83 protein-coding genes are annotated in these 93,428 nt (G+C 63.6%); 54 read left to right on the top strand and 29 right to left on the bottom strand.

Going from position 1 to position 93,428, the window contains the following annotated elements:
- Positions 1-200 precede the first annotated feature (200 nt).
- Positions 201-482 carry a DUF3509 domain-containing protein gene (locus EGJ22_RS04185; protein WP_009683450.1) on the top strand — a complete coding sequence of 94 codons (282 nt, stop codon included), beginning with the start codon at positions 201-203 and terminating at the stop codon, positions 480-482.
- A gap of 351 nt (positions 483-833) precedes the next feature.
- On the opposite strand, the gene EGJ22_RS04175 is transcribed toward EGJ22_RS04185, so the two are convergent.
- Together EGJ22_RS04175 and EGJ22_RS04170 are read right to left on the bottom strand one after the other, a co-directional pair.
- A complete protein-coding gene (locus tag EGJ22_RS04175) occupies positions 834-1,709 on the bottom strand; it encodes a TIGR02285 family protein (RefSeq protein ID WP_047150235.1) in 876 nt (291 codons plus the stop codon).
- Positions 1,710-1,729: 20 nt separating this feature from the next.
- Positions 1,730-2,929 (bottom strand): CaiB/BaiF CoA-transferase family protein, encoded by a 1,200-nt coding sequence (locus EGJ22_RS04170; RefSeq protein ID WP_009683452.1) that lies wholly within the window; start codon positions 2,927-2,929, stop codon positions 1,730-1,732.
- Positions 2,930-3,060: 131 nt separating this feature from the next.
- On the opposite strand from EGJ22_RS04170, the gene EGJ22_RS04165 reads away from it, so the two are divergent.
- From EGJ22_RS04165 to EGJ22_RS04155, 3 genes are all read left to right on the top strand, one after another.
- Positions 3,061-3,603: a YaeQ family protein gene (locus EGJ22_RS04165; protein ID WP_009683453.1), complete on the top strand. Its 543-nt coding sequence runs from the start codon at positions 3,061-3,063 to the stop codon at positions 3,601-3,603.
- Between the two features lie 8 nt (positions 3,604-3,611).
- Positions 3,612-5,321 carry a single-stranded-DNA-specific exonuclease RecJ gene (recJ, locus tag EGJ22_RS04160; RefSeq protein WP_029886738.1) on the top strand — a complete coding sequence of 570 codons (1,710 nt, stop codon included), beginning with the start codon at positions 3,612-3,614 and terminating at the stop codon, positions 5,319-5,321.
- Positions 5,322-5,640: 319 nt separating this feature from the next.
- Positions 5,641-6,747 carry an NADH:flavin oxidoreductase/NADH oxidase gene (locus EGJ22_RS04155; protein WP_125920140.1) on the top strand — a complete coding sequence of 369 codons (1,107 nt, stop codon included), beginning with the start codon at positions 5,641-5,643 and terminating at the stop codon, positions 6,745-6,747.
- 338 nt (positions 6,748-7,085) lie between these two features.
- On the opposite strand, the gene EGJ22_RS04145 is transcribed toward EGJ22_RS04155, so the two are convergent.
- The 5 genes from EGJ22_RS04145 to ydcS all read right to left on the bottom strand — a co-directional run bounded on the left by EGJ22_RS04145 (position 7,086) and on the right by ydcS (position 12,523).
- Entirely contained in the window at positions 7,086-8,510 is a 1,425-nt protein-coding gene (locus tag EGJ22_RS04145; RefSeq protein ID WP_125920139.1) for a gamma-aminobutyraldehyde dehydrogenase, read from the bottom strand.
- Between the two features lie 17 nt (positions 8,511-8,527).
- Positions 8,528-9,334: an ABC transporter permease gene (locus EGJ22_RS04140; RefSeq protein WP_009683459.1), complete on the bottom strand. Its 807-nt coding sequence runs from the start codon at positions 9,332-9,334 to the stop codon at positions 8,528-8,530.
- Positions 9,324-10,235 (bottom strand): ABC transporter permease, encoded by a 912-nt coding sequence (locus tag EGJ22_RS04135; protein ID WP_009683460.1) that lies wholly within the window; start codon positions 10,233-10,235, stop codon positions 9,324-9,326. The genes EGJ22_RS04140 and EGJ22_RS04135 overlap by 11 nt, the downstream gene beginning before the upstream one ends.
- On the bottom strand, positions 10,232-11,269 hold the full coding sequence (locus EGJ22_RS04130; protein ID WP_009683461.1) for an ABC transporter ATP-binding protein: 1,038 nt from the start codon (positions 11,267-11,269) through the stop codon (positions 10,232-10,234). Before EGJ22_RS04130 ends, EGJ22_RS04135 begins: the two co-directional genes overlap by 4 nt.
- A gap of 102 nt (positions 11,270-11,371) precedes the next feature.
- Positions 11,372-12,523: a putative ABC transporter substrate-binding protein YdcS gene (gene ydcS / locus EGJ22_RS04125; protein ID WP_009683462.1), complete on the bottom strand. Its 1,152-nt coding sequence runs from the start codon at positions 12,521-12,523 to the stop codon at positions 11,372-11,374.
- A gap of 157 nt (positions 12,524-12,680) precedes the next feature.
- Here ydcS and EGJ22_RS04120 point away from each other — a divergent pair, with 157 nt between their 5' ends.
- From EGJ22_RS04120 to EGJ22_RS04050, 15 genes are all read left to right on the top strand, one after another.
- Positions 12,681-13,364 (top strand): tellurite resistance TerB family protein, encoded by a 684-nt coding sequence (locus EGJ22_RS04120; protein WP_054890355.1) that lies wholly within the window; start codon positions 12,681-12,683, stop codon positions 13,362-13,364.
- A gap of 271 nt (positions 13,365-13,635) precedes the next feature.
- Positions 13,636-15,258 (top strand): methyl-accepting chemotaxis protein, encoded by a 1,623-nt coding sequence (locus EGJ22_RS04115; RefSeq protein WP_009683464.1) that lies wholly within the window; start codon positions 13,636-13,638, stop codon positions 15,256-15,258.
- 5 nt (positions 15,259-15,263) lie between these two features.
- Positions 15,264-15,770: a chemotaxis protein CheW gene (locus EGJ22_RS04110; RefSeq protein WP_009683465.1), complete on the top strand. Its 507-nt coding sequence runs from the start codon at positions 15,264-15,266 to the stop codon at positions 15,768-15,770.
- Complete coding sequence (locus tag EGJ22_RS04105) at positions 15,767-17,047, top strand: protein-glutamate O-methyltransferase CheR (protein ID WP_125920138.1); 1,281 nt, start codon at positions 15,767-15,769, stop codon at positions 17,045-17,047. Before EGJ22_RS04110 ends, EGJ22_RS04105 begins: the two co-directional genes overlap by 4 nt.
- Positions 17,044-17,709, top strand: coding sequence for a chemotaxis protein CheW (locus tag EGJ22_RS04100; protein WP_047150028.1), 666 nt, complete (start codon positions 17,044-17,046; stop codon positions 17,707-17,709). Before EGJ22_RS04105 ends, EGJ22_RS04100 begins: the two co-directional genes overlap by 4 nt.
- Positions 17,706-20,030, top strand: a complete 2,325-nt coding sequence (locus EGJ22_RS04095; protein WP_125920137.1) for a hybrid sensor histidine kinase/response regulator — start codon at positions 17,706-17,708, stop codon at positions 20,028-20,030. The genes EGJ22_RS04100 and EGJ22_RS04095 overlap by 4 nt, the downstream gene beginning before the upstream one ends.
- Complete coding sequence (locus tag EGJ22_RS04090) at positions 20,027-21,040, top strand: chemotaxis response regulator protein-glutamate methylesterase (protein WP_125920136.1); 1,014 nt, start codon at positions 20,027-20,029, stop codon at positions 21,038-21,040. Before EGJ22_RS04095 ends, EGJ22_RS04090 begins: the two co-directional genes overlap by 4 nt.
- A gap of 51 nt (positions 21,041-21,091) precedes the next feature.
- Complete coding sequence (gene wspR / locus EGJ22_RS04085) at positions 21,092-22,096, top strand: Wsp signal transduction system regulator diguanylate cyclase WspR (protein ID WP_047150030.1); 1,005 nt, start codon at positions 21,092-21,094, stop codon at positions 22,094-22,096.
- Positions 22,097-22,224: 128 nt separating this feature from the next.
- Positions 22,225-23,320, top strand: a protein-coding gene (prfB, locus tag EGJ22_RS04080) for a peptide chain release factor 2 (RefSeq protein ID WP_110678858.1) whose coding sequence is annotated in 2 segments (ribosomal slippage) — positions 22,225-22,296 and positions 22,298-23,320 — 1,095 coding nt in all. Because the reading frame shifts where the segments join, the coding sequence is not laid out codon by codon here.
- Between the two features lie 92 nt (positions 23,321-23,412).
- Positions 23,413-24,915 carry a lysine--tRNA ligase gene (gene lysS, locus EGJ22_RS04075; RefSeq protein ID WP_009686998.1) on the top strand — a complete coding sequence of 501 codons (1,503 nt, stop codon included), beginning with the start codon at positions 23,413-23,415 and terminating at the stop codon, positions 24,913-24,915.
- 150 nt (positions 24,916-25,065) lie between these two features.
- A complete protein-coding gene (locus tag EGJ22_RS04070) occupies positions 25,066-25,782 on the top strand; it encodes a TetR/AcrR family transcriptional regulator (RefSeq protein ID WP_009686997.1) in 717 nt (238 codons plus the stop codon).
- 28 nt (positions 25,783-25,810) lie between these two features.
- Positions 25,811-26,359 carry a hypothetical protein gene (locus EGJ22_RS04065; RefSeq protein ID WP_029888050.1) on the top strand — a complete coding sequence of 183 codons (549 nt, stop codon included), beginning with the start codon at positions 25,811-25,813 and terminating at the stop codon, positions 26,357-26,359.
- A 93-nt stretch (positions 26,360-26,452) separates the two neighbouring features.
- The gene (locus EGJ22_RS04060; protein ID WP_154211460.1) at positions 26,453-27,772 is read left to right on the top strand and encodes a flavohemoglobin expression-modulating QEGLA motif protein; all 1,320 of its coding nucleotides are present in this window, start codon (positions 26,453-26,455) and stop codon (positions 27,770-27,772) included.
- Complete coding sequence (locus tag EGJ22_RS04055) at positions 27,744-28,667, top strand: alpha/beta hydrolase (RefSeq protein WP_029885106.1); 924 nt, start codon at positions 27,744-27,746, stop codon at positions 28,665-28,667. The genes EGJ22_RS04060 and EGJ22_RS04055 overlap by 29 nt, the downstream gene beginning before the upstream one ends.
- Entirely contained in the window at positions 28,664-28,990 is a 327-nt protein-coding gene (locus EGJ22_RS04050) for a hypothetical protein (protein WP_009686993.1), read from the top strand. The genes EGJ22_RS04055 and EGJ22_RS04050 overlap by 4 nt, the downstream gene beginning before the upstream one ends.
- A gap of 64 nt (positions 28,991-29,054) precedes the next feature.
- On the opposite strand, the gene EGJ22_RS04045 is transcribed toward EGJ22_RS04050, so the two are convergent.
- The 3 genes from EGJ22_RS04045 to EGJ22_RS04035 all read right to left on the bottom strand — a co-directional run bounded on the left by EGJ22_RS04045 (position 29,055) and on the right by EGJ22_RS04035 (position 30,963).
- Positions 29,055-29,846, bottom strand: a complete 792-nt coding sequence (locus tag EGJ22_RS04045; RefSeq protein WP_009686992.1) for an OmpA family protein — start codon at positions 29,844-29,846, stop codon at positions 29,055-29,057.
- Between the two features lie 50 nt (positions 29,847-29,896).
- Positions 29,897-30,310 carry a DUF4398 domain-containing protein gene (locus tag EGJ22_RS04040; protein ID WP_009686991.1) on the bottom strand — a complete coding sequence of 138 codons (414 nt, stop codon included), beginning with the start codon at positions 30,308-30,310 and terminating at the stop codon, positions 29,897-29,899.
- Between the two features lie 305 nt (positions 30,311-30,615).
- The gene (locus EGJ22_RS04035) at positions 30,616-30,963 is read right to left on the bottom strand and encodes a hypothetical protein (protein WP_009686990.1); all 348 of its coding nucleotides are present in this window, start codon (positions 30,961-30,963) and stop codon (positions 30,616-30,618) included.
- 263 nt (positions 30,964-31,226) lie between these two features.
- Here EGJ22_RS04035 and ppc point away from each other — a divergent pair, with 263 nt between their 5' ends.
- From ppc to EGJ22_RS03995, 7 genes are all read left to right on the top strand, one after another.
- Positions 31,227-33,854, top strand: a complete 2,628-nt coding sequence (gene ppc, locus EGJ22_RS04025; RefSeq protein ID WP_009686989.1) for a phosphoenolpyruvate carboxylase — start codon at positions 31,227-31,229, stop codon at positions 33,852-33,854.
- A gap of 257 nt (positions 33,855-34,111) precedes the next feature.
- Positions 34,112-34,762: an adenylate kinase gene (gene adk / locus EGJ22_RS04020; RefSeq protein ID WP_029885102.1), complete on the top strand. Its 651-nt coding sequence runs from the start codon at positions 34,112-34,114 to the stop codon at positions 34,760-34,762.
- Positions 34,763-35,065: 303 nt separating this feature from the next.
- The gene (gene tsaB / locus EGJ22_RS04015; RefSeq protein WP_009686987.1) at positions 35,066-35,740 is read left to right on the top strand and encodes a tRNA (adenosine(37)-N6)-threonylcarbamoyltransferase complex dimerization subunit type 1 TsaB; all 675 of its coding nucleotides are present in this window, start codon (positions 35,066-35,068) and stop codon (positions 35,738-35,740) included.
- Positions 35,741-35,871: 131 nt separating this feature from the next.
- Positions 35,872-36,159 carry a hypothetical protein gene (locus EGJ22_RS04010; protein ID WP_009686986.1) on the top strand — a complete coding sequence of 96 codons (288 nt, stop codon included), beginning with the start codon at positions 35,872-35,874 and terminating at the stop codon, positions 36,157-36,159.
- Between the two features lie 3 nt (positions 36,160-36,162).
- A complete protein-coding gene (locus tag EGJ22_RS04005) occupies positions 36,163-37,032 on the top strand; it encodes a DUF72 domain-containing protein (RefSeq protein ID WP_125920134.1) in 870 nt (289 codons plus the stop codon).
- Positions 37,033-37,060: 28 nt separating this feature from the next.
- Complete coding sequence (locus tag EGJ22_RS04000; protein WP_009686984.1) at positions 37,061-37,891, top strand: oxaloacetate decarboxylase; 831 nt, start codon at positions 37,061-37,063, stop codon at positions 37,889-37,891.
- On the top strand, positions 37,891-38,577 hold the full coding sequence (locus EGJ22_RS03995) for an extensin family protein (RefSeq protein WP_009686983.1): 687 nt from the start codon (positions 37,891-37,893) through the stop codon (positions 38,575-38,577). Before EGJ22_RS04000 ends, EGJ22_RS03995 begins: the two co-directional genes overlap by 1 nt.
- Positions 38,578-38,579: 2 nt before the next feature.
- Here the strand turns inward: EGJ22_RS03995 and EGJ22_RS03990 are convergent, their stop codons facing one another.
- Positions 38,580-39,200 (bottom strand): hypothetical protein, encoded by a 621-nt coding sequence (locus tag EGJ22_RS03990; RefSeq protein WP_009686982.1) that lies wholly within the window; start codon positions 39,198-39,200, stop codon positions 38,580-38,582.
- A gap of 103 nt (positions 39,201-39,303) precedes the next feature.
- Here EGJ22_RS03990 and EGJ22_RS03985 point away from each other — a divergent pair, with 103 nt between their 5' ends.
- The gene (locus tag EGJ22_RS03985; protein ID WP_125920133.1) at positions 39,304-40,080 is read left to right on the top strand and encodes a class I SAM-dependent methyltransferase; all 777 of its coding nucleotides are present in this window, start codon (positions 39,304-39,306) and stop codon (positions 40,078-40,080) included.
- Here the strand turns inward: EGJ22_RS03985 and EGJ22_RS03980 are convergent.
- Together EGJ22_RS03980 and EGJ22_RS03975 are read right to left on the bottom strand one after the other, a co-directional pair.
- Positions 40,077-40,976: an RHS repeat-associated core domain-containing protein gene (locus tag EGJ22_RS03980; RefSeq protein WP_084728225.1), complete on the bottom strand. Its 900-nt coding sequence runs from the start codon at positions 40,974-40,976 to the stop codon at positions 40,077-40,079. The genes EGJ22_RS03985 and EGJ22_RS03980 overlap by 4 nt on opposite strands.
- A 146-nt stretch (positions 40,977-41,122) precedes the next feature.
- Positions 41,123-41,764 carry a TetR/AcrR family transcriptional regulator gene (locus EGJ22_RS03975; protein ID WP_033691401.1) on the bottom strand — a complete coding sequence of 214 codons (642 nt, stop codon included), beginning with the start codon at positions 41,762-41,764 and terminating at the stop codon, positions 41,123-41,125.
- Between the two features lie 163 nt (positions 41,765-41,927).
- On the opposite strand from EGJ22_RS03975, the gene EGJ22_RS03970 reads away from it, so the two are divergent.
- Entirely contained in the window at positions 41,928-43,028 is a 1,101-nt protein-coding gene (locus tag EGJ22_RS03970) for an efflux RND transporter periplasmic adaptor subunit (RefSeq protein WP_125920132.1), read from the top strand.
- A 6-nt stretch (positions 43,029-43,034) separates the two neighbouring features.
- Positions 43,035-46,091: an efflux RND transporter permease subunit gene (locus EGJ22_RS03965; RefSeq protein ID WP_125920131.1), complete on the top strand. Its 3,057-nt coding sequence runs from the start codon at positions 43,035-43,037 to the stop codon at positions 46,089-46,091.
- 57 nt (positions 46,092-46,148) lie between these two features.
- Here the strand turns inward: EGJ22_RS03965 and EGJ22_RS03960 are convergent, their stop codons facing one another.
- The 5 genes from EGJ22_RS03960 to plsB all read right to left on the bottom strand — a co-directional run bounded on the left by EGJ22_RS03960 (position 46,149) and on the right by plsB (position 50,797).
- Positions 46,149-46,550 carry a hypothetical protein gene (locus tag EGJ22_RS03960; protein WP_009686974.1) on the bottom strand — a complete coding sequence of 134 codons (402 nt, stop codon included), beginning with the start codon at positions 46,548-46,550 and terminating at the stop codon, positions 46,149-46,151.
- A gap of 143 nt (positions 46,551-46,693) precedes the next feature.
- The gene (locus EGJ22_RS03955) at positions 46,694-47,380 is read right to left on the bottom strand and encodes a DUF4197 domain-containing protein (RefSeq protein ID WP_009686973.1); all 687 of its coding nucleotides are present in this window, start codon (positions 47,378-47,380) and stop codon (positions 46,694-46,696) included.
- A gap of 33 nt (positions 47,381-47,413) precedes the next feature.
- Positions 47,414-47,812, bottom strand: a complete 399-nt coding sequence (locus EGJ22_RS03950; RefSeq protein ID WP_125920130.1) for a YbaY family lipoprotein — start codon at positions 47,810-47,812, stop codon at positions 47,414-47,416.
- A gap of 66 nt (positions 47,813-47,878) precedes the next feature.
- Entirely contained in the window at positions 47,879-48,238 is a 360-nt protein-coding gene (locus EGJ22_RS03945) for a YbaY family lipoprotein (protein WP_009686971.1), read from the bottom strand.
- 72 nt (positions 48,239-48,310) lie between these two features.
- Positions 48,311-50,797, bottom strand: coding sequence for a glycerol-3-phosphate 1-O-acyltransferase PlsB (gene plsB, locus EGJ22_RS03940; RefSeq protein ID WP_009686970.1), 2,487 nt, complete (start codon positions 50,795-50,797; stop codon positions 48,311-48,313).
- A gap of 233 nt (positions 50,798-51,030) precedes the next feature.
- On the opposite strand from plsB, the gene EGJ22_RS03935 reads away from it, so the two are divergent.
- On the top strand, positions 51,031-51,240 hold the full coding sequence (locus tag EGJ22_RS03935; protein ID WP_003252255.1) for a cold-shock protein: 210 nt from the start codon (positions 51,031-51,033) through the stop codon (positions 51,238-51,240).
- 90 nt (positions 51,241-51,330) lie between these two features.
- On the opposite strand, the gene EGJ22_RS03930 is transcribed toward EGJ22_RS03935, so the two are convergent.
- The 4 genes from EGJ22_RS03930 to EGJ22_RS03915 form a co-directional block, all read right to left on the bottom strand.
- Positions 51,331-51,708 (bottom strand): hypothetical protein, encoded by a 378-nt coding sequence (locus EGJ22_RS03930; protein ID WP_009686969.1) that lies wholly within the window; start codon positions 51,706-51,708, stop codon positions 51,331-51,333.
- A gap of 17 nt (positions 51,709-51,725) precedes the next feature.
- Positions 51,726-52,538: a putative RNA methyltransferase gene (locus EGJ22_RS03925; RefSeq protein WP_047150000.1), complete on the bottom strand. Its 813-nt coding sequence runs from the start codon at positions 52,536-52,538 to the stop codon at positions 51,726-51,728.
- On the bottom strand, positions 52,538-53,689 hold the full coding sequence (dapE, locus tag EGJ22_RS03920; protein WP_009686966.1) for a succinyl-diaminopimelate desuccinylase: 1,152 nt from the start codon (positions 53,687-53,689) through the stop codon (positions 52,538-52,540). Before dapE ends, EGJ22_RS03925 begins: the two co-directional genes overlap by 1 nt.
- Before the next feature lie 94 nt (positions 53,690-53,783).
- Positions 53,784-56,375, bottom strand: coding sequence for a glycosyltransferase (locus EGJ22_RS03915; protein ID WP_029885084.1), 2,592 nt, complete (start codon positions 56,373-56,375; stop codon positions 53,784-53,786).
- A 119-nt stretch (positions 56,376-56,494) separates the two neighbouring features.
- On the opposite strand from EGJ22_RS03915, the gene tcdA reads away from it, so the two are divergent.
- A complete protein-coding gene (gene tcdA, locus EGJ22_RS03910) occupies positions 56,495-57,304 on the top strand; it encodes a tRNA cyclic N6-threonylcarbamoyladenosine(37) synthase TcdA (protein ID WP_009686964.1) in 810 nt (269 codons plus the stop codon).
- A 71-nt stretch (positions 57,305-57,375) separates the two neighbouring features.
- Here the strand turns inward: tcdA and EGJ22_RS03905 are convergent, their stop codons facing one another.
- The 4 genes from EGJ22_RS03905 to EGJ22_RS03890 form a co-directional block, all read right to left on the bottom strand.
- The gene (locus EGJ22_RS03905) at positions 57,376-57,786 is read right to left on the bottom strand and encodes a SufE family protein (protein WP_125920129.1); all 411 of its coding nucleotides are present in this window, start codon (positions 57,784-57,786) and stop codon (positions 57,376-57,378) included.
- On the bottom strand, positions 57,783-58,988 hold the full coding sequence (locus EGJ22_RS03900; RefSeq protein ID WP_125920128.1) for a cysteine desulfurase: 1,206 nt from the start codon (positions 58,986-58,988) through the stop codon (positions 57,783-57,785). The genes EGJ22_RS03905 and EGJ22_RS03900 overlap by 4 nt, the downstream gene beginning before the upstream one ends.
- A gap of 81 nt (positions 58,989-59,069) precedes the next feature.
- The gene (gene dapD, locus EGJ22_RS03895; protein ID WP_009686960.1) at positions 59,070-60,104 is read right to left on the bottom strand and encodes a 2,3,4,5-tetrahydropyridine-2,6-dicarboxylate N-succinyltransferase; all 1,035 of its coding nucleotides are present in this window, start codon (positions 60,102-60,104) and stop codon (positions 59,070-59,072) included.
- A 31-nt stretch (positions 60,105-60,135) separates the two neighbouring features.
- Positions 60,136-60,483 carry an ArsC family reductase gene (locus tag EGJ22_RS03890; RefSeq protein WP_009686959.1) on the bottom strand — a complete coding sequence of 116 codons (348 nt, stop codon included), beginning with the start codon at positions 60,481-60,483 and terminating at the stop codon, positions 60,136-60,138.
- 374 nt (positions 60,484-60,857) lie between these two features.
- Here EGJ22_RS03890 and EGJ22_RS03885 point away from each other — a divergent pair, with 374 nt between their 5' ends.
- Positions 60,858-62,504 carry a Na+/H+ antiporter gene (locus EGJ22_RS03885; protein ID WP_009686958.1) on the top strand — a complete coding sequence of 549 codons (1,647 nt, stop codon included), beginning with the start codon at positions 60,858-60,860 and terminating at the stop codon, positions 62,502-62,504.
- A gap of 208 nt (positions 62,505-62,712) precedes the next feature.
- Here the strand turns inward: EGJ22_RS03885 and dapC are convergent, their stop codons facing one another.
- From dapC to map, 3 genes are read right to left on the bottom strand one after another with little or no spacing between them, the layout of a single operon-like run.
- Positions 62,713-63,909: a succinyldiaminopimelate transaminase gene (gene dapC, locus EGJ22_RS03875; RefSeq protein ID WP_125920127.1), complete on the bottom strand. Its 1,197-nt coding sequence runs from the start codon at positions 63,907-63,909 to the stop codon at positions 62,713-62,715.
- Positions 63,910-63,939: 30 nt separating this feature from the next.
- Positions 63,940-66,642: a [protein-PII] uridylyltransferase gene (locus EGJ22_RS03870; protein ID WP_054890071.1), complete on the bottom strand. Its 2,703-nt coding sequence runs from the start codon at positions 66,640-66,642 to the stop codon at positions 63,940-63,942.
- Positions 66,643-66,674: 32 nt separating this feature from the next.
- Complete coding sequence (map, locus tag EGJ22_RS03865) at positions 66,675-67,457, bottom strand: type I methionyl aminopeptidase (protein WP_125920126.1); 783 nt, start codon at positions 67,455-67,457, stop codon at positions 66,675-66,677.
- Between the two features lie 412 nt (positions 67,458-67,869).
- Here map and rpsB point away from each other — a divergent pair, with 412 nt between their 5' ends.
- The 22 genes from rpsB to ispD all read left to right on the top strand — a co-directional run bounded on the left by rpsB (position 67,870) and on the right by ispD (position 93,211).
- Entirely contained in the window at positions 67,870-68,607 is a 738-nt protein-coding gene (rpsB, locus tag EGJ22_RS03860) for a 30S ribosomal protein S2 (RefSeq protein WP_003252287.1), read from the top strand.
- 185 nt (positions 68,608-68,792) lie between these two features.
- A complete protein-coding gene (gene tsf, locus EGJ22_RS03855) occupies positions 68,793-69,656 on the top strand; it encodes a translation elongation factor Ts (protein WP_009686951.1) in 864 nt (287 codons plus the stop codon).
- A gap of 178 nt (positions 69,657-69,834) precedes the next feature.
- Positions 69,835-70,578 carry a UMP kinase gene (gene pyrH, locus EGJ22_RS03850; RefSeq protein ID WP_009686950.1) on the top strand — a complete coding sequence of 248 codons (744 nt, stop codon included), beginning with the start codon at positions 69,835-69,837 and terminating at the stop codon, positions 70,576-70,578.
- Positions 70,575-71,132, top strand: coding sequence for a ribosome recycling factor (gene frr / locus EGJ22_RS03845; protein WP_029886984.1), 558 nt, complete (start codon positions 70,575-70,577; stop codon positions 71,130-71,132). The genes pyrH and frr overlap by 4 nt, the downstream gene beginning before the upstream one ends.
- Before the next feature lie 15 nt (positions 71,133-71,147).
- Entirely contained in the window at positions 71,148-71,903 is a 756-nt protein-coding gene (uppS, locus tag EGJ22_RS03840) for a polyprenyl diphosphate synthase (RefSeq protein WP_009686947.1), read from the top strand.
- The gene (locus EGJ22_RS03835) at positions 71,903-72,718 is read left to right on the top strand and encodes a phosphatidate cytidylyltransferase (protein ID WP_009686946.1); all 816 of its coding nucleotides are present in this window, start codon (positions 71,903-71,905) and stop codon (positions 72,716-72,718) included. The genes uppS and EGJ22_RS03835 overlap by 1 nt, the downstream gene beginning before the upstream one ends.
- Entirely contained in the window at positions 72,715-73,905 is a 1,191-nt protein-coding gene (ispC, locus tag EGJ22_RS03830; RefSeq protein ID WP_125920125.1) for a 1-deoxy-D-xylulose-5-phosphate reductoisomerase, read from the top strand. Before EGJ22_RS03835 ends, ispC begins: the two co-directional genes overlap by 4 nt.
- Before the next feature lie 71 nt (positions 73,906-73,976).
- Positions 73,977-75,329, top strand: coding sequence for an RIP metalloprotease RseP (gene rseP, locus EGJ22_RS03825; protein ID WP_125920124.1), 1,353 nt, complete (start codon positions 73,977-73,979; stop codon positions 75,327-75,329).
- 73 nt (positions 75,330-75,402) lie between these two features.
- Positions 75,403-77,763 carry an outer membrane protein assembly factor BamA gene (bamA, locus tag EGJ22_RS03820; protein ID WP_125920123.1) on the top strand — a complete coding sequence of 787 codons (2,361 nt, stop codon included), beginning with the start codon at positions 75,403-75,405 and terminating at the stop codon, positions 77,761-77,763.
- A 44-nt stretch (positions 77,764-77,807) separates the two neighbouring features.
- Complete coding sequence (locus EGJ22_RS03815) at positions 77,808-78,311, top strand: OmpH family outer membrane protein (RefSeq protein WP_003252311.1); 504 nt, start codon at positions 77,808-77,810, stop codon at positions 78,309-78,311.
- Position 78,312: 1 nt separating this feature from the next.
- Positions 78,313-79,368, top strand: coding sequence for a UDP-3-O-(3-hydroxymyristoyl)glucosamine N-acyltransferase (gene lpxD / locus EGJ22_RS03810; RefSeq protein ID WP_029886979.1), 1,056 nt, complete (start codon positions 78,313-78,315; stop codon positions 79,366-79,368).
- 114 nt (positions 79,369-79,482) lie between these two features.
- A complete protein-coding gene (gene fabZ / locus EGJ22_RS03805) occupies positions 79,483-79,923 on the top strand; it encodes a 3-hydroxyacyl-ACP dehydratase FabZ (protein ID WP_004375427.1) in 441 nt (146 codons plus the stop codon).
- Positions 79,920-80,696: an acyl-ACP--UDP-N-acetylglucosamine O-acyltransferase gene (gene lpxA / locus EGJ22_RS03800; protein WP_009686941.1), complete on the top strand. Its 777-nt coding sequence runs from the start codon at positions 79,920-79,922 to the stop codon at positions 80,694-80,696. Before fabZ ends, lpxA begins: the two co-directional genes overlap by 4 nt.
- Before the next feature lies 1 nt (position 80,697).
- Positions 80,698-81,825: a lipid-A-disaccharide synthase gene (lpxB, locus tag EGJ22_RS03795; RefSeq protein ID WP_125920122.1), complete on the top strand. Its 1,128-nt coding sequence runs from the start codon at positions 80,698-80,700 to the stop codon at positions 81,823-81,825.
- A gap of 1 nt (position 81,826) precedes the next feature.
- Positions 81,827-82,450, top strand: coding sequence for a ribonuclease HII (gene rnhB / locus EGJ22_RS03790; RefSeq protein ID WP_125920121.1), 624 nt, complete (start codon positions 81,827-81,829; stop codon positions 82,448-82,450).
- 229 nt (positions 82,451-82,679) lie between these two features.
- On the top strand, positions 82,680-86,204 hold the full coding sequence (gene dnaE, locus EGJ22_RS03785) for a DNA polymerase III subunit alpha (protein ID WP_009686938.1): 3,525 nt from the start codon (positions 82,680-82,682) through the stop codon (positions 86,202-86,204).
- 106 nt (positions 86,205-86,310) lie between these two features.
- Complete coding sequence (locus tag EGJ22_RS03780; protein ID WP_009686937.1) at positions 86,311-87,258, top strand: acetyl-CoA carboxylase carboxyltransferase subunit alpha; 948 nt, start codon at positions 86,311-86,313, stop codon at positions 87,256-87,258.
- A 133-nt stretch (positions 87,259-87,391) separates the two neighbouring features.
- Positions 87,392-88,675, top strand: a complete 1,284-nt coding sequence (gene tilS / locus EGJ22_RS03775; RefSeq protein ID WP_125920120.1) for a tRNA lysidine(34) synthetase TilS — start codon at positions 87,392-87,394, stop codon at positions 88,673-88,675.
- A 268-nt stretch (positions 88,676-88,943) separates the two neighbouring features.
- Entirely contained in the window at positions 88,944-90,572 is a 1,629-nt protein-coding gene (locus EGJ22_RS03770; protein WP_009686934.1) for a CTP synthase, read from the top strand.
- A 200-nt stretch (positions 90,573-90,772) separates the two neighbouring features.
- Positions 90,773-92,062, top strand: a complete 1,290-nt coding sequence (eno, locus tag EGJ22_RS03765) for a phosphopyruvate hydratase (RefSeq protein ID WP_125855344.1) — start codon at positions 90,773-90,775, stop codon at positions 92,060-92,062.
- 163 nt (positions 92,063-92,225) lie between these two features.
- Positions 92,226-92,507: a cell division protein FtsB gene (gene ftsB / locus EGJ22_RS03760; protein WP_009686932.1), complete on the top strand. Its 282-nt coding sequence runs from the start codon at positions 92,226-92,228 to the stop codon at positions 92,505-92,507.
- Positions 92,504-93,211, top strand: a complete 708-nt coding sequence (gene ispD / locus EGJ22_RS03755; protein WP_009686931.1) for a 2-C-methyl-D-erythritol 4-phosphate cytidylyltransferase — start codon at positions 92,504-92,506, stop codon at positions 93,209-93,211. Before ftsB ends, ispD begins: the two co-directional genes overlap by 4 nt.
- Positions 93,212-93,428: the final 217 nt, after the last annotated feature.

Genomic DNA, 93,428 nt, shown 5'->3' with positions numbered 1-93,428 from the left:
GGTCCCGCCCCCCCTCTCGGCCCTCCTGTGCTTGTGGCTGCCCCCGGCCGGCGCCGGCGGGGTGCTTTGGGCGGCGGGCGCCGCGCCCCCCCCCTGCAGACGCTGCAGGCGCGGCATCGACAACGGCCATAGCAAGGCGAACTTTCCGCTGTGCCCGCGGGTCAGTTGCTCTATATCCCACCATGCAGCGAGTGAACCGGATGGAAAGAATCTGCAGCCTGCTCAACGATGCACTGAGCCCTTATCAGACCCACCTCGGCGTTGCCGATGCCAACGGTAATCGCCAGCTCACGGTTCAAGGCGGCCTCACGGGGGTGACCTTGCAGCGCACTGTCAGTGAGCGCCAGTTACAGGAACACCGCCTGTTGATCGACCTGGTGGATGGTTTGCACCGTGACCTGCAGATAGCCGAGGGGCGGCTGCAGCCTTGCGTGATCGCTGCGCTGCAACAACGCCAGCAACCGCAGGGAACCTTTGCCTAAAGGATTCATCTGACACAGTAGCGGCAGCCAGCCAGCGCTTTGCTCCGGCGCTGGCAAAACTGCCACGGGAAGTCCTCAAGGGCTTTCGCTTGACCCCGGGCGTCCTTCCCCAGCGCCCGGGGTTTCTTTTTTCTGGGTTCTCTACCGGCCCTGTCGCGCCGCTGACTCAATTCGTAAGTGCGACGCGGCCTGTGTGGGAGCGGGCGTGCCCGCGAACACCGGCGTAGCCGGTGCCAGCCACCGCGCTGGATTTTTCGCGGGCATGCCCGCTCCCACACAGTCCCCGCTAAATCAATAAGTTATGCATTTTTCTCTGGGAGCTGGCTCGCCGGCGATAGCCGGTGTAGGCGTTTAATGGGCTTCGAAGAAACGCTGGCTTTCTTCCAGGTAGTTTCTGCGCGAGACCGGATCCAGCCAGTGGGCATACAGCCCAGGCAGCACGTCCCGTCGCAACGCAGGCAGCAACTGGTCGATATGCGCCACTGCAGCGCGCCCCAGTTCGCTGTCCGAGCACCCCACGTGCAGAAACTGGTAGCGCTCCACCCCCTGCACTGGATAAAACTGATAATCGGCCAGCGCGGCGCCTTGCTGCTGGATCAGGTAACGCACCTCAGGCCAGTAGCCGAGCACCAGGCGCAGGCGCCCCAACTGCTGCATCTGCAGCAGGTTGGCGGTGGCTTCGTTACCGTAATGGCGGCTGAGCACAGTGTCTGGCAGCTGGCGCAAAATGCTGTCGATCTGCAGGCCATAACTGCGTTCGGCAACCACCCCGAGTTTCAGTGCGGTTTTGCTCAGCAGGCCGTGCAGGTCTACCTGCTGGCCCTGCAGATAGGGGGCCACCAGTGCCTGGCTTTCCTTGCGGCCCACCAGGCCGCCACTGAGCACGCCCAGGTAGGGCAGGGAGAACTGCACATATTCCTCACGTTGGGGTGTCCACAGCAGCGTCGGGTCGCAGGTGAAGGTGTTGCGGTCCTGCAGCATCTGGATTCCGCGGGCACGGTTGACGCGCTGGATGGTGTGGTCGTATTCGGGCATCTGCGCAATCAACAGGGGCAGCAGTTGGTCGATTACCCCTCGGCCTTGCTCCGGGCCGTCGAAAATGGTGAATGGCGGCAGGTCACGCACCAGCCAGAACAGGCGTTCCTTGGCACTGGCAGGGTGCAGCAGCAATGCGGCCATCAGCCCGCAAAGCAGGACCAGCGGGCGTAGGCGGCGGGCGGCGCGCATGCGGCCGGGCTGCGCCTGGTTCAGACCGTGCCTGCGGCGCGCAGGCTGGCGATCGCCGCCGCGTCATAGCCAAGGCTGGCCAGCAGTGCCTCGGTGTGCTCGCCAAGGGCCGGGCCCACCCATTCGCTGGAACCTGGGGTTTCCGACAGCTTGGGCACGATGCCAGGCATCTTGAATGGCTTGCCGTCGGGCAGCTTGGCCTGCAGGAACATTTCCCGAGCCAGGTACTGCGGGTCGCTGAACATGTCCTCGGCGGAGTAGATCCGGCTGGCCGGGACCTCGGCGGCGGTCAGCACCTGCATCAGCGTTTCCAGTGGCAGGCTGTTGGCCCAGCGGTCGATCACCCCGTACAGCTCATCCCGGCGAAGGTCGCGGCCATCGTTGCTGGCCAAGCTTGGGTCGTCAGCCAGGTCGGCACGCCCGATGGCCTGCATGAAGCGCTTGAAGATTGCATCGCCGTTGGCGCCGATCTGTACATGCTTGCCGTCGGCGCTGGTGTGGATGGAGGAGGGGGTAATGCCGGGCATGATGTTGCCGGTGCGTTCACGGATAAAACCGAATACATCGAATTCCGGGACCATGCTTTCCATCATGGCGAAGATGGCTTCGTACAGCGCTACGTCCACCACCTGGCCCTGGCCGCCGTTGACCTCCCGGTGGCGCAGCGCCATCAGCGCACCGATAACGCCCCACAAGGCGGCGATCGAGTCGCCGATCGAAATGCCGGTGCGCACCGGTGGCCGGTCGTCGAAGCCGGTGATGTAGCGCAGGCCGCCCATCGACTCGCCTACGGCACCAAAACCTGGTTGGTCCTTCATTGGCCCGGTCTGGCCAAAGCCCGACAGGCGCACCATGACCAGCCCAGGGTTGAGCGCATGCAGCACATCCCAGCCCAGGCCAAGCTTTTCGAGCACGCCCGGGCGGAAGTTCTCGATCAGGATGTCGGCGTCGGCCAGCAGCCTTTGCAATACCTCGCGGCCTTCGGGGTGCTTCAGGTTGAGGGTCAGCGACTGCTTGTTGCGCGCCTGCACGAACCACCACAGGGAGGTGCCTTCGTACAGCTTGCGCCACTTGCGCAGCGGGTCGCCGCCATCGGGCGACTCGACCTTGACCACCTCGGCACCGAATTCGGCGCAGATGCGCGAGGCGAATGGCCCGGCGATCAGTGTGCCGAGTTCGACAACTTTGAGGCCGGCGAGGGGTTTGCTGGGCGTCGACATGGGGCATCCGTGGCAGTTGGGCAGAGCGGTGGTTTTATCACACGGCGGTTGCGCGGGGTACTGCTGCGGCGCATGGCGAGTGCGGATGGGTTAGACTGTGCGACTTTTCTTTTGCACGAAGCCCGTCGACCATGGCCCAGCCGTCCACCACCTACAAGTTCGAACTGAATCTCACCGATCTTGACCGTAACGTCTACCAAAGCGTCAAGCAGACCATCGCGCGCCACCCTTCGGAAACCGAAGAGCGCATGGCGGTGCGGTTGTTGGCCTACGCGCTCTGGTACAACGAGAACCTGTCGTTCGGCCGTGGCCTGTCGGATGTAGATGAGCCGGCACTGTGGGAAAAGAGCCTGGACGACCGCGTGCTGCACTGGATCGAAGTGGGCCAACCCGATGCCGAGCGCCTGACCTGGTGCTCGCGGCGCACCGAACGCACCAGCCTGCTGGCCTATGGCAGCCTGCGCGTGTGGGAAGGCAAGGTGGTCAGCGCGGTCAAGAACCTCAAGAACCTGAACATCGCCGCAGTGCCGCAGGAGGTGCTGGAAACCCTGGCCGCCGACATGCCGCGCGCCATCAAGTGGGATGTGATGATCAGCGAAGGTACGGTCTTCGTTACCGACGACCGTGGCCAGCACGAAGTGCAACTGCAGTGGCTACTGGGTGAGCGTGGCTGAAGCAACCCATGCGTATCGAACCTCGCCCCCTGCCTGCGACCCTGCCTTTTCTGGGTAACCTGCCACCCTTGCTCACCCGTTTGTATGCCGCACGCGGCGTGCAAAGCGAGGCCGAACTGGACAAAAGCCTTGCGCGGCTGCTGCCGTATCAGCAGCTCAAGGGCATCGAGGCCGGCGTCGACCTGCTGGTCGCTGCCATAGACCAGCGCCAGCGCATTCTCATTGTCGGCGACTTCGACGCCGACGGTGCCACCGCAAGTACGGTTGGGGTGCTGGGCTTGCGTTTGTTGGGGGCAGCCCATGTCGATTACCTGGTGCCCAACCGTTTTGAATACGGTTACGGCCTGACGCCTGAAATCGTCGAAGTTGCCCTGCAGCGCCAGCCGCAGTTGCTGATTACCGTGGACAACGGCATTTCCAGCGTCGACGGGGTGGCCGCTGCCAAGGCCGCTGGGCTGAAAGTGCTGGTGACCGACCATCACTTGCCAGGCGAACAACTGCCCGATGCCGACGCCATCATCAACCCCAACCAGCCGGGTTGCAGCTTCCCGAGCAAGGCGCTGGCCGGGGTCGGAGTCATCTTCTATGTGCTGATGGCCCTGCGCGCGCGGTTGCGCAGCCTGGGCCGCTACGCGACACAACCCCAGCCGAACATTGGTGAACTGCTCGACCTGGTCGCCCTGGGCAGCGTGGCCGATGTGGTGCCGCTGGATGCCAACAACCGCATCCTGGTGCACCAGGGCCTGGAGCGCATCCGTGCCGGCCGTGCCCGCCCGGGCTTGAAGGCCATTCTTGAGGTGGCCCGCCGCGATCACCGGCGCATCACCTCCACCGACCTGGGTTTCATTCTTGGCCCACGCCTGAATGCAGCCGGGCGCCTGGACGACATGAGCCTGGGCATCGAATGCCTGCTGTGCGAAGACCCGGCGCTGGCCCAGGACATGGCGCAGCAGCTGGATGACCTGAACCAGGACCGCAAGTCCATCGAGCAAGGCATGCAGCGCGAGGCGCTGGCCCAGCTCAAGGACCTGCCGGTCGAGTCGATGCCTTACGGCTTGTGCCTGTTCGATGCCGACTGGCACCAGGGCGTGATCGGTATTCTGGCGTCGCGGCTGAAGGAGCGTTACCACCGGCCGACCATTGCCTTCGCCGATGCAGGCGCTGGCATGCTGAAGGGCTCGGCGCGTTCTGTGCCAGGGTTCCATATTCGCGATGCGCTGGATGCCGTGGCGGCGCGCCACCCGCAATTGATCAGCAAGTTCGGCGGCCACGCCATGGCCGCTGGCTTGTCGTTGCCAGAGGCAAATTTCCCGGCCTTTGCCGAGGCCTTCGACGAAGAGGTACGGCGGCAGCTGCGTGAAGACGACCTGACCGGGCGCCTGCTGTCCGACGGCAGCCTGGCGGTGGAAGAATTCCACCTCGATCTGGCCAAGGCGCTACGCAATGCCGGGCCATGGGGCCAGCATTTCCCTGAGCCGCTGTTTCATGGCGTGTTCCAGTTGGTGGAGCAGCGCGTGGTGGGCGAACGGCACTTGAAAGTGGTGCTGAAGAGCGAGTGTGGCTCGGTGCGGCTGGATGGCATTGCCTTCGGCATCGACCGCGACGTATGGCCGAACCCGACGGTGCGCTGGGTCGAGTTGGCGTACAAGCTGGATGTGAACGAGTTTCGGGGCAATGAAAGTGTGCAGTTGATGATTGCCCACATGGAGCCGCGTTGACTGCAACCCTGTAGGAGCGGCCTTGTGTCGCGATGGGCTGCAAAGCAGCCCCAGGTTGTCAGCACATATGCACAAGTCCAGGCTTTCAGCACAGCTGCACAAATTGCCGGCGCTGCCTTGCAGCCCATCGCGACACAAGGCCGCTCCTACAAGGCCCAAGCGGCCGGCCACAGGCGTCTGTAAACAACTTGCCCAAAATCCCATGGAACCTTCCCCCCAGGCATTCTGGTCTAGTCTGAAGTATGACCGGACCCAGGCCAGGGACGTGCTATTGAGTGTCCGGGCCGGATCACCATTGGAGTTCTTGGGAGGTGCCCTCATGAGCCTGCTGCTCGAGCCTTACACCCTGCGTCAACTGACGTTGCCCAACCGCATCGCCGTTTCGCCGATGTGCCAGTATTCTGCAGCCGATGGCCTGGCCAACGACTGGCACCTCGTTCACCTGGGCAGCCGCGCAGTGGGTGGCGCGGGCCTGGTGATCACCGAGGCCGTGGCGGTTACCGCCGATGGCCGCATCACCGCCGAAGACCTTGGGTTGTGGGAGGACGCACAGATCGCCCCGCTGCAACGCATCACCCGCTTCATCACCGCCCAGGGCGCCGTGCCCGGCATCCAGCTGGCGCACGCCGGGCGCAAGGCCAGTACCTACCGCCCCTGGCTGGGCAAGCACGGTAGCGTCAAACCCGAGGAGGGTGGCTGGCAGCCGGTGGGGCCCTCGAAGATTGCCTTCGACCCGCAACATACAATGCCACGCGAGCTGACCTTGGGCGATATCCAGGAGGTGGTCGGTGCCTTCGTTGCCTCGGCCGAGCGCGCGTTGCAGGCCGGCTTCAAAGTGCTCGAGGTTCACGCCGCCCATGGCTACCTGCTGCACCAGTTCCTGTCACCGCTGAGCAACCAGCGGCGTGACGAATACGGCAGTTGCTTCGAAAACCGCATCCGCCTGACCCTGCAGGTGGTGGAAGCGGTGCGCAAGGTATGGCCTGCCGAATTGCCCCTGTTCGTGCGGGTATCGGCAACCGATTGGGTAGAAGACGGCTGGAACCCGGATGAAACCGTCGAACTGGCCCGGCGCCTGCGTAACCTGGGCGTCGATTTGATCGACGTGTCCTCTGGCGGCACTTCGGTCAACGCCGAAATACCCACCGGCCCCGGCTACCAGACCCGTTTCGCCGAGCGCGTGCGCAACGAGTCAGAAATTGCCACCGGCACCGTGGGCATGATCACCGAACCTGCGCAGGCCGAGCATATCCTGCGTACCGGCCAGGCCGACCTCATCTTCCTTGCCCGCGAACTGCTGCGCGACCCTTACTGGCCGCTGCATGCCGACGACGACCTGGGCGGTAACAAGGCCACCTGGCCGGCGCAGTACCAGCGCGCTACCAGCCGGGCCAACCCGATTCATGAGTCGGATCTGCGCGACTGATTCTGAAGGCGCGGCCTTGTGTGGCCACAGGGCCTCAGTCTAACCACGAAAAATACCTGGGGCACTGCGCGCCCCATCGCGACACAAGGCCGCTTGTGTCTTGAGAGAGGATTAGAACCTGGAGCACGAGTAGGAGCAGAAGCTGTCATTCACCGTTCCACTTGTGGGAGCGGGCGTGCCCGCGAACACCGGCGCAGCCGGTGCCAGACACCGCGTCGCCTGCTTCGCGAGCAAGCCCGCTCCCACAATGAATCGCGCAGGCTTTTCACATTTTGGGAAAGACAGTTGCACCTACCTTGAACGCGGTTGAGCGGACCCAGCGTGACCGAGCATGATAATCAATGCTTGATCATCACATGCCGCACACAGGTGTAGTCCTCCAGCCCATACATCGACATGTCCTTGCCATACCCCGAGTGTTTCTGCCCGCCATGGGGCATTTCACTGACCAGCATGAAATGGGTGTTCACCCAGGTGCAGCCATATTGCAGGCGTGCGGCCAGGCGGTGGGCGCGGCCGGTGTCGCGGGTCCAGACCGAGGAGGCCAGGCCATAGTTGGAGTCGTTGGCCCATTCCAGCGCCTGCGCTTCGTCGCTGAAACGGGTTACCGACACCACCGGGCCGAACACTTCGTTGCGCACGATCTCATCATCCTGCAGGGCGTCGGCCAGCACCGTCGGCTCGAAAAAGTACCCATCGCCCTCGATTGCCTTGCCACCGGTCACCAGGCGAATGTGCGGCTGGGCGACGGCACGCTGTACCAGGCCGGCGACCTTGTCGCGGTGCTGGGCGCTGATCAGCGGCCCCAGCTCGGTGCCCTCGGCCTCCTGCAGGCCGGGCTTGATGCTGGCTACCGCTTCCCCCAGGCGCTCGACGAAGCGCTCATAGATACCGGCCTGCACATACAGGCGGCAAGCCGCCGTGCAGTCCTGGCCGGCGTTGTAGAAACCGAAGGTGCGAATACCCTCGATCGCGGCATCGATGTCGGCATCATCGAATACCAGGACTGGCGCCTTGCCGCCCAGCTCCATGTGCATGCGCTTCACGCTGTCGGCGGTGGCGCTGATGATATGGGCGCCGGTGGGGATCGAGCCTGTCAGCGACACCATGCGGACCTTGGGGTGCGTAACCAGTGGGTTGCCGACCGTCTGGCCACGGCCAAACAAAATGTTGAGCACCCCGGCCGGCAGCAGGTCCTTGGCCAGTTCCCCCAGGCGCAAGGCGGTCAACGGGGTCAGCTCGGAGGGTTTGATCACCACCGTGTTGCCGGCCGCCAGGGCCGGGGCGATCTTCCAGGCCAGCATCATCAGCGGGTAGTTCCACGGTGCAATCGAGGCCACCACGCCCAAGGGGTCGCGACGGATCATCGACGTGTGACCCGGCAGGTATTCACCTGCCGCCGAGCCGCCCAGGCAGCGCGCCGCACCGGCGAAAAAACGAAACACGTCGGCAATCGCCGGAATTTCGTCGTTGCGCGCGGCACTCAAGGGTTTGCCGCAGTTCTGCGATTCCAGCCGAGCCAGTTCATCGCCATGCGCCTCAATGGCGTCTGCCAGGTTCAACAACGCCTGGGCGCGGTCCTTGGGGCTGGTTTGCGACCAGCTGTCGAACGCATGGTCAGCGGCACGCACGGCGCTGTCCACCTGGGCTTCGCTGGCTTCGTTGAGCTGCGCCAGGGCGGTGCCCAGCGCCGGGTCGAGCACGGTCCAGGTCGGGCCTTGGCCGGCGACCAGTTGGCCATTGATCAGCATCTGCGTTTGCATCGGGTACTCCTCCAGGGTCATTTGCCACTGCCCGCAACGCTGTCGCCGCCACGGGTCAGGTAATAGGCGCCAAGGATCGGCAGCATGGTCACCAACATCACCAGCATGGCTACCACATTGGTCACCGGCACGTCGCGCGGCCGGCTGAGCTGGTTGAGCAGCCAGATCGGCAGGGTGCGTTCGTGGCCGGCGGTGAAGGTCGTGACAATGATCTCATCGAACGACAGGGCAAAGGCCAGCATACCGCCGGCCAGCAGTGCCGAGCCGAGGTTGGGCAGGATGATGTAGCGAAAGGTCTGCCAGCCATCGGCACCCAGGTCCATGGAGGCCTCGATCAGGCTGTGCGAGGTGCGCCGCAGGCGGGCGATCACATTGTTGTAGACGATCACCACGCAGAATGTGGCATGGCCGACCACGATGGTGAACACCCCGGGCTCCACGCCCAAGGTCTTGAACGCCGAGAGCAGGGCGATGCCGGTGATGATGCCGGGCAGGGCGATGGGCAGGATCAGCATCAGCGATATGGCCTCTTTGCCGAAAAAGCTGCGCCGGTACAGTGCGGCCGATGCCAGTGTGCCGAGCACCAGGGCGATCAGGGTCGCCAGGCAGGCGACCTGCAACGACAGCTTGATCGCGTCCAGCACATCGGTGCGGGCGAAGGCCACGGCAAACCACTTCAGGGTAAACCCCGTGGGCGGGAAACTGAATGCTGCGTCTTCGGTGTTGAAGGCGTACAGGAAGATGATCAGGATCGGGAAATGCAGAAACAACAGCCCGCCCCAGGCCGCCAGGCGCAACCCTACAGAGGCTTGTTCAGAGTGCATCGAAGGCCCCCAGGCGCTTGACGATCGACAGGTACAGCGCAATCAGCACGATCGGCACCAAGGTAAATGCCGCCGCCATCGGCATGTTGCCGATCGCCCCTTGCTGGGCATAGACCATGCTGCCGATGAAGTAGCCGGGTGGGCCCACCAGCTGCGGCACGATGAAGTCGCCGAGGGTAAGCGAGAAGGTGAAGATCGAGCCGGCGGCGATACCGGGAATCGACAGCGGCAGTATCACCTGCATGAAGGTTTGCCCGGGGCGTGCGCCAAGGTCTGCCGAGGCCTGCAACAGCGACGGCGGCAAGCGCTCCAGCGAGGCCTGGATCGGCAGGATCATGAATGGCAGCCAGATGTACACGAACACCATGAAGCGCCCCAGGTGCGAGGTCGACAGCGTGCTGCCGCCCACGCCCGGCACCGTCAGCACGGCTTGCAGCAGGGCGTCCAGGTGCAGCTGGTGGACGAACCACTGGGCCACCCCACCCTTGGCCAGCAGCAGGGTCCAGGCGTAGGTCTTGACGATGTAGCTGGCCCACATGGGCATCATCACGGCGATATAGAAAAATGCCTTGGTCTTGCCGCGTGTGTAGCGCGCCATGTAGTAGGCGATGGGAAACGCCAGTACCGCGCTGGCCAGTGACACCGCCACCGCCATGCCCAGGGTCCGCAGGATGATGTCGAAGTTCGACGGGTTGAACAGCGCGGCGAAGTTGCCCAGGGTCAGGTCCGGGGTGACCGCCATGGTGAAGTCGTCGAAGGTGTAGAAACCCTGCCACAACAGGTTCAGCAACGAGCCCAGGTAGATGGCGCCGAACCAGGTCAGTGGCGGGATCAGCAGTAGGGCCAGGTACAGGTTGGGGCGCCGGTACAACACATCGGCCAGGCCTCGGAGCGCGCTCATGGCAATGGCCCAGCGCTTTCCTGCAGCACGGTCATCGCCTCGCGCGGCCAGTGCGCCTGCACCCGCTGCCCGGGTTGCCAGGCCTGGGGCTGTGCCTGCCAGCGGTCGTTGGCCTGGGTTACCGCCAACAGTTGGCCATTGTCCAGTTGCAACTCGTAACGGGTGGCGCTGCCCTGGTACTGCACATCGCGCAGCAGGCCGCTGACCTGGACCTCGTGGCTGGTGACCACCGGGTCGCCCAGGCGGATGTGCTCAGGGCGGATGGAAAACGGCGCCGGGTGGCCGTTGAGCGCCCTCGCCAATTCGCCACGCACCACGTTGGACGTGCCGACGAATTCAGCGACGAAGGTGGTGGCGGGTTTCATGTAAAGATTGCGCGGGGTGTCGACCTGTTCGATGCGGCCGCGGTTGAACACCGCGACCCGGTCCGACATCGACAGCGCCTCGGTCTGGTCATGGGTGACGAAGATGAAGGTGATGCCTAGCTGGCGTTGCAGCTTCTTCAGCTCGCCCTGCATCTGTTCGCGCAGCTTGAGGTCCAACGCGCCCAGCGGCTCGTCCAGCAGCAGCACACGGGGCCGGTTGACCAGTGCCCGCGCCAGGGCCACACGCTGGCGCTGGCCACCCGAAAGCTGCGCCGGCTTGCGCGCGCCGTAGCCGGCCAGGGCCACCATGGCCAGGGCTTGCTCGGCACGGCTGTGGCGTTCGGCCTTGGCCACGCCTTTCACTTTCAAGCCATAGGCGATGTTGTCGAGCACGTTCATGTGCGGGAACAACGCGTAGTCCTGGAACACGGTATTGACGTCACGCTGGTAGGGCGGCACGCCGGCAGCTTCCAGGCCGTGGATACGGATCGAGCCGCTGCTTGGCTGCTCGAAGCCGGCGATCAGGCGCAGGCAGGTTGTCTTGCCGGAGCCGGACGGGCCGAGCATGGAGAAGAACTCCCCATCGCTGATGTCGATGCTGACCTGGTCTACGGCCTTGACCTCGCCGAAGCTACGGGAAACCTGGGTGAACTGGACGGCTAGGGGCATACGCGGTTCTCTGTTGTACTTGTCTTGCCTGTATCGGCCCTGTCCCCGGCAAGCCGGCCCCACAGGGATCACACCACAGGGCCGGAACAGGCGGAGAAACCCTCAGCGCCCACCCATGATGGCAATGTAGTCTTGAGTCCAGCGGCTGTAGGGCACGAACTTGCCACCCTGGGCCTGCGGGGTTTTCCAGAAGGCGATCTTGTCGAAGTTGTCGAAGCCGTTGGTCTTGCAACCCTCGGCGCCGAGCAACTCGCTGCCACTGCAGGCTGCCGGCACCGCGGGCAACGACCCGAACCAGGCGGCCACGTCACCCTGGACCTTCGGCTGCAGCGACCAGTCCATCCATTGGTAGGCGCAGTTGGGGTGCTTGGCATCGGTGTGCAGCATGGTGGTATCGGCCCAGCCGGTAGCGCCCTCCTTGGGGATGGTCGACGCCACGGGCTGGTGCTCGGCCTTCAGGCCATTGACCATGTAGCCCCACGAACTGGAGGCGACCACGCCTTCGTTTTTCACGTCGCTCATCTGCACTGTGGCGTCGTGCCAGTAGCGATGGATCAGCGGTTGCTGCTGGCGCAGCAGTTCGAGCACCGCCTGGTATTGCGTTTCGGTCAGTTCATACGGGTCCTGGATGCCCAGTTCGGGCTTGGCCGACTTCAGATACAGCGCCGCGTCCGCGATGTAGATCGGCCCGTCATACGCCTGTACGCGGCCTTTGTTCGGCTTGCCATCGGGCAGGTCCTGCGGCACGAACACCACGCCCCAGCTGGTCGGTGCCTGCTTGAACGTGTTGGTGTTGTACAGCAGCACGTTCGGCCCCCATTGGTACGGGGTGCCATAGACCTGTTTGTCGACCACATACCAGCCACCGTTCTGCAGGCGCGGGTCGATGTTTTTCCAGTTGGGGATCAAGGCGGTGTTGATCGGTTGCACCCGTTTGCCGGCGATCAGCCGTAACGAGGCATCGCCCGAGGCGGTAACCAGGTCGTAGCCCCCCTTGGCCATCAGGCTGACCATTTCGTCCGAGGTGGCAGCGGTTTTCACGCTGACCTTGCAGCCGGTTTGCTGTTCGAAGCCGGTCACCCAGTCATACGCCTTGTCGCTTTCACCGCGCTCGATGTAGCCGGGCCAGGCGACGATGTCCAGGCGCCCTTCGCCAGGCCCCAGGGCCTTGGGCGGTTCGGCGGCCAGCAGGCCGGTACTGGCCAGCACGGCACAGGTGGTGGCGCCGAGCAATGCGGTCTTGTGCACGGGCATGGGTGTTCCCTCTTGTTGGAGATTGTGGTCGCGGCAGTGGTCGAGTCTAGTTGGCTTTTTGCCAGTCAATGCAACATCCAGAAGCAAATCCGCGCATGGTCCTTTACCGGGCAGGCCTTAATCTGGCGGACGACTTCCCATGCCTGGAGACTTGCACATGAACACCCGTGGCTTGCTGGACCAACTGCTCAAATCTGGCCAGGAGTTGCTGAACAAATCGTCTGCTTCCGGCAAACCCGGCGCTGGCGCCAGCGGGCTTGGCGGCCTGTTGTCCGGGGCCGGTGGTGGCTTGCTGGGCGGTGGCGCACTGGGCGTGCTGCTGGGCAACAAGAAGGCGCGCAAATATGGGGGCAAGGCCCTGACCTATGGTGGCCTTGCGGCACTCGGGGTGCTGGCCTACAAGGCCTACGGCAACTGGCAGGCGCGCCAGCAGGTGGCTGCCAGCGAGCCGCAGACGGTCGACCGCTTGCCGCCGGCCCAGGTCGAGCAGCACAGCCAGGCGGTGTTGCGGGCGCTGGTGGCTGCGGCCAAGTCCGACGGCCATATCGACGAACGCGAACGGGCGCTGATCGAAGGTGAGTTCACCCGCCTGGACAGCGACCGCGAGTTGCAGCATTGGCTGCACGCCGAACTGAACAAGCCGCTGGACCCGGCTGAAGTCGCCCGCGCCGCACAGACGCCCGAGATGGCTGCCGAGATGTACCTGGCCAGCATGATGATGGTCGACCAGGAAAACTTCATGGAGCGCGCCTACCTCGATGAGCTGGCCCGCCAGTTGCGTCTGGACCCGGGTTTGCGCCAGGAGTTGGAGAGCCAGGTGCGGTTAGCCGCAGGCCAGTAAGCGACGCGGTCCTTGTGGGAGCGGCCTTGTGTCGCGAAAGGGCTGCGCAGCAGCCCCAAAGATTTTAGCTTCGCCGCATGAAATGCCGGGGCCGCTGCGCGGCCCTTTCGCGACACAAGGCCGCTCCCACAAACGAAGCGACTTTTCCATGATGGGCCCCGTCCATTAGCGGGGATGCCAGGTTACCCCACATTTCACCCGCAAAAGCGTAAGGCCTCTAGGCTATACTTCGGCGATTTTCCCGCTCGTTGTGAATTCCTGAGGGCTGAATGTGAAGAACTGGACGTTGCGCCAACGGATCCTGGCAAGTTTCGCCGTGATCATCGCCATCATGCTGCTGATGATCGTGGCCGCCTACTCGCGGTTGGCCGCCATCGAAACCGCCGAAGCCGCCGTAGGTACAGACAGCATTCCCGGGGTCTACTACAGCTCGATGATCCGCAGCGCCTGGGTCGACAGCTACGTCACCAGCCAACAGTTGGTCGGGCTGTCCAACCACCGGGAAATCACCTCGGCCGACATGGAACTGTTCAAGAGTTTCGAAGACCGGCTGAAGCAATTCATGGCCAGTTACCAGAGCACCATCCAGAGCCATGACGACCAGGCCCGCTTCGACAGCTTCGTGCAGCTTGAAGAAAACTACATGAAGATTGTCGGCCAGGTGCTGGATGCCTACCGTCAGCGCAACTACGCCGAAGCCCAGCGCCTGATCAACGACGTACTCACACCCGCCTGGGTCGACGGTCGCAAGCACCTGAACGATGTCATCGAGAACAACCGCGCCTCCGCTGATGCCGCCACCCGCGATATCGTCAGTGCCGTGACCACCGCCAAGGGCAGCATGATCGTCTCGCTGTTGCTGGCCATTGTCGCGGCCGGGGTGTGCGGCCTGTTGCTGATGCGCGCCATCACCGCGCCCATGCAGCGTATCGTCCACGCTCTCGACAAGCTGCGTTCGGGTGACCTGAGCGTGCGCCTGAGCCTGGAACGCAAGGATGAGTTCGGCGCCATCGAGAGCGGCTTCAACGAAATGGCCGAAGCGCTGGCGAACCTGGTGGCCCAGGCCCAGCGCTCGTCGGTGCAGGTCACCACGTCGGTTACCGAGATCGCCGCCACGTCCAAGCAGCAGCAGGCCACTGCCACCGAAACCGCAGCCACCACCACGGAAATCGGCGCCACCTCGCGGGAAATTGCCGCCACTTCGCGTGACCTGGTGCGTACCATGACTGAAGTCACTTCGGCCGCCGACCAGGCCTCCAGCCTGGCCGGCTCCGGCCAGCAGGGCCTGGCCCGCATGGAAGAGACCATGCACCAGGTGATGGGCGCCGCCGACCTGGTCAACGCCAAGCTGGGCATCCTCAACGAAAAAGCCAGCAATATTACCCAGATGGTCGTGACGATCGTCAAGGTGGCCGACCAGACCAACCTGTTGTCGCTCAACGCCGCCATCGAGGCGGAAAAGGCTGGCGAGTATGGCCGTGGCTTTGCCGTGGTCGCCACCGAGGTGCGGCGCCTGGCCGACCAGACCGCGGTGGCCACTTACGATATCGAGCAGATGGTGCGTGAGATCCAGTCGGCGGTGTCGGCCGGGGTCATGGGCATGGACAAGTTTTCCGAAGAAGTGCGCCGGGGCATGTTCGAAGTGCAGCAGGTCGGCGAGCAACTGAGCCAGATCATTCACCAGGTACAGGCCTTGGCACCGCGCGTGCTGATGGTCAACGAAGGCATGCAGGCCCAGGCCACCGGTGCCGAGCAGATCAACCAGGCATTGGCCCAGCTCAGTGATGCCAGCACCCAGACCGTCGAGTCGCTGCGCCAGGCCAGCTTTGCCATCGATGAGCTTAGCCAGGTGGCCGCAGGCTTGCGTGGCGGCGTGTCGCGTTTCAAAGTCTGACCGCGATGACCGACACGCAAGCGCCGGCCGCACAGCCGGGCAACGCCAAGGGGGCGCTGTACCTGCAGTTCCGTATCAGGGAACAACGCTTTGCCCTGAGCGTGCACGAGGTGATCGAAGTGCTGCCACTTCGGCCACTCAAGCCGATTGCCCGGGCGCCAGCCTGGGTGGCGGGTATTCTGGCCCACCGTGGCCTGCTCATACCCGTCATCGACCTGGCCGCGCTCAGCTTCGGCCAGCCGGCGGCGCAGCGCACCAGCACCCGGCTGGTACTGGTGCACTACCGGGCTGGGCTGCAGCTGGGGCTGGTGCTGGAGCAGGCAACCGAGACCCTGCGCTGCCAGCCCGATGAGTTCCAGCCCTACGGTGTAGACACGGGCGAAGCCCCTTACCTGGGGCCGGTGCGTCAGGATGCCCTTGGCATGCTGCAGCGCATCGAAGTCAATGACCTGCTGCCCGACGCCGTGCACGCATTGCTGTACACGCAGGGCCCGACCGGGGGGCCGACATGACCGAACAGTGTTTTTTCCGTTTCTTGCGTGAGCGTATTGGCCTGGATGTGGAGTCTGTCGGCACGCCGATGGTCGAGCGTGCCCTGCGCCAGCGCAGCGTAGCGGTGGGCGCTGCCGATCTGGACGACTACTGGCTGCGCCTGCAGCAGTCCGGTGAAGAGCAGCAGGCACTGATCGAAGCGGTGATCGTGCCAGAGACCTGGTTCTTCCGGTACCCCGAGTCCTTCACCGCGCTGGCGGCCCTGGCGCACAAGCGCCGTGCCGAACTGGACGGCGCGCGGCCGCTGCGGTTGCTCAGCCTGCCGTGCTCGACGGGCGAGGAGCCCTATTCGCTGGCCATGGCCTTGTTTGATGCCGGTATGGCGCCGGGGGCGTTCCTGGTCGATGGCATGGACATCAGCCCCAGCTCGGTGGCCAAGGCCGGGCAGGCCGTGTATGGCCGCAATGCCTTTCGCGGCAGCGAGCTGGGTTTTCGCGAGCGTTACTTCGATGTGGTCGACGAAGGCCACCGCCTGCACGAGCGGGTACGCCAGCAAGTCAGCCTGCAGGTAGGCAATGTGCTCGACCCGCTGCTGGCCAGCCGCGATGGCCTGTATGACTTCGTGTTCTGTCGCAACCTGCTGATCTACTTCGACGTGCCGACCCAGCAACGCGTCTTCGAAGTGCTCAAGCGCCTGCTGCACCCACAGGGGGTGCTGTTCATCGGTCCGGCCGAGGGCAGCCTGTTGGCGCGCCTGGGCATGCGCCCGCTGGGGATCGCCCAGTCGTTTGCCTACGTACGAGACCCAGGCAGCAGCACGCCTGCGCCGGCGGCAGCGGCAGCGGCAGCACCTGCCAGGCGCAGTTGGCCGGGGCCCGGGCCTGCCGGGTATTCGCAGCCGGCCTTGCCGGTGCCGCGGCCGCAGCGTGCGCTGCCGGTGGTGGCCCGGCCAGCGCCGGCCCGCGAGGCTGCGGGTGAGGGCCCCAGCGAACTGCTGGCTGGCATCGCCCGGCTGGCCAATGCCGGCGCCAGCGCACAGGCTCGCCACGAATGCCAGCGCTACCTGGGCCAGTACCCGCCGGCGGCGCAGGTGTATTACTGGCTGGGGCTGCTCAGCGATACCGAGGGCGACGCACAGCAAGCGCTGACCCACTACCGCAAAGCGCTGTATCTGGAGCCACAACACCCCGAGGCGTTGCTGCACCTGGCGGCCCTGCTTGCGGCCCAGGGTGACCTGGCCGGGGCCCGGCGCCTGCAGGAGCGGGCGGCGCGGGCTGGGCGGGAGTCTGAACGGTGAACGGTGAATCCGCGATGCAACTGCTGGCCGATGACGATGCGCTCATCGACGACTGCTGGAACCGCATTGGTGTACATGGCAACAAGCAATGCCCGCTACTGGAGCGGCACGTGCATTGCCGCAACTGCGAAGTCTACGCCGCTGCGGCTACCCGCCTGCTTGACCGCTATGCATTGGCGCAGGAGCACTCGGCGGCCGAGCGTGAGCCGCTGCAAGAGCACACCGGTCGATCCATGTTGCTGTTCCGTCTGGGTGAAGAATGGCTGGCGCTGGCGACCGCCTGCCTGGCCGAAATCGCCCCGTTGCAGGCCGTGCATTCGTTGCCGCACCAGCGCTCGCGGGTGTTGCAGGGGGTCGCCAACGTACGTGGGGCGCTGGTGCCATGCCTGTCATTGGCCGACTTGCTGGGCGTTCAGCTGGGTGCTGCCGAGCAGCGCAGCGGCCGGGCGATGCCACGCATGCTGATCCTGGCCAGCGAGGGCGGCCCGGTGGTGGTGGCGGTCGAGGAAATCGACGGCATCCACCGGCTCGACCCGCTGTTGCTGGGCAGTGGCCAGGACGCCACCCGCTATACCGCGGCGGTGCTGCAATGGCGCGGGCGCAGCGTGCGGGTACTGGACGATCAACACTTACTGGCTGCCGTGCAGCGGAGCTTGTCATGACCCCAGAGCAAATGCGCGACGCCTCGTTGCTCGAGCTGTTCAGCCTGGAGGCCGAAGCGCAGACCCAGGTGCTCAGCGCCGGCCTGATGGCACTCGAGCGCAACCCTACCCAGGCTGACCAGCTCGAGGCGTGCATGCGCGCGGCCCACTCGCTCAAGGGCGCCGCCCGTATCGTTGGCGTGGACGCGGGCGTCAGCGTCGCGCATGTCATGGAGGATTGCCTGGTAGCCGCCCAAGAGGGGCGCCTGAGGTTGAATGCCGAGCATATCGATGCGCTGTTGCAGGGGACCGACTTGCTGATGCGCATTGCCACACCGGGCGACAGCGCAGCGCAGGCGACCCTGCCGGTGTTTCTTGCGCAGATGGCCAGCCTGCTCGACCCAGGCGGCGCCGGCGTGCCGCCGCTGCCCGTGGCGGCAGTGGCCGTATCGCCGTCGTCGCCGTCGGTCAGCCCGCCGCCGGCACCGTTGGTGCTGCCCAGTGAGCTGTCAGATCCCGACGCCGAGCCTGAGCCCGAGCCCGAGCCCGAGCCAGCGCTGCGACGCAAGGTGGGCAAGCGCGTCGGCGATGCAGGCGAACGGGTGTTACGGGTCACTGCCGACCGCCTGAACAGCCTGCTCGACCTGTCCAGCAAGTCGCTGGTGGAGACCCAGCGCCTGAAGCCTTACCTGGCCACCCTGCAGCGCCTCAAACGTATGCACGGCCAAGGGATGCAGGCGCTCGACGGCGTGCGCATGCAGCTGGAAGACAGCGGCCAGAACAGTGAAGTGCTCGAAGCCTTGGCGCAAACCCAGCGCCTGCTGGTCGAGACCCAGCAGATCCTGCAACAGCAGGCCGCCGACCTCGATGAGTTCGGCTGGCAGGCCAGTCAGCGTGCGCAGTTGCTGTACGACACGGCCCTGGCCTGCCGCATGCGGCCATTCGCCGATGTACTGGCCGGGCAGAGTCGCATGGTCCGAGACCTCGGCCGTTCGCTGGGCAAGCCGGTACGGCTGGTGGTGGAGGGCGAAAAAACCCAGGTCGACCGTGATGTGCTGGAAAAGCTTGAAGCGCCATTGACCCACCTGTTGCGCAATGCCGTGGACCACGGCATCGAACTTCCGGAACGGCGCCTGCTGGCGGGCAAGCCAGCGGAAGGGCTGGTGCGCCTGCGTGCCTCGCACCAGGCTGGCATGCTCAGCCTGGAGCTGATCGACGATGGCGCCGGTATCGACCTGGAGCGCCTGCGCGGCAGTATCGTCGAGCGCGCCCTGTCGCCGGCCGACACCGTGGCGCGCATGAGCGAAGCGGAACTGCTGACATTCCTGTTCCTGCCCGGCTTCAGCCTGCGCGACAAGGTGACCGAAGTGTCCGGGCGCGGCGTCGGGCTGGATGCGGTGCAACACATGATTCGCGAACTGCGCGGCTCGATCGAGCTGAGCCAGCAGCCAGGGCAGGGCTGCCGCTTCCATCTGCAGGTGCCGTTGACCCTGTCCGTGGTGCGTAGCCTGGTCGTCGAGGTCGGTGGCGAGGCTTACGCTTTTCCGCTGGCGCATATCGAGCGCACCCTGGACGTCACCGCCGAGCAGATCGTGCAGATCGAAGGCCGCCAGCACTTCTGGCACGAGGGCCGGCACATCGGCCTGGTGGCGGCCAGCCAGTTGCTCAACCGCCCGCTGGGGCAAAGCGACGGCAGCAGCCTGCGGGTCGTGGTGATCCGTGAGCGCGAGCAACTGTACGGTGTGGCCGTGGAGCGCCTGGTAGGCGAACGCGTGCTGGTGGTGATGCCGCTCGACCCACGGCTGGGCAAGGTGCAGGACATTTCTTCGGGTGCCTTGCTCGATGATGGTTCAGTGGTGCTGATCGTCGATGTCGAAGACCTGCTGCGCTCGGTGGATAAACTGCTGAGCACCGGCAGCCTGGAGCGTATCGAACGCGGCAGCGGCGGCACCCGTGGGGTGGCGCACAAACGCATCCTGGTGGTCGACGATTCACTGACCGTGCGCGAGCTGCAGCGCAAGCTGCTCAGCCACCGTGGCTACGACGTGGCGGTAGCGGTAGACGGCATGGACGGCTGGAACGCCTTGCGCAGTGAAGACTTCGATTTGCTGATCACCGATATCGACATGCCACGCATGGACGGTATCGAACTGGTCACCCTGGTGCGGCGCGACCAGCGCCTGCAAGGCTTGCCAGTGATGGTGGTGTCCTACAAAGACCGTGAGGAAGACCGGCGGCGTGGCCTGGATGCTGGGGCCGACTACTATTTGGCAAAGGCCAGTTTCCACGACGACGCGTTGCTGGATGCTGTGGTGGAACTGATCGGAGGGGCTCAGGGATGAAGATCGCCATCGTCAATGACATGCCCATGGCGGTCGAGGCCCTACGCCGTGCAGTCGCCCTTGAGCCCGCGCACGAGCTGGTGTGGGTGGCCAGCAATGGCGCCGAGGCAGTGCAGCGTTGTACCGAGCAGCTTCCGGACCTGATCCTCATGGACCTGATCATGCCGGTGATGGACGGCGTGGAGGCGACCCGGCGGATCATGGCCGAAACCCCATGTGCCATCGTCGTCGTCACGGTCGACCGCAAGCAGAATGTGCACCGGGTGTTCGAAGCCATGGGCCATGGCGCGCTCGATGTGGTGGACACCCCGGCACTGGGCGCGGGTGATCCCCGCGAAGCGGCGGCCCCGCTGCTGCGCAAGATCCTCAATATCGGCTGGCTGATTGGCCAGCAGCGTGCACCGGTTGCGCGCCCGGTTGAGCTGCCGCTGCGCGAAGCTTCACAGCGTCGCGGCCTGGTGGCGATTGGTTCGTCGGCCGGTGGCCCGGCAGCCCTGGAGGTGTTGCTCAAGGGCTTGCCGCCGGCGTTTGCGGCGGCCATCGTGCTGGTCCAGCATGTGGACCAGGTATTTGCCGCAGGCATGGCCGAGTGGCTCGGCACCGCCGCCAACCGGCAGGTGCGGCTGGCCCGTGAAGGCGAGCCGCCGCAGCCGGGCGTGGTGCTGCTGGCCGGCACCAATCACCATATCCGCCTGCTACAGAACGGCCAACTGGCCTACACTGCCGAGCCGGTGAATGAAATCTACCGGCCGTCGATCAATGTGTTTTTCGAGAGCGTGGCCCAACACTGGCACGGCGATGCGGTGGGGGTATTGCTCACCGGCATGGGCCGCGACGGTGCCCAAGGCCTGAAGCTGATGCGTCAGCAGGGTTTCCTGACCATTGCCCAGGACCAGGCCAGCAGCGCGGTGTACGGCATGCCCAAGGCCGCCGCAGCCATTGATGCTGCCGTGGAAATTCGCCCGCTGGACCGCATCGCCGGGCGCTTGACGGAAATTTTTGGAAAATGACGACACGTATTGAATCACGCCGCCACGCCGGTAGTGATCGGGTGACCATGTATGGATGATTTACCGATCGAAGGTTTCGCGACCACCAACGAAAACGCGGCAATGGTACTGCTGGTCGACGATCAGGCCATGATCGGCGAGGCCGTGAGGCGAGGGTTGGCCAACCAGGACAATATCGACTTCCACTTCTGTGCCGACCCCCACCAGGCGGTGGCCCAGGCCATGCGCATCAAGCCCACGGTCATCCTTCAGGACCTGATCATGCCGGGCCTGGACGGTTTGACCCTGGTGCGTGAGTACCGCAACAACCCGGTGACCCAGGACATTCCGATCATCGTGCTCTCCACCAAGGAAGACCCTCTGGTCAAGAGCGCGGCGTTTGCGGCCGGGGCCAATGATTACCTGGTCAAGCTGCCGGACACCATCGAACTGGTGGCGCGTATTCGCTACCACTCGCGCTCCTACCTGACCCTGCTGCAGCGCGACGAGGCCTACCGCGCCCTGCGCGTCAGCCAGCAGCAGTTGCTGGATTCCAACCTGATGCTGCAGCGGCTGATGAACTCCGATGGCCTGACCGGGCTGTCCAATCGCCGGCACTTCGACGAATACCTGGAACTGGAGTGGCGCCGGGCCATGCGCGAGCAGCAACAACTGTCGCTGCTGATGATCGACGTGGACTACTTCAAGGCCTTCAACGACAGCTTTGGCCACCTGGCCGGTGACGAGGCGCTGCGCCAGGTGGCCGAGTCGATCCGCGGCTCCTGCTCGCGGCCCAGTGACCTGCCCGCGCGTTACGGCGGCGAGGAATTCGCCCTGGTGCTGCCCAACACCTCGCCTGGCGGGGCACGGCTGGTGGCCGAAAAGCTGCGCCAGACCGTGCATGGCCTGGGTATCCCGCACACTGCACCGGCGGCTGATGCGTTCCTGACCGTGAGCATCGGCCTGGCCACCCAGACCCCGAGTATCGGCAGCCATTGCCGGCAACTGATCTCGGCGGCCGACAAGGGCCTGTACCTGGCCAAGAATGGCGGGCGCAACCAGGTCGGCATTGCCTGACGCGCCGATAACAGCACCGGCCCTCGTGGTAGCTCATGTACAGGCTACCGCCCGGCGGGTCTGCCGCCCTGCGGCGGACTCGGTTATACTCGCAGGCTTTTCACCGAATTCGTGCGAGTAGCCAGCCCATGGAAATCCAACCGATCCTGAACACCATCAAGGACCTCACCGAGCGTTCCCAGTCAATTCGGGGGTATCTTTGACTACGATCACAAGCATGACCGCCTGATCGAAGTCAACCGCGAGCTGGAAGACCCCAACGTCTGGAACAAGCCCGAGTACGCGCAGGCCCTGGGCCGCGAGCGTGCCATGCTGGCACAGGTGGTCGAGACCCTGGACAAGCTGTCCAACGGCCTGGGCGACTGCCAGGACTTGCTCGACATGGCTGTCGAGGAAAATGACGAAGGCGCCGTCGGCGACGTCGTGACCGAGCTGGAAGGCCTGGAAGAAAACCTGGCTCAGCTTGAGTTCCGTCGCATGTTCAGCGGCGAAATGGACATGAACAACGCCTACCTGGATATCCAGGCCGGCTCTGGCGGTACCGAGGCGCAGGACTGGGCCAACATCCTGCTGCGCATGTACCTGCGCTGGGCCGACAAGCGTGGTTTCGACGCCACCATCATCGAACTGTCCGAAGGTGAAGTAGCCGGTATCAAGGGCGCCACCGTGCACATCAAGGGCGAGTACGCCTTTGGCTGGCTGCGCACCGAAATCGGCGTGCACCGCCTGGTGCGCAAGAGCCCGTTCGACTCCGGCGCCCGTCGCCACACCTCGTTCTCGGCGGTGTTCGTTTCGCCAGAAATTGACGACAAGGTCGAAATCGAGATCAACCCGTCCGACCTGCGCATCGACACCTACCGTTCCTCCGGTGCCGGTGGCCAGCACGTCAACACCACCGACTCGGCCGTACGTATCACCCACGTACCGACCAACACCGTGGTGGCGTGCCAGAACGAACGTTCGCAGCACGCCAACAAGGACACCGCCATGAAAATGCTGCGGGCCAAGTTGTACGAGCTGGAAATGCAAAAGCGCAACGCCGCCTCGCAGGCGTTGGAAGACAGCAAGTCGGACATCGGCTGGGGCCACCAGATCCGCTCCTACGTGCTGGATGACTCGCGTATCAAGGACCTGCGTACCGGCGTGGAACGTAGCGATTGCCAGAAGGTGCTGGATGGCGACCTCGACCAGTACCTGGAAGCAAGCCTGAAGCAGGGCCTGTAAGCCGTACTCCACCGCCGCGCCATCGGCGAACCGCCGCTGGCGCGTGCCCTGCCCGAAAAGGGCAACGAATACCTGATGGAAAAAATGACCAGATGAGCGACCTCAAGACCGAATCGCAAGACCTGCAACAGGAAGAGAATGCCCTGATCGCCCTGCGCAAGGAAAAACTTGCCGCCGAGCGTGCCAAGGGCAATGCCTTCCCCAATGACTTCCGTCGCGACAGCTACTGCAACGACCTGCAGAAGCAGTACGCGGACAAGACCAAGGAAGAGCTGGAAGCAGCCGCGATTCCGGTCAAGGTGGCGGGCCGCATCATGCTCAACCGTGGCTCGTTCATGGTGATCCAGGACATGACCGGCCGCATTCAGGTCTACGTCAACCGCAAGACCCTGCCGGAAGAAACCCTGGCCGCAGTCAAAACCTGGGACTTGGGCGACATCATCAGCGCCGAGGGCACCCTGGCCCGCTCTGGCAAAGGCGACCTGTACGTCGAAATGACCAACGTGCGCCTGCTGACCAAGTCGCTGCGCCCGCTGCCCGACAAGCACCACGGCCTGACCGATACCGAGCAGCGCTACCGCCAGCGCTACGTCGACCTGATGGTCAACGAAGAAACCCGCCACACCTTCCGTGTGCGCTCGCAGGTGATCTCGCACATTCGCAAGTTCCTCATCGAGCGTGACTTCCTCGAAGTCGAAACGCCCATGCTGCAAACCATCCCGGGTGGTGCTGCGGCCAAGCCGTTCGAAACCCACCACAACGCCCTGGACATGGCCATGTTCCTGCGCATTGCACCGGAGCTGTACCTCAAGCGGCTTGTCGTGGGCGGGTTCGAGAAGGTGTTCGAGATCAACCGCAACTTCCGTAACGAAGGTGTTTCGACCCGGCACAACCCGGAATTCACCATGCTCGAGTTCTACCAGGCCTACGCCGACTACCGCGACAACATGGACCTCACCGAGGAACTGTTCCGCGAGCTGGCGCAGCTGGTTCTGGGCAGCACCGACGTGCCGTACGGCGACAAGGTGTTCCACTTCGGCGAGCCGTTCGCCCGCCTGTCGGTGTTCGACTCGATCCTCAAGTACAACCCGGAGCTGACCGCTGCCGACCTGCAGGACGTCGACCGCGCCCGTGACATCGCCAAGAAGGCCGGTGCCAAGGTGCTGGGCCACGAAGGCCTGGGCAAGCTGCAGGTGATGATTTTCGAAGAGCTGGTCGAGCACAAGCTGGAGCAGCCCCACTTCATCACCGAGTACCCGTTCGAGGTGTCGCCGCTGGCCCGTCGCAACGACGACAACCCGGCCGTGACCGACCGTTTCGAGCTGTTCATCGGTGGCCGCGAAATCGCCAACGCCTACTCCGAGCTCAACGATGCCGAAGACCAGGCCGAGCGCTTCCTGGCCCAGGTAGCCGAGAAAGACGCCGGTGACGACGAAGCCATGCACTACGACGCCGACTTCGTTCGCGCGCTGGAGTACGGCATGCCGCCGACCGCGGGTGAAGGCATTGGTATCGACCGCCTGGTGATGCTGCTGACCAACTCGCCGTCGATCCGCGATGTGATCCTGTTCCCGCACATGCGCCCGCAGGCCTGAGTGAGCTGAACGAGCCGCCTTTTCAGGCGGCTTTTCTTTGCGAGCGGCAAGCCATAAGCGGCAAGCTACAAGAAACGGCAGTCCGCGTGCATTCCGCTTTTTCTGGTGGCTTGCCGCTTGTAGCTTGCCGCTTCTTCCGTGAGGTCCCCTATGACACCCGCCACCCCTCACCAGGGCGCCGCCGGCATCGCCACCGCCGTCGCCGAAAGCGTGCAATACCAAGGCCGCAAAGCTGCCCGCCAAGGCAGCGAACAGCGTCGCCAGCAGATTCTCGATGCTGCCATGCGCATTGTCGTGCGCGATGGCGTTCGCGGCGTGCGTCACCGGGCGGTGGCTGCCGAGGCCGGTGTGCCTTTGTCGGCCACCACCTACTATTTCAAGGACATCGAGGACCTGCTCACCGATACCTTCGCCCAGTACGTCGAACGCAGCGCCGCCTACATGGCCAAACTGTGGGCCAACACCGAAGTTGTGCTGCGCCAGCTGCTGGCCCAAGGGGATGGCAGCCCGCAGGCGCGGGCACGGCTGGCTGACGAAGTGGCACGCATGACCGCCGACTACGTGCAGCGCCAACTGCTGAACCGCCGCGACTTCCTGATGGCCGAACAGGCGTTCCGCCAAGAGGCGCTGCTGTGCCCGCGCCTGGCCGAACTGGTCTGTGCGCACGAGCAGATCCTGCTGCACGGCACCCGCCAATTGCTGCAGGTGGTCGGTTCGCGGCAGCCGGAACAGGACGCCCAAATGTTGACGGCGATTATCGAGCAGATGGAATATCAGGGCCTGCTCAAGGATGCCAGCGCGCAAGCCGATGGGCAGATGCTCGCTATGCTTACCCGATACCTGCAACTGGTGCTGGCATCGGCCTGAGCGAGACCGACTTTTCAAGGAGAACCTGATGAAAGCCTGGCGTGTGGTGTTGTTGACTTTGTCATTCCTGCTGCTGGGCGGTTGTCTGGTGACCTTCCATGAGCCATTGCCCAGCAATCAGGCCGCGCCCAAGGCCTTGCTCGGCAAGTGGAGCAGCAAGGACGCCTGGGGTGAGCCGTTGAAGCTCACCATCACCCGCAGCAGTGGCAATGCCTACAAGGCGGTCGCCACGGCCAAAGGCAAGGCACCGGAAGCCTACATGTTCACGGTGTCGCGCCACGGTAACCGCTGGTACCTGTCGGCCGGTGTGCCCAAGCGCCTGGGCGGCAATTTCCTGATTGGCGGCTTCGATATCGTCGATGGCAAGGAACTAGTGCTGTACAACCTGGATGTCGAGCAAGTGCAGCAGGCAGTGGACAAACAGGAACTGACCGGGCGCAGTACCGAGGTGCCGGAAGGCAACGGCGATGGTGTGTTGATCGACAGCCCGTCGGCGCGGGTGCTGGCGTACCTGGACGACCCGGCCAACTCGGACCTGTTCGTTGAAGTGGCCCGGTTCCAGCGGTCCGGCAAATGACCGTGCTGGCTTCATCGCCGGCAAGCCAGCTCCCACGGGTACAGCACAGGGCTCCAAGGCAGTGATAAACCTGTGGGAGCTGGCTTGTCGGCGATGAGGCCGGTACAGGTTTTCTGTACTAGAAAGGAGTCCCCGGTGGACGAATACCAGCAGACCATCCGCGCCCTGTCCGACCGCATCGTCGCGGCGCAAACACCGATTCGGGTGCTGGATGCGGTGAAGTGGGACGACAGCATTCGGCAGGGCTTCCTGCAGGGCAAGGGCAAGGAGCCGCCAGCGGTCGACCGCGCCTATTACCAGTCGCGGCCCCTGTCGTTCGACTCCAGCGCCGTCAAGGCCGAGTTTCAGGGGATCGAGCGCGACATCATTCGCCAGCTAGGCCAGTTCAACCCCGTTGGGCAGATCATGAAGCGCATGTGCCGCGAGTACCGCATGGTAGTGCGCATGCTCGAAGCCCGTGGCACCGAGGAGTTCGGCCTGATCTCCCAGGAGTTGTATGGCGCCGCTTCCGACGCCTTTCATGCCGGTGACCCGACCTTGGCCGACCTCGGCCTGATGCTGTCGGACTACCTGAACAACATCGATGGCCGCGGCGACCTGAAGGACGAACCGAAGAACCTGACCGCCAAAGAGGCTGTCGATACCCTACAGCGGCGCCTGAACACGGTGTTCGGTGAAGCCGAAGGCACCATCCGTGTATTCGAGTCCGACGGCATTGTCGCTGACGCCGCCGCCGGTGCCGACTATATCAAGGTGCGCGCCGATGCCATGTTCAATGCCCGTGACGTGCGGGCGCTGGAAGTGCACGAAGGGCTGGTGCACGTCGGCACCACGCTCAATGGCCTGAACCAGCCGATCTGCACCTTCCTGGCCAAGGGCCCGCCCTCGTCGACGGTGACCCAGGAAGGCCTGGCCATCCTCATGGAGGTGATTGCCTTTGCCTCCTACCCCAGCCGCCTGCGCAAGCTCACCAACCGCACCCGTGCCATCCACATGGTCGAGGAGGGCGCCGACTTCATGCAGGTGTACGGCTTCTTCCGTGAGCAGGGCTTCGAGATGGGGCAAAGCTACAGCAACGCCAGCCGGGTATTCCGCGGCTCGGTGCCCAACGGCCTGCCATTTACCAAGGACTTGTCCTACCTCAAGGGCTTCATCATGGTTTACAACTACATTCAGTTGGCTGTGAAGAAGGGCAAGCTCGAACAGATACCGCTGCTGTTCTGTGGCAAGACCACCCTGGAAGACATGCGCACTTTGCGTCAACTGGTCGAGGAGGGGCTGGTCGAGCCGCCCAAGTACTTGCCCGAACAGTTCCGTGACCTCAACGCGCTGTCGGCCTGGATGTGCTTCTCCAACTTCCTCAACCACCTGAGCCTGGATCGCATTGAAGCCGACTACGCGAATATTCTCTAAGTCCTGCCGCCCGCTGCTGCTGGGGCTGGTGCTGCTGGCCCTGGGCGGCTGTAGCAGCCTGCTGTTCTACCCCGAGCGCGGGCAGGCGTTCACCCCTGAACGGGCCAAGCTGGCGTACCGTGATGTCACCCTGACCACTGCCGATGGCGTTCGCCTGCACGGCTGGTGGCTGCCGGCCAAGCCGGGTGTCGAGGTCAAGGGTACGGTGTTGCACCTGCACGGCAACGGCGGCAACCTGCCTGGGCACCTGGGTGGCAGCTACTGGCTGCCGGAGCAGGGTTACCAGGTGCTGATGGTCGACTACCGCGGCTATGGCCTGTCTGAGGGCAAACCGAGCCTGCCAGAGGTATACCAGGACATCGCCGCGGCCATGGCCTGGCTGGACCAGGCGCCCGAGGCCAAGGGCAAGCCTCTGGTGTTGCTGGGGCAAAGCCTGGGCGGCGCCATGGCGATTCATTACCTGGCAGGCCACCCGGAGCAGCGCCAGCGCTTCGCTGCCCTGGTTTTCGACGGGGTGCCGGCCAGCTACCGGGCGGTGGGGCGCTATGCCCTCAGTACCTCGTGGATGACCTGGCCATTGCAGGTGCCACTGTCGTGGCTGGTGCCCGACGGCGACAGCGCGATCCGCTCGATCGAGCAACTGCGCAGCCCGCCCAAGCTGTTCTTCCAGAGCATCGATGACGACCTGGTGCCGCTGGAAAACGGTATCCGTCTGTATCAGCACGCGCCACCGCCACGGGTGCTGCAACTGACCCGAGGTGGCCATGTGCAGACCTTCGCCGACCCTACATGGCGCCAGGTGATGTTGCGCTTCCTCGATGACCCTAGCCATTTCAACGGCCTGCGGCGGCTCGCCGAAGTGCCTGATTACCCTGACGAGAAGAACAGCCAATGAGTGAAGAACGCAACGCCATCCCGCTGATCCTGACGGGTGTGGGCAGCATCATCGTGACGGTGGGCGCCTTGTGGTACTACGGCTACCTGCATTTCGCCAAACCCGAGGATGCCCTGTTGCTGCAGGATTACACCATGCTCAAGACCGTCCCCGGCGAGGATTACAAGGTTTCGCTGGACCCGGCACCGCAAGTGGCGCAGTGCGTGGACGGGGTATTGGTGCTGTTCGATACCCAGCAGAAAGGCCTGACGGGTGTGCTGGTGGACAACCGCAAGCGTGCAGTGCGCTGCATGGGTGAGGAAACGCCGCAGCAGGTACAGTGAGCGGCAGCGAAGCAAAAAAAAGCCCCGCGTCGATCGCGGGGCTTTCTCTGTCAGCTGGCCAGTATTACTGCTTGGCCTGGCTCATGGAGCGTGGCTGCACCGGCTGGTTGTCGTTGGAGATGGTCACCTCCACACGACGGTTCTGTGCACGCCCGGAGTTGCTGGAGTTGTCCGCAACCGGGTACTCCTTGCCGTAGCCTTGGGCCACGATGCGCGCTGGGTCTACGCCGGCGCGCACCAGGGCCATGCGTACGCTGTTGGCGCGGCGCTCGGACAGGCTCTGGTTGTAGCTGGCCGAGCCGACGCTGTCGGTGTAGCCCTCTACGATCACCTTGCGCTCAGGGTTTTCCTGAAGGAACTGGGCCAGTTTGGTGATGTTCGGGTAGGCGTTGCTTTTCAGCTCGGCCTTGTTGAAGTCGAACAGCACGTCACCGAAGGTCACCAGCGTACCGCGGTCGGTCTGCTTGGCGTTCAGGCTGTTCTGCAGCTTGGCGATCTGGGCATCGCGGGCATCCAGCTTGGCCTGGGCACGCTGGGCGGCTGCGTTCTTCAGCTCACCCTCGGCAGTGCGCAGGGCAATGGTCTGCTTGGCCACTTCGACGCGCTGGTTGGTCAGGTAGGCCAGCTGGTCGACTTTCTTCTCGTCTTCACGGTCCATGTAGGCCTTGTCGGCCTTGTTCAGCCAATCCTGGGCATCCTTGGTTTCCAGCGCGGCGACTTTGCTCGCCTGTGGATCGCTCTGCAGGGCCGAGAAGTTGGTGCGGGCGGCTTCCAGGTTGGCGTTAGGGTCGTGCGAGCACGCAGCAAGACCGACGCTCAGGGCCAGCAGGGCGGGAATCATGACGTAATTGCGCATAGTGTTCATCCTTTGATCGTGTGCGAAGGCTAAGGTTGGCGGGGCAGGGCTCACTGAGCGCTGCGCAGGCCTTCCTCACGTACGTCCTGAACGCCCTGGCGGGCATCCTGCACGGCCTTCTGAGCCTTGGCCGCCTGGGCCTTGCGTTCAGCCAGGCGTGCGTCCCATTCGGCCTGTTCGGCCAGGCGCTTGGCTTCGTCGTACTTCTTGTCGTGCATGGCGATTTCAGCCTGCTTGAACTTGTCTTGCGCGGCTTTCATTTCCACGGCGGCGAACTCGGTGCCGCCAGCGCTGACAGCGGAATTCACGGCGGACTGGGTAACCGCATATTGCTCGGTAGGCGGGTTACCCGCACAGCCGGCCAGGACCAGGCTACTGCCCAGGGCCAGCGCGGCCAGCTTGAACCCGCGCACATGAGTGGATGACGGTTTGCTAGTGCGGGTTTTCATGGTGGTCAGCTCCATTGGATCACTCCTGATAACGATGTCCGTAGCAGTCCATCGCTCATTCCCTGACAAGTCCGCGCGCTTGGGATCAACGGTGCACAACGGCAGGTGTGCAGGGTTTTAGCGTGATGGCTATTAGCTGTGACTCAGAGTTTTTTTGGATAGTTCCGAAAAATTTCTGACCCGGCGGAGGGTTTTTGCAGAGTGCCCGAGGCAATTGAAGCGGGTGGCGGACGGCGCGGCCAATGTTCGTCTCGGCGCATGTGCTGCCCGAGATCAGGCGCCGCGCGGGCGGCGCCTGATCAATCAAGGCAGCGCAATGCCTACGCCCCTGGCTCTTCACTGCCCTCGGTGGTAAGGCTGTGCAGATGCTGCTTCGACAGCGACAAAAACCGCGGTGTCGGCCCCACATCCTCATACATCGGGTCACCTTCTTCATCGGTGGCGATGACCTGGCGACCGGGCACATAGGGAAAACTGGCTTCCACTTCTTCAAGCGCGGCCGCGACCAGTTCGCCGAGCAGTTCCTCGGCGGTACGTTTGGGGTACATGTCGATCAGCGCGGCCAGGCGCGCTTCGGACTCCAGGTCCAGATGCAGGACATGGCCGGTACGGCTCAAGGTGCCGGCGGCATTCTGTTCCCAGTGCTGGGCGAGTTCACGGATTTTCATGATGACCTCTGGTTACGCCTCGAAGGCTGCATGGCATGGGAGTGCTCAACCTTCACTTTAGTTGGCTTTGGCCGATCCCTGCTTGCCATCGCTGCTTGGCTGGGGGCACTCTTGGGTGAATGTCACCGCCCCAATGTGGGAGCGGGCATGCCCGCGAACACCGGTGAAGCCGGTGCCAGCCACCGCGTTGGATTTTTCGCGGGCATGCCCGCCCCCCAGGAAGGGCGTGTAGCCTGGAAGGGATGCAACGGAGAGAGGGGCCAATGACCGATATCGATGTGCGCTTGCGTGAAGATGTGCATGTGTTGGGTGAACTGCTGGGCGAAACCATCCGCCAACAGCATGGCGATGCATTCCTGCAGAAGATCGAAGCCATTCGCCACAGCGCCAAGGCCGACCGTCGCGGCCCCGGGGAGCAACTGAGTTCGACCCTGGCAGACCTTGCCGAAGAAGACCTGCTACCCGTGGCCAGGGCCTTCAACCAGTTCCTTAACCTGGCCAACATGGCCGAGCAGTACCAGTTGATCCGCCGCCGCGATGCCGACCAGCCCGAGCCGTTCGAAGCGCGGGTGCTGCCCGAGTTGCTGGCGCGGCTGAAGCAGGCCGGGCACAGCAATGATGCCCTGGCCCGGCAGTTGGCGAAGCTGGATATCCAGCTGGTGCTCACGGCACACCCCACCGAAGTGGCGCGGCGCACGCTGATTCAAAAGTACGATGCCATTGCCGGCCAGCTGGCTGCCCAGGACCACCGCGACCTGACCCCGGCAGAACGCGAGCACGTGCGCGAACGCCTGCGCCGGTTGATCGCCGAGGCCTGGCACACCGAGGAAATCCGGCGCACCCGGCCAACCCCGGTCGACGAGGCCAAGTGGGGCTTCGCCGTGATCGAGCATTCGTTATGGCACGCCATCCCCAGCCACCTGCGCAAGGTCGACAAGGCCTTGTTGGACGCCACCGGGCTGCGCCTGCCGCTGGAGGCCGCCCCTATCCGCTTTGCCTCGTGGATGGGCGGGGACCGCGACGGCAACCCCAACGTGACCGCCGTGGTGACCCGCGAGGTGCTGCTGCTGGCCCGCTGGATGGCTGCCGACCTGTTCCTGCGCGACATCGATGCGTTGGCCGCCGAGTTGTCCATGCAGCAGGCCAACGCCGCCCTGCGCCAGCAGGCCGGCGACAGCGCTGAACCCTACCGGGCGGTGCTCAAGCAGTTGCGCGACCGCTTGCGCGCAACGCGTGCCTGGGCGCACTCGGCGTTGAACAGCAGCCAGCCGCCCAGCGCCGAGGTGCTGGTCGACAATCGTGACCTGATTGCCCCACTGGAACTGTGCTACCAGTCCCTGCACGCGTGCGGCATGGGCGTTATCGCCGAGGGGCCGCTGCTGGACTGCTTGCGCCGCGCGGTCACATTCGGCCTGTTCCTTGGCCGGCTCGACGTGCGCCAGGACGCGGCCCGGCACCGTGACGCCCTGACCGAAATCACCGATTACCTGGGCCTGGGCCGCTACGCCGACTGGGATGAAGAGCAGCGCATCGAATTCCTCCAAGCCGAGCTGAAAAACCGCCGGCCACTGCTGCCGGCACACTTCAAGCCGCAGGCGGATACGGCCGAGGTGCTGGCCACCTGCCGCGTAGTGGCGGGTGCACCTGCTGCCTCGTTGGGCTCTTACGTCATCTCCATGGCCGGGGCTGCCTCGGATGTGTTGGCGGTACAACTGCTGCTCAAGGAAGCTGGCCTGACCCGGCCGATGCGCGTGGTGCCATTGTTCGAAACCCTCGCCGACCTGGACAACGCCGGGCCGGTGATGCAGCGCCTGCTGGGCCTGCCAGGTTACCGTGCAGGGCTGCGCGGCCCGCAGGAGGTCATGATCGGCTACTCCGACTCCGCCAAGGACGCCGGGACCACGGCAGCGGCCTGGGCGCAGTACCGTGCCCAGGAAAACCTGGTGCGTATCTGTGCCGAGCATCAGGTCGAACTGCTGCTGTTCCATGGCCGCGGCGGCACTGTGGGCCGTGGCGGTGGGCCTGCCCATGCGGCGATCCTGTCGCAGCCACCGGGCTCGGTGGCCGGGCGTTTCCGTACCACCGAGCAGGGCGAGATGATCCGCTTCAAGTTCGGTTTACCGGGCATTGCCGAGCAAAACCTCAACCTGTACCTGGCTGCCGTACTCGAAGCCACGCTGTTGCCACCGCCGCCGCCGCAGCCGGCCTGGCGCGAAGTCATGGACCAGCTGGCCGCCGATGGCGTCAAGGCGTACCGCAGTGTGGTGCGGGACAACCCGGACTTCGTCGAGTATTTCCGCCAGTCGACGCCGGAACAGGAACTGGGGCGCCTGCCACTGGGCAGCCGCCCGGCGAAACGCCGCGCCGGTGGCATCGAAAGCCTGCGGGCCATCCCATGGATCTTCGGCTGGACCCAGACGCGGCTGATGCTGCCGGCCTGGTTGGGCTGGGAAACCGCGCTGAGCAATGCCCTGGCGCGTGGCCAAGGCGAACTGCTGGCGCAGATGCGCGAACACTGGCCGTTCTTCCGCACCCGCATCGACATGCTGGAAATGGTACTGGCCAAGGCGGATGCGCAAATTGCCGAGGCCTACGACGAACGTCTGGTGCAACCGCAGTTGCTGCCTTTGGGGGCGCACCTGCGCGACCTATTGTCGCAGTCGTGCCAGATAGTGCTTGGCCTGACCGGGCAGCCGGTGCTACTCGCGCACAGCCCCGAGACACTGGAATTCATCAGCTTGCGTAACACCTACCTGGACCCGCTGCACCGCCTGCAGGCCGAATTGCTGGCGCGCTCGCGCAGCCGCGAAGCCGCTCTGGACAGCCCATTGGAGCAGGCCTTGCTGGTAACGGTGGCGGGCATTGCCGCCGGCTTGCGCAACACCGGTTGAGCGCAGGGCCGGGTGCGGCAGTCGGCATGCCGTAACGGCTGTACGGCAGCAGCGAAAGGGTGGTTGCGCCGGGCGCAACCACCTGCCTGCTTGGTCGCAAGTGGCGCATTCCTGCAACTTTGGGACGCTTGTCTGGCTGCCGGGCGCTGTGTATCTTGAGCAGCCCTCTGACCGAATTATGGTCATACCCGATTTTCCGGACTTGGCCCTGGTCGCCGAATCCATTGAAGTTCATAAAAAAATTTGAGGAGCACAAGATGCGCGTTATTCTGCTGGGAGCTCCCGGGGCCGGTAAAGGTACTCAGGCAAAGTTCATCACCGAAAAGTTCGGTATCCCCCAAATTTCCACCGGTGACATGCTGCGTGCTGCCGTCAAGGCCGGCACCCCGCTGGGCCTGGAACTGAAGAAAGTCATGGATGCCGGCCAGCTGGTGTCCGACGAGCTGATCATCAGCCTGGTCAAGGAGCGCATCGCCCAGCCGGATTGCGCCAACGGCTGCCTGTTCGACGGCTTCCCACGGACCATTCCACAGGCCGAAGCCATGGTTGCGGCCGGTGTCGATATCGACGCCGTGGTTGAAATTGCCGTGGACGATGAAGAAATCGTGGGTCGCATGGCAGGTCGCCGTGTGCACCTGGCCTCGGGCCGTACCTACCACATTCAGTACAACCCGCCGAAAGTGGAAGGCAAGGACGACGTCACTGGCGAAGACCTGATCCAGCGCGACGACGACAAGGAAGAGACCGTTCGTCATCGCCTGTCGGTCTACCACAGCCAGACCAAGCCGCTGGTGGACTTCTACCAGAAGCTGTCGGCGGCCAATGCTGGCAAGCCGAAGTACAGCCACATCGAAGGCGTAGGCTCGGTTGAAGCCATCACTGCCAAGGTACTGGCAGCCCTGAGCTGATCCGATACAGCATGCACCGTCAACGGCCCGCTTGCGGGCCGTTGTTTTTTCTGGCTTTAGCTATGCGGTCCCAGTAGGAGCGGCCTTGTGTCGCGATGGGGCGCGCAGCGGCCCCGGCGATTTCTGCGGCGAAGCTCACTCTGCGGCGAAGCTGAAATTGTGGGGCCGCTGCGCTCCCCATCGCGACACAAGGCCGCTCCTACTGGGACCGTGTCAAGTGGCCATACAGCGGCCCCTTGGGGACACAACGGCGCAGCTGCTCTATAATGCCGCACTTTTTCTTCGCACCTGGATACCCGTTCGATGACCACCCTGTTGGCCCTGGATACCGCCACCGAAGCCTGTTCCGTTGCGCTGCTGCATGACGGCAAGGTAACCAGCCATTACGAGGTGATCCCGCGCATGCATGCCCAGAAGCTGCTGCCGATGATCAAGCAGTTGCTGGCCGATTCCGGCGTGGCACTGAATGCGCTCGATGCCATCGCCTTTGGCCGGGGCCCGGGTGCGTTCACCGGTGTGCGTATCGCGATTGGTGTGGTACAGGGGCTGGCGTTCGCCCTCGAGCGCCCGGTGCTGCCGGTCTCCAACCTTGCCGCGCTGGCCCAGGGCGCGTTGCGCGAACAGGGCGTGCAGCAGGTCGCCGCGGCCATCGATGCGCGTATGGACGAGGTGTACTGGGGGTGCTACCAGGCCACGGCGGGGGAAATGCGCCTGGTCGGCAGGGAGGCCGTGTTGCCACCCGAGCAGGTGGCGCTGCCGTTAGAGAGCACCGGTGCCTGGTTCGGTGCCGGCACGGGTTGGGGTTATGCCGAACGCCTGGCAGTGAAAGTCGCGGCCAGCGATGCCCAGGCCCTGCCCAGCGCTGTGGACGTACTGGCCCTGGCCGGTTTTGCCTGGGCGCGTGGCGAGGCAGTTACCGCCGAACAGGCGCAGCCGGTGTATCTGCGCGACAATGTTGCTACCCCGAAGCAGCAATAGCTGCTGTCCGTCGGTTATTGCCGATCACACTAAAACCTTTTTTGCAATCTGTGGTCCAGTTATCAATGAAGCATTAGCGACTGAGCTCTGATGCTGCTAAATTGCCATCATTGATCCCGAGTGCTCATGCCATGCGTATCGACGGTTTCTCATCGCAGTACCCGATCAAGCGCACGCCGCGCAAGGCCGCGGTGCGCGAGGATGCGGTCGATGATGCTGAGGTCGTCGATGACCTTGAAGCCGCGCCACCCGAGCCCGCCGCTCGCCGCCTTGGCGCTGGCCTGCCAGCCCGCCAGCAGGACATGGTTTTCCCTCGCGCCCGTGACCGGCGTACCGCCAATGCCTTGGCCAGTTACCTGAGTACCGCCGGTTTTACCGACTGGGACATGGAAGTACTAGGGCTCGACCTGTACATTTGATGGATGAGTCCATCACCCCTGCCTTACTTTCTCGGTTGCCCGTCATGGAGTGAAAACGCCTGGCGCGACTACCTGTACCCCGCTGACGCCAGCAGCGGCCAGATGCTGGGGTTCTATAGCCAGGTGTTCAACGCGGTCGAGGGCAACACCACCTTCTACGCCCGGCCTGCTCCTGGCACCCTTGCCCGCTGGGCACAGGTAATGCCCGAGCATTTCCGGTTCACCGCCAAGTTCCCCCGCGACATCAGCCACGCCGGTGACCTGCGCGACCAGCTGGAGCCTGCCTTCGATTTCACCCGGTTGATGGCGCCATTGGGCAGGCGGGTGTCCCCCTACTGGTTGCAATTGCCGGCCCAGTTCGGCCCTGCGCGCCTGGGCGAGCTGTGCCATTTTCTGGATGAGCTGTCGGTGCCCGTGGCAGTTGAAGTGCGTAACCAGGCGTTTTTCGCCAAGGGTGAAGAAGAGCGCATGCTCAACCGGGTACTGCACGAGCGCGGCGTCGAGCGTATCTGCCTCGACCCGCGCGCGCTGTTCAGCTGCACTTCGCGTGACCCTGCCGTGCTGCATGCGCAGTCGAAAAAGCCCAAGGTGCCGCCGCGCCCGGCCGCCTTTACCCAGCACCCGCAGGTACGCTTCATCGGCCACCCGGAACTGCAAGCCAACGACGTGTTTCTCACCCCGTGGGTAGACAAGGTGGCCAGCTGGATCGAAGAAGGCCGCAGCCCCTATATCTTCCTGCATACCTCGGACAACCGCCTGGCGGCGGCACTTGCCCGGCATTTTCACCAGCGCCTGATGCTGCGTTTGCCGGGCCTTGCCGCGCTGCCGGAATTGCCGCGCGCACCCGAGGTCGAACAACTGGGGCTACTGTGACCCTTCCCTGACTGCCGGAGGTTCCACCATGGATGTGCAAACCCTGCGAGCCGAAGCCTTCAAGGCCTTGCACCAGCGTGACGGTGCATTCGTCATCCCCAACCCGTGGGATGCCGGGTCGGCCAGGCTGTTGGCGAGCCTGGGCTTCGAAGCGCTGGCCACTACCAGCGCCGGCCTGGCCTTCAGCCTGGGCCGCCCGGATGCCGAAGGGGCCTTGAGCCTGGACGACACATTGGACAACGCCGGTGAAATCGTCGACGCCACCGCGTTGCCGGTGGCTGCCGACCTGGAAAACGGCTTCGGCGACCTGCCCGAGGACTGCGCGCAGACCATTCTGCGTGCCGCCGAGGTTGGCCTGGTGGGTGGGTCTATCGAAGACGCCAGCGGCCGCCATGATGCGCCCATTTATGATATCGGCCTGGCGGTGGAGCGTGTACGCGCCGCAGTGCAGGCTGCCCGGAGCCTGCCGTTCCCGTTCACCCTGTGCGCCCGTGCAGAAAACCTGCTGCACGGGCGCATGGACCTGGACGACACCATCCTGCGCCTTCAGGCCTACGCCGAAGCGGGGGCCGATGTGCTGTATGCGCCTGGCCTGCGAACGGTGGAAGAAGTGCGCGCGGTGGTGCAGGCCGTGGCCCCGCGGCCGGTGAACGTGCTGATGGGCATGGCCGGCGTGGCGTTGAGCGTCAACCAGTTGCAGGACCTTGGCGTGCGCCGCATCAGCCTTGGCTCGTCGCTGGCCCGCGCGGCCCTGGGTGCGTTGCAGCGGGCCGCGCTGGAAGTCCATGACCAGGGCACCTTCGGCTACGCAGACCAGGCTTTGCCGTTCGCTCAGCTCAACGACCTGTTCCGCCGTTGATGCGGGCCCTGACGCTGCTGGCCGGCCTGCTGTTGTTGGCCGTGCTTGCCTGGCAACTGGGCTGGCGCCTGCCCGCGCCGTGGAACCCCTGGGCGCCGTTGGATGTGCGCCAACCACCCAATTGGCTGACCCCCTACAAGCTCTCGCGGCTGCGGGATGACTCCGCGCTGTGCCGCCAGGCACTGGCCACCAGCCAACTGCGCTACCGGGCACAGGCCGACAGCCCGGCCTCGGCCAACTGCCCGCTGGAAAATGTGTGGCGTATCGAAGCCGGCAAGGCGCGCCTGAGCAGCAGCTTTCTGGCCAGCTGCCCACTGGCGGTGGCGTATGCACTGTTCGAACACCACGCCTTGCAGCCTGTCGCGCAGCGGGTGTTGGGCCAGCCGGTGACCCAGGTCGACCATGTGGGCAGCTTTGCCTGCCGCAACGTCTACCACCGCAAGCAAGGCCGCCTGAGCCAGCACGCGACGGCCAATGCCCTGGACATCAGCGGCTTTCGCCTGCAGGACGGTCAGCGCATCGTTCTGGCGCGTGACTGGCAGGCGGGTGGGGCCAAGGCGCAATTCCTGCGCGAGGTGCAGCAGGCTGCCTGCCAAAGCTTCAGCACTGTGTTGGGGCCCGACTACAATGCCGCGCACCACAACCACTTCCACCTGGACATGGGCCGCTGGCAGGTCTGCCGCTAAGGTCAGGCGTAGGCGCGCACGTTGTTCAGCACCACCGGGCGCGCCCAGTGGAGGTCGAATGCCAGGTCGGTCTGCTGCTTGCTCAGCGTGGCATCGTCGAACGGTTCGGCGGCGGGTGGCAACAAGTCGCTTTCCAGTTCGGCGATGGGCAGGAACAGCGGGCGTGGGCTAGGGCCCGGTCCGGGCTCGGGCAGCGGCTGACCCTGGCTCATCACCACCGGGCGCAGCCAGCTGTTGTTGATGTCGAGCTGGCGCTGCTGTTCGATCAGTTCGATGGCGCTGAAAGGCTCGGGGGCCGGCGGCAAGAGGCTGGCTTCCAGCTCGGCCTTGGGTAGAAACAGCGGCTCGGGTGGGACTACGCGGGTATCCTGCACCGGGCAGGCGCGCTGCGCGTGGATCATGGCCAGCGCGCGGGCGCCGCCGATCGGTTCGCCGCTGTCCTGGTCGTACTTCACGAACGACTGGCTGATGCTGTCTACCGGCTCTTCCTGGCGCTCGGCCATGGCCCGGGCGAAAAAATCCTGCCACAGGTGGCTGACGCCCCCGAGTGCCTGGGTGTTGTGCTGACTGTAGTTGCCGACAGGCGACAAATAGGTCAAGCCGATGGGAAGAGTATCTGACATGGCAGTCGCGCGCGTTGTGCTCTGGCAGAATAGCGGGATATTGCCTGTATCGGCCGTGGCGGCCGATACCTTAACGGCGGGGTTCAATTTCTAGGTGTTGAAGATGGAAGAGCAGGGCACAGGTATCCGGGTCGAGGCGCTAACGGCCGAATTCGCAGGGCAGGCCGCTGCATGGGCCGAGCGCCTGGCGCTGCCGTTGCAGGACGATGATGCCGGATTTGCCGTGCAGGTGGGCGTTGATGGTTTGCAGATCCAGCAATTGGGCCCGCAGGCACCGGGGCCGGTGCGGGTGGACTTTGTCGAAGGCCAGGCCGCGCACCGGCGCCAGTTTGGCGGTGGCAACGGGCAGATGATCGCCAAGGCCGTGGGCATCGCCCAAGGCGTTCGACCGCAGGTGCTGGATGCCACGGCGGGGCTTGGCAAAGATGCGTTTGTGCTGGCCAGCCTGGGCTGCCAGATGACCCTGATCGAACGCCAGCCGCTGATAGCCGCGCTGCTGGAAGATGGCCTGGCGCGCGCCCGGCTGGATGAAGAAGTGGGGCCGATTGTCGGGCGCATGCGCCTGCTGACCGGTAATGCCATCGAGCGCATGCGCAGTTGGGAAGGCGAGGCGCCGCAGGTGATCTACCTCGACCCAATGTTCCCGCACCGCGACAAGAGCGCCCTGGTGAAAAAGGAGATGCGCGTGTTCCGGCCCTTGGTCGGCGATGACCTGGATGCCCCGGCCCTGCTTAAAGCCGCCCTGGCGCTGGCCAGCCACCGGGTGGTGGTGAAGCGGCCGCGCAAGGCGCCGATCATCGACGGGCCGAAGCCGAGCCATAGCCTGGAGGGTAAGTCGAGCCGGTATGACATATATCCGAAGAAGGCGTTGAAGGCCTAATCCTCACGCAGGCGTCTCAGACGTTCTAGCAGCTCTTCGTGTACCATATCTTCCGGAATGGAAGGGTCAATGGTTGTATGGCTGCTTAGTATTTCTTCAGCGAGTGTACGGGGAGGATCGGCATGGACTGCACTGTGTGCATGCGTTTTTTGCGTTGGTCGGGTAGTGTCAAAATTAAAACGCCCGTTTTTGTCTGCGGGCAAAAGGCCCAGTATTGTCTGTTGGTTATTAAGAATGTTTATTTCTTCCAGTGCATACCCTGTTGTATAGGGAAGTCCATGAGTAATTCCGCGTTCTAGCTTACTCTGAGCTCGGAGTTGGCGTTTATTAATAGACTTTGACAGCGCGTTGTATTCATTTCTAGATAGGTTAGGACTCGATTCATCCAGGCGTGGAGCCAGGTTATTGTACCGATAGCGCTGGTTAAGCTTTTTGAACAGCCTTCCGAAAAATCTGCCGGTAGGGTCCACCCTGTTGATGGGGTCGTTGCCGCAGTAAGCATACGTGTTAAGACCACCTCTAGCGAATGGCGAGAAACTGTCCGCACTGTGAAAGCGCATCAGCGCAGGATTGAACAGGCGGTGACCATTACCCAGCAAGTAGCCTATGGCAGAGGGTAGCCAAGTTTGCCCGGTAAAGCGGGACAGTATCGGGTGAGCGGCCGGTAAACTATCACCGCCATAAGGGCTGTAGGCAATGGCCGTTTGGCTTCCTGCATGGGAGGTAACGGTTGACGCTTGGGCATCGGTGGCCAAAAGCTGTGTTTGCGTGGTTTGGCTGTTTGTTTCGCACAGGTTCTGGTTATTCGCGCTGACAACTGAACAATGAGCACTGCCTGAGTGCACTGTCGAGAGTTTGCTGCCCTTATAAAAGAGCTTAAGTGTTTGAGTGGACATGGTGGTGCGCTCATGTGGGGCTTCATGAGAGTATGTCCAGAGTGTACCTGGTCGGATACTGGCAAAAATGTCAGGTAGTACGCCGGTTGGGGGGCACAGGCACTGGCATCCGCGCTCCTACAGACCGCGTATGCCAGAAGATGCTTTCAGGGTCGGTACGCTCGCAAGAACACCCCCACCACCTCGCGCACATGCGCCTCGGCCTCGTCGCCCTGCAGCGGCCCCGCGCACCCCAGCAGCAAGCGGTAATCCGGTGCCCCCTTGACCAGGCAGAAGAAGTGCTCCGCCGCACGCAGCGGGTTGTCGATGCGCAACAGCCCGCGCTCATCCGCCCCGCGCAGCAGCGCTTCCATCCCTGCCAGCACGCGCTTGGGCCCGGCTTCGTAGAAGTACTGGCCAAAGCTCGGGTCCAGGCTGCCTTGGGCCATGATCAGGCGGCTGAGCTTGACCGCTTCGTCACTGCTGATCAGCGCCTGGAAACCACGGGCGATATTCAGCAGCACGTCTTCGACCTGCGCACCGACTGGGTACTCGAACAACAGGTCCGGCAGCTGGATCTGGCAAGTGGCCATGACCGCTGAACAGAACAGCGTCTGCTTGTCGGTGAAGTGGCTGTACACGGTGAGCTTAGAAACACCTGCCGCCGCAGCGACCGCATCCATGCTGGTGTTGGCGTAGCCAAGGCTTAAGAACAGCGACTTGGCAGCTTCGAGAATAGCCTCGCGCTTGGCCAGGTCCTTGGGCCGGCCTGGGCCGATGGGTGCGTCGTTGGGCATTGTGGTCTGCATGTGGTTGATCAAGCTCTCATATTACCGGCTGGAGCGGTTTCCAGCAGTGCTCGTAGCCATCGTCAGGTGATTCTTATCGACGCTGGCTTCTCGGCAGCAGTTCCCTGACTTAATATACCCGCCAGTACAAATATTCGAAGTACCCTCTGCGAAAGGATTCATCATGTTGCGCCAGGCCTTGTCAATCGCGTTGCCCGCCGCCGTCGCCGTGCTTCTGGCGGCGTGTGAACAGGAAGCCGCCGCCCCCGCCGCCCCGCGCCCGGCGTTGGTGGTGCAGCCGCAGCCAGCCGAAGCGGGGGCCGCCAGTTACCCCGGTGAGGTGCGTGCGCGCTTCGAGCCGGAACTGGCGTTCCGTATTGCCGGCAAGGTCAGCAAGCGGCTGGTCGAAGAAGGGCAGCGGGTCAAGGCCGAGCAGCCGCTGGCCGAGCTGGACCCGCAGGACGTACGCCTGCAACTGGAAGCTAACCGCGCACAACTGGCCGCCGCCGAAGCCAACCTGGCACTGGTGCGCACCGAGCGTGATCGCTACCAGAAGCTGCTGGACCGGCAAATGGTCAGCCATTCTCAATATGACAATGCCGAAAACCTCTACCGTGCCGGCCTGGCCCGCCTGAAGCAGGCCAAGGCGCAGTTCGACGTGGCCGGGAACCAGGCAGCCTATGCCGTATTGCGTGCGCCCCAGGCCGGGGTGATTGCCAAGCGCCACGTGGAAGTGGGCCAGGTGGTTGCCGCTGGGCAAACCGCCTTCACCCTCGCCGCCGATGGTGAGCGCGAGGTGGCCATCGCCCTGCCAGAGCAGCAGTTCGCCCGGGTCGCCATCGGCCAACCGGTGAGTGTGGAGCTGTGGTCGCACCCGCAGGCGCGCTTCCAGGGGCGCATCCGCGAGCTGTCACCCGCGGCCGATCCGCGCTCGCGCACCTTCGCCGCCCGCATCGCCTTCACCACGTCGGCTGCCCCGGCCGAACTGGGCCAGAGCGCCCGGGTATTCATTGCTACCGAAGGCCTGATCCCATTGTCTGTACCGCTGTCGGCGGTCACCGCCGAGGACGGCCAGGCCTATGTCTGGCGGGTGAACAAGGACAGCCGCCTGGAGCGGGCCGTGGTGCGCCTGGGTGCGTACGGCAACGATAGCGTGCCCGTGCTCGATGGGCTGGCCGCCGATGACTGGGTGGTGGCCGCCGGTGGCCATGTATTGCGTGAGGGGCAGCAGGTACGCCCCGTCGACCGCAGCAACCGCGTAGTGAACCTGACGGCCAAGGAGTAAGTCCCGATGGGTTTCAACCTTTCTGCCTGGGCGCTGCGCAACCGCCAGATCGTCCTGTTCCTGATGATCCTGCTGGCGGCCATTGGCGCCATGTCCTACACCAAGCTGGGCCAGAGCGAAGACCCGCCGTTCACCTTCAAGGCCATGGTCATTCGTACCCTGTGGCCCGGTGCCACGGCCGAGGAAGTGGCGCGCCAGGTAACCGAGCGCATCGAGAAAAAGCTGATGGAAACCGGTGAGTACGAGCGGATTGTCTCGTTTTCCCGGCCTGGCGAATCGCAGGTCACGTTCATGGCCCGCGACTCGCTGCACTCCAAGGACATTCCCGAGCTGTGGTATCAGATCCGCAAGAAGGTCGCGGACATTCGCCATACCTTGCCGCCGGAAATCCAGGGCCCCTTCTTCAACGACGAATTCGGCACTACCTTCGGCAATATCTATGCACTGACCGGCAAGGGCTTCGACTACGCCGTGCTCAAGGACTATGCCGACCGGATCCAGATCCAGCTGCAGCGGGTCAAGGACGTGGGCAAGGTCGAGCTGATCGGCTTGCAGGACGAGAAAGTCTGGATCGAACTGTCCAACCTCAAGCTGGCTACCCTGGGGGTGCCGCTGCAAGCGGTGCAGAACGCCCTGCGCGAACAGAATGCGGTCAGCACCGCCGGCTTCTTCGAAACCCCCAGCGAGCGCCTGCAACTGCGGGTAAGTGGTCGCTTCGACAGCGTCGAGCAGATTCGCCAGTTCCCGATTCGGGTGGGCGACCGCACCTTCCGCATTGGCGATGTCGCCGAAGTGTACCGTGGCTTCAATGACCCACCCGCACCGCGCATGCGCTTCATGGGCGAAGAGGCCATTGGCCTGGCGGTGTCGATGAAGGATGGCGGCGACATCCTGGTGCTGGGCAAGGCGCTGGAAAGCGAGTTCGAACGCCTGGCGCACAACCTGCCGGCCGGCATGGAGTTGCGCAAGGTCTCGGACCAGCCCGCGGCGGTCAAGGCCGGTGTGGGCGAGTTCGTGCAGGTGCTGGCCGAGGCGCTGGTCATCGTGCTGCTGGTCAGCTTCTTCTCCCTGGGCCTGCGGACCGGCCTGGTGGTGGCGCTGGCCATCCCCCTGGTGCTGGCCATGACCTTCGCGGCCATGCATTACTTTGGCATCGGCCTGCACAAGATTTCGCTGGGGGCGCTGGTACTGGCCCTGGGCTTGCTGGTAGACGATGCGATCATTGCCGTGGAAATGATGGCGATCAAGATGGAGCAGGGCTACGACCGCCTCAAGGCGGCCAGTTACGCCTGGAGCAGCACGGCCTTCCCGATGCTCACCGGCACCCTGATCACCGCAGCGGGCTTTTTGCCCATCGCTACGGCGGCCTCCAGCACCGGCGAATACACCCGCTCGATCTTCCAGGTGGTGACCATTGCCTTGCTGGCATCGTGGCTGGTCGCCGTGGTGTTCGTGCCTTACCTGGGCGAGCGCCTGCTGCCCGACCTGGCCCGGCTGCACGCGGCCCGTCATGGCCAGGCGCCAGACCCTTATGCCACGCCGTTCTACCAGCGTGTGCGGCGGGTTGTGGCGTGGTGTGTACGGCGCCGCAAAACGGTGATCCTGCTGACCATCGCGGCCTTCATCGGCAGCCTCCTGCTGTTCCGCTTCGTGCCCCAGCAGTTCTTCCCGGCGTCCGGGCGCCCGGAACTGATGGTCGACCTGAAGCTGGCCGAAGGTGCATCGCTGGCCAATACCGCCGAGCGCGTCAAGCAAATGGAGGTGCTGCTCGCGCAGCAGGATGGCATCGACAACTATGTGGCCTACGTGGGCACCGGTTCGCCGCGCTTCTACCTGCCGCTGGACCAGCAACTGCCGGCCGCCAGCTTCGCCCAGTTCGTGGTACTGGCCAAGTCGATGGACGACCGCGAGCGCCTGCGCAGCTGGCTGATCGCCACGGTGGACCAGCAGTTCCCCGAGTTGCGCGCCCGGGTCACCCGCCTGGAAAACGGCCCGCCCGTGGGTTACCCGGTGCAGTTCCGCGTCACGGGCGAGCATATCGAGAAGGCGCGGGCACTGGCCCGTGAGGTGGCGGCCAAGGTACGCGAGAACCCGCATGTGGTGAATGTGCACCTGGACTGGGAGGAACCGAGCAAGGCGGTGTTTCTGAGCATCGACCAGGACCGTGCCCGTGCGCTGGGCGTGAGCACCGCGCACCTGGCGAGTTTCCTGCAAAGTTCGCTGACCGGCACCACCGCCAGCCAGTACCGCGAAGACAACGAGCTGATCGAGATACTGCTGCGCGGTACGCTGCAGGAGCGCAGCGAGCTGGGCAACCTGGGCAGCCTGGCGTTGCCGACCGACAACGGCCAGAGCGTGGCGCTGTCGCAGGTCGCGACCCTGGAGTATGGCTTCGAGGAGGGCATCATCTGGCACCGTAACCGCCTGCCGACGGTGACCGTGCGGGCAGACATCTACGACAAGGCGCAACCTGCGACACTGGTGAAGCAGATTCTGCCATCTTTGCAGGGCATCCGCGCCAAGCTGCCCGACGGTTACCTGTTGGAAGTGGGCGGCACGGTGGAAGATGCCGAACGCGGGCAGAAATCGGTGAACGCTGGCATGCCGCTGTTCATCGTGGTGGTGTTGAGCTTGCTGATGATCCAGCTGCGCAGCTTCTCACGCACGCTGATGGTGTTCCTGACCGCGCCGTTGGGGTTGATCGGCGTGACCCTGTTCCTGCTGGTGTTCCGCCAGCCGTTCGGCTTTGTCGCCATGCTCGGCACCATTGCCCTGGCGGGGATGATCATGCGCAATTCGGTGATTCTGGTTGACCAGATCGAGCAGGACATTGCGGCAGGGATGGACCGCTGGCAAGCGATCATCGAGGCCACGGTGCGGCGCTTCCGGCCGATCGTGCTGACCGCGCTGGCCGCGGTGCTGGCCATGATCCCACTGTCGCGTAGCGTGTTCTACGGGCCGATGGCGGTCGCGATCATGGGTGGCCTGATCGTGGCCACTGTGCTGACGTTGTTGTTCCTGCCGGCGTTGTACGCGGCCTGGTTCAGGGTAAAGCAGCGTTGAAGACCCAGGCGCGAGCGTGCAGGCAGCTTGCGCCCTGGGTGTTGAAGGCGCCGGCCCTTACCAGCTCAGGCAGCTGTTGGTGCGGCCTTTGCACGGGCCATGGCCGCTGACGGCGGCAGGTGCAATACGGGCTTGGTCCTGAGCGACGAAAGTCTCTTTCCAGGCCAGGCGCTTGCCGTGCGGGCTACCGTTGGTGGCCTGGTAGCGCAGGCTCACCTGGTAAGCATGGCCTTCCTTGAGCGTTGCCCCATCGATCATGAAACTGAAGGTCTGGGGCAGCGCCAGTTCGCCTTGCTGCTCGAGGGTAAGCACGGGCTGCAGGACGGAGCTGCCTTTGGCAGCGCCGAAGCCCTCCAGTTTTTCACTCAGGACCAATACGTAACTCGCCGAAGCGTCCGGTGTTATCCGGTCTTGGCTTTCGCAGTCGATGAAGATCTGGAAATGTGGGGTGGAGGGCATAACGGAAACTCCTCGTCGAAAAGAGCCGCCATCCTGCACCTTGCTGTTGGCCGAGGGAGCGGGGAAAGGCGGTACAGCCAAAACGACGCAGAGGCAGCGGCCGCGCGGGTTCACGCAGACCGCTGCTGTGGCACCACGCGTTATCAGAGCGTGCCGAAGACCTTCTTGGCCAGGCTGGTAGCTGCGGCGGCCGGGTTCTGGCGAATGTTCTGCTCTTGCTTGCCGATCATCTCGAACAGGCCGTCCAGCGCCTTCTCGGTCACGTAGTTCTCGATGTTGGCGTCATCCTTGACCAGCCCCAGGCCTTTGGCCTGCGCGGCGAAGGCGTTGTACTGCTGAGCCACGCCAACCTGGTCGGTGGCCTGCTTGACGACCGGCAGGAACTTGGCCCGAATCTGCTCGCGGCTGCTCTTGTTCAGGTACTGGGTGGCGGAGTCGTCACCGCCGCTGAGAATGCCCTTGGCGTCGGTCACGCTCATGTTCTTCACGGCGTCTACCAGAATCGCCTGAGCCTGCGGCACGGCCTTTTCGGCGGCCTTGTTCATGCTGGCTTCCAGGGCTTCGACCTGTTCGCCCTTGCCGAACATCTTCATCGCTTTGGCGGCCTTGCCCAGGTTGCCCGGCAGTTCGATACGCACGTCCGGGTTGTTGCTGAAGCCGCCTGGGGTGCTCAGTTGCTTGACCGCCAGTTGCGCGCCTTGGGTGAGGGCATCTTTCAGGCCGCCGGTGGCGTCCTTCTGGCTCAGGTCGCCCAGCGACAGGGCCAGCGCGCTGGCCGACAGCAGCAGGCCGGCGCACAGGATGGTGAAGCGCAGGGAAGTGCGGATCATGAAGCGTTCCTTGTAAACAGATGAATACGGGTATCAGCGAACCTGGTCGAGCTTGACGCGCACGGGTTGCGGGTCGGAGCCGTCGAGCAGCACGCCATGGTGTTCGGTATTGATGAACAGCAGTTTGCCGCTCAGCTCGATGCGCGCGCTCAGCGCATAGCGGTGGCCGGGTTTGACCTGGCGCGGATCGTAGGTGAGGTGGAACGGCAGCGGCACGTTGCCTTTGACCGGGCCGGCCTGGCGGGCCAGGGTCACTGCCGGGGCGTCCAGCAACGACACGTCCTGCAGTTCGACGCTCAGGGTGGCGGCCGGGGGCAGGGCAATGCGCTGCAGGTAGAAGACTTCGCCATCCAGGCTGGCCTGGGCGGGCGGGGTTTGGCTGGAGCAGGCTGCGAGCAGGGATGCGCAACACAGCATAAAGAGCTTTTTCATGGAATCTCCGTTGTCCTTGGAGCCGGCTTGTGGCCAACCCCAGGGACTTTAGCGGATTTTCCCTAATCAATCATGGAGCACGACCGGGGGCGTCGCCACGTTATCGACCACCACGCGTTCGGTGCCAGACAAGGTGTGAGGGTTTACGGCGTGATGGGTGGTGTTGATGAACTGCAGTTGCCCGTTCTGCTCGATGCGCACGGCCAGCACGTAGCTACCGCGCGGGTCGAGCTGGCTGAGGTCGCAGGCCAGTTGCAGCTTGATCGGCAGTACACCGGCGCACTGAAGGCGCAGCTCGGCCTGGCTGACGGCCGGCGCGTCGGCACGGGACACGTCGAGCAGGCTCAGTAGCACCTGGGCGGAGGCTGGCAGGTAGTTGTCGCTGGAACAAACGATTTCGACGTCGATCGATTTGATCTGGTTCATGGTGATGCTCCTTGAGAGGGGGAAAGCACGGCGATGCTGTCCCCTCTCAAGGCCTGGCGGCAGACAGAAAAGCTACCCTTGCACCACCTCTGAAGGCTCGTCGCGATGCAGCGCCACCTGGCGGATGGACAGGCGCAGCTCGGCCGACAGCACGCGCTTGGCCACGCCCTCGGCCAGTTCGCCGAGCTTGTCGTGGTAACCCAGCTTGCCTTGGGTATCGGCATGCAGCACGCCTTGCTGGAGCAAGGTCTGGATGAAGTGGCGGAACAGCGTCTTGTCGAAAAACTCTGGGGCGTTCAGGCCATGCAGGATCGACAGGCGCTGGGCCATCATCACGCACAGGTCTTCCAGCGCTTCGGCGCTGAGGCTGTTCTGCCCACTGTTGAGCAGCAGGGATGTGGCCATGTAGAAACGCTGCAGCGTCTGGGTGATTGTGCGGGCCAGCAGGGTCAGCAGCACGAACTGCCGCGAGCTGGGCGGCGGGCGCACATAGATGTCGTTGTCCTGGCGCAGCAGGCCTTGCTCGACCAGCGCCGCCAGCCACTGGTCGATAACGTCGTCCAATTGCTGCGGCGCCCAGCGCAGGAACAGTTCGGCCTGCAAATACGGGTACAGCGCGTGCACATACTGCCCCAACAGTTCGCGGCTCATGCGCGAGCTGCTGAGGAAGAAGCTGGCCAGCAGCGCCGGCAGGGCGAAGATGTGCAGCACGTTGTTGCGGTAGTAGGTCATCAGCACCGCATTGCCTTCATCCAGGTACAGGATGCGGCCCAGGGCGTCCTTCTGCTCGGCGACCAGGTTCATGCCGCGCACGTGTTGGATCAAGGCCTGGCCGTCACCCTCGGGCAGGGTGATGTGCGGCGAGTAGGGCACCTGGCGCAGCAGGGCCAGGTACAGGTCGAGCACGCGGACCAGGGCGCGTTCATCCAGGGCCAGGCGGCTGGTGGATAGCAATGCCATGGCCACCAGGTTGACCGGGTTGATGGCCGCCGCCTCGTTGAGGTGGCGGGCCACGGTCTCACCCAGGCGATGGGTAGTGGCATTGAGCCAATCCGGGCGGTATTGCGGGCCATGCTCCTGCTCACGCCAGCCGGGTTGTTGCTCGTCGAGGAAGCCGGCCAGGCGGATCGGCTCGCCAAAGTTGACCGACACCTGGCCAAAGCGCTGCCTCAGCGCGCCGAACACCTTGAAGATATCGAATACCGACTCTTTCTTCTTGCTGGCACCGCGCAGCTCGCCCAGGTAGGTGCGGCCTTCTAGCACGCGTTCATAGCCGATGTAGACCGGCACGAACACGATGGGCGTGCGCGACGAACGCAGGAAGCTGCGCAGGGTAATGGCCAGCATCCCGGTGCGCGGTTGCAGCATGCGCCCGGTACGGGAACGGCCGCCTTCGACGAAGTACTCCACCGGGAACCCCTTGGTGAACAGGGTGTGCAGGTATTCGTTGAATACCGCGGTATACAGGGGGTTGCCCTTGAAGGTGCGGCGCATGAAGAACGCCCCGCCACGGCGCAGCAGGTTGCCGACCACCGGCATGTTGAGGTTGATGCCCGCGGCCACGTGGGGTGGCGTGAGGCCGTTGCGGAACAGCAGGTACGACAGCAGCAGGTAGTCGATATGGCTGCGGTGGCAGGGCACGTAGATCACTTCGTGGCCGGGCGCGATGCCCTGCACCTGCTCGATGTGGTTGACCTTGATGCCGTCGTAGATCTTGTTCCAGAACCAGCTGAGCACCACCTCCAGGAAGCGGATGGCAGTGTAGGTGTAGTCAGAGGCAATCTCGTTGCCGTAGCGCAAGGCCTGGGCTTCGGCCTTGGCCAGCGGCAGGTTTTCGCGCTGCGCCTCCTCGGCGATGGCCTGGCGCACCAGCGGTGCATGAACCAGCCCCTTGACCAGGTTGCGGCGGTGCGAAAGGTCGGGGCCGATGACCGCGGTCTTGAGGTTGCGAAAATGCACGCGCATCAGGCGCTGGGCCATGCGCACGGTGCGTTCGTGGCCTTTGTTGTGCTGCACCAGTTCGCGCAGGTGGATGGGGGCAGAGAACTGCACGCGGGTCTTGCGCCCGAGTATCAGTACGGTCAGCAGCCGCCGCAAACGCCCGGTCACTGCCCAACTGTCGGCAAACAGCAGTTTCCACGGGCTGGACTCGCTGGCCGGGGTCTGGCCCCAGAACACGCTGACTGGAATGATCTGCGCATCTTCCTCGGCATGCTGGGTAACGGCAGCTACCAGGCGCTCGAGGGTGGGCGGGGCGCCACGCTTGTCCTGGCGGCCCAGCCAGTCGGGGTCGGGGGTCAGGTAGAAGAACGCAGCGGGTTCCTGCAGCGGACCGACCGTTACCGGCAGCACCGGGCGCGGCAGCCCTGCCTTGGTGCACTCGTGGTCGAGTACGACCAGGTCGGTGAGCGCCGGGGTAGGCAAGGCGTAGATCACTGGCCGGCTGCGGTCCAGGTTCAACGACATGGCCGACTGGTTGATGGTTTCGGAGCGCACCCACAGGTACAACAGGCGACGCAGGGCGCCGAAAATCAGGCGGCGCAGGGGGGAACGGGTCATGGGGTGTGTGCCCTGGGTGTGATGTTCAGGTGAGTATCCAGTTAATTAGTCTGCCGTATGTGCGTAAGTTCAGCAAAAATCGGCCAACAGCGGGACCGTCATCAATTTTTTTTGTGCTGTGGCATATACTCGGCCTGCCACTTGCAGGTTATTTCGGCAAGCGGCGTTGGCACGGGGCAGGTACGCCCATGCCTGCACGGCGATCTTCACAATAAAAAACCGGAGTAGTACAGATGTCGTCTCGTGAAACTGGGAATGTAAAGTGGTTCAACGATGCCAAGGGTTATGGCTTCATTCAGCGCGAAGGTGGTGCGGATGTATTCGTCCACTATCGGGCGATTCGCGGTGAGGGGCATCGTACCCTGGTTGAAGGGCAGCGGGTGGAATACGCCTGCGTGCAGGGCCAGAAAGGCCTGCAAGCCGAAGACGTGGTAGGCCTCTGAGCCTTAAGCTATAAGCTTCAAGCTGCAAGTGACCGTGTACTTGCAGCCTGATGCGAGCCTTCTTGAAACTTGCAGCTTGAAGCTTCAAGCTCAAGACGTACGCCAGGTGATTTCCTCTTCGCCGTCGGCGCTGATGCGGACCCAGCGGTCGGCATCCTCCTCGCCGTCTTCCTCGACCCAGCCACCCGGTGCGCAGCGTACTTCCACCCCCAGTGCGGCGAATGCAGCGCGGGCGCAGGCAATATCGTCGGCCCAGGGGGTCTGGTCGCTTTCCAGGTACAGGCTGTTCCATTTCCCTACAGCCTTCGGTAACCAAGTGACCGGAATGTTACCGGCCTGGCATTTGAAGGTCTGGCCTTTCTGCTTCCATTCGCTGCACGGGCCGATCGCCTGGGCAAGCCACCCGGCAATCTGTTTGTGGTCGACGTCGGCGTCCTTCAGGTAGATCTCGATATCAGGTTGGCGCATAAGGGCTCCGGGTGTGCTCAGTCTTGGCGCACAAAATAGTCATAACGCATGGAAACCGTTACCTCGAACGGCTCGGGCTGGTCGATTACCCGTGCACGTTTTTCGGCGCTGGCGCGCCAGCCGTGTGGGGTCATGGCCAGCAGGTCGGCGCGGGCCTTGGGGGCTGCCAGGCTCAGGCGCAACGCCAGGGTTTCGCTGTGGGCATGGACCATGCCCTCGGGGACCAGGGCCAGGTGCTTGTCGTCGGCGTAAGGGCGTACTTCATCGTAGAGCACTTCACGCAGTTCCATCAGGTGGCCGCTGGTCGGGCCTACCCGCATCAGGCCACCGCCGGGGCTGAGCAGGCGTTTGGCTTCGGCCCAGTCCAGCGGGCTGAATACGCTGGCGATGAACTGGCAGCTGGCATCGGCCAGCGGCACGCGGGCCATGCTGGCGACCATCCAGGTGACAGCCGGTGCGCGGCGGCAGGCACGCTTGACCGCCTCGCGGGAGATATCCAGGGCGTAACCGTCGGCCGCGGGCAGGGCCTGGGCCAACTGCGCGGTGTAGTAACCCTCGCCGCAGCCAATGTCCAGCCAGGCACCGGGCTGGCGCTCGGCGGCCAGTTCGGCCAGGCGCTGGGCCACCGGCGCGTAGTGGCCGCCGTCGAGAAAGTCGCGACGCGCCTCGACCATGGCCTGGTTGTCACCCGGGTCACGGCTGTTCTTGTGCTGCACCGGCAGCAGGTTCAGGTAGCCCTGGCGGGCCCGGTCGAAGCGGTGGCCTGCCGGGCAGGCCACGCCGTTGTCGACTTGCGCCAGCGGCGCCTGGCAAAGGGGGCAGGCAAGCATCAGGCGAGCAACCGGACCAGGGTCTGGTAGTAGATTTCTGTCAGCAGGTCGAGGTCGCTGGCCAGAATCCGCTCGTCCACCTGGTGGATGGTGGCGTTGACCGGGCCCAGCTCGACCACCTGGGTGCCCAGGGTGGCGATGAAGCGGCCATCGGACGTGCCGCCGCTGGTCGACGGTTGGGTGTCGCGGCCGGTGACACCTTTGATGCTGGCCGAAATGGCACCCAGCAGCTCGCCCGGCTCGGTGAGGAACGGCAGGCCTGACAGCGCCCAGTCGATCGACCAGTCCAGTTCGTGCTTGTCGAGGATCGCCGACACCCGCGCCTGCAGGCCTTCGACGGTGGACTCGGTGGAGAACCGGAAATTGAACAGCGCAGTCAGCTCGCCCGGGACCACATTGGTGGCACCGGTGCCGGAGTTGAGGTTGGAGATCTGGAAGCTGGTCGGCGGGAAGAATGCATTGCCTTCGTCCCAGTGCTCGGCTGCCAGCTCCGCCAGGGCCGGTGCGGCCAGGTGAATGGGGTTGCGCGCCAGGTGCGGGTAGGCCACATGGCCCTGTTTGCCGCGCACGGTCAGCTTGGCGCCCAGCGAGCCACGGCGGCCGTTCTTGACCACGTCACCCAGCAGGGTGGTGCTGGACGGTTCGCCGACGATGCACCAGTCCAGGCGCTGGTTACGTGCTTTGAGGCGTTCGACCACAGCCTTGGTGCCGTAGTGGGCCGGGCCTTCCTCATCGCTGGTGATCAGGAAGGCGACCTTGCCGCGGTGGTCGGGGTAATCCTGCACGAAGCGTTCGCTGGCAACCACCATGCAGGCCAGGCTGCCTTTCATGTCGGCTGCGCCGCGGCCGCAGAGCATGCCGTCGGCGTCGATCAGCGCATCGAACGGTTCATATTGCCATTGCTGCACCGGGCCGGTGGGCACCACGTCGGTGTGGCCGGCGAAGCACAGTACCGGGCCTTCCTGCTGGCCATGGGTCGCCCAGAAATTGTCGACGTCTTCGATGCGCATCGGCTCGAGCTGGAAGCCCACGGCGCCGAGGCGGTTCATCATTTGCGCCTGGCAATCGGCGTCGACGGGGGTGACGGAGGGGCGACGGATCAGGTCGCAGGCCAGTTGAAGGGTAGGCGAGAGCTCGGCAGGGGCCGTCATGGGGAACTCCGGGGCAAGGCAAGGCGGGGAAATCTGAGGGGCGTTATCTTATAGCAAACCAGTCGCGAAAGGGGCGCCAAGCGCCCCCAACATCTCAAGCCTGTTGCGCCTCGGCAGCCTTGTGCGCAGGCTTGGGCAGCGACGACAGCAGCGCCATCACGAGTGCCGCCACGTACGGCAACGACTGCACCAGCAGCATGGCCATCCAGAAGCGCATGTCCGAGCTCGGCAGCCCCTGCACCAGGTAGATACCCAGCGCTGCGCCCCACAACAGCAGCATGATGAACAGTTCCTCGCGCGCCTCGGCAATCGCCACCAGCAAACCATGGCTGTCGGCATGCTTTGGCGTGCGGATGAACGGCATGCTGCTGGTGAAGAACCCGTACAGCACCGCTTTGGCGATGGTATGCGACAGCGCCAGCCCCGCCAGCGCCGCCGCGAAGGCATCCTTCATGTTCACCCCCACCGCACGCCGGTAGAGGAACAGGATCTTGCCGACCTTGAAGAAGAACAGCGCCAGCGGCGGGATGGCGAAAATCATCAGTGGCGGGTCGACCCGGTGCGGCACGATGATCATCGCGGCCGACCACAGCAGCGCCCCGATGGTGAAGAAAATGTTCATGCCATCGGCGATCCAGGGCAGCCAGCCGGCCAGGAAGTGGTAGCGCTGGCCGCGCGTCAGCTGGCTACCCGTGCCGCGCAGCAGGGCGCCGGCGTGGTGCTTGATGATCTGGATGGCACCGTATGCCCAGCGGAAGCGCTGTTTCTTGAAATCGATGAACGTGTCGGGCATCAAGCCCTGGCCATAACTGTTGTGGGCATAAGCGGCCGACAGGCCCTTTTCGAACACACGCAGGCCCAGTTCGGCGTCCTCGCAGATACACCACTCGGCCCAGCCCAGTTCTTGCAGCACGCTGCGCCGGGTCATGGTCATGGTGCCATGCTGGATGATCGCGTCACGGTCGTTGCGGGTGACCATGCCGATGTGGAAGAAGCCCTTGTATTCGCTGTAGCACAGCTTCTTGAATGCACTTTCGTGTTGGTCGCGGTAGTCCTGCGGCGACTGCACCACGGCAATTTTCGGGTCGGCGAAGTGCGGCACCATGTGCTTGAGCCAGTTGCGGTCGACGCAGTAGTCCGAGTCGATCACCGCGATCACTTCGGCGTCTGGCGCGGTGTGCGGGATCAGGTAGTTCAGCGCGCCACCCTTGAAGCCAGCCAAGGGCGCGACGTGGAAGAACTTGAACCGTTCGCCGAGCTTTTCGCAATGGGCCTTGAGCGGTTCCCACACGGCCGGGTCCTTGGTGTTGTTGTCGATCACCAGCACTTCATAATCGGGGTAATCCAGCGCGGCCAGGGCGTCGAGGGTCTGCTTGACCATTTCTGGCGGCTCGTTGTAGCACGGTACATGCACCGACACCTTGGGCCGGTAGGCGCTGTCGGCCTGTACCGGCAGGAACTCGCGGCGGCGCTTGTGGATCCACACCGCCTCGGCCAGTTCATGCGCTTCGGTGAGCAGCACGATGAACACCCCCAATGCGCCGAGCGCCAGCAACACGCCGACGGTCAGGCTGAACCAGGTGCTGTATTGCTGGCTGTAGTCGTAGGCGATCCACACCAGCACCGACCCGCACAGGAAGGTGATGAACGTCAGGAAGGTCCGGCCGCGTTGGCGCAAGGCCGAGCCGTCGATGAACAGCACCATCAGCGCGATCATGGCCAGCACCACCGACGCGACCGCCAGGGCGCGCCACTGCGGAATCGCCACCACGGGCCCCTCGAAGTTGAACTTCTGCTGGCGCTCCGCGTTGTAAACGCCCCAGTAAGCGCCTACCGAGCCTTCGTCACTGGCCTTCCAAGGCTGGTCATAGGCTTCGATGACAAAATAGTTGTAGCCACGGCGGTTGAGCGTGTTGACCAAGGTGCGCAGGTAGATGGCCTGATCGGCCTGGGTGGCATCGGCACCCCCGCGCATGCGGCCATTGCTCGGCCAGCCGACCTCCGACAGCAACAGCGGCTTGCGCGGGAACTGCTGCTTCAGCTCGCGGGCACGGTCGAGCACGAACTCCACCGAGTCTTTCATCGGCACGAATTCCCAGTAAGGCAGGATGTGCGCGGCAATCAGGTCGACGTGCCTGGCCAGCTCCGGGTGTTCCTTCCAGATATGCCATTGCTCACTGGTGGTTACCGGGACCTTGACCGCGGCACGCACCCTGTCCAAGTACTTGATGAGGTTTTCCGGTGTCACTTCTTCGCGGAACAGCGCCTCGTTACCCACCACTACGCGCACCACGCTGCGCGAGGTATTGGCCAACTCGATGGCGGTGGCAATTTCCCGCTCGTTGCGTTCGAGGTCGGGGCTGATCCAGATGCCCAGTGTCACCCGCAGGCCGAACTCCTCGGCCAGCCGTGGGATGTCTGCCTGGGTGCCTTCCACGGTGTAAATGCGGATGCTGTCGGTCAGTTTGCTCAGTTGTTCCAGGTCTTGACGCATTTCTTCGTCACTGGGGTACTGGCCCTTTTGCGGGCTTTCACCCAGGCGGAACGGCGAATACGAGAAGCCAGAGATTTGTTCTGGCCAGGCGGGCGCGGAAACCGGGCGATTGATCAGCGCCCAGAAGCCGGTGAACAACGCAGCGATGGCCAGCACCACAACCAGGTTCAGGCCGAATTTACGTGAAGACATTGTCGTCCATTTCTGTCGAAGTGATAGGACATTAAAGCAGGGTTAGTAGTCCATTTCCTAACGGTGCAGGCCTTGGGCTCGCTGGCATATAATGCGCGCCGGTTTTTTAGGGTATGAACATGAGTACAGAAGATCCACGCTTCGCCGGCGTTGCCCGGCTGTACGGCGATCAAGGCCTGCAACGCCTGGGCCAGGCCCATGTGGCGGTGGTCGGGATTGGCGGGGTGGGTTCGTGGGTGGCCGAAGCGCTGGCGCGCAGTGGCGTGGGCGAAATCACCCTGTTCGACCTGGACGATGTCTGCGTCAGCAACACCAACCGCCAGGCCCACGCCCTGGAAGGGCAGGTGGGGCGCCCCAAGGTCGAGGTCATGGCCGAGCGCCTGCGGGCGATCAACCCGGCCTGCACGGTGCATGCAGTCGCCGATTTCGTCACCCGCGACACCATGGTCGAGTACATCACCGAACACCTGGACTGCGTGATCGACTGCATCGACAGCGTCATGGCCAAGGCCGCGCTGATCGCCTGGTGCCGCCGGCGCAAGATCGCCATCGTCACCACCGGGGGGGCCGGCGGGCAGATCGACCCCACGCAGATCCAGATCGCCGACCTCAACAAGACCTTCAACGATCCGCTGGCCTCGCGGGTCCGCTCCACGTTGCGGCGTGACTACAACTTCTCGCGCAATGTCAGCCGCAACTATGGCGTGCCGTGTGTGTTTTCCAGTGAGCAGCTGCGTTACCCCAAAGGCGATGGCAGCGTGTGCCTGCAGAAAAGCTTCGTTGGCGAAGGCGTGCGGCTGGATTGTGCCGGCGGCTTTGGCGCGGTGATGATGGTGACCGCCACCTTTGGCATGGTGGCGGCGAGCAAGGCGATAGAGAAACTGGTGGCCGGTGCGCGACGGCCATCGGAGCGGGTCAAGCCCGTGTAAATCCCTGTAGGAGCGGCCTCGTGTCGCGATGGGGCGCGCAGCGCCCCCGACGATGTTGGCCCCCACCCCAGTTAACGTTTGACCACCAGCTCTGCCATGCGCTGCAACACCGCATGCAGCCCATTGCTGCGCGATGGCGACAGCTGGCGCTCCAGCCCCAGCTGGCTGAACCAACCCCGCAGGTCGAGCGCCAGCAGTTCACCGCTGGTCAAACCCTGCACCCGCACCAGCAACAAGGCCAGCAGCCCGCGTAACAAACGGGCATCGCTACCGGCCTTGAACCGCCATGCGCCATCGGCCTGCTCGGCCACCAGCCACACCAGGCTTTCGCAACCGTGCACCCGGTTGGCCTCGGTTTTTTCGTTGGCAGCCAGCGGCTCCAGCCGGTCGCCCCATTGCATCAGCAAGCGAGCACGCTGTTCCCAGCCCTTGCCCTGTTCGAACGCGGCCAGCGCCTGTAGCGCCTGTTCCGGCAGGCTCATCGCAACAACTCCAGGCCTTGGTCCAGCGCGTCGAAGAAGCGCTGCAGGTCGCTGCTGTCGTTGTACAAGCCCAACGACACACGGATCGCACCCTCCAGGCCCAGCCCCTTCAACAGCGGCATGGCGCAGTGGTGCCCGGCACGCACGGCAATGCCCTGCTCGGTGAGCAGGTGGGCGATATCGGCATTGTGCACGCCTTCGATGACGAAGCTGGCCAGCGCCGCCTGTGGCGTGCCCAGCACCCGGATACCCTCGCGGTCGGCCAGGCCACGCAGCAGTTGCTGATGCAGGCTGGTTTCGTGGGCGGCGACCGCGTGGCTATCGAGGCTGGCCAGGTAGGCAAGGGTCGCGCCCAGGCCGATCACCCCGGCAATGGGCGGGGTGCCCGCTTCGAAACCCAACGGCGCCGGGCGGAAGCTGGCGCTATGGTAGTCGGCCAGTTGCACCATCTCACCGCCAAACTGCCAATGGCGCAGCAGCTCGAAAGCCTGGCTGCGGCCGTAGAGCACGCCGACACCGTCCGGGCCATACAGCTTGTGGCTGGAAAACACATAGAAGTCGCAGCCCAGCTGCTGCACATCATGGCGCCCATGGACCACGCCCTGGGCGCCGTCGACCACGGTCACCGCACCTTGCGCACGGGCATGGGCCAGCAGGGCAGGCAACGGCTGCCAAGTGCCCAGCACGTTGGACAACTGGCTGACGGCCAGTACCCGGGTGCGTGGGCCTACCAACTGCAGGGCCTGGTCCAGGTCGATGTGGCCGTGAATGTCCAGCGGCAGTACCACCAGGCGCAGGTCGTGCCGCTGCGCCAGTTGCTGCCAGGGCAGCAGGTTGGCATGGTGCTCCAGCGCGCTGACGGCAATTTCGTCGCCCGCCTCGAAGCGGTGCTCCAGGCCATAGGCCAGCAGGTTCAACGCCGAAGTGGCGCCATGGGTGAACACGATTTGCCGGGCATCGGCGGCGTTGAGCCAGGCGGCCACCTTGTTGCGGCTGGTTTCGAAAGCCTGGGTCGCCAGTGCACCGGGCAAGTGCTGGGCGCGGTGCACGTTGGCTGCGCCATGGGCGTAGTAATGGCCCAGAGCATCCAGCAAGGCTTGCGGCTTCTGGGTAGTGGCGGCGCTGTCCAGGTATGTCTGGTGCTGCCGTTGCAGGGCGTCGATGGCGGGGAAATCGGCACGCCAGGGGGAGGGCTGGAACATGATCGCGGGGCCTGGAATGAAAAACGGGTCTGGCGTGTTGGCGCCAGACCCGATGTTAACACCTCAAACCGTGCAAGGTTCTCAGTTGTGGGCGTGCAATGCTTCGTTCAGCTCAATGGCCGACTTGTGGGTCTTGCATTCCACTGCGCCGTTCAGCGAGTTGCGGCGGAACAGCAGGTCGGTCTGGCCTGCCAGGTCACGCGCCTTGACCACCTTGACCAGTTCGTTGTTTTCGTCCAGCAGGTTCACCTTGGTGCCGGCAGTGATGTACAGGCCCGCTTCGACGGTGTTGCGGTCACCCAGCGGGATACCGATACCGGCGTTGGCGCCGATCAGGCAGCCTTCGCCGACCTTGATGACGATGTTGCCGCCACCGGACAGGGTGCCCATGGTCGAGCAGCCGCCGCCCAGGTCCGAGCCCTTGCCGACGAATACGCCAGCGGAAACCCGGCCTTCGATCATGCCCGGGCCTTCGGTGCCAGCGTTAAAGTTGACGAAGCCTTCGTGCATGATGGTGGTGCCTTCGCCAATGTAGGCGCCCAGGCGCACACGGGCGGTGTCGGCGATACGCACGCCGGCGGGGACCACGTAGTCGGTCATTTTCGGGAACTTGTCCACCGAGAACACTTCCAGCAACTCGCCTTTGAGGCGTGCTTCGAGTTGCAGTTCGGCCAGTTCGCTCAGGTCGACCGCACCCTGGTTGGTCCAGGCCACGTTCGGCAGCAGCGGGAAGATGCCGGCCAGGCTCACGCCGTGTGGCTTGACCAGGCGGTGCGACAGCAGGTGCAGCTTGAGGTAGGCCTCGGGGGTCGAAGCCAGCGCAGCGTCTTCGGCCAGCAGGGTGGCGACCAGCGGCTTGTGGCTTTCGGCCAGGCGGGTCAGCAGCGCGGCCTGGGCGGCATCCACGCCTTTCACCGCTTCGGCCAGTTGGGCGGCCTGGGCGTTGCTGAAGGCGATGGCCTGGTTGCCACCCTGGTAACCAAGAACAGGCGCGACTGCGGCGACCAGTTCGGCGCTTGGGTTGAGCAGGGGTTGTGCGTAGAACACTTCCAGCCAGGCGCCCTGGCGGTTCTGGGAGCCGACACCGAAGGCCAGGCTGAACAGGGTATTGGACATGTGATTACCTCGTGCGAAATAGGGTAGGGGCTCAGGCGAAGGCTGCGGCGTACAGGTCAGGCTTGAAGCCGACCAACGTGCGCGCGCCAAGGTCGAGCACCGGGCGCTTGATCATCGACGGCTGGGCCAGCATCAGCTCGACGGCCTTGGCCTGGTCGAGGTCTGCCTTGCTGGCGTCTTCCAGCTTGCGGAACGTGGTGCCGGCACGGTTGAGGATGACTTCCCAGCCGTGTTCGTCGCACCAGCGGTTCAGGCTGTCACGGTCGATGCCTTGGGTCTTGTAGTCGTGGAATTCGTAGGCGATGGACTGGTCTTCGAGCCAGGTACGCGCTTTTTTCATGGTGTCGCAGGCTTTGATGCCGTAGAGCGTGTAGGTCATTGTGTGCATTGGGGATCACAGGTTGCCCCAACCTCTCCGTTTTTCGATTTCAGTCGCGGGATTATGCGGGAACGGAGATGTGAGCGCCACGGGTGTGCTTGTCTTGGGTTTTGCGGGCGGCGCAGATGTGCAGGTCTTGGGTCTTGCATCGCTTATGAGATCGAGCGCCGCGCGGGCGGCGCGCGATCTCGCAGGCGCTGCAAGACTCACGGCAGGCCCAACCACCCAACCGAAGTATCATCATGTTACATATTCATCCGCCACCTGCGACTATCGTGCAGCGGCCCCGGTTCGCCGATCGCCGCTAACATATTGTTTCAATGGCGATGTTTCGCCCTGTTGTCGTTTCTGGTTCATAAAGGAAGCCTTACCGGATGCAGTCCGCCTACACCGTCCTCATCCTGTTGACCTTGGTCAGCCTGTCGAAACTGGTCGGTCGCCTGATTCCGCTGCCCTTGCCGCTGGTGCAGATCGCCGCTGGCGCCTTGCTGGCGTGGCCGACCCTGGGCCTGCATGTGGCGCTGGACCCCGAGCTGTTCCTGTTTCTGTTCCTGCCGCCACTGCTGTTCGCCGATGGCTGGCGGATTCCCAAGCGCGAACTGTGGCGCCTTCGAGGGCCCGTGGTGGCGCTGGCGGTAGGGCTGGTGCTGTTCACTGTGGTCGGGGCCGGTTACTTCATTCACTGGCTGATGCCCAGCATCCCGCTGCCGGTGGCCTTCGCCTTGGCCGCCGTGTTGTCGCCGACCGACGCCGTTGCCGTATCGGCCATTACCCAGGACCGCCTACCCACCCCGCTGATGCATATGCTGCAGGGCGAGGCGCTGATGAACGACGCCTCTGGCCTGGTGACCTTCAAGTTCGCCCTGGCGGCGGCAATCACCGGGGCCTTCTCGCTGGCCGACGCCAGCTTCAGCTTCGTGCTGGTAGCACTGGGGGGCCTGGCAGTGGGCGTGGCCCTGAGCTGGCTGATCGGCCGCCTGCGCATGTGGATGATCACCCGGGGCTGGGACGACCCTGCGACCCATGTCGTGTTCATGCTGCTGTTGCCGTTCGCGGCTTATGTACTGGCCGAGCGCCTGGGCGTGTCGGGCATTTTGTCGGCAGTGGCCGCCGGCATGATGCAGAGCTGGCTCGACCTGCTGCCACGCCAGACCAGCACCCGCCTGCTCAACCGCAGCGTCTGGTCGCTGCTGGAGTTCGCCTTCAATGGCCTGATTTTCCTGCTACTGGGCCTGCAGTTACCGGACATCATCAAGGCTGTGGTCAGCCACGAAACCACCGTGTGGCCGACCCTGGCCTACCGCTGCCTGGATGTGCTGGCGATTTTTGCCGCGCTGATCCTGCTGCGTTTCATCTGGGTGCAGAGTATCTGGCGCGCGATCGGCGTGCTGCGCCGCTGGCGCGGTAAGCCGGCGCTGGTGCTGGTGCCTACGGCGCGCTCCTGCTGGCTGCTGACCTTCGGCGGCGTGCGGGGTGCAGTGACTCTGGCGGGTGTGATGTCGGTGCCATTGCTGATGGGGGCAGGCAAGGCGTTCCCGGAACGGGACCTGCTGATTTTCATCGCGGCAGGGGTGATCCTGCTGTCGCTGGTCAGCGCCTGTATCGCCTTGCCGCTGTTGCTGCGCGGGGTGACCAAAAGCGCCGACGAGCGCTTGCAACAGGAGGTGCAGGAAGCCTGGCGGCGCACGGCAGAAGCGGCGATCCATGCCTTGGAGGCGGAGGAAGTGATCGACAGCAGTGCGCCGCAGGATGCAGACCAGGCAACCATGGCCACGGAACTGAAGGCGCGCCTGATGGCGGAGTACCGGGATGAGCTGGACAGTTATAACGACACGGCCGAAGCCAAGGCGCTGGCCGAGCAGATGGATTTGCTGGAGCGCCGCTTGCGCCTGCGGGCGCTAAGGGCGCAGCGGCTGGAGCTGTACAACCTGCATCGTCAGCACGAGGTGGGCGATGAAGTGGTGCGGCAGGTGCTGGGCGAGCTGGACATGAGTGAGGCGAACCTGGGCCAGGTCAAATAAAGCGCTGGGGCTGCCTTGTAGCAACAGGTATCTCACCTACCCCGGTAGGAGCAACTGTCTTTCTGCAAATTTGAAAAGCCTGCGCGATTCATTGTGGGAGCGGGCTTGCCCGCGAAGCAGGCGACGCGGTGTCTGGCACCGGCTGCGCCGGTGTTCGCGGGCACGCCCGCTCCCACAGGAACCGCGTACAAACCGCCCCCCGATCCTGTCAGCGGCTTTGCAGAAACGCGCGAATGCGCTCGGCAGCTTCGATGCACTCGGCCAGCGGTGCAACCAAGGCCATGCGGACACGCCCGGCCCCCGGGTTCACACCACCCACTTCCCGCGAAAGGTAAGACCCCGGCACCACCGTCACATGCTGGGCTTCGAACAGGTCACGGGTGAACTCGGCATCGTCGCCAGGCACCTTGGCCCACAGGTAGAAGCTGCCGTCCGGGCGCTGTACGTCCAGTACCGGCTGCAGGATCTCCAGCACGGCATCGTATTTGGCGCGGTACTGGTCGCGGTTTTCGCGCACATGCGCTTCATCCTGCCAAGCGGCGATGCTCGCCAGTTGGGTTTGCACCGGCATGGCGCAGCCGTGGTAGGTACGGTACAGCAGGAATGGCTTGATGATGTCGGCGTCGCCGGCAACGAAGCCCGAGCGCAGGCCCGGCAGGTTGGAGCGCTTGGACAGGCTGTGGAAGACCACGCAACGTTTGAAGTCGCTGCGGCCCAGCTCCGCGCAAGCGCTCAACAGGCCCGGCGGCGGGGCGTCTTCGTCGAAGTACAGTTCGCTGTAGCACTCATCGGCGGCGATCACGAAGTCATGCTCGTCGGCCAGGGCAATCAGCGTTTTCAGGGTGTCCATGGGCACCAGCGCCCCGGTCGGGTTGCCCGGCGAGCACAGGAACAGGATCTGGCAGCGCTGCCAGACATCGGCCGGCACGGCGTCGAAGTCCGGGTTGAAGCCATTGGCTTCCAGGCACGGCAGGTAGTGTGGGGTGGCACCGGCTAGCAGGGCTGCGCCTTCATAGATCTGGTAGAACGGGTTCGGGCTGACCACCAGGCCGTCATCGGCGCGGTTGACCACGGCCTGGGTGAAGGCGAACAGCGCCTCGCGGGTGCCATTGACCGGCAGGATATGACGGTCGGCGTCGAGCCAGCCGGCGGGCACGCCAAACCGCTGCTCGCACCACTGGCCAATAGCCTGGCGCAGCGCCGGCAGGCCGAGGGTGCTGGGATAGACAGCCAGCTTGTCGAGGTTGTCGGCCATGGCCCGGGCGACGAACGCCGGCGATTCGTGCTTCGGCTCACCGATCGACAGGGCGATGGCGCGTTTGTCCGCCGCAGGCTTCACGGTGCCCAGCAGGGCGCGAAGCTTTTCGAACGGGTAGGGCTGAAGCTGGGTCAAGGCATGGTTCATCGGCGCAAGGTCTCGTCAATCGTCTAATCGTTAAATGGTCAGGCGGCTCGGGCTGGTGTCGCTGCCTTGGCCGGCCTGCAGCTGTTGCACGATAGCTTCCTGCAGGCGGCTGCACAGTTGCGGGTCGGACAGCGGCTGGTTGTCGGCATCGGTGATGAAGAACACGTCTTCGACCCGTTCGCCGAGGGTGGCGATCTTGGCGTTCTGCAGTGACAGGTCGAACTCCAGGAAAATCCGCCCCAGCCGGGCCAGCAGGCCAGGGCGGTCGGGGGCCGTAATCTCCAGAATGGTCACCGGCCGTTGGGCATCGTTGAGGATGGTCACCTGTGGCGGGAAGTCGAAGTGCTTGAGCTGGCGGGGCACCCGGCGCTGAATGATGGTCGGGTAGTTCTCGGGGTTGCGCAAGGCTTCGCTCAGGCCGTCGCGAATCTGCCGCACCCGTTGCGGGTTGTCGCCAATCGAGCCGCCGTCGTTGTCCAGCACGATGTAGGTGTCGAGGGTGAACTGGCTGCTGGAGGTGATGATTCGCGCGTCGTGAATGTTCAGGTTCAGCTGCGACATGGCCGCTACCGTCACCGCAAAGAAGTCGTGCTGGTCCGGGGCGTAGATGAAGATCTGCGTGCCACCCTCGAACTCGCGCTGGGTGGTTTCCTTGATCAGCACCAGCGGGCCGCCATCGGCGGGCTGCTGCAGGATCGCATCACTGTGCCAGGCCACGTCGGCCGCAGTGTGCTTGAGGAAGTAGTCATCGCCCAGCTGCGACCACAATTGTTCGACGTCGTCCGGGTCGGTGCCCTCGCGCACCAGGATGTCCAGGGCGGCAGACTGGGTTTGGCGAATCTGCTCTTCGCGGTCCAGCGGGTTTTCCAGGCCGCGGCGCAAGGCCCGCTTGGTCTCGGTGTAAAGCTGGCGCAACAGGCTGGCGCGCCACGAGTTCCACAAGCTGGGGTTGGTGGCATTGATATCGGCCACGGTCAGCACGTACAGGTAGTCCAGGCGCGTTTCGTCGCCGACGTGCAGGGCGAAGTCGTTGATCACCTGTGGGTCGGACAGGTCCTTGCGCTGGGCGGTGGTAGACATCACCAGGTGGTTGAGCACCAGCCAGACGATCAGCCGGCTGTCCCACGCGGGCAGTTGATGGCGTTCGCAGAACTTCTGCGCGTCGACCGCACCGAGTTCGGAGTGGTCACCGTGGCGGCCCTTGCCGATGTCGTGGTACAGGCCGGCCAGGTAGATCAGCTCGGGTTTGGGCAGGCGCCCCATGAGCTTGCTGGCCAGCGGAAACTTCTCGGACACCGGTGTGTACTGCAGCTTGCGCAGGTGCTTGATGAGGTTGAGGGTGTGCGCATCCACGGTATAGATGTGGAACAGGTCGTGCTGCATCTGCCCGACGATCAGGCCGAACTCGGGCAGGTAACGCCCCAGGATGCCGTAGCGGTTCATTCGGCGCAGGTTACGGTGTATGCCGATCTCGCACTTGAACAGCTCGATGAACAGGCTGGTATTGCGGATGTCGGTGCGGAACGTGTCGTCGATCAGGTGCCGGTGTTCGCGCAGCAGGCGCACGGTATCGGCGCGTACACCCTTGATTTCCGGGTGCTGGGCCATCAGCACGAACATCTCCAGCATGGCGAACGGCGTGCGCTTGAACACGTTCGGCCGGGTGGCCTCGATATAGCCGTCATGCAGGCGGAAGCGCGCATTCAGCGGCTGGGTGCTGCCACTGTCCTCGTCGGCGAGGATGACCTCCTCGAAGTGCTGGATGATCAGGTCGCACAGCTGGCTGATGCTCATCACCACCCGGTAGTACTGGGTCATGAACTGCTCGATCGCCCGCTTGGGGTTCTCGTCGTGGTAGCCCAGCAGTTCGGCCAGGCTGCGCTGGTGGTCGAACAACAGGCGGTCTTCGGCGCGGCCGGCCAGCATGTGCAGGGCGTAACGCACCTTCCATAGAAAGTCCTGCGACGAGGCCAGCAGTTCGTTCTCGCTTTCCAGCAGGAAGCCTTCGCCAGCCAGTGCGAGCAGGTTCAAGGTGCCGTATTGGCGGCGCGCCACCCACAGTACGGTCTGGATATCGCGCAGGCCGCCAGGGGACCCTTTGACGTTGGGTTCCAGGTTGTACTCGGTGTCGTTGTACTTGTGGTGGCGGGCCTTGAGTTCGGCGCGTTTGGCCAGGAAGAACTCCTTGCTCGGCCACATGTGCGCGGTGCTGGTCACGTCCAGCATGCGTTGGCGCAACGGCTCCGGGCCGGCGATGGTGCGGCTTTCCATCAGGTTGGTGATCACCGTGAGGTCGGCGCGGGCCTGTTCGGCACACTCGTCCACGGTACGCACGCTCTGGCCGACTTCCAGGCCTATGTCCCACAGCAGGGTCAGAAACCGTTCGATGGCATCGCGGTACTGTTCATGATCGGCAGCGCCCAGGAGGATCAGCAGGTCGATGTCCGAATGCGGGTGCAGTTCACCGCGCCCGTAGCCACCCACCGCAACCAGGGCGATGCCGCTGTGGTCCCCCCAGTCGAACTGGTTCCAGGCCTGTTGCAGGATATTGTCGACCAGCCAGGCACGGGCCTCGATCAGCGGGCGAATGTCGCCGCCGGCGCGGAAACGCTTGTCGAGCACCTCGCCGGCCAGGCGGATGGCTTTCTTGAAAGCGGCGATAGGGCTCGCCTTGAGGGCCAGTTCCGCCTGGAACTGGCCGCGGTCGAACAGTTCGGGGTCCACCTGGGGCATCGCGTCACGTTCCTGTCGTGGGTTGGCCGGGCTCAGGCCGAGGTGCGCGGGATCGTATCGTCCTTGCGCAGGGTGAAGATCTCGTAGCCGGTCGCAGTCACCACCAGGGTGTGCTCCCACTGGGCCGAGAGCTTGCGGTCCTTGGTGATGGCGGTCCAGCCGTCGCCCAGCACCTTGGTGTCGGCCTTGCCCTGGTTGATCATGGGCTCGATGGTGAAGGTCATGCCTTCTTTCAGTTCCATACCCGTGCCTGCGCGGCCGTAGTGGAGGATCTGCGGTTCTTCGTGGAACACCTTGCCGATACCGTGGCCGCAGAATTCACGCACCACCGAGAAGCCGTTCTTTTCGGCGTGCTTCTGGATGACTTCACCGATGTCGCCCAGGCGGCACCCTGGCTTGACCAGTTCAATGGCCTTGTACATGCATTCCTGGGTCACCTTGGACAGGCGCTCGGCCCATGCCGGCACGGTGCCGACATGGAACATGCGGCTGGTATCGCCGTGGTAGCCGTCCTTGATCACGGTGACGTCGATGTTCAGCGTGTCACCGTTCTTGAGCGGCTTGTCATTGGGGATGCCGTGGCAGACCACATGGTTGATCGAGGTGCAGATCGACTTCGGGTAGCCTTTGTAGTTGAGCGGCGCCGGGATGGCCTGCTGAACATTGACGATGTAGTCGTGGCACAGGCGGTCCAGCGCTTCGGTGGTGACGCCGGGCTTGACGTGTTCCTCGATCATTTCCAGCACTTCGGCGGCCAGGCGGCCAGCGATGCGCATCTTTTCGATGTCTTCTGCGGTCTTGATGGTAACGGTCATTACAGGCTCTCTACGGCGCCGTGCACGGCGCGAACAAACGGGAAAGGGCTTATTCTATCAGAGCGTCCAGCTGCAAGCTGCAAGTGGCAAGTGGCAAGTGGCAAGCGGCAAGCTACAAGAAGAAGCGGATCGTGCGTCGGCTGCTTTTTGCTTTTTGCATTTGCTTTTGCTTTTGCTTTTGCTTTTGCTTTTGCTTGCAGCTTTTGCTTGCAGCTTGCAGCTTGCAGCTGCTTCCACCGGGTTCCGTTTGCCCGCGGTCTGTGGTATAACATGCGCCGCTTTCGGGCACGACCCCGTCAGCATTTAACCCACACACGTGTCGACACGATGACCTGGGTGCCCCGAGTTGCAGAATTCGCGGGTTGGTCATTGGGATACGTGGAGGCCCAACCCGACTTATCAAGGAACTATCATGTCCCAAGTCAATATGCGCGATATGCTGAAGGCCGGTGTGCACTTCGGCCACCAGACCCGTTACTGGAACCCGAAAATGGGCAAGTACATTTTCGGCGCGCGTAACAAGATCCACATCGTCAACCTGGAAAAAACCCTGCCAATGTTCAACGACGCTCTGTCGTTCGTAGAGCGCCTGGCCCAGGGCAAGAACAAGATCCTGTTCGTCGGCACCAAGCGTTCCGCCGGCAAGATCGTCGCCGAGCAAGCTGCTCGTTGCGGTTCGCCATACGTTGACCACCGTTGGTTGGGCGGCATGCTGACCAACTACAAAACCATCCGCGCCTCGATCAAGCGTCTGCGCGACCTGGAAACCCAGGCCGAAGATGGCACTTTCGCCAAGCTGACCAAGAAAGAAGCCCTGATGCGCTCCCGCGACCTGGAAAAACTGGATCGCAGCCTGGGCGGCATCAAGGACATGGGTGGTCTGCCAGACGCTCTGTTCGTTATCGACGTTGATCACGAGCGCATCGCGATCACCGAAGCCAACAAACTGGGTATCCCGGTTATCGGCGTTGTCGATACCAACAGCAGCCCGGAAGGTGTTGACTACATCATCCCAGGTAACGATGACGCCATTCGCGCTATCGAGCTGTACATGACTTCGATGGCTGACGCCGTCATCCGCGGCCGCAACAACGTTGCCGGCGGCACTGAAGTCTACGCTGAAGAAGCGGCTGCACCTGCTGCTGAGTAATAGGCGCTAGCGTCTACTTGGCACGCGAAAAGGGGGCTCTGCCCCCTTTTTGCCACCTTGAAATCCTGCTGTCAGCATCGGCCCCGCATCATGGGCTTGCTGGAACACAAGCAGCGGATTTGCAGAATTTAACGCCCGTGACCAACGGGTGGAATGGTTGAAAAACTTTCCAAGAGGATTTTGAAATGGCAGCAATTACTGCAGCGCTGGTCAAAGAACTGCGCGAGCGTACCGGCGAAGGCATGATGGATTGCAAAAAGGCCCTGGAAAAGGCCGGCGGCGACATCGAAAAGGCCATTGACGACATGCGTGCCTCGGGCGCCATCAAGGCCGCCAAAAAGGCTGGCAACGTCGCTGCTGAAGGCGCTATCGCGGTCAAGACCGACGGTAAATCCGCCGTTCTGCTGGAAGTGAACTCGCAGACCGACTTCCTGGCCCTGCAAGACGACTTCAAGAACTTCGTTGCTGAAAGCCTCGAAGAAGCCTTCGCCCAGAAGCTGACCGACGCTGCGCCGCTGATCGCTTCGCGTGAAGCTGCTCGTGAAGCCCTGGTCGCCAAGTGCGGCGAGAACGTCAACATCCGCCGCCTGGTGCGCGTTGAGGGTGACGTTGTCGGTGCCTACCTGCACGGCAACAAGATCGGTGCCGTTGTTGTCCTGAACGGCGGCGACGTCGAGCTGGCCAAGAACATCGCCATGCACGTGGCTGCGTCGAACCCTGAGTTCCTGGATTCGTCGGAAATCTCCGCCGAGGCCATCGAGCGTGAGAAGGGCGTGTTCCTGCAGCTGAACGCTGACAAGATCGCCGGCAAGCCAGAGAACATCGTTGAGAACATGATCAACGGCCGTATCACCAAGTTCAAGGCTGAAGCCTCGCTGAAAGAGCAGGCTTTCGTCATGAACCCGGAAGTCAAAGTTGGCGAGCTGGCCAAGAAAGCCGGTGCTGAAATCGTTTCCTTCACCTACTTCAAAGTAGGCGAGGGCATCGAGAAGCCAGTCGACGACTTCGCTGCTGAAGTTGCCGCTCAGGTAGCTGCTGCCAAGCAGTAAGACAGCCCCGTCTGTCGCCCCAAAGAGGCTGCCCGCTCACGCGCGCAGCCTCTTTGTCAAAGCGGGAACGGTTTACAGAAACCGCTGCTCGCGGACGCAATCGTTGCGTCACGTTACAGTTACAAGCAGGCTCAAGCAGCCCGCAAGAATTTTACAAACGCCGCAGGAGAGATTCGCAATGGCTCAGCAGGGCAGTGGTCATCAGGCTCGCTATAAACGCATTCTACTCAAACTTAGCGGCGAGGCCCTGATGGGCTCGGAAGAGTTCGGGATCGACCCCAAGGTCCTGGATCGCATGGCGCTGGAAGTCGGCCAACTGGTCGGCATCGGTGTTCAGGTCGGCCTGGTGATCGGTGGTGGCAACCTGTTCCGTGGCGCGGCGCTCAGTGCAGCCGGCATGGACCGTGTTACCGGCGACCACATGGGGATGCTGGCCACCGTGATGAATGCCCTGGCCATGCGCGACGCGCTGGAGCGGGCGAACATCACTGCCATCGTCATGTCGGCGATCTCCATGGTGGGTGTCACCGATCATTACGACCGTCGCAAAGCCATGCGTCACCTCAACGCCAAGGAAGTCGTGATTTTCGCCGCCGGTACTGGCAACCCGTTCTTCACCACCGACTCTGCCGCTTGCCTGCGCGCCATCGAAATCGATGCCGACGTGGTATTGAAGGCAACCAAGGTCGATGGTGTATACACTGCAGATCCATTCAAGGACCCGCATGCCGAGAAGTTCGATCATCTGACCTACGATGAAGTGCTGGATCGCAAGCTGGGGGTAATGGATCTCACGGCAATCTGCCTGTGCCGCGACCACAAGATGCCGCTGCGCGTCTTCAACATGAACAAGCCCGGCGCCCTGCTGAACATCGTGCATGGCGGCGCGGAAGGAACTCTGATCGAGGAAGTCCAGAAATGATCAACGATATCAAGAAAGACGCGCAGGAGCGCATGACCAAGTCCCTCGAGGCTCTGGCTCGCAACCTGGCGGCCATCCGTACGGGTCGCGCTCACCCAAGCATCCTGGATACCGTCAGGGTCACTGCCTGGGGCAGCGAGATGCCGCTGAACCAGGTGGCTGCAATCACCGTCGAAGATGCCCGCACGCTGAAGATCGTCGCCCACGACAAGAACCTCAGCGCGGCTATCGAAAAAGCCATCCTCACCTCTGACCTGGGCCTGAACCCGTCCAGCGCCGGTACCACCATCCGCGTGCCGATGCCGGCCCTGACCGAGGAAACCCGCAAGGGCTATACCAAGCAGGCCAGCGCTGTTGCCGAAGACGCCAAGGTAGCCGTGCGCAACGTGCGCCGCGACGCCCTGGCCGACCTGAAGAAGCTGACCAAGGACAAGGAAATCAGCGAAGACGAAGAGCGTCGCGCCGCTGATGACATCCAGAAGCTGACCGACAAGTTCGTTGCCGAGGTCGATGCTGCCTTCAAGGCCAAGGAAAAGGACCTGATGGCCGTCTGAGGCCGGGGTTTTTTAATGGAAAAGACCAAGCCAGCGGTGCCGTCCTCGGTGCCGCGTCATGTCGCGATCATCATGGACGGCAACAACCGCTGGGCAAAAAAACGCCTGCTGCCCGGCGTTGCCGGGCACAAGGCGGGTGTCGACGCCGTTCGCGCGGTCATCGAAGTCTGTGCCCAGTCCGGGGTCGAGGTGCTGACCCTGTTCGCCTTCTCCAGTGAAAACTGGCAGCGCCCGGCCGAAGAAGTCGGTGCGCTGATGGAACTGTTCTTCTCGGCCCTGCGCCGTGAGGCCAAGCGCCTCAACGAAAACAATATCAGCCTGCGTATCATCGGTGACCGCTCGCGGTTCCACCCGGAGTTGCAGGCTGCCATGCGTGAGGCCGAGGCGCTGACCGCCGGCAACAACCGCTTCATCCTGCAAATCGCTGCCAACTACGGCGGCCAGTGGGACATTGCCCAGGCCGCGCAACGGCTGGCGCGGGAAGTGCAAGCCGGGCACCTGCGCCCGGACGACATTACCCCTGGCCTGCTGCAGACGTGCCTGGCAACCGGTGAGCTGCCGTTGCCGGACCTGTGTATCCGCACCGGTGGCGAGCATCGCATCAGCAATTTCCTGCTGTGGCAGCTGGCATATGCCGAGCTGTATTTCTCCGACCTGTACTGGCCGGACTTCAAACACGAGGCCATGCGTAAAGCCCTGGCCGATTTCGCTTCGCGCCAGCGCCGCTTCGGTAAGACCAGCGAGCAGGTCGAGGCTGGAGCTCGTGCTTAATGCTTAAACAACGCATCATTACCGCGCTGATCCTGCTGCCGGTTGCGCTGGGTGGTTTCTTCCTGCTCAACGGTGGGGATTTTGCCCTGTTCATCGGCTTCGTAGTGACCCTCGGTGCCTGGGAGTGGGCGCGCCTGGCCGGCCTGATGGCCCAGCCGCTGCGCATTGCCTACGCCCTGGTGGTGGCCGGGGCGCTGATGCTGCTGTACATCCTGCCGGAACTGGCTCCCTGGGTGCTCGGCGCCGCAGTGATCTGGTGGGGGTTGGCGACCTGGCTGGTGCTGACCTATCCACGCAGCAGCGAGTTGTGGGCCAGTGCTGCCTGCCGGCTGCTGATAGGCCTGCTGGTATTGCTGCCCGCCTGGCAGGGGTTGGTGCTGCTCAAGCACTGGCCGCTGGGCAACTGGCTGATTCTCTCGGTCATGGTGCTGGTGTGGGCTGCCGACATCGGCGCGTACTTTTCTGGCCGTGCATTCGGCAAGCGCAAGCTGGCCCCGCAGGTCAGCCCCGGCAAGAGCTGGGAAGGCGTGTATGGCGGGCTGGCGGTCAGCTTGCTGATCACCCTCGGTGTGGGCATAAGCCGCGACTGGGGCGTCGGCCAGGTGCTGCTCGGCCTGCTGGGTGCTGCGCTGCTGGTGATGGCCTCGGTGGTCGGTGACCTGACCGAGAGCATGTTCAAGCGCCGCTCCGGCATCAAGGACAGCAGCAACCTGCTCCCAGGCCACGGCGGTGTGCTCGACCGCATCGACAGCCTGACGGCAGCGATCCCGATCTTTGCCGTGTTGTTGTGGGCTGCCGAATGGGGTGTCATGTGACTCGCCCGCAACGTATCACCGTGCTCGGTGCCACCGGCTCCATCGGCCTGAGCACCCTGGACGTGATTGCCCGGCACCCTGATCGCTACCAGGCGTTCGCCCTCAGTGGCTATTCGCGTGTGGACGAACTGCTGGCCCTGTGCGTGCGCCACCGCCCGGCGTTCGCCGTGGTGCCGAGCAGTGAAGCGGCCATGCGGTTGCGTGCAGGTCTGGCGGCGGCCGGTTGTGCAACCGAGGTGCTCGAAGGCGACGCCGGGTTGTGCCAGGTGGCGTCGGCAAGCGAAGTGGACGCCGTGATGGCGGCCATCGTCGGGGCTGCCGGCTTGCGGCCCACCTTGGCGGCTGTCGAGGCGGGCAAGAAGGTCCTGCTGGCCAACAAGGAAGCGCTGGTGATGTCGGGGGCCCTGTTCATGGACGCCGTGCGGCGCCATGGCGCCGTGCTGCTGCCAATCGACAGCGAGCACAACGCTATCTTCCAGTGCATGCCTGGCGACTATGCCCGTGGCCTGAGTGCGGTGGGGGTGCGGCGGATCCTGCTGACGGCTTCCGGTGGCCCGTTCCGTGAAACGCCCGTCGAAGCGCTGATGGGGGTGACCCCGGAGCAGGCCTGTGCGCACCCTAACTGGTCGATGGGGCGCAAGATCTCCGTGGATTCGGCCAGCATGATGAATAAAGGGCTGGAACTGATCGAAGCCTGTTGGCTGTTCAATGCTGCGCCGGCCAAGGTCGAAGTGGTGGTGCACCCGCAGAGCGTGATCCACTCGCTGGTCGACTACGTGGATGGCTCGGTCCTCGCGCAGCTGGGCAACCCCGACATGCGCACCCCGATCGCCAACGCCCTGGCCTGGCCCGAACGGATCGACTCCGGGGTGGCGCCGCTGGACCTGTTCGCCGTCGCCCGTCTGGATTTCCAGGCGCCCGACGAACAACGCTTCCCTTGCCTGCGCCTCGCGCGGCAGGCTGCCGAAGCCGGTAACAGTGCCCCCGCCGTGCTCAATGCCGCCAACGAAGTGGCGGTGCAAGCATTTCTCGAGCGGCGTATTCGCTTCCCGGAGATCGCGGGTATGATCGAACAGGTACTCGAGCAGGAACCTGTGGTGCCCCTGCCTTCCCTGGACGCGGTGTTCGCCGCCGACCAGCGGGCCCGGGAGCTTTCCCGGGAGTGGCTGCGCCGCCACGGCCGCTGATGCAGGCTCGCTACGGTGCGTGAGGGGGCAGGGTATTGCCCCGCCCCGCTGAATATCATTCGGAGATGGACATGACAGCGCTCTACATGATTATCGGCACCCTCGTGGCCCTGGGGGTGCTGGTGACCTTTCATGAATTCGGCCACTTCTGGGTCGCGCGCCGCTGTGGCGTGAAGGTGCTGCGTTTTTCGGTGGGCTTCGGCACGCCGCTGCTGCGCTGGCATGACCGCCATGGCACCGAGTTCGTCGTGGCGGCGATCCCGCTGGGCGGCTACGTGAAGATGCTCGACGAGCGCGAAGGTGATGTGCCGCCGGCGTTGCTCGGCCAGTCGTTCAACCGCAAGCCGGTAGGCCAGCGTATCGCCATTGTCGCGGCCGGCCCGATCGCCAATTTCCTGCTGGCAATCGTGTTCTTCTGGCTGCTGGCGATGCTGGGTACCCAACAGGTTCGTCCGGTCATTGGGAGCGTCGATGCCGGTAGCCTGGCGGCGTCCGCCGGGCTGGCCGCAGGTCAGGAAATCGTCTCTGTGGACGGCAAGCCGACCAGCGGTTGGGCGGCGGTCAACCTGCAGCTGGTGCGGCGCCTGGGCGAGAGCGGCACCTTACAGGTTGGCGTGCGCGACGATGGCGCCAGTGCCGAGCGCCAGTTGCAGGTCAAGCTGGACAGCTGGTTGAAGGGCGCCGATGAGCCAGACCCGATCCAGTCCCTTGGGCTGCACCCATGGCGCCCGGCGATTGCGCCGGTGCTGGCCGAGATCGACCCGAAAGGGCCGGCTGCCGCTGCGGGCCTAAAGAGCGGTGACAAGCTGCTGGCGGTCGACGGGGTTGCCGTGACCGAATGGCAGCAGGTGGTCGACAGTGTACGTGCCCGGCCGGATGCCAAGGTGCAGGTCCGCGTGGAGCGCGACGGTGCTGCCCTCGACGTGCCGGTGGTCCTGGCCCACAAGGGCGAGGGCGAGGCCGTTGCCGGGTACCTGGGCGCCGGGGTCAAAGGTGGCGAATGGCCTGCCAGCATGCTTCGCGAAGTCAGCTATGGCCCGCTGGAGGCGGTGGGCGAGGGCTTGTCGCGCACCTGGAACATGAGTGTCCTTACCCTCGAATCGCTGAAGAAAATGCTGTTCGGGGAGCTCTCGGTAAAAAACTTGAGTGGACCGATAACCATTGCTAAAGTGGCGGGCGCTTCAGCCCAGTCCGGCATCGGGGATTTCCTGAATTTCCTCGCCTACCTGAGCATAAGCCTGGGGGTTCTTAACCTGCTGCCCATCCCGGTACTCGATGGGGGGCATTTGCTGTTTTATCTGGTCGAGTGGGCGCGCGGTCGTCCGCTGTCGGATCGGGTGCAAGGTTGGGGGGTCCAGATCGGTATCAGTTTGGTCATAGGGGTGATGTTGCTCGCCCTGATCAACGATCTGGGTCGACTATAAAGCTTCGCTCAATTGCGAACCCGCCGTTTTTTCACGGCGGGTTGTTTATTGCCAGTTGGAATAAAAGGACTTCATGAAACGTCTGCTGCTAACTGCGGTCATGTCCGCACTGATGATCGCTGAAGTTCACGCCGAGTCCTTCACCATCTCCGATATTCGCGTCAACGGCCTGCAGCGGGTATCCGCCGGCAGCGTGTTCGGTGCCTTGCCGCTGAACGTCGGTGACCAGGCTGATGACCGCCGCCTGGTGGACTCGACCCGTTCCCTGTTCAAGACCGGGTTCTTCCAGGACATCCAGTTGAACCGCGATGGCAATGTGCTGATCATCAACGTGGTCGAGCGCCCGTCGGTGTCGAGCATCGAGATCGAAGGCAACAAGGCGATCAGCACCGATGACCTGATGAAAGGCCTGAAGCAATCCGGCCTGGCCGAAGGCGAGATCTTCCAGCGTGCCACCCTTGAAGGCGTGCGTAACGAACTGCAGCGCCAGTACGTGGCCCAGGGCCGCTACTCGGCCGAGGTCGACGCCGAGGTGGTGCCGCAGCCGCGCAACCGCGTGGCACTGAAGATCAAGATCAACGAAGGCACGGTCGCGGCCATCCAGCACATCAACATCGTCGGCAACAACGTGTTCGACGACGATACCCTGGGCCAGTTGTTCGAGCTGAAAACCACCAACTGGCTGTCGTTCTTCAAGAACGACGACAAGTACGCCCGCGAAAAGCTGTCCGGTGACCTTGAGCGCCTGCGTTCCTACTACCTGGACCGCGGCTACATCAACATGGACATCGCCTCGACCCAGGTGTCGATCACGCCAGACAAGAAGCACGTCTACATCACCGTCAACATCAACGAAGGCGAGAAGTACACCGTTCGCGACGTGAAGCTGTCCGGTGACCTCAAGGTGCCGGAAGACCAGGTCAAGTCGCTGCTGCTGGTGCAGCCTGGCCAGGTATTCTCGCGCAAGGTGATGACCACCACGTCCGAGCTGATCACCCGCCGCCTGGGCAACGAGGGCTACACCTTCGCCAACGTCAACGGCGTGCCACAGCCGAACGAACAGGACCACACGGTAGACATCATGTTCGTGGTCGACCCGGGCAAGCGTGCCTACGTCAACCGCATCAACTACCGCGGTAACACCAAGACCGAAGACGAAGTGCTGCGTCGCGAAATGCGCCAGATGGAAGGCGGGTGGGCGTCGACCTACCTGATCGACCAGTCCAAGACCCGCCTCGAGCGCCTGGGCTTCTTCAAGGAAGTGAACGTCGAGACCCCACCGGTGCCCGGCACCGATGACCAGGTCGACGTCAACTACAGCGTGGAGGAGCAAGCCTCCGGTTCGATCACCGCCAGCGTCGGTTTCGCCCAGAGCGCGGGCCTGATCCTGGGTGGTTCGATCAGCCAGAGCAACTTCCTCGGCACCGGTAACAAGGTGTCCATCGGCTTGACCCGTTCGGAATACCAGACCCGCTACAACTTTGGCTTCGTGGATCCCTACTTCACCGCCGACGGCGTGAGCCTGGGCTACAACGCCTTCTACCGCAGCACCAACTACGATGACCTCGATGTCGACGTGGCAAGCTATGCGGTGGACAGCCTCGGTGCAGGTGTGAGCCTGGGCTACCCGATCAGCGAAACTTCGCGCCTGACCTACGGCCTGAGCGTGCAGCAGGACAAGATCAAGACCGGCAAGTACACCGTTGACGAGATCTTCGACTTCCTCGACCAGGAAGGCGACAACTTCCTCAACTTCAAGGCGTCGATCGGCTGGTCCGAGTCGACCTTGAACAAAGGTGTGCTGGCGACCCGTGGTCACTCGCAAAGCCTGACCCTGGAATCGACCATTCCAGGCAGCGACCTGTCATTCTTCAAGCTCGACTACCGTGGCCAGCTGTTCCAGCCGATCAACAATGACTACACCCTGCGCCTGCACACCGAGCTGGGCTATGGTGATGGTTATGGCAGCACCTCCGGCCTGCCATTCTACGAGAACTACTTCGCGGGTGGCTTCAACTCCGTCCGCGGCTTCAAAGACAGCAGCCTGGGCCCACGCAGTACCCCAAGCCGCGGTGAGAACAATGGCGGTAAACCGGGGACTATTGAGGATCCGGACAAGGATCCACTACCGTTCGGCGGTAACGTCCTCGTACAAGGTGGCGTCGAGCTCCTGTTCCCACTGCCGTTCGTCAAGGACCAGCGTTCGCTGCGCACCTCCGTGTTCTGGGATGTGGGTAACGTGTTCGACACCAATTGCGGCAACAAGCCTGATTGCGAGAAGGTCGGCTTCTCGGGCATGGCCAGTTCGGTCGGCCTGGGCGTGACCTGGATTACTGCACTGGGCCCGCTGAGCTTCAGCCTGGCAATGCCGGTCAAGAAGCCGGACGATGCCGATACCCAGGTGTTCCAATTCTCTCTGGGCCAGACCTTCTGAGGTCGGCCCTTGCTTAACGACAACGGTTTATCCAGGAGTGCATCGTGCGTAAATTGGCTCAACTGGCCGTAGTGGCCGCGGCGCTGGTCGCCACCCCGGCTTTCGCCGAAATGAAGGTTGCCGTGCTGAACTATCAGATGGCCCTGCTGGAATCGGACGCCGCCAAGAAGTACGCGGTGGATGCCGAGAAGAAATTCGGCCCGCAACTGACCAAGCTGAAAAGCCTGGAAAGCAGCGCCAAGGGTATCCAGGACCGCCTGATCAAGGGCGGCGACAAGATGCAGCAGCAGGAGCGTGAGCGCCTGGAGCTCGAGTTCAAGCAAAAAGCCCGCGACTTCCAGTTCCAGTCCAAGGAGCTGAACGAAGCCAAGGCCGTTGCCGACCGTGACATGCTCAAGCAGCTGAAGCCGAAGCTGGATGGCGCTGTCGAGGAAGTGATCAAGAAAGGCGGTTACGACCTGGTTCTCGAGCGTGGCGCGGTCATCGATGTCAAACCTCAGTACGACATCACCCGCCAGGTCATCGAGCGCATGAACCAAGCCCGTTGATATGAGTGTGACCATGACGCTAGGCCAGCTGGCCGAGGCCCTCGGTGCCACCCTGAAGGGGCCCGAGGCGCTGCAGATTACCGGGCTGGCCACCTTGCAAGAGGCTGGCCCCGGGCAGTTGACCTTCCTGGCCAACCCGCAGTACCGCAAGTACCTGGATAACTGCCAGGCCGGCGCGGTGCTGCTCAAGGCCGCGGACGCCGAAAGCTTTGCCGGCAATGCCCTGGTCGTGGCCGACCCGTACCTGGCTTATGCGCGCATTTCCCACCTGTTCGATCCGAAACCCAAGGCTGTGGCGGGAATCCATCCCAGCGCCGTGGTGGCCGAGGATGCCCAGGTAGATGCCAGCGCCAGCATCGGGCCGTTCGCGGTCATCGAAAGTGGCGCCCGTATCGGCGCCAACGTGAGCATTGGTGCACATTGCTTCATTGGTGCCCGTTGCGTGGTGGGTGAAGGCGGCTGGCTGGCACCGAGGGTCACGTTGTATCACGACGTCACCATCGGCAAGCGCGTGGTCATTCAGTCGGGTGCGGTGATCGGCGGCGAGGGCTTTGGCTTCGCCAACGAGAAGGGCATCTGGCGCAAGATCGCCCAGATTGGCGGCGTTACCATCGGCGATGATGTGGAAATCGGCGTCAACACGGCGGTCGACCGTGGCGCGCTGTCGGACACGCGCATCGGCGATGGGGTCAAGCTGGATAACCAGATCCAGATCGCCCACAACGTGCAGATCGGCGACCACACCGCCATGGCTGCGTGTGTCGGTATTTCCGGCAGCACGCGCATTGGCAAGCACTGCATGCTGGCGGGTGGCGTGGGGCTGGTGGGGCACATTGATGTTTGCGATAACGTATTCATTTCCGGAATGACCATGGTTACCCGCTCGATCACCGAGCCGGGCTCCTATTCTTCCGGTACGGCCATGCAGCCATTGGCTGACTGGCGCAAGAGCGCCGCGCGTATCCGCCACCTGGACGATATGGCCAAGCGCCTCCAGCAGCTGGAAAAACGCGTCGATACCGTGACCTCAGGTGGCCAGCCGGCATCAGAAGGCTGATACCATTCCCTGAGCAAGAGTGAACAGTCGCTAGCTGGCTCCTCTTTGGATTGCAAAAGGAGCGTGCGGTCAGCACCTGCGCTCCCTATTCTTATTACAGGCTTCCCCCCCGAAATGATGGACATCAACGAGATTCGCGAATACCTGCCTCACCGTTACCCGTTCCTGCTGGTGGACCGCGTGACGGAGCTGGACTACGAGGCCCAGAGCATTCGTGCCTACAAGAATGTCAGCATCAACGAGCCGTTCTTCAATGGCCACTTCCCGGCGCACCCGATCATGCCGGGCGTCCTGATCATCGAAGCCATGGCCCAGGCGGCCGGTATCCTGGGTTTCAAGATGCTCGATGCCAAGCCTGCCGATGGCACCCTGTATTACTTCGTCGGCTCCGACAAGCTGCGTTTCCGCCAGCCGGTGCTGCCGGGTGACCAGTTGGTGCTGGAAGCCAAGTTCCTCAGCCGCAAGAGCATGATCTGGAAGTTCGAATGCCGCGCCCTGGTCGACGGCAAGCCGGTGTGCTCGGCAGAAATCACCTGCGCGGAACGTTCCCTATGAATTCGATTGATCCTCGGGCCATCATCGATCCCTCGGCCAAGCTCGCCGACGGTGTCGAGGTGGGCCCTTGGTCGATCGTGGGCCCCGATGTCGAGGTCGGGGAGGGCACCGTTATCGGCCCGCATGTTGTGTTGAAGGGGCCGACCCGCATCGGCAAGCACAACCGTATCTTTCAGTTTTCGTCGATTGGCGAAGACACCCCGGACCTCAAGTACAAGGGTGAGCCGACGCGCCTGGTGATTGGCGACCACAACGTGATTCGCGAAGGGGTGACCATTCACCGTGGGACCATTCAGGACCGTGCCGAAACCACCCTGGGTGACCACAACCTGATCATGGCCTATGCCCACATCGGCCACGACAGCGTCATCGGTAACCACTGCATTCTGGTCAACAACACGGCCCTTGCCGGGCATGTGCATGTGGGCGACTGGGCGATCCTGTCCGGCTACACCCTGGTGCACCAGTACTGCCACATCGGTGCCCACGCGTTTTCCGGCATGGGTACGGCGATCGGCAAGGACGTGCCGGCCTTCGTGACCGTGTTCGGTAGCCCGGCCGAAGCCCGCAGCATGAACTTCGAGGGCATGCGCCGGCGCGGTTTCAGCGCCGAAGTGATCCACGTGCTGCGCCGCTGCTACAAAATTGTCTATCGTCAGGGCCTTACCGTCGAAGACGCACTCAAGGAGCTGGCCGAGCCTGCTGCGCTGCACCCTGAGGTCGAGCTGTTCCGCCAGTCGATCGTGAACTCCGCTCGCGGCATCACCCGCTGACATGGCCCGGCTTTGCGTAGCGCTGGTGGCCGGTGAGGCCAGCGGCGATATTCTGGGTTCAGGCCTGATGCGTGCCCTGAGGGAGCGCCACCCCGACATACGCTTTATCGGGGTGGGCGGCCCCTTGATGGAAGCCGAAGGCCTGCAATCCTATTTCCCGATGGAACGCCTGGCGGTCATGGGCCTGGTGGAGGTGCTGGGGCGCCTGCGCGAGCTGCTCAAGCGGCGCAAACTGCTGATCCAGACCCTGATCGATGAAAAGCCGGATGTGTTCATCGGTATCGATGCGCCTGACTTTACCCTCAACATCGAGCTGAAACTGCGGCAGGCCGGGATCAAGACCGTGCACTATGTCAGCCCGTCGGTCTGGGCCTGGCGGCAGAAGCGGGTGCTGAAGATCCGCGAAGGCTGCGACCTGATGCTGACCCTGCTGCCGTTCGAGGCGCGGTTCTATGAAGAGCAGGGCGTGCCGGTGCGCTTTGTCGGCCACCCGCTGGCCGACACCATCCCGCTGCAGGCCGACCGCGCAGCTGCGCGTGCCACACTGGGCCTGGGCGAGGGCCCGGTGGTGGCCCTGATGCCGGGCAGCCGCGGCGGCGAGGTTGGCCGCCTGGGGGCGTTGTTCCTCGATGCTGCCGAGCGCCTGTGCCACCACGTACCGGGCGTGCGCTTCGTACTGCCGTGTGCCAATGCGGCGCGGCGCGCTCAGGTCGAGCAGATGCTCGAAGGGCGGCAGTTGCCGCTGATGCTGCTCGATGGCCAGTCGCACCAGGCCCTGGCCGCCTGCGATACGGTGTTGATCGCTTCGGGTACCGCCACCCTCGAAGCCTTGCTGTACAAGCGGCCGATGGTGGTGGCTTACCGCCTGGCGCCGCTGACCTACTGGATTCTCAAGCGGCTGGTGAAAAGCCCCTACGTGTCGTTGCCCAACCTGTTGGCGCAGCGTGAGCTGGTACCTGAACTGCTGCAGGACGCTGCCACCAGCGAGGCGTTGGCCAATACCCTGGTACCGTTGTTGCGCGATGGGAGCCGGCAGACCGAACGTTTCGACGAAATTCACCGCACCCTGCGCCGCGACGCCTCCAATCAGGCGGCCGAGGCGGTGCTGGCCCTGCTCAAGGACCGCTGACATGCAATTTGGACTGGACTTCAACCTGGTCGAAGACCTGGTCGCCGGCGTTGACGAAGTGGGCCGTGGCCCGCTGTGCGGTGCGGTGGTAACGGCAGCGGTGATCCTCGACCCAACCCGGCCGATTCTCGGCCTGAACGATTCGAAAAAGCTCACGCAAGCCAGGCGCGAGGCCCTGTTCGACGAGATTTGCGAAAAGGCCCTGAGCTTTTGCATCGCCCGTGCCGAGGTCGAGGAAATCGACCGGCTCAATATCCTGCAGGCCACCATGCTGGCCATGCAGCGCGCGGTCGAAGGCCTGCACGTTACACCGAAGCTTGCGCTGATCGACGGCAACCGCTGCCCGAAACTGGCCGTGCCGGCAGCGCCGGTGGTCAAGGGCGATAGCCAGGTCCCGGCGATTGCGGCAGCCTCGATTCTGGCCAAGGTCAGCCGTGACCGTGAAATGAGCGCGTTCGAGCTGATCTACCCGGGTTACGGTATCGGCGGGCACAAGGGCTACCCCACGCCGGTACATCTGGAGGCCTTGGCCCGGCTTGGGCCTACGCCCATTCATCGGCGTTCGTTCGCACCGGTGCGGGCCGCCTGGGACGCGCGTGAGGGCGTCATCGGTTCGCTGGTCTGACCAATGGGGCGTTATCGGGAGCCCTTGCAGGCGCTTTAGCCGCGAACATCGGCACAGCCGGTGCCGTGCACCGCGTCGCCTGCTTCGCGGGCAAGCCCGCTCCCACAATGAATCGCGCAGGCTTTTTAAATTTTGAGAAAGGTAGTTGCTCCTACAAGCAGCCCCAAAACCCCCGCGCAATTAAGCTACAATCCCGCCCTTGTCGTTCAGCACTGCTACAGGATCTCCCATGTCGGTTCCCTTCGTTCACCTGCGCGTCCACTCTGAATTCTCGCTGGTTGACGGCCTGGTGCGGATCAAGCCGCTGGCCAAGGCGCTGGCCGGGATGAACATGCCAGCAGTGGCCATTACCGACCAGAGCAACATGTGCTCGCTGGTGAAGTTCTACAAGACGGCCATGGGCGCCGGCATCAAACCGATCTGTGGTGCAGACCTGTGGCTGGCCGGCGCCGACCCGGAAGCGCCGCTGTCGCGCATCTGCCTGCTGGCCATGAACCCCAAGGGCTATCGCAACCTCACCGAGCTGATCTCGCGCGGCTGGACCGACGGCCAGCGCAACGGCCTGGTGATCCTGCAGCGTGAATGGATCGCGCCGGCCAGCGAAGGCCTGATCGCCTTGTCGGCCGGCAAGGAAGGTGATATCGGCATGGCCCTGCTGGCCGGCCGTGACGACGAAGCCCAGGCCCTGCTGCAAGACTGGATGGGCATGTTCCCCGAGCGCTTCTACGTAGAAGTGCAGCGCACCAACCGCGCCCGCGACGAGGAATATGTGCATGCTGCCGTGGCCCTGGCCGACAGGCTCGGCGCGCCGCTGGTGGCCACCAACGACGTGCGTTTCATCAAGCAGTCCGATTTCGACGCCCATGAAACCCGGGTTTGCATCGGTGAAGGCTGGACCCTAGACGACCCTCGCCGGCCGCGTTGCTACAGCGACCAGCAGTACCTCAAGTCGTCCGAGGAAATGGCCGAGCTGTTCAGCGACCTGCCCGATGCCATCGCCAACACCGTCGAAATCGCCAAGCGTTGCAACATCCAGGTGCAGCTGGGCAAGTACTTCCTGCCCGACTTCCCCACGCCCAACGGCATGGGCATCGACGACTACCTGCGGCACGTGTCCCACGAGGGCCTGGAAGAGCGCCTGGCGGTCCTGTGGCCGAAGGAGACCACGCCCAATTACGAAGAGAAGCGCCAGGTTTACCTCGACCGGCTGAAGTTCGAACTGGACATCATCATCCAGATGGGCTTCCCCGGTTACTTTCTGATCGTGATGGACTTCATCAAGTGGGCCAAGAACAACGACGTGCCGGTAGGCCCTGGCCGTGGTTCGGGCGCAGGTTCGCTGGTGGCCTATGTGCTGAAGATCACCGACCTCGACCCGCTGGCCTATGACCTGCTGTTCGAGCGCTTCCTCAACCCTGAACGTATTTCCATGCCCGACTTCGACGTCGACTTCTGCATGGATGGCCGTGACCGGGTTATCGACTATGTGGCCGAGGCTTATGGCCGCAACGCGGTCAGCCAGATCATCACCTTCGGCACCATGGCTGCCAAGGCGGTGGTGCGTGACGTGGCACGGGTTCAGGGCAAGTCCTACGGCCTGGCCGACCGCCTGTCGAAGATGATTCCGTTCGAAGTGGGCATGACCCTGGAGAAGGCCTACGAGCAGGAAGAGATCCTGCGTGACTTCCTCAAGGGTGACGAGGACGCCCGCGAAATCTGGGACATGGCGCTGAAGCTGGAAGGTGTGACCCGGGGTACCGGCAAGCACGCCGGTGGCGTGGTGATCGCCCCGACCAAGCTCACCGACTTCTCACCGATCGCCTGTGACGAAGAAGGCGGCGGCCTGGTAACCCAGTTCGACAAGGATGACGTCGAGGCGGCCGGGCTGGTGAAGTTCGACTTCCTCGGCCTGCGTACCCTGACCATCATCAAGTGGGCCATGGAGATCATCAACCGCGAGCAGGCCAAGAAAAACCTGCCCGACGTGAATATCGACTTCATCCCGCTGGACGACCGCAAAACCTACGAGCTGTTGCAGAAGGCCGAAACCACGGCGGTATTCCAGCTTGAATCGCGTGGCATGAAGGAGCTGATCAAGAAGCTCAAGCCCGACTGCCTGGAAGACCTCATCGCACTGGTGGCACTGTTCCGCCCCGGCCCGCTGCAGTCGGGCATGGTGGACGACTTCATCAACCGCAAGCACGGCCGTGCCGAGCTGGCCTACCCGCACTCCGACTACCAGTACGAAGGCCTCAAGCCGGTGCTGGCCCCCACCTACGGCATCATCCTGTACCAGGAACAGGTGATGCAGATTGCCCAGGTGATGGCCGGCTACACCCTCGGCGGCGCCGACATGCTGCGCCGGGCCATGGGCAAGAAAAAGCCCGAGGAAATGGCCAAGCAGCGCGGTGGTTTCATCGAAGGTTGCGTGGCCAACAATATCGATGCGGACCTGGCAGGCAACATCTTCGACCTGGTAGAGAAGTTCGCCGGTTACGGCTTCAACAAATCCCACTCCGCGGCCTACGGCCTGGTGTCGTACCAGACTGCCTGGCTGAAAACCCACTACCCCGCACCGTTCATGGCGGCGGTGCTGTCGGCGGACATGCACAACACCGACAAGGTCGTGGTGCTGGTGGAGGAGGTGCGCAGCATGAAGCTGCGCCTGGATGCGCCGGACGTGAACTTCTCCGATTTCAAGTTCACCGTGAACGACGACGGCCGTATCGTCTACGGCCTGGGCGCCATCAAGGGCGTTGGCGAAGGCCCGGTAGAGGCCATCGTCGAAGCCCGTGCCCAGGGCGGGCCGTTCAAGGACCTGTTCGACTTCTGTGAGCGCATCGACCTCAAACGGGTCAACAAGCGCACCCTCGATGCGCTGGTGCGCAGTGGCGCGTTGGACCGGTTGGGCCCGCATTTCCATGACGAAATCAAGGCCTACCATGCCCACATCGACATCAACCGGGCGACCTTGCTTTCGGCACTGGGTGAGGCCATCAAGGCCGCCGAGCAGGCCGCGCATACCGCGGACAGTGGCCATGTCGACTTGTTCGGGGGCATGTTCGACGCGGCGGATGTCGATGTTTACGCCAACCACCGCAAGGTGCGCGAGCTGACCCTGAAGGAACGCCTGAAAGGCGAAAAGGACACCTTGGGGCTGTACCTGACCGGCCACCCGATCGACGAGTACGAAACCGAGATTCGCCGCTTCGCCCGCCAGCGCATCATCGACCTCAAACCGTCGCGTGAAACCCAGACCATCGCCGGCATGATCATTGCGCTACGGGTGATGAAGAACAAGAAGGGTGACAAGATGGGCTTCGTCACCCTGGATGACCGCTCCGGGCGGATCGAGGCCTCGTTGTTCGCCGACGCCTATATCGCGGCGCAGTCGTTGCTGCAGGCCGACGCCATGGTGGTGGTCGAAGGGGAGGTCAGCAATGACGACTTCTCCGGTGGCTTGCGCCTGCGGGTCAAGCAGGTCATGACCATGGAAGACGCGCGCACCAAGCTGGCCGAAAGCCTGCGCCTGAAGGTGGCGCACGAAGCCTTGAAGGGCGACCGGCTGAAATGGCTGGGCGAACTGATCACCCGCCACCGCGGTGCCTGCCCGATCACGCTGGAGTACACCGGCAGTGACGCCAAGGCCATGTTGCAGTTTGGCGAGCAGTGGGCGATCGACCCTGCCGATGGGCTGATTCAGGCACTGCGTGACCAGTTCGGACGTGAGAACGTCTTCCTGCAATATCGTTGAACCGACAAAAATTTAATCTCGACCTGAATGCGCCTGATCCCTTAAGGTATGGCGCCAAACGGATCAACCGGCCGGCCGCCTGGCCGTAGACCCAAGACGGATGACTATGAACCCGAATTTTCTCGATTTCGAACAGCCGATTGCCGACCTGCAAGCCAAGATCGAAGGCCTGCGCCTGGTGGGTAACGACAATTCGCTGAACATCAGCGATGAAATTGCCCGTCTGCAAGACAAGAGCAACACCCTGACCGAAAGCATCTTCGGCAACCTCACCAGCTGGCAGATTGCACGCCTGGCGCGTCACCCACGTCGTCCCTACACCCTGGACTACCTGGAGCACATCTTCACCGAGTTCGAAGAGCTGCACGGCGATCGCCACTTCTCCGATGACGCTGCCATCGTCGGCGGCACTGCGCGCCTGGATGGCAAGCCGGTCATGGTCATCGGCCATCAGAAAGGCCGCGAAGTGCGCGAAAAGGTGCGCCGCAACTTCGGTATGCCGCGCCCTGAAGGTTACCGCAAGGCCTGCCGCCTGATGGAAATGGCCGAGCGCTTCAAGATGCCGATCCTGACCTTCATCGACACCCCGGGTGCCTACCCGGGCATCGACGCCGAAGAGCGCAACCAGAGCGAAGCCATCGCCTGGAACCTGCGGGTGATGGCGCGCCTGAAAACCCCGATCATCGCCACCGTGATCGGTGAAGGTGGGTCGGGCGGTGCACTGGCCATTGGTGTCTGCGACCAGCTGAACATGCTGCAGTACTCCACCTACTCGGTGATCTCGCCAGAAGGTTGCGCTTCGATCCTGTGGAAGACCGCCGACAAGGCTGCCGATGCTGCCGAAGCCATGGGCATTACCGCCGAGCGTCTGAAGAGCCTGAACATCGTCGACAAGGTCATCCAGGAGCCGCTGGGCGGCGCCCATCGTGACCCGGCTGCGATGTCGGAAAGCATCCGTGCTGACCTGGTGCAGCAGCTGGACATGCTCGGCAAGTTCGACAATGACGCGCTGCTGGCCCGTCGTTACGAGCGCCTGATGAGCTACGGGCTCTGATTCCGTGATGTGATCCGGGTCCCGCTTTGCGGCCCATTCGCCGGCAAGTCCGCTCTCTCATGATGTGGGAGCTGGCTTGCCGGCGAATGGGGTGCAAAGCACCCCCGGCGATCTCAAGCCATGTGAGGCCTTCATGATCAACCTCACCCCCTGGCTCAACGCCCCCACTTGGTACATCGCCTTCTCCGGCGGCCTCGACTCTACCGTCCTCCTGCACCTGCTGGCCGACTACGCCCGCAGCCACGCAGCGCCGCCCTTGCGTGCGGTTCATGTCCACCATGGCCTGCAAGCCGCCGCTGACGCCTGGCCCGCCCATTGCCAAGCCGTCTGCGCCAACCTCGGCATCGCACTCGAGGTAATCCACGTTCAGGTCAGCCCCGGCGCCAGCCTGGAACAGGCGGCCCGCGACGCCCGCTATGCGGCTTTCCAGCAAACCCTCGGTCCGGGCGACATTCTGTTCACCGGCCAGCACTGTGACGACCAGGCTGAAACCCTGCTGTTGCGCTTGCTGCGCGGTGCCGGCCTGCGTGGCCTGGCGGCCATGCCGGGGCAGCGGCCGCTAGGGCAGGGCAGCCTGGTCAGGCCGTTGCTGGGCTGTGCCCGGCAGCTGTTGCAGGCCTATGCCCAAGCCCGCGGGCTGGCCTGGATCGACGACCCTTCGAACGCTGACACCCGTTTTGCCCGCAACTTTCTGCGCCGGAAGGTGATGCCGCAGTTGCAGCAGCGCTGGCCACAGGTTAGCCAGAATTTCGCCCGTGCCGCCGAGCATCTGGGCGAGGCGCTGGGCCTGCTCGACGAACTGGCCCAGGGCGATCTGGTGACCGCGCAGCAGGGGGCGCCTGCCGCCTGGCCGGGGCTGGCCTCCCTCGACCTGGCTAGCCTGGTGGCGCTGTCGCCGGCGCGCCAGCGCAACGCCTTGCAGTACTGGCTGAGCCAACGCACGCGGCTGCCCGATACCCGCCATTGGGCGGGTTGGGCAGACCTGCGCGATGCCGCCGCCGATGCCCAGCCGGTGTGGCGGCTGACCGACGGGCAGTTGCAGCGTAGCCAAGGGCGCATCTGGTGGCTGAGTGGCGACTGGCTGCAGCCAGCCGCCGGTCAGCTGGCCTGGCCGGACCCAGGTGTGCCGTTGCCACTGCCGGGCAACGGTAACGTGCGGCTTGTTGGCGCAGCCGGGGTTGGCGGGCTGCGGGTTGGCTACCGCCAGGGCGGCGAAATACTGGAGGTGCCCGGGCGCGGCCGGCGCGACCTCAAACGCCTGCTCAACGAGCAGCAGGTGCCGCATTTCCTGCGTGCGCGCCTGCCCTTGCTGTACCAGGGCGAGCGCCTGCTGGCAGTGGCCAATTTGCCCGGGCTGGGGCAGGCGGGTTGGCAGCTGCACTGGCAGTTACCGACGAACGCGCAAGGTTTGAGCTGAAGGGTACATTCGGGTAGACTACCCTCCCTTCTTGATACAGCTTCTGTGGGTTCCGCGAAAACACAGGAGTTGCCGATTACCAAGCAGTTTTTTGCTGGGCTGATTCTGAAATGACGAGCGAGCTCCATGCCGGGGATACCCCTGGTCTGTACAGACGCGGCAGTTGTTCGAGATGCACTGTGATTGACGCAGGTGATCGGGGGCTTCGGCCTTCCTTCGCTTTCTCCGGCGGCGCTGGCCGCCTTAACGCAGACTTCTAGGGTTTTTCATGACGCGCTACATATTCGTCACGGGCGGTGTTGTTTCTTCATTGGGGAAAGGCATTGCCTCGGCTTCCCTGGCGGCCATCCTGGAAGCGCGGGGCCTGAAGGTCACCATGCTCAAGCTGGATCCGTACATCAACGTCGACCCGGGCACGATGAGCCCGTTCCAGCATGGTGAAGTGTTCGTCACCCACGATGGCGCCGAGACCGACCTCGACCTGGGCCACTACGAGCGGTTCATCCGCACCACCATGACCCAGAACAACAACTTCACCACCGGCCGTATCTACGAGCACGTGCTGCGCAAAGAGCGCCGTGGTGATTACCTGGGCGCGACCATCCAGGTCATTCCGCACATCACCGACGAAATCAAGCGCCGCATCATCAAAGGTGCTGGCGACGCCGACGTGGCCCTGGTGGAAATTGGCGGTACCGTGGGCGACATCGAGTCGCAGCCATTCCTCGAGGCCATTCGCCAGTTGCGCGTCGAAGTGGGTTCCAAGCGCGCGATGCTGATGCACCTGACCCTGGTCCCGTACATTGCCACTGCTGGCGAAACCAAGACCAAGCCGACCCAGCACTCGGTCAAGGAACTGCGCTCCATCGGCCTGCAGCCAGACGTGCTGATCTGCCGTTCCGACCACCCGGTCGATGCTTCCTCGCGCCGCAAGATCGCGCTGTTCACCAACGTTGAAGAGCGTGCGGTGATTTCGCTGGAAGACGTCGACACCATCTACAAGATCCCGGGTGTGCTGCACGCACAGGGCCTGGACGACTTCGTCGTCGAGCGCTTCGGCCTGCAATGCAACGGTGCCGACCTGTCCGAGTGGGACAAGGTGGTCGATGCCAAGCTCAACCCTGAGCACGAAGTGACCATCGCCATGGTCGGCAAGTACATGGAACTGCTGGATGCGTACAAGTCCCTGATCGAAGCGATGAGCCACGCCGGTATCACCAACCGTACCAAGGTCAACCTGCGCTACATCGACTCGGAAGACATCGAGAACCAGGGCACCAGCCTGCTCGAGGGTGCCGATGCCATCCTGGTACCCGGCGGTTTCGGCCTGCGTGGCGTGGAAGGCAAGATCACCGCGGTTCAATATGCCCGTGAGAACAAGGTGCCGTACCTGGGCATCTGCCTGGGCATGCAGGTCGCGGTAATCGAATTCGCCCGTAACGTCATGGGCTGGAAAGACGCCAACTCCACCGAGTTCGACCGCAACAGCGGCCACCCGGTCGTTGGCCTGATCACCGAGTGGGCCGATGCCACCGGCGCGGTCGAAACCCGTGACGAGGCCTCCGACCTGGGCGGCACCATGCGTCTGGGTGCACAGGACTGCCAGCTGGCAGCCGGTTCCAAGGTGCACGACTGCTATGGCACGGACGTGATCACCGAGCGCCACCGCCACCGTTACGAGGTCAACAACAACCTGCTGCCACAGCTGGTTGATGCCGGCCTGGTGGTTTCCGGCCGTTCCGAAGACGGCGCGCTGGTCGAAGTGGTCGAGTCCAAGGACCACCCATGGTTCGTTGCCTGCCAGTTCCACCCGGAGTTCACCTCCACCCCGCGTGACGGTCATCCGCTGTTCAGCGGCTTCGTCAAGGCGGCCCTGGCGCAGAAGAACAAGGCCTGATTTTTTCGGGTCTTTGGTGAGTTTTCCGACGGTTAAGTCCGCGCGAGGCTCATTTCTCGGGTAAAGTACGCCCCGATCTACCCCTGACCACTCGGTCAGGGGTTGCTTTTGCCAGGCCTGCCTGCTGCGTCCCTGCCTGGTGAAAGGCAAGAATTCCCTAAAGCTGCGTTGTTTTCGTCAATTCTGGAGTGCTTACAACAATGGCAAAAATCGTCGACATCAAAGGTCGTGAAGTTCTCGACTCGCGTGGCAACCCCACCGTGGAAGCCGATGTACTGCTCGACAACGGCATCATCGGCAGCGCTTGCGCGCCGTCCGGTGCTTCCACCGGCTCGCGCGAAGCGCTGGAGCTGCGTGATGGCGACAAGAGCCGTTACCTGGGCAAGGGCGTGCTGAAGGCTGTCGCCAACATCAACGGCCCTATCCGCGACCTGCTGCTGGGCAAGGACCCGGCTGACCAGAAGGCCCTGGACCGCGCCATGATCGAGCTGGACGGTACCGAGAACAAGGCCAAGCTGGGCGCCAACGCCATCCTGGCTGTTTCTCTGGCTGCCGCCAAGGCCGCTGCCCAGGATCAGGACCTGCCGCTGTACGCGCACATCGCCAACCTGAACGGCACCCCAGGCCAGTACTCCATGCCGGTTCCGATGATGAACATCATCAACGGCGGCGAGCACGCCGACAACAACGTCGACATCCAGGAGTTCATGGTTCAGCCGGTTGGCGCCAAGACCTTCTCCGACGGCCTGCGCATGGGCACCGAAATCTTCCACCACCTCAAGGCTGTGCTCAAGGCCCGTGGCCTGAATACTGCCGTGGGTGACGAAGGTGGCTTCGCCCCTAACCTGGCCTCCAACGAAGATGCCCTGGGTGCAATCGCCGAAGCCGTCGAAAAAGCCGGCTACAAACTGGGCACCGACGTGACCCTGGCACTGGACTGCGCCGCTTCCGAATTCTACGAAGACGGTAAGTACAACCTGTCCGGCGAAGGCAAGTCGTTCGATGCCGAAGGCTTTGCAGACTACCTCAAAGGCCTGACCGAGCGCTTCCCGATCATCTCCATCGAAGATGGCCTGGACGAGTCGGACTGGGCTGGCTGGAAAGTCCTCACTGACAAGATCGGTGAAAAGGTTCAGCTGGTTGGCGACGACCTGTTCGTGACCAACACCAAGATCCTCAAGGAAGGCATCGAGAAGGGCATCGGCAACTCGATCCTGATCAAGTTCAACCAGATCGGCTCGCTGACCGAAACCCTCGAAGCCATCCAGATGGCCAAGGCTGCCGGCTACACCGCGGTGATTTCGCACCGTTCCGGTGAAACCGAAGACTCGACCATTGCCGACCTGGCCGTGGGTACCGCTGCGGGCCAGATCAAGACCGGTTCGCTGTGCCGTTCCGACCGCGTATCCAAGTACAACCAACTGCTGCGTATCGAAGAGCAACTGGGCGCCAAAGCGGTTTACCGTGGTCGTGCCGAGTTTCGCGGCTAAGCAAGAGATGGTAAAAAGGCAGCAGCCGGAGTTGTAGGAACGTTCTTACTGAACTTTCCTTCTTCCCAACGGGTTTCTGTCAACGAAGCCTGGCCTCGGCCAGGCTTCGTGCTATTCGAGCTCCCGTAAAATGCGCGGCAGCCTTTTTGACCTGGATAACGTGATGCGCAGTCCCTATTGGGTGTTCCTTATTCTGCTCCTGCTGTTGGGTGGCCTGCAGTACCGTCTGTGGGTCGGCAATGGCAGCCTGGCGCAAGTGACCGAGCTGAAGCAGCAGATTGCTGAACAGCACGCCGAAAACGAGCGCCTGCTGGAGCGTAATCGCGTGCTCGATGCTGAAGTGCTGGAGCTGAAAAAAGGCATGGAGACCGTTGAAGAGCGGGCTCGCCATGAATTGGGGATGGTCAAGGAGGGTGAAACCCTCTTCCAGTTGCCACAGAAATGATCGATACCTTACCGGCCTTCTGGGCCGTGATTCCAGCGGCGGGCGTAGGCGCCCGCATGGCTGCCGACCGCCCCAAGCAGTATCTGGAGCTGGCAGGGCAGACCCTTCTCGAGCACAGCCTCGACTGTTTTCTTGGCCACCCGACGCTTAACGGCGTGGTGGTCAGCATTGCTGAACACGACCCTTACTGGCCTGCCCTGGGCTGTGCCAGCGACCCGCGTATCCAGCGCGCGGCGGGCGGGCGCGAGCGCGCCGATTCGGTACTCAATGCCTTGCTGCTGCTGCATGCCCAAGGGGCGGCGGACAGCGACTGGGTGCTGGTGCACGATGCTGCGCGGCCCAACCTGGCGCGTAGCGACCTGGACAAGCTGCTGGCGGAGTTGGCGGATGACCCGGTGGGTGGCCTGCTGGCGGTGCCGGCGCGCGACACGCTCAAACGTGCCGATGGCAAAGGCCGGGTCAGCGCCACCGTTGACCGCAGCACCATCTGGCAGGCCTACACGCCGCAGATGTTCCGCCTGGGGGCGTTGCACCGGGCGCTGGCCGAGTGCCTGGTGTCGGATGTCGTCGTAACCGATGAAGCTTCTGCCATCGAATGGTCCGGGCAGGCGCCGCGGCTGGTCGAAGGGCGCAGCGACAACATCAAGGTGACCCGGCCGGAAGACCTGGAGTGGTTGCGCCAGCGCTGGGCAGGTCGACGCTGAGATCGCCGGGTCCGCTGCGCGGCCCATTCGCAGGCAAGCCAGCTCCCACAGGTACCCCACAGACCTGAGGCATCGCGGCTCCTGTGGGAGATTCTATGGTTCCTGGCAAGGGTAGCCGGAGCATCTTCAGCGCCTGTGAAATCGAGCGCCGCCCGCGCGGCGCAATCGCGAGCTGCGCTCGCTCCTACGTTTGTTTCGGGCCAGTAACGCCTGTGAC

It is taken from the genome of Pseudomonas sp. p99-361 (genome assembly GCF_003935475.1).
Lineage (GTDB): Bacteria > Pseudomonadota > Gammaproteobacteria > Pseudomonadales > Pseudomonadaceae > Aquipseudomonas > Aquipseudomonas juntendi.
The sequence above is the reverse complement of the archived record's forward strand: the minus strand, read 5'-3'. Positions and strand labels throughout refer to the sequence as shown.

Coding starts and splice junctions, on each gene's coding strand:
- EGJ22_RS03970 (WP_125920132.1), top strand. CDS start 41,928: ATGTTGCGCCAGGCCTTGTCAATCGCGTTGCCCGCCGCCGTCGCCGTG.
- ftsB (WP_009686932.1), top strand. CDS start 92,226: ATGCGCAGTCCCTATTGGGTGTTCCTTATTCTGCTCCTGCTGTTGGGT.
- EGJ22_RS03905 (WP_125920129.1), bottom strand. CDS start 57,786: ATGAGCCTGCCGGAACAGGCGCTACAGGCGCTGGCCGCGTTCGAACAG.
- EGJ22_RS03770 (WP_009686934.1), top strand. CDS start 88,944: ATGACGCGCTACATATTCGTCACGGGCGGTGTTGTTTCTTCATTGGGG.
- lpxD (WP_029886979.1), top strand. CDS start 78,313: ATGAGTGTGACCATGACGCTAGGCCAGCTGGCCGAGGCCCTCGGTGCC.
- EGJ22_RS04095 (WP_125920137.1), top strand. CDS start 17,706: ATGACCCCAGAGCAAATGCGCGACGCCTCGTTGCTCGAGCTGTTCAGC.
- lysS (WP_009686998.1), top strand. CDS start 23,413: ATGAGCGACCTCAAGACCGAATCGCAAGACCTGCAACAGGAAGAGAAT.
- map (WP_125920126.1), bottom strand. CDS start 67,457: ATGACCGTTACCATCAAGACCGCAGAAGACATCGAAAAGATGCGCATC.
- EGJ22_RS03995 (WP_009686983.1), top strand. CDS start 37,891: ATGCGGGCCCTGACGCTGCTGGCCGGCCTGCTGTTGTTGGCCGTGCTT.
- EGJ22_RS03980 (WP_084728225.1), bottom strand. CDS start 40,976: ATGTCCACTCAAACACTTAAGCTCTTTTATAAGGGCAGCAAACTCTCG.
- EGJ22_RS04000 (WP_009686984.1), top strand. CDS start 37,061: ATGGATGTGCAAACCCTGCGAGCCGAAGCCTTCAAGGCCTTGCACCAG.
- EGJ22_RS04135 (WP_009683460.1), bottom strand. CDS start 10,235: ATGAGCGCGCTCCGAGGCCTGGCCGATGTGTTGTACCGGCGCCCCAAC.
- EGJ22_RS03935 (WP_003252255.1), top strand. CDS start 51,031: ATGTCGTCTCGTGAAACTGGGAATGTAAAGTGGTTCAACGATGCCAAG.
- EGJ22_RS04170 (WP_009683452.1), bottom strand. CDS start 2,929: ATGTCGACGCCCAGCAAACCCCTCGCCGGCCTCAAAGTTGTCGAACTC.
- tsf (WP_009686951.1), top strand. CDS start 68,793: ATGGCAGCAATTACTGCAGCGCTGGTCAAAGAACTGCGCGAGCGTACC.
- dnaE (WP_009686938.1), top strand. CDS start 82,680: ATGTCGGTTCCCTTCGTTCACCTGCGCGTCCACTCTGAATTCTCGCTG.
- EGJ22_RS04060 (WP_154211460.1), top strand. CDS start 26,453: ATGAGGCCGGTACAGGTTTTCTGTACTAGAAAGGAGTCCCCGGTGGAC.
- plsB (WP_009686970.1), bottom strand. CDS start 50,797: ATGACCCGTTCCCCCCTGCGCCGCCTGATTTTCGGCGCCCTGCGTCGC.
- EGJ22_RS03975 (WP_033691401.1), bottom strand. CDS start 41,764: ATGCAGACCACAATGCCCAACGACGCACCCATCGGCCCAGGCCGGCCC.
- ppc (WP_009686989.1), top strand. CDS start 31,227: ATGACCGATATCGATGTGCGCTTGCGTGAAGATGTGCATGTGTTGGGT.
- EGJ22_RS03945 (WP_009686971.1), bottom strand. CDS start 48,238: ATGAACCAGATCAAATCGATCGACGTCGAAATCGTTTGTTCCAGCGAC.
- EGJ22_RS03835 (WP_009686946.1), top strand. CDS start 71,903: ATGCTTAAACAACGCATCATTACCGCGCTGATCCTGCTGCCGGTTGCG.
- bamA (WP_125920123.1), top strand. CDS start 75,403: ATGAAACGTCTGCTGCTAACTGCGGTCATGTCCGCACTGATGATCGCT.
- dapD (WP_009686960.1), bottom strand. CDS start 60,104: ATGTCCAATACCCTGTTCAGCCTGGCCTTCGGTGTCGGCTCCCAGAAC.
- EGJ22_RS04010 (WP_009686986.1), top strand. CDS start 35,872: ATGCGTATCGACGGTTTCTCATCGCAGTACCCGATCAAGCGCACGCCG.
- EGJ22_RS04105 (WP_125920138.1), top strand. CDS start 15,767: ATGACCGAACAGTGTTTTTTCCGTTTCTTGCGTGAGCGTATTGGCCTG.
- EGJ22_RS04045 (WP_009686992.1), bottom strand. CDS start 29,846: ATGCGCAATTACGTCATGATTCCCGCCCTGCTGGCCCTGAGCGTCGGT.
- tsaB (WP_009686987.1), top strand. CDS start 35,066: ATGACCACCCTGTTGGCCCTGGATACCGCCACCGAAGCCTGTTCCGTT.
- dapE (WP_009686966.1), bottom strand. CDS start 53,689: ATGACGGCCCCTGCCGAGCTCTCGCCTACCCTTCAACTGGCCTGCGAC.
- recJ (WP_029886738.1), top strand. CDS start 3,612: ATGCGTATCGAACCTCGCCCCCTGCCTGCGACCCTGCCTTTTCTGGGT.
- EGJ22_RS04145 (WP_125920139.1), bottom strand. CDS start 8,510: ATGCAAACGCAGATGCTGATCAATGGCCAACTGGTCGCCGGCCAAGGC.
- EGJ22_RS03985 (WP_125920133.1), top strand. CDS start 39,304: ATGGAAGAGCAGGGCACAGGTATCCGGGTCGAGGCGCTAACGGCCGAA.
- ydcS (WP_009683462.1), bottom strand. CDS start 12,523: ATGCCCGTGCACAAGACCGCATTGCTCGGCGCCACCACCTGTGCCGTG.
- tcdA (WP_009686964.1), top strand. CDS start 56,495: ATGAGTACAGAAGATCCACGCTTCGCCGGCGTTGCCCGGCTGTACGGC.
- EGJ22_RS04035 (WP_009686990.1), bottom strand. CDS start 30,963: ATGAAAATCCGTGAACTCGCCCAGCACTGGGAACAGAATGCCGCCGGC.
- lpxA (WP_009686941.1), top strand. CDS start 79,920: ATGAATTCGATTGATCCTCGGGCCATCATCGATCCCTCGGCCAAGCTC.
- EGJ22_RS04185 (WP_009683450.1), top strand. CDS start 201: ATGGAAAGAATCTGCAGCCTGCTCAACGATGCACTGAGCCCTTATCAG.
- EGJ22_RS03955 (WP_009686973.1), bottom strand. CDS start 47,380: ATGATCCGCACTTCCCTGCGCTTCACCATCCTGTGCGCCGGCCTGCTG.
- EGJ22_RS04140 (WP_009683459.1), bottom strand. CDS start 9,334: ATGCACTCTGAACAAGCCTCTGTAGGGTTGCGCCTGGCGGCCTGGGGC.
- EGJ22_RS03780 (WP_009686937.1), top strand. CDS start 86,311: ATGAACCCGAATTTTCTCGATTTCGAACAGCCGATTGCCGACCTGCAA.
- lpxB (WP_125920122.1), top strand. CDS start 80,698: ATGGCCCGGCTTTGCGTAGCGCTGGTGGCCGGTGAGGCCAGCGGCGAT.
- rseP (WP_125920124.1), top strand. CDS start 73,977: ATGACAGCGCTCTACATGATTATCGGCACCCTCGTGGCCCTGGGGGTG.
- EGJ22_RS04120 (WP_054890355.1), top strand. CDS start 12,681: ATGAACACCCGTGGCTTGCTGGACCAACTGCTCAAATCTGGCCAGGAG.
- EGJ22_RS03870 (WP_054890071.1), bottom strand. CDS start 66,642: ATGCCCCAGGTGGACCCCGAACTGTTCGACCGCGGCCAGTTCCAGGCG.
- EGJ22_RS03900 (WP_125920128.1), bottom strand. CDS start 58,988: ATGTTCCAGCCCTCCCCCTGGCGTGCCGATTTCCCCGCCATCGACGCC.
- EGJ22_RS03915 (WP_029885084.1), bottom strand. CDS start 56,375: ATGTCTTCACGTAAATTCGGCCTGAACCTGGTTGTGGTGCTGGCCATC.
- EGJ22_RS04165 (WP_009683453.1), top strand. CDS start 3,061: ATGGCCCAGCCGTCCACCACCTACAAGTTCGAACTGAATCTCACCGAT.
- wspR (WP_047150030.1), top strand. CDS start 21,092: ATGGATGATTTACCGATCGAAGGTTTCGCGACCACCAACGAAAACGCG.
- EGJ22_RS03930 (WP_009686969.1), bottom strand. CDS start 51,708: ATGCGCCAACCTGATATCGAGATCTACCTGAAGGACGCCGACGTCGAC.
- EGJ22_RS04040 (WP_009686991.1), bottom strand. CDS start 30,310: ATGGAGCTGACCACCATGAAAACCCGCACTAGCAAACCGTCATCCACT.
- EGJ22_RS03950 (WP_125920130.1), bottom strand. CDS start 47,812: ATGAAAAAGCTCTTTATGCTGTGTTGCGCATCCCTGCTCGCAGCCTGC.
- tilS (WP_125920120.1), top strand. CDS start 87,392: ATGATCAACCTCACCCCCTGGCTCAACGCCCCCACTTGGTACATCGCC.
- EGJ22_RS03960 (WP_009686974.1), bottom strand. CDS start 46,550: ATGCCCTCCACCCCACATTTCCAGATCTTCATCGACTGCGAAAGCCAA.
- EGJ22_RS04130 (WP_009683461.1), bottom strand. CDS start 11,269: ATGCCCCTAGCCGTCCAGTTCACCCAGGTTTCCCGTAGCTTCGGCGAG.
- EGJ22_RS04090 (WP_125920136.1), top strand. CDS start 20,027: ATGAAGATCGCCATCGTCAATGACATGCCCATGGCGGTCGAGGCCCTA.
- EGJ22_RS04005 (WP_125920134.1), top strand. CDS start 36,163: ATGAGTCCATCACCCCTGCCTTACTTTCTCGGTTGCCCGTCATGGAGT.
- EGJ22_RS04050 (WP_009686993.1), top strand. CDS start 28,664: ATGAGTGAAGAACGCAACGCCATCCCGCTGATCCTGACGGGTGTGGGC.
- frr (WP_029886984.1), top strand. CDS start 70,575: ATGATCAACGATATCAAGAAAGACGCGCAGGAGCGCATGACCAAGTCC.
- eno (WP_125855344.1), top strand. CDS start 90,773: ATGGCAAAAATCGTCGACATCAAAGGTCGTGAAGTTCTCGACTCGCGT.
- EGJ22_RS04070 (WP_009686997.1), top strand. CDS start 25,066: ATGACACCCGCCACCCCTCACCAGGGCGCCGCCGGCATCGCCACCGCC.
- EGJ22_RS03990 (WP_009686982.1), bottom strand. CDS start 39,200: ATGTCAGATACTCTTCCCATCGGCTTGACCTATTTGTCGCCTGTCGGC.
- pyrH (WP_009686950.1), top strand. CDS start 69,835: ATGGCTCAGCAGGGCAGTGGTCATCAGGCTCGCTATAAACGCATTCTA.
- EGJ22_RS04175 (WP_047150235.1), bottom strand. CDS start 1,709: ATGCGCGCCGCCCGCCGCCTACGCCCGCTGGTCCTGCTTTGCGGGCTG.
- EGJ22_RS03965 (WP_125920131.1), top strand. CDS start 43,035: ATGGGTTTCAACCTTTCTGCCTGGGCGCTGCGCAACCGCCAGATCGTC.
- uppS (WP_009686947.1), top strand. CDS start 71,148: ATGGAAAAGACCAAGCCAGCGGTGCCGTCCTCGGTGCCGCGTCATGTC.
- rpsB (WP_003252287.1), top strand. CDS start 67,870: ATGTCCCAAGTCAATATGCGCGATATGCTGAAGGCCGGTGTGCACTTC.
- EGJ22_RS04155 (WP_125920140.1), top strand. CDS start 5,641: ATGAGCCTGCTGCTCGAGCCTTACACCCTGCGTCAACTGACGTTGCCC.
- rnhB (WP_125920121.1), top strand. CDS start 81,827: ATGCAATTTGGACTGGACTTCAACCTGGTCGAAGACCTGGTCGCCGGC.
- fabZ (WP_004375427.1), top strand. CDS start 79,483: ATGATGGACATCAACGAGATTCGCGAATACCTGCCTCACCGTTACCCG.
- EGJ22_RS03890 (WP_009686959.1), bottom strand. CDS start 60,483: ATGACCTACACGCTCTACGGCATCAAAGCCTGCGACACCATGAAAAAA.
- EGJ22_RS04065 (WP_029888050.1), top strand. CDS start 25,811: ATGAAAGCCTGGCGTGTGGTGTTGTTGACTTTGTCATTCCTGCTGCTG.
- EGJ22_RS04110 (WP_009683465.1), top strand. CDS start 15,264: ATGACCGACACGCAAGCGCCGGCCGCACAGCCGGGCAACGCCAAGGGG.
- dapC (WP_125920127.1), bottom strand. CDS start 63,909: ATGAACCATGCCTTGACCCAGCTTCAGCCCTACCCGTTCGAAAAGCTT.
- EGJ22_RS03925 (WP_047150000.1), bottom strand. CDS start 52,538: ATGCTTGCCTGCCCCCTTTGCCAGGCGCCGCTGGCGCAAGTCGACAAC.
- adk (WP_029885102.1), top strand. CDS start 34,112: ATGCGCGTTATTCTGCTGGGAGCTCCCGGGGCCGGTAAAGGTACTCAG.
- EGJ22_RS03885 (WP_009686958.1), top strand. CDS start 60,858: ATGCAGTCCGCCTACACCGTCCTCATCCTGTTGACCTTGGTCAGCCTG.
- ispD (WP_009686931.1), top strand. CDS start 92,504: ATGATCGATACCTTACCGGCCTTCTGGGCCGTGATTCCAGCGGCGGGC.